Source organism: Rhodoblastus acidophilus, assembly GCF_009720655.1.
Taxonomy (GTDB): Bacteria; Pseudomonadota; Alphaproteobacteria; order Rhizobiales; family Beijerinckiaceae; genus Rhodoblastus; species Rhodoblastus acidophilus_A.
In genome coordinates, this window is sequence record NZ_WNKS01000003.1 from 1 (window position 1) to 112817 (window position 112817).

The following is a 112817-nucleotide window of genomic DNA, read 5'->3' on the forward strand; positions in this document are numbered from 1 at the left end:
TGGTCGAGTCGATCATGATGTATTCGAAGTCCGGGTCGTCGGCCATCGCCACGAACAGCCTGTCCCAAACGCCATCCCTCGACCAGCGCGAAAAACGAACGAACACACTGTTCCAGTTTCCGAAAATTTCTGGAAGATCACGCCAAGGCGAACCCGTTCGCGCCAACCAGAGAACGGCTTCGACAAACAGCCGATTGTCGGCTCCGCTCCGGCCTGGATCGCCCACCTTTCCAGGCAGATGCGGCGCCATCCGAACCCATTGAGAATCTCCCAACACCAAGCGAACCGACATTCATGGCTCCCGACCGAAAAGGGCTTGAATCAGATTTGCGAGTCTGTGGGAATCTCAAATGTCAACGCGCGCTAACCGACGATGCTCTAAGGTCCATTGTCGGCTCAGCACTCGGTCTTGCCGCACTTGCCCATCGCGTCGATCTTCTTCTTCAACTCGTCATAGCCGACCGCGCCGACCACCACTTCGTCGCCGATGACGTAAGACGGCGTGCCGTTGATCGACAGGCCCTCGCCGAGCTTCAACACGCCAGCGAGCTTGTCCTTGATCTCGGGGTCGGCGGCGTCTTTTTGCAGCTTGGCCATGTCGAGCCCGACCTCCTTGGCGGCGGCCAGCGCCTGTTCGCGGCCGATCTTGCCCTTGGTCGTGAGCATTTTCTGGTGGAAGTCCCAGAATTTTTGACCGGACGCCTGTTTGCGCACGGCGGAGGCGATTTGCGCCGCGTCAACCGAATCGGCGCCGAGCACCGGGAAATCCTTGAGCACGACGCGCAGGTCCGGATTGCCCTTCATCAGCTTGGCAAGGTCGTCCATCGCCCGTTTGCAATAGCCGCAGTTGTAATCGAAGAACTCGACCAGGGTGATCTTGCCGTTGGGATTGCCGACCACCGCCTGGAAGTCGGAATTGAAAATTTCCTTGCTGGCGTGGGCGATGGCGGCGCGGCGCGCGTCGTTCTCTTCCGCCTTGGCCTTGCGCTCCAGCTCCGCCGCGACATCGCGCAGGATCTCGGGATGCGTCAGCAGGTAATCCTTCACGATTCCCTCGATTTCGCCCTTCTGCGCCGGCGAAAATTCCGCCGCGCGAACCGGGAGGGCGAACAGGAGGCCCGCCAACGCGCCGGCGGCAGCCGGCGCGCCCAACAACGCGAGAACTTTGGCGGACGTGAGCTTGCGCGGATGCGACATGGACAACTCCGAAGGAAGGAACTAACGCTCCATAACCTATTCCCGGTCTCGGGTCGAATTGGGTCTTTTCCCGCCATGTCCGAAAGAATACTCACGCCCGCGCGGCGCGCGGCCATCGCCCCCTTCCTCGCCATGGACGTGATGCGCGAGGCCGCGCAATTGCGTCGCGAGGGCCGCGACATCATCCAGATGGAGGTGGGCGTGCCCTTCGCCGGGCCGCCGCGCCGCGCCCGCGAGGCCGCCATCGCCGCGCTCGACGGCCGGCCGATCAGCTATACCGACGCGCTGGGCCTGCCTTCGCTGCGGGCGCGAATCGCCCGACATTATCGGGACGCCTATGGAGTCAGCGTCGAACCCGAGCGCGTCTGCGTGACCACGGGATCGTCGGGCGGGTTTATCATGGCGTTTTTGGCGCTGTTCGACGCCGGCGCGCGGGTGGCGATCAACTGCCCGTCCTATCCCTGCTACCGCAATATTTTGGGCGCCTTTGACGTCGAGACCGTGGAGTTGCGCGGCGTGAGCGGCGTCACCCCCGAACAGGTCGAGGCGGCCGACGATGGCCAAAAACTCGACGGCCTGCTGTTGATGAACCCGTCCAATCCGACCGGCGCGCTGCAAAGCGACGAGTCGATGCGGGCCATTGCGGCGGTTTGCGAGAAGCGCGGAATCAAATTCATCTCGGACGAGATTTATCACGGACTCACCTACGAGCGCCCGGCGCAGACGGCGCTGGCGTGGTCGCGGAACGCGGTGATCGTCAACTCCTTTTCCAAATATTATTGCATGACCGGCTGGCGCGTGGGCTGGCTGGTCGTGCCGGACGGGTTTTCGCGGGTGATCGAGCGGTTGCAGCAGTCGCTGGCGATCTCGCCGCCGACGCTCGCCCAGATCGCGGCGGAGGCGGCGTTCGACGCGACCGACGAGCTGGAGGCGGTCAAGGCCGGCTACGCCCGCAACCGCGCGATCTTGCTGGACGCGCTCGGCGGCATGGGTCTTGATCTGGCCCCCGCCGACGGCGCCTTTTACGTCTATGCCGACATCTCCAGGTTTTCGGAGAATTCGCTCGAATTTTCCAAGGCGCTGCTGGAGCAGGCAGGCGTCGCCGCGACGCCCGGCGTCGATTTCGATCCGACGCAGGGCCACCGCGCGCTCCGCTTCTCCTATGCCGGCGCGGAGGCCGACATGATCGAAGCGATGCGGCGGGTCAAGGTTTTCCTCGGGCGCTGAACCGTTCCTACAGCAGCGCGTCCCACGCCGTGAACAGCTTTTCGAGATTGCCGCGCAGCTTGGCGAAGGCGAAGGTCTCGCTGCCGACCTGCGCGTAGCGCCAGGCGAAATCGACGATCTGCGGCGCCGACAGGCACAAACGCAGGGCCTCGCGGTCGCCGATGGACACGGTTTGGCCGAGGTGCAGGCCCTGAAGCCGCAGCGCCCGCAAGACCCTTTCGGCTGCGCCCTTTTCGGCGCCGCGCATGAAAATGGGGATCAGGGTGGGATCGCCGGCGCTCGCGTCGATTTCGAGGCGGGGCAGGGCGAGAATCTGACGCCGCGTCTCGGCGTGGAAACTGGCCTTGGCCGCCTCGATCAGGGCGGGGTCGAGCGCGCAAAACGCCTCCAGTTCGGCGAGCGCCGCCTCCCAGCGCAGGCCGAGGCCGGCGTTGCAGCGGGCGCCGAACGGGCCTTCGATGCGCTCGCGCAGCAGCGGCGGCCAGTCGTGCAGGGCGAAATGATCGGCGAGGCCGTCCGGCCAGGGGATTGTCGCGCCGTCGGCCAGGAACTTTTCAGGGACCAGCAGCGCGCCCGAAAACGCTGGTCCTCCCAGAAATTTGGAGCCGGAGATCATCACCAGGAAACCGGCTTCGAGGTCGGCGTAAATCTGTTCCGGCGCGCAGCGCAGCTGGCAGGCGTCCACCACCACCGTCACCTCGCCGGGGTTTTCCTGCATGAGTTTCGTGGCGCAGGCGCGCGAGATGGCGGAGAGCCCGGTTTTCGAGCCGTCGAGCAGGTGGATGAGCGTATGGGCGCCGCGCGCCCGCGCCACGCGCACCAGCGCGCAGGCTTTCGAATCGATTTCTTCGACCGGGAGAGGGGTTCCGGCGGCGTCGCGCAGGTGGAGCGTGGCCAGCGTCACGGCGTCGAATCCCTCGAGCGGGAAGCCGGCGCGCGCTTCGCCGAACGGGGCGCTGTTGAGGAAATGGCGGCCGGCGGCGGCGAGCGGCGCGCCGCGCCCGGTTTCGTCCGGGCCGACCAGGATGTTGACGAGCTTCTGCCCAGGCTGCTTCGCGCGCGCTTGGGCGAGAACCAGCGCGGCATATTCGGCTTCGGTGCCGGAGGCGCAGAACACCACCTGCGCGGCCGGCGGGGCGAGCAGGTTGAGCAGGCGGCGGCGCAGGTTGGCGAACCAGTCCTCGGTTTCGCCGGCGAGCAGGACGAAAGGCATGGCTTCCGCCGCCGCGGCCCATCCGCGCGGCGAGATTCCGGAGGCCGTGGAGGAGGAGAACCAGACGTGCCCCTCCTCGGGGCGCGGTTGCGCGCCATAGCGGTTGCGGCCCTCGCGCGTGAGCGCGATGCGCTCGTCGCCGCCGCTGGCGAGCATCATCGCCAGCAGCGGCTCGCCGGTTCCTGCGCGAAACAGCGGCGCGAGGTTTTGGGGGCTTGCGGAGGAGCGGACAAGAGGTTGGCTCATGGACTTCCAGCGATCAGAATTTTGGCGCCTCGAACGAAGCGAGGGCCGTATTTTTTGACGCGAAGCTTGCCCGCAGGCGCCCATGGCGTTCGCCGATGCGAAAATAATTTCCTTTGTGTTAATGGAGAATCGCTTATCCTCGTTATAGCGAGGAGCGGGTCATGGCGTACCATATGTGCTTAGACCAGGCCAAGGCTTCAAGTAGAGGCCAAGATCAAGCGCTTCGCGCGATTCCCCTTCATTTGCGTAAGCCTCCGCCGTGCTCTCCCCCGCCAGGGAAGCGCGCGCGAAAACTCTTGACTTGAGGAGACAGCGCGTGGGTAAGCAACTTGCTCGAAAGCGGAGCCGAGGCTCCCGGGTTCAACACAGAGACGCCGAAATCATCGAGTTCAAGGGAACGAAATTCCAGCACGACCGCAACCCGCCGCCGATCAAAGCTCTTAATCCCACCCAGGCCGAATATTTGGCCGCCCTGAGACATTCTCAACAAATCGTTGTTCTTGGTCCCGCCGGGGCGGGCAAGACTTTTATCGCCGCCACTTACGCCGCCGATCTGTTCCGCCAGGGCCGCATCCAGAAAATCATCCTCACCCGTCCCAACGTTCCCTGCGGCCGCTCGCTCGGATTTTTCCCCGGCACGATGCAGGAGAAATTCGCGCCCTGGGCCGTGCCGATCGCCGAGGCGATCAAGGAGCGCATCGGCGAGGGCGCCTTCGACATCGCCGTGAAGCGCGGCGACATCGAAATGGTGCCGTTCGAGGTGATGCGCGGACGCACCTGGAAAAACGCCTTTGTCCTGCTCGACGAGGCGCAGAATACGTCCGTCATGGAGATCAAGACGTTTTTGACCCGCATCGGCGAGGACTGCATTTCCGTGGTCAACGGCGACGTCGGCCAGTCCGACATTCGCGAGACCTCAGGCTTGCGGCGGATGATCGAGTTGATTCGGGACCACGACCTGCCCGTGCCGGTGATCGAGTTCGGCCTGGACGATATCGTCCGCTCCGGCCTGTGCGCCATGTGGGTGCGGGCGTTCGAGGGCGACGCCCGGGTGTGAGGCTGGGGCGAGGGCGGGGGGCGCCTCGAACGGCTTGGCCTTTCCGCCGACAGGGTTCGCGCGATTCTCCTTCCCCTGGGCAAAATGGCCCGGCGCAGACGGTTGCGTCCTGGAACATCGTTCCAAGGTCGCCGCCACGCCGGGTCCGTTCGATTTCTGGACACTGGTCCTGGACATTCGGTCAGGCCGCGCTTTGCAATTAATTGCACGCATGCCGAACAGCTCCGCGAAAATCCGTCGCAGCAGCTCGCTGGCGCAACGAACGCCGCGCGGATTCGGCCCCCGCCCGCGCATGATCCTTGTTGTTGGCGATCCTGTTCGCGCGCGAAAAAAATTCCAGCATCGGTCGAGCGTTGCCTGATCCCCGCCGAGGCGCCAAACTCGGACTCTGCTTGGTTTTTCAGGAGGGCGAATGACGACGACCGTTCCCATGATCGCCATTTTCACAGTCTCAACCGTTCTCGGCGCCTGGTGCCTCATTCTTCTGTTCGAAAAGGCGCGCAAGCCGGTCGTGATCGGTCTGCACCTGCTCGCCGGCTTGGCGGGACTCGAGACCATGATCGCCACCATCCATATGAGCGGTCTAGACTCCGATTCCCCCGTTCGAAAATTCGGAATCATGGCGGCGGCCTGGTTCGGCGTGGCGGTGATGTCGGGGCTGCTGATTCCGCTGGTGTGCAGGGGACGCCCACAAGCCGCCAACTTGATGCTGGTCGTCCATATCGGCAGCGCTACCGTCGGCTTCTGCCTCGCCCTTGCCTTCGCGGGACAGATCTAGAGCATTTCAAGCGAAGCGGATGCCGGTTCGCGTGAAGACAATGCGTCAAAACAAGACTCTAGAGCTTTTTCATGTTTCCATGAAACGTGAAAAAGCTCTAGTTTTTTGGCGGAACGGTGCGGCGTCAAAGTCAAAGCGACGCCGTTCCACTCCTCGCGCCAAACGATGCGCCAAATGATGCGCGTCGCGGCGCTTGATTGTTGTATCGCAATACGATGCTTGTCTTGCGCAGGGCAGGGGATTGCGCTTCGTCTTCGTCACGCTGGACGGCAAGGCCTATGCCGACGCGCATGGAGTCGACCCCGCCTCATGGTCGCCTCTCAGCCGCGACGACAAGGCGGTGCGCGACTCGCGGCGGCGTTGGGCGTGCGCTAAACGTCGAACGGCGCGGGCGGCTTCGACCATTCCGCCACCCTGCTCGACGAGGGCGGCGAAATGGTCATGCAGAAGCCGGATATCCAGGTGGACCCGCAGGATTTTGCGCCGCGGATTCCGCGCTGATCGTTCAGTGATGCCTGTGGCCGTGCTGGAAATGCCTGCGGCAAGCCGGCCTGAGCTGCTTCACGTGCCGCTGCATGCACGCGGTGATCGCATCGACGTTCGGGATGTGTTGGTTGCACAAGCGCCGCGCGTCGGGTTGGCAGTCGTCCGTCTGCTGACGCCTCGCCGCCTGCTGTTCCCTCAAGCTCGCGGAGGCCGGAGTGGCAAAGGCGAGCGCCGCGAGCAGCGCGACGCCGAGCTTCAATCCTGAGCTGGTCTTGAGCATCCAAACATCCTTTTCGAAATATGGTTTTGTCTGTATGACTTGAGCATCGCCGCCGAGTCAATTCGCCGCAGGCGCCTGGCGAGCCTTCATTTGGCCATACCTGCGCCTTACCTCTGGCTCGCCTGCGCCATGCGCGTGGAGGGCGTCATGTCTGTGAATTTCAAACGCATTTTCCTCGGGGCGACCGCCGTCGCGTTGCTCTTTTCCCTCCCCGCCGCCGCAGAAGGGGATTCGGACGTCGAGCCCAAGCCGCCGCTTGTTCCGCACGCCACCGCCGACCACAAGATCACCCGCGACCGCAACGATTGCCTGACTTGCCACCAGGCGCCGGCCAACGAAATGGCGGGGGCGAAGGCGGTTTCCGATTCGCACTACGTGCATCGCAACGGCGAGCGCCTCGAAAAAATTCTGGCCACGCGAGCCTTCTGCACCCAGTGCCACACGCCCGCGCCCGACGCCAAGCCGCTTCCGGGGGCGAAGCCATGATGGACATGAAGGAGCGCGGCAGGCTCGCCTGGGCCTGGTTCTGGTCGCCGAACGCGCGCTGGTCGCTGGGCGCCATCGCGCTGGTCTGTTTTGCCGCCGGCATCGTGTTCTGGGGCGGATTCAACACCGCGCTCGACGTCACCAGCAGCGAAACCTTTTGTATTTCTTGCCACGAGATGAAGAACAACGTCTTCGAGGAGCGGCGCGGCACGATCCACGATTCAAATCGCTCCGGCGTGCGTGCGACATGCCCCGATTGCCATGTGCCGCACGAATGGGTGTGGAAGGTGAAGCGCAAGATCGAAGCGACGTTCCATGAAGTGCCGCACAAGATTCTCGGCACGGTGGACACGCCGGAAAAATTCGCCGCGCGTCGGCTCGAAATGGCGCTGCGCGAATGGCGGCGGCTGAAAACCACGGACAGCCGCGAATGCCGCAACTGCCATAATTTCGAGCACATGGATTTTACCGTGCAGACCAAGGCGGCGGCGGCGACCCACAAGGAGGGTTTTGCCGCCGGCAAAACCTGCATCGACTGCCACAAGGGCATCGCCCACACGCTGCCGGACCATGCGGCGGAGGCTTACAAAATTTTGGAGGACGAACTCGCCGGCAAGGGGCAGGGCGTCGCGGCCTATCTCAACGGGCTGGAGCAGAAGGCGTCGCCGGCGGCGAAATGAGGCGAAGCGTTGGGCTTGAAGCCGGCGGACGCCAAGGCGGCGATCCCACGCCAACGCTTGCCGGCCCAGGCGTCTCCCAGAGCATTCGCCAGAGTTCCGTAGTTCTACGCAGTTCTTGGCGCCTTGCGTGAAGTGACGTGAAGTTCGAGCCGACCTCTGATCGTTGATAATAAAATAAAATAGTGTGACGACGCCGTGATCGCCCGCCTCGTGCGCGCTTTTGAGGCTATGAGTTGCATAGTATTGGATTCATTGTTTGTTTATTTGTGGATATGATGATTCCGCAATACATATTGCAATGGCGAAAACATAAGAAGGCCGTAACGGCGCTGCGGAATGAATTATTATTCGGCCTGAACGACTTAAGACATTAGTTGTCTTATTCGGCGGGCCAGTCCAGGAGCGAGGCTGAAATCGTGCGGCGTTGAAAATCGCACGCCGTGCGCGCTTCGGCTTTCGTCTCGCTGCCCGACTTTGGCCGTCTGCCGCCTGCGTTTGGACGGAGGAGCAATGCATTCGTTCTCCCGATATCTCAGCGGTTCGCCTTCGCTGCTGAACCGTCGCCCAGGCCGGGCGCTGGACAACAAGCGAATGGCGTCGCGCATTCTTCAAGGCCAGCTGGTCGAGGTGCGGCCGGCGGCGGACATCATGGCCACGCTCGACGCGGACCTCACGCTCGACGGTCTGCCGTTCATGCCGGAAATGCTGAAATTCTGCGGGCGGAGAATGACGGTTTACCGCCGGGCGAACCGAACCTGCGTCGAAGGCCGCGGCCTTCGGGCGATGCGCAACGCGGTTCTGCTGGCCGACAGTTATTGTGATGGCGCCGCGCATGACGGTTGCCAGAGACAATGCCTCAATTTCTGGAAGGAAGCGTGGCTGAAGCCCGTCGCCGACCTCGAAAAGCCGCCCGCGCATCCGGACTCTTCCAACGATTTCTACCGGGTGTTGGCCGCCAATGCGGTGCGGGGAACGCAATATGTGTGTCAGTCCACGCGATTGCACGCCGCCACCCAGCACTTGTCCAAATTCAACGTCTTCAAATATTTGCAGGAAATGGCGGATGGCGAACTGTCGCCGGGCAAATTCCTGCGGATCGTCGGGCGCGTGCTCGCCAACCGCCTGCGGGCTCTGGACGGATTGGCGCCGATCGACGCCGTTCGCGGCCCGGCCGGCCCGCATCCGAAGGGAGACCTCGACCTGCAAGCCGGTGAATGCGTCGAAGTGCGCGCGATCGAGGAGATCAGCCGCACGGTCGGCCCGGCCGGCCGCAACCGAGGCCTGCTGTTCGAACCGGATATGACGGCCTATGTCGGCCAGCGCTTCGAGGTCGAGCACCGGGTGCAAAAGATCATATCCGAAGAAACGGGCAAGATGGTTCATCTGACCCATACCGTGGCTTTGAAGAATGTCCGCTGCGCGGGCGTATGCGCGAAAAACTGTCCACGCGCGCAGGCGCATTTCTGGCGGGAGGCGTGGCTCAAGCGCGCCGCTCCGGCGGACCGACCCGAAGCGGCAGGGGCGGGAGGCATGAGCCGGCCCGCCAGACTCGTCGGGGCTGGCCCGGATGCGAAGCAGCCCTTGCGCGTCCTGCACGTGATGCGCGCGCCCGTCGGCGGATTGTTCCGGCACGTTCTCGATCTCAGCCGCGCGCAGATCGCGGACGGCCATTCCGTCGGGGTGATCGCGGATTCGCTGACGGGCGGCGCGCGCGCGGAGCTGGAGTTGGCGCGGCTGGCGGAGGACTTGCCGCTCGGGCTCCTGCGGATCCCGATCCACCGGAATCCGCATTGGAGCGACTTGGGGAACTTGCGAAGAGTTTCGGGTCGAATTGACGAACTCAAGCCGGATGTTGTCCACGGTCACGGCAGCAAGGGCGGGTTCCTGGCCCGGGCGGCGGGACGGCTGGCGAAGACGGTTCATCCTGTCCTCGCCTATACGCCGCACGGCGGCGCAATCCATTTCGCCCGCATGTCGCTGGAGGGGATCGCCTACCGGGCCATAGAACGCGCTCTCGCGCCTTGCACGGACGTCTATTTGTTCGAAAGCCAGTTCGCGGCGGAGCGGCTGCGCGCTTTCGCGGGGGCCTCGCGCGCCGCCGGTCGCGTCGTCGTCAATGGTCTGCATGAGAGCGAACTGCTGCCGGTCGCGCCCGCGCCGGATGCGGCGGATTTCCTGTTCATTGGCGAGTTGCGCGCGCTCAAGGGCGTCTGCACGCTGATCGAGGCGATGCAAGTCCTCCAGCAGCGGCTCGAAAGCCCACCGCGTCTGGTCATGGTCGGCGATGGCGCGCTTGACAGGGAGCTGAGCGCCGAGATCGCGCGCCGTGGTCTGTCGCATTGCATTTCCCTGTTGGGCTGCAAGCCGGCGCGGAAGGCTTTTTCGCTGGGGCGCATCCTTGTCGTGCCCTCGCATGCGGAATCCTTGCCCTATGTCGTCCTGGAGGCGGCGGGCGCGCGCGTTCCGATCATCTCGACCAATGTTGGAGGCATTCCGGAGATTTTCGGTCCTTACGCTGGCGGGCTGATCCGACCGGGCGACGTGGGAGACCTCGCGAACGCCATGCAAGCGGCGATGGTCGCGGGCGCCGAAGCGCTCGCAGACGACGCCGAACGGCTGGCCGCGTTTGTCGGGCGAAAATTCCTGGTCACGAACATGTATGACCAGGTCATCTCCGGCTATCGGGCGGGCCGGATCGCTCGGGAGTCCCGGGAACAGTTCAAGCCTGAGCGCAGCGAGTCCGCGTCACCTTATTAGAATGGCCGCTATGCGCCTTCGACGCCGGTGGCGATGGCCTGCAAACCCTCTTCATTGCGCACCGCGAGGCGCTGGCGGCCGCATTCCACCAGCCCAAACGCCTCCCAGGCGCTGAGCGTGCGGCTCACCGTGTGCAGCGTCGAGGCGGTCATTTCCGCGATGTCCTGACGCGACAGCGGGAAATCGATTTCAACGCCCCCTGCGGATGGGCGGCCCGCCTGGTGGGCGAGTTGCAGCACCGCGCCGGCGATGCGTTGCTCCACTTTTTGCGTGGACAGGTCGAGGATGCGCTGCTGCGAATCCTGCAAGCGCGCCCCCAACGCCCGCATGGCGTTGACCGCGAGCGCGGAATAGCGGGCGATCATGCCGGCCCACAGCGAATTGGGCCAGGACAGGGCGAGCGAATCCACCGCCGCCGTGGCGGTTCCCGGATAGATGTCGCATTGAATGGCCATGGCGACGCCGAACATGTCGTCCGGATTGATGAAGCGCACCACCATCTGCTGGCCCTGCGGGTTGAGCCGCGTCACCCGCAACCGCCCGTGCAGCAGCAGAAAGAATTTTTCCGCCGGCTCGCCCTGGCGGAAGGCGACCTCGCCCTTGGGAATGCGGAAAGATTGGGCATGGGCGAGGATGTCGTCGAGCGCCGCGCCGTCGAGTCCGGCGAAAGCCGGGGCTTCCGCGATCAACGAACGGTCGAGACGCGGCATTCTTCCTCCGGGCGCGTGTTTGTCGGCGCGCAAACTTGGTTCGCTGGCCAGGGTTTATCAGAGGGGAAGCCCATCACCAAGGGAGCCGTTCATGTCCGAACCTGCGCCGAAGCGCCGTCGTTACCAGGGGCCCGCCCTCTTCAGCATGGGGTTCCGCCTCTTCTTCCTCGCCGGCGCCTTTTGGGCGGCGGTCGCGGTCATGCTGTGGATGCCGCAATTTTTTGGCGAGTTAACCCTGACCACCGCCTTGCAGCCGCTGGACTGGCATGCCCACGAGACCATTTTTGGCTATGGCGCCGCCGTCGTCACCGGGTTTTTGCTGACCGCCGTGCCCAACTGGACCGGGCGGCTACCAATCCAGGGCCGGCCGCTCGCGTTTTTGGCCCTGCTCTGGTTTTCGGGGCGCGCCGCGCTGCTGCTGTCGGAGCAGATCGGCTGGCTGGCCGCCGCGCTGGTCGACTGCGCCTTTCTTGTGACCGTCTGCGCCGTGATCGCGCGCGAGATCGTCGCCAGCGGCAACACCAAGAATTTGAAGGTGCTGGTGTTCGTCGGGCTGCTGGCGGCGGCCAACATCGCCTTCCACGTCGAGGCCCATGTCGCGGGAAGCGCGATCCATGGCCGTCGTTTTGGAATCGCCGCGCTGATCGCTTTGGTGATGCTGATCGGCGGGCGTGTGATCCCGAGTTTTACCCATACTTTTGTCGCGCGGCGCGGCCCGGGACGATTGCCGCAGACATTCAACCGTTTCGACGCGGTTTGTCTCGGCGTTTCGGTTCCGGCGCTCGCCGGCTGGGTGGTCGCGCCGGACAACCGGCTTGTCGGGCTGGCGATGATCGCCGCGGGCCTGCTCAATTTCGCGCGTCTGGCGCGCTGGGCGGGCGAGCGCACGGGGTCCGAGGCGCTGGTCGCCATCCTGCACGTCGCCTTTCTATTCGTGCCGGTCGGGTTTGTGCTGAACGGATTGTCCGCGTGGACGAGCGCGATTCCGCTGAGCGCGGGGCTGCACGCCTGGGGCGTCGGCGCCATCGGCGGCATGACGCTCGCGATCATGACCCGCGCCAGCCTCGGCCATACCGGGCGCGCCCTGCGCGCGGGACGCGCGACCCAGGCGATTTATGCGGCTGTTTTGCTGGCGGTTCTGGCGCGGATCGCGGCGGCGCTGGCGCCGGAGCACGCCTTCGTCCTGCTGCATGTCGCGGCTTTTGCCTGGCTCGCGGCCTTCGGCGGCTTTGTCGCCGCCTATGCGGGCGCGCTGCTGCGCCCGCGCCTGTAAAAATTTGGCCCGGAAATCCGCTTTCGGATGTCCGGGCGCGTTGGCGCGGATCGCGATTCGGTCTTGCGAAGAGCTTAAGGACTCAGTGGTTGTCCCAGTCGCGCAGCATGCAATATTTCGCATAATCGAGGGAGCCCACCAGATCCCGATGGCCGCCTGACCAGGCCAGCACGGTGGTCCCGTCCGCCTCGACGCCCACCAGCGCCGCCTGGCGCAAGCGTCCGGCCTTGGCGTTTTCGAGCCACCGGGTCAGCGTGTCGATGACGTCCTCGACGGGTTCCGGACCAGGAAAGCTTTCGCCGTTCAGCCTGACGACATTGGTGGACATGCGGCGCTCCTGAGTGCGTGTAACAATATCGTGAACGCTCGAAGCTTACACCATGTCGTCGCCAAGAGAAACGTCCAATTTGCGGATTTTGCGTACTGATACGGAGAACGACGCATAAACAATGAGTAATATGGCCGAGATCAAGCGCAAGGAAGGCGCTTGTATGTTTGCTCAGTCAAATCCATGCTTTAGCTTCACCTTGCCGGAAGGGCTGGCCTATGGCCTCGCTTGTGCTCGAAGCCTTTCGATACGTAATCCTAGTGAGATCTGGCAAACCGGCTTGAGCTTGACTTGAATCTGCGGCGTCGGGCAAGCCGACCGCCTGTCGGCTGCGTCGCGCCGGGCGCACAACCGGTCGTGCTAAAGTTAACCGCAAAGTTGATCTTCGTCATGGCGCCCGGGCGCCAATTCGGCGAGCTTGACTCAAAGCTTGGCTCTTCACTACCGGTACGTCCCAACTGTCCGGGCTGCGCCCCCTTACGTAGTGCGCCCTTATGTCGCAGATGAATTCGGTCAAACTGTGAATAGTAAAAAATCAACCGCGCGTGGCGTGTGCGCGTCGAGGACTTGAGATGATGCTGAAGAAGATAATGGACTCTCTCACCGGCGCCGGCCCCGCTCCCGAGGTGAAGGCGGTGAAATACCCGGGCCTCCGCGACGCGGTCGATGGAAACACGGCGATCATCCATGTCGAGCGCGAGGCCTCCGACGCCGCCGGCGCCTATCCGATCACGCCCTCCACGCAAATGGGCGAGTATTGGGCCGAGGAGGCCGCGAGCGGCCACCTCAATGTCAGCGACCGTCCGCTGATCTTCGTCGAGCCGGAAAGCGAGCACGCCGCCGCCGCGGTGACCGCCGGCATGGCCATGACCGGCCTGCGCGCCACCAATTTCTCGTCGGGGCAGGGCATCGCCTTCATGCACGAGAGCCTCTACGCCACCGTCGGCAAGCGCCTGCCCTATGTGCTGAACATGGGCTGCCGCGCCATCACCAAGGCGAGCCTCAACGTCCACGCCGGCCATGACGATTATCATTGCATCGACGACACCGGCTTCATCCAGGTGATGGCCAAGAGCGCCACCGAGGCCGCCGACCTCAACCTGATCTCGCGAAGACTCGCGGAACTGTCGCTGACCCCGGCTATCGTCGGCCAGGACGGTTTTTTGACCACCCATCTGATCGAATCGGTGACGCTGCCCGAGCGCGAGCTGGTCGCTGAATATCTGGGCAAGCCCGACGACCTCATCGACACGCCCACCCAGGCGCAGGCCATGCTCTACGGGCCGAAGCGCCGCCGCGTGCCGGCCATCTGGGACGTGGACGTGCCCATGGCCTCGGGCTCGGTGCAGAATCAGGACGCCTACATGCAGGCGGTGGCCGCGCAGCGTCCCTATTTCTTCGACGAGGTGCAGCCGCTCGCCGACCGCTGCATGGCCGAGTACGCGGAGCTGACCGGCCGCAAATATGGGCGGTTGAGCGGCTACAAGACCGACGACGCGGACTACGTGATCTTCGGCATGGGCAGCATGGTGGTGCAGGCCGAGGCCGTCGCCGATTATCTGCGCGAAACCCGCAAGCTGAAAGTCGGCGTGGTGAACCTCACCATGTTCCGCCCGTTCCCCGGCGATCTCGTTTCGAAAATCCTGCGCGGCAAAAAGGGGGTCGCCGTGCTGGAGCGCACCGACCAGCCGCTGGCCGAAGACCTGCCGCTGATGCGCGAAGTGCGCGCGGCGCTGCACAAGGCCTTGGAAAACGGCTTTGACGCCAACAGCTCCATCGCGCCGTCGCACCCCGGCTATCCCGCGCTGACCGCGCATGAAATGCCGCGCCTCTATTCCGGCTGCTACGGCCTGGGCTCGCGCGACCTCCAGCCGGAGGCCCTGATCGGCGCGGTCGAAAACATGCTGCCGACCGGCTCGAAGCGCTCCTTCTATTATCTGTCGGTGGACGTCGCGCGCGAGCCCGGCCATCCCAAGGACGAGCTGCACCAGCAGACGTATCAAGCCGCCTATCCGAGCGCGGCGAAAATGGTGGTGCGCGGCAGCGAAAACCCCAACCTGATGCCCAAGGGCGCGATCACCGTCCGCATGCATTCGATCGGCGGCTGGGGCGCGATCACCACCGGCAAAAACCTCGCCATGACCCTGTTCGAACTGCTCGGATGGGAGATCAAGGCCAATCCGAAATATGGTTCGGAAAAGAAGGGGCAGCCGACCACTTATTATCTGTCGGCGGCGCCGGAGCCGATCCGGGTCAATTCCGAATATGTCTATGTGGACGTGGTTCTGTCGCCGGATCCGGCGGTGTTCGGCCATTCCAACCCGCTGTCCGGCCTGAAGAAGGGCGGCGTGTTCATCATCCAGAGCAATCTGGATGAAAACACCTGGGCCTCGTTCCCGCGCTGGGCGCAGCAGCAGATCGTCGACAACGAATTGCGCGTCTTCTATCTCGACGCCTTCAAGATCGCCCGCGAGGAGGCCGGCAGCGCCGAATTGCAGCTGCGCATGCAGGGCAACGCCTTCCAGGGGGCCTTCTTCCACGCTTCGAACGTGCAGGAAAACGCGGGCCTCAGTGAAGAGAAGCTGTTCACGGCGATTGAAAAGCAGCTTGAAGCCAAATTCGGCTCCAAGGGCGCGCGCGTGGTGGCGAACAACCTCACCGTGGTGCGGCGCGGCTTCACCGAAATTCACGAGATCACCCACAAGCCCGTGGGCGCGACGCCGGCGCTGACGGCGAAGGGCGGCGGTCTGCCGATCATGCTGAAAAGCTGCCCGGCCGGCGACAGCAGCCTGCCGCCGGTCGCCGACATGCACCGTTTCTGGGAGCAGACCGGCCATTTCTACGCCACCGGCAAGGGCAGCGACAATCTGCTCGATCCCTTCATCGGCGCGTCGCTGATTCCCGCCGCGTCCGGCATTTTCCGCGACATGACCGGCATCCGCTTCGAGCATCCGGTGTGGGACGCGCAAAAGTGCTCTGCCTGCGCCAAGTGCTACACGGTCTGCCCGGACAGCGCGATTCCCGGTCTCGTCAACAGCGTCAGCGACGTGTTCGCGACCGCGCTCGCCCGCGTCGAGCGCTCGGGCACGCCCACCAAATATCTGCGTCGCTCGGCGCGCGCCGCCGAACGCAAGCTGCGCGGCCTGATTGGCCCGAATGGCAATGTCGCCGTGCGGCCGCTGATCGACAAGGCGCTCGACCAGGTTTTGGACGAGGCTCCGATGGAGGAGCGCGCCGCGATCGAGGCCGAATTCGAATTGCTCAAGGTTGAATTGGGCTCGTTCGACTTCGCCGCGCCGACGCTCTACTGGCGCCAGCGGGAAAAGAAGGCGCCGGGCAGCGGCGGCCTGTTCTCGATCACCATCAATCCGCTGACCTGCAAGGCCTGCGGCCTGTGCGTCGACGTGTGCGCCGACGGCGCGCTGAAGATGGAGACCCAGACTGAGGATTCGGTGGATAGCCTGCGCCGCGACTGGAATTTCTGGCTCGACCTGCCCACGACCGGTCCGGAGTTCAGCCGCATCGAGAACCTGAACGAAAAGGAAGGCGCGCTCGAAACCCTGCTGCTCGACAAGGCGAACTACAACGCCATGACCTGCGGCGACGGCGCTTGCCTCGGCTGCGGCGAGAAGACCGCGATCCATCTGTTCACCTCGACGGTCGAGGCGCTGATGCAGCCTCGCGTCAAAGCCTTCGTCGGCAAGCTGGACAAGCTGGTCGCCGATCTCGAACAGCACATGCGGCTGGAGCTGGCGCAAGCGGTGGACCTGTCGGACACCGGCGCCGTGGTGCGCGCGGTCGAATCCGCCGCGCCGCATGACCTCACCCTGTCGACGCTGGCCGACAAGCTCAACGACGGCAAACCGTCACGTCCGCTCGACCCCGCCTGGGTCAAGCGCGCGGCGAAACTGCTGGAATCGCTGAAGGACTTGCGCTGGCGCTATGTCGAGGGCCCGACCCAGCGCGGACGCGCCTCCATGGGCATGGTGAACTCCACCGGCTGCACGTCGGTGTGGGGCTCGACCTATCCCTACCATCCCTATCCCTTCCCCTGGACCTCGCATCTGTTCCAGGACTCGCCGTCGGTCGCCATGGGCCTGTTCGAGGGCCACATGGCCAAGATGGCCGACGGGTTCAAGGCCGTGCGCATGGCCGAGATGGAGCTGAAGGGCGCCTATGTCGAAGAGCGCGACCGCGACTTCTTCAACCGCTTCACCTACGAGCAGTTCACCGACGAGGAATGGCATTTGTGTCCGCCGGTCGTCAGCCTCGGCGGCGACGGCGCCATGTATGACATCGGCTTCCAGAACCTGTCGCGCATGATGATGGCCGGCAAGCCGATCAAGGTGCTGGTGGTCGACACTCAGGTCTATTCCAACACCGGCGGGCAGGCCTGCACGTCGGGCTTCGTCAGCCAGGTGTCGGACATGGCGCCCTATGGCTCGGCCCAGCATGGCAAGACCGAAATCCGCAAGGAGATCAGCCTGATCGCCATGGCGCACCGCTCCTCCTTCGTTTTGCAGAGCACGATCGCCCATGTCACCCACCTGCTGGAGGGCTATATCGACGGTCTGAACTCGCGCCGTCCCGCTTTGTTCAACATCTATGCGGTGTGCCCGCCCGAACATGGCGTGGGCGACGATCGCAGCATCGCGCAGAGCAAGCTGGCGGTGGAAAGCCGCGCCTATCCGCTGTTCCGCTACGATCCCGACGCGGGCGAGACGTTTAGCGCCGGCGCGAGCTTGAAGGGCAACCCGTCGGTCGATTCCGACTGGCCGTCCTATGTGCTGAAATATGTCGACGAGGCCGGGGCCAAGGGCAAGATGCACACCCACGTGACCTTCGCCGATTTCGCGGCGACGGAAGCGCGGTTTGCGAAACACTTCCGCAAGGCGCCGCCGGAAACCTGGAACGACTCCATGGTTCCGCTGGCCGAGCTGCTCGGCATGTCCGCCGACGAGCGCGACGGCCTGTTCCCCTATATCTGGGCGACGGACGCCAAGGGCCGCCTGATGCGTCTCGTGGTGGCCAAGGAGCTGGTCAAGGCCAGCGAGGAGCGGTTGCAGTTCTGGCGGCAGCTCAAGGATGTCGTTGGCAAGCCGGCGTTCGACGAGGCGGCCGTGGCCGACCGCGTGCGCAACGATCTGACGCGGCGAATCAGCGCCAGCCTCACCAGCCTCGGCCTCAACCTGGGCGGCTCCGCGCCGGCCCCGGCCGCGCCCGCGCCCGCGCCGGTCCCCGCGCTGGCCGCGCCGGCTCCCGCTCCCGCTCCGGCTCCGGCGCCTGTTGCGGCGCCCGCGCCGGCTCCGGTCGCGGAGGCGCCTGCCGCCGCGCCCGCCGCGAAGGGCCTTCCGGACTATGAGCCCGTCTATGTCGATACGCCCGAATGCACCGCCTGCGGCGAATGCATGGACCAGGCGCCGGGCGTGTTCGCCTATAACGACGCCAAGCTCGCGGTCGTGACCAACCCGAAGGGGGCGAAATACGCCGACATCGTCAAGAGCGCCGAGCGGTGCGCCGCCGGATGCGTGCATCCCGGCACGCCCTGGGACGCCGGCGAGAAGAATCTTGAAAAACTGATCGCCCGCGCGAAAAAGTTCAATTGAGGCCTCGATGAAGCTTTTCACTTTTCTTCGCGGCGAGGCCTTCGCCCGAGGCATCCATCCGCCCGAACACAAGGGCACGGCGGGCATGCCGATCACGCGCGTGCCCTTCGCGCCGCGCCTGATCGTGCCGCTGTCGCAAAACGTCGGGCGCCCCGCCAAGCCGATCGTCAAGGTCGGCCAGGAGGTTTTGCGCGGCCAACCCCTCGCGCAGGCGGATGGGTTTGTCTCCGTGCCGCACCATGCGCCGGTCAGCGGCGTGGTCGAGGCGATCCGTCTCAACCCGACCTCGGGCGGGCTGTGGACGGAATCGGTGATCATTCGCGCGCTGCCCGGTTCGCCGCAGAGCGTCGAATGGGAGGAACCGCAGGATCTCGATAACGTCGACGATTCCGGCCTGATCGCGGCGGTGCAGCGCACCGGCATCGTCGGCCTGGGCGGCGGCGTGTTCCCCACCCACGCCAAGCTGCGCGTGCCAAAAGAGTTTCCGGTGGACACGCTGGTGGTCAACGGCTGCGAATGCGAGCCCTATCTGACCAGCGACCATCGCATCATGGTGGAGCGCGCCAAGGACATCATGAAGGGCATCGCCATGTCGCGGCGCCTGCTGAAAAATCCGCGCGCCATCATCGGCGTCGAGGACAACAAGCCCGACGCCGTCGAGGCCTTGCGCGCCGCGCTGCCGCCGGGCGGCGAGATCACGGTGGAATCCGTGCCGACCAAATATCCGCAGGGCGCCGGCGAAATGCTGATCAAGACCCTGCTGAACCGCGAGGTGCCGCCGGACGCGCGCTCCTATTCGGTCGGCGCCTATGTGCAGAATGTCGCGACGCTCGCCTATATGGGCGCGCTCGCCCCGCGCGGACGCGGGTTCATCGAGCGCGTCATCACCGTGGCCGGCAACGCCGTGGCGCGGCCCGGCAATTATCTGGTCCCGATGGGCACGCCGCTGCGCTTCCTGCTCGACTATGTCGGCGCGCCGGAAGCGGGCGTGGAGGTGATTTTCGGCGGCCCGATGATGGGGCAGGCTGTGGCCTGCCTCGACGCGCCGATCACCAAGGGCGTCTCGGGCATTCTCGTGTTCCGCGCCCGCGACCTCGAGGCTCCGTCCACCAAGAAGAGTTTCCCGTGCATCAAGTGCGGCAAGTGCGTTGAAAGTTGCCCGATGGGATTGAATCCGTCCACGCTCGGCATGCTCGCGGCCAAGCGGCAGTATGACACCATGGCCGACCACTACCGGCTCGGCGCCTGTTTCGAATGCGGCACCTGCTCCTATGTCTGCCCCGCCAATATTCCGCTGGTGCAGCAGTTCCGCGTCGCCAAACAAGTGTTGCGCGGCAAGCCGGAGAAGGCGGCATGAGCGTCGAAATCCGGTCCGCGCCCCACATCAAGGCCGATAGTGGGGTGGTCAAGATCATGCGCAATGTCGTGTGGTCGCTGCTGCCGATCTGCGCCTTCTACATCTGGCAATACGGCATTTCCGCCCTGGCTTCGCTCGTCGTGGTCACGGCCGCCTGTCTGGCGGCGGAGGAGTTCTTTCTGCGGCTCGGTCGGCAATCGGGCGACCTCGGCGACTGGTCGGCGACCATCACCGGCATTCTGCTCGCGCTGACCCTGCCGGCGGGCTTTCCGCTGTGGATGGGGGCGGTCGCCGGCTTCGTCGCCATTGGGCTTGGCAAAGCGATCTTCGGCGGCATCGGCCACAACCTGTTCAATCCGGCGCTGGTCGGGCGCGGTTTCGTCCAGGCGGCGTTTCCGACCGCCATCGCCACCTACACGCCGTCGTTCATGCCGGGGCGCTTCTCCGAATTCATTCCCTCGAGCCTCGCCCTGCCGTTCATGACCCCGGCGGATACGACAGCCTGGGCGGCCTCGCACCTCGACGGCGTCAGCAGCGCCACGCCGCTGGCCCGCTGGAAGTTCGAAGGCGTGCTCGCCAGCAACTGGGATCTTCTGACCTCGCTGTCGGGACATCTGGCGGTCGGTCCTTCGCCGCTGCTGATCCTGGCCTGCGGCGCCTATCTGGCGTGGCGCGGCTATCTCGACTGGCGCATTCCCGCCGCCGTGCTGGGCAGCGCCGCGCTGCTCGCCGCCGCGCTCTACCCGCTCAACCCGCAGCACTTCCCCGAGCCCGGCTTCGTGCTGTTCTCCGGCGGCCTGATGCTCGGCGCGGTCTATATGGCCACCGACATGGTGACCTCGCCGGTCACGCCCCGGGGGATGTGGGTCTATGGCGCGCTGATCGGCGCGCTGACCGTGATCATCCGCTATTCCGGCGGCCTGCCTGAAGGCGTGATGTACGCCATCCTGATCGGCAACGCCGCGACGCCGATGATCGAACGGGTTACGCAACCGCCGGCCTTCGGCACGGCGCCCACCAAGGAGACCAAAGCGTGAGCGCGCCGGACACCACTTCGCAGCCGCAAGAGACGGATGCGCTGGCGCATGCGACGCCGACTTTCACCCTTTTACGCGCGCTGAGCGTGGTGTCGGCCGTCTGCGGCCTGATCATCGTCGCCAGCTATCTGCTGACGCTCGACCGCGCCAAGGACAACCGGCGTCTCGCCTCCGAGCGCGCGGTCGTGAAGGTGCTGCCGAACGCCAAGATCGTCAAACCCTTCCTGGCGCTCGCCAATGGCGACATTGTCCCGGCTGGCGAAGGCGATCCGCCGAGTGGCGCGATCCGATTCTACGCGGCCTATGACGAAAAGGGACGGCTCGACGGCATCGCCGCTGAAGGTGCGGCCAAGGGCTACGCCGACATCGTCCGCGTGATGTTCGGCTACCGAAAAGATTGCCAGTGCATTGTCGGCATCGGCGTCGTCTCCATGCGCGAAACCCCCGGCATCGGCGACAAGATCCTTACCGACAAGGACTTTTTGGCCAACTTCAACGCGCTGGACGTGCGGCTGAACGACGAGCTGACGGCGCTGGCCAACGAGGTCAAGGTGGTGAAGCACGGCACCAAGACGGAGAAATGGCAGATCGACGCGATTTCCGGCACCACCATCACCTCGCGCGCCGTGGGCAAAGGCATCAATGAGGCCGCGCAAGTGCTGCTGCCGCGCCTCGTTCCCAAACTCGACCGACTGGAGAAGCCATGAGCGAGTCCGTTTCGTCCCTGATGGCCCCGCCCAGCACCTGGGAGGAGTTCACCGAAGGTCTGTGGAAGCGCAATCCGGTGTTCGTCATGGTGCTCGGCATGTGCCCGACGCTGGCCGTCACCGTCACCGCGATGAATTCGCTGTCGATGGGCATCGCCACCACCTTCGTCCTGGCCGCCTCGTGCTTCCTGGTGTCGCTGATGCGGAAAATGATCCCGAAGGAGGTGCGCATCGCCACCTATATCGTGATCATCGCCACCTTCGTCACCGTGACCGATTATGCGATCCAGGCGATCAGCCTCGACCTCTACGAGGCGCTCGGCGCCTATATCCAGCTGATCGTCGCCAATTGCCTGGTGCTCGGCCGCGCCGAGGCCCATGCGGCGCGCACCCCGCCCGTCGAGGCGACGATGAACGCCATCGGCATGGGGCTCGGCTTCACGCTCAGCCTGGTGATGATCGGCGGCGTGCGCGAAATTCTGGGCGCCGGCGCCTTCTTCGGCATTCCGCTGTTCGGCGAGCATTTCCAGCCCTGGGTGGTCATGGTGCTGCCGCCGGGCGGGTTCTTCGTCATGGCCGGATGGCTGCTGCTGTTCTCCATCCTGCGCCGTCGTTCGCAGATGAAGGCCGACGCCGCCTCCGTCGAAGCCGCCGACGCCTTGAAAACTTCGGGAGCCTGTCATGGCGCGTGAGTCCCTCGCCCAGATTCTTCTCACCACCATTCTGTCGGGCAATTTCGTTCTGGCGATGTTTTTGGGGATGTGCCCGTTCCTCGGCGTCACGCACAGCGTCGCCGTGGCTTTTCCGCTGGGCCTCGCCACCACCTTCGTCATCATCATCGCCTCGCTCAGCGCCTATCTGCTGAACTGGGTGCTGGGGCTGGCGCATTTGGAATTCCTGCGGCTGATCTGCTACATCGTGGTGATCGCCTCGGCGGTGCAGCTCGTTGAAATGTATGTGAAAAAGCACTATCCGCCGCTGTTTCGGGCGTTGGGCATCTATCTTCCGCTGATCACCACCAATTGCGCGGTGCTGGGCGTCGCTCTGTTCCAGACGGCGCGCGATTACGATTTCATGCAATCGCTCACCTTTGCGGTCGGCGGCGGCATCGGCTTCACCCTTGCCCTGACGCTGCTCGCCAGCGTGCGCGAGCGCGTCGAACTCGCCGACGTGCCCGAAGCGGTGCAGGGCACCGTGCTGGTCCTGATGCTGGCGGGGGTTTTGTCCCTGGCCTTCATGGGCTTTGCCGGACTGGGAGGCTGACATGCTGATCCAGGTGATCGCCGCCATGTCCCTGCTGCTGGCGCTGATGCTGGGCTGGATCCAGGTGCAGCGCATGGCCCGCCATGTCGCCGAACTGCATCCCGAGGCCGGCCCGCTGCGGCTGGTCGGCGGCGGCTGCGGCGGCGTCGGGCACGCGCCGTCGCCTTTGGCCGAAAAGCCTGTGACGAAAAAGCCGGCGGAAGGCTGCGAGGCTTGCGCCAACACGTCGTGCAAGCCTGGCCAACTCGATGCCAAATCCCTTGTTCAATGAGGAGCCGTCCATGACCCTGTCAACCGCAACGGCCGAGGACTCCCGGCTCTGGCTGGCGACGCTGGTGTCCAATGACCGCATCACCGCGCCGCAATCCCCCGAGGATGTGCGCCGTTTGCGCTTCGCCGTCGACGCGTCCTTCAACGGCCGCGTCGGCCAGTGCCTGCGCGTGCGCGCGCCCGGCCAGTTCGGCCAGCGTTATCACGAGCGCCTCTATTCCATCGCCGATCTCGAGCCGTCGCTCGGCGGGCGCATGGGTTTCGACCTGCTGGTGCGCCGCTGCCATGTGATCGACGATTTCAATGGCGAGCGTTACGACGGCGTGGCCTCGAACCATCTGTGCAACCTGCCGCTCGGCGGGGAGGTCGAGTTCACCGGACCCATCGGCCATCCCTTCCCGATCCCGGAAGACCGCGAGGCGCCGCTGCTGATGATTGGCATGGGAACGGGCGTCGCGCCGTTCCGCGGGCTGGTGCGCCGCATCTATGACGAACTCGGCGGCTGGAAGGGGCCGGTGATGCTGTTCCACGGCGCGCGCAGCGGCCTGGAGATGCTCTACCAGAACAAGGAAAACGACGACTTCGGCCTTTACTACGACCAGCCGACGTTCAAGGCCTTTGCGTCGGTGAGCCCGCGTCCCGCGTTCGATGCGCCTCCGGCGATGGATCTTGCTTTGGTCGCGCATGCCGGCGAGGTCTGGTCGATGGTTCAGGACGCGCGCACGCATGTCTTCCTTGCCGGTCCCGAAGCCCTGTTGCCGCTGGTGGACAAGGCGTTGGCGCAGGTCGTAGGGTCCGCTGAGGCTTGGGAGGCGCGCTGCGCGCAGCTCAAGGCGCAGGGCCGCTGGCACGAAGTTTTGTATTGAGCCGGAATCCGGAGTTTTCGAATGTTGAACCGCCGCAAGATGATCTGGTCCTCGCTGGGCCTCGGCTCGGTGGCCGCGCTGGCCGGATTTGGCGCCGTGGCGTCTGTCGCCCATGCCCGTGAGCTGCAACCGTTTTCGCTGTCGGGTCGCGCGCTGGGCACAAAAGTGTCGCTGCTCGTGCTGGACCATGACGCCGCGCGCGCGAAAAACGCGCTGGCCGACGCGCTCGCGGAAGTGCAGGGCGTCGACAAGCTGATGAGCCTGTATCGCGACGACAGCCAGGTGGTCGCGCTCAACCGCGCCGGGGAGGTTTTGGCGCCCGATGCGCGGCTTGTTGAAGTGCTGCGCTATTCGCAGGACCTTGCCGACCGCGCCGGCGGCGCCTTCGACGTCACCGTGCAGCCGCTGTGGGATGCGTTCACGCAGGCCAAGGCGCGGGGTGGTCTGCCGTCCGCTGATGCGGTTCGCGACGCGGGCGCCCTTGTGGGCTGGCGCGATCTCGACGTGTCCGACGAGGCCGTCCGGCTGCGTCGTCCCGGCATGGCGGTGACCCTCAACGGCGTGGCGCAGGGCTATGCCGCCGACCGCGCGCTGCTGGCGGTCCGTCGCCACGGCATCGAGCACGCGCTGATCGACGCCGGTGAGTTCGACACGCTCGGCCGTAAGCAGAACGACAAGCCATGGGTGCTCGGCGTGCAGGACCCGCGCGAGTCCGAAAAGCTGGCGGCGCGGCTCGGCGTGGACGGGCGGGCGCTGGCGACCTCGGGCGACTACGAGACCTGGTTCACGCCCGATTTCGTCAACCACCATATTTTCGATCCGAAGACCGGCCATTCGCCGCTGGAATTGGCGAGCACATCGGTGCTGGCGCCGACCGCCTTGCAGGCCGATGGCCTCTCCACCGCCTTCATGGTGCTGGGCGCGGAGCGCTCTCTGGCGCTGGCCGCGACCCTGCCGGGCGTGGACGCGCTTCTTATCGGAAAGAACGGCCAGCGCTGGCAAACGCCGGGCTTGCCGGCGCTGAGCGCCTGAGGAGGATCGTTTCGTGGAGCAGTTGGGGCAGTTGGGCGTCGTCGGCATGGCCGGCGTCTTCATGGCCGGGCTCGGCGGTTTGCTGGCGCTGATGCTGGCCTTGGCGAACCGGAAGCTGTTCGTCTATGAGGACCCGCGCATCGAGGAAGTCGACGGGCTGCTGCCCAAGAGCAATTGCGGCGCCTGCGGTCTCGCCGGCTGCCGCGATTTCGCGGAAAAACTGGTGTTGGGCGAAGTGGTCGCGGCGCGTTGCACGGTGAGCAGCCCGGCGCAGATCGCCGCCGTCGCCCATTATCTCGGCGTCGAGGCGGGCGCCGTGGACAAGCGCGTGGCGCGGCTCGCCTGCGCCGGCGGGCGTCACGTCGCCTTTTTGCGCGCGAAATATGTGGGGCTCTCCACCTGCCGCGCCGCGGCGGTGGTCAGCGGCGGCGGCAAGGAATGCGGCTGGGGCTGCCTGGGGCTCGGCGATTGCGCCACGGTCTGTTTGCAGGGCGCGATCACGCTCGACGCGCATGGTCTGCCGGTGGTGGACCAGGAAAAGTGCACGGCCTGCAACGATTGCGTCACCGCCTGTCCCAAGGGGTTGTTTGCGCTCGCCCTGGTCAAGGACAAGCTGTGGGTGGCCTGCAAAAGCCGCGCGGAAGGCGACCTCGCCGAGGCAGCTTGCGAAGTCGCCTGCACGGCCTGCGGCAAGTGCGTCGCCGACGCGCCGCCGGGCCTGCTTACGGTGCGTGACAATCTTGTCGAAATCGACATCGCTCGTATCGGCGAGGGCAAGCGCGCGTTCATCGACCGCTGCGCCACCGGCGCCATCGTCTGGTACGACGACAAGGGCGAACCGCAGCGCGGCGCGGCGGCGAAGAAAATTCTGCGCCACGACGACTTGCCGCTGAAGGCGGGGGTCTGAACGGCGCCGAGCGCCAAGTTGAAATTCTGCGGCGCGAGCGCCAACGCGGCTCGCGCGCATCGCAATGACGGCGTGGCGATTCGTCAAGCTCACCCCACCGGATGCCGCTAGATCCGGGGCAGGGCGCTTGCCAGTTTTTCCGGTTGCGACACCAGCGAAAATCCCGCGGGGCCAACAGCTGGGGGAGGCTGGCGCGCATCTGGCTTGTCGATAGCGACGCGGAACACGCTTCGCCCGCGCCTGCGCGCGTCCTGCACGGCATGGCGGGTGTCCTCGACGCTTAGCGGCTCTCGTCGTTCGCTGCCCTCGGTCTGGCGGCCGAGCGCGCGCCGCTTGGGTCGCAGCGTCTCGTACGATTTCCGAAGGATCAGTTCGGAAATCGTATTCCGCTCGCGCGGCAATCCGCCCTTCGCCTGAAGGATTTCCGCGCGATTTCGTTTTCGCGGATCGCGAAGCGATCTTGTGGAAACCGTATGAAGCGTCCATTTCAGCCCATGCTTGCGCAACCGGGCTTCGCAAGCGGCCCAAGCGGCTGTTCGGGTTCGATGGAACGGCGGACGAAGAACCTCGCTCTTCCACGGGCTTGGCGTCCCAAGGGGTCATGATCTTTCGACCGCCACCGCATCGGCGACTCCATCGGAATCGCCGATCTTCAAATCACAAGGGGACGCGCTCAGGCCGCTCGTTCCAACGGCCCGCGCAGCTAGAGTTTCAAGCGAACCGGCATCCACTTCGCTCGAAAACGCCCTAACCGCCTTCGCGCACGTGGGCGTGAGAATGGCTGTGGGGCTGTTCTTCGCCGTGGGCGTGGGTTTCCGACGCGACATCGACGGGGATGATCATCAGTTGCCCGTGGCGCACGCCGCGCTCGGCGATCACATGTTCGGCGAAATGGCGGACCTCGCCGCTTGACCCCCGCAACACCGCGACTTCGAGGCAGGAGTCATGGTCGAGATGAACGTGAAGCGTCGCCACCGAGAGGTCGTGGTGGTGGTGCTGGGCGTGGGCCAGCCTCTTCGCCAGCGCCCGGGTTTCGTGATCGTAGACATAGACCAGCGCCGCCATGCAAGCCCCCCGGGCCTCATTGGCGCGCCTCTGGTTCAGGCCGGCGCGGGCGAGATCGCGCAGGGTTTCGGAGCGGTTCTGATAGCCCTTTTCGCGCTGGAAACGGTCGAGTTCCTCGACAAGGTCGTCGTCGAGCGTCACCGTGATCCTCTGCATCGCGCTTTTCTCCTGGCCGTTTCGGGCAGGTTAAAGCATGCGCGCGCGTGATGGAAGTTTTGGGGGCTCATACGATTTCCGAACGATCAGTTCGGAAATCGTATTCCGCTCGCGCGGAAATCCGCCCTTCGCCTGGAGGATTTCCGCGCGATTTCGTTTTCGCGGATCGCGAAGCGATCTTGCGGAAACTTATCACAGGCCCCCGACATAGCGGATCGGCTGGCCGTCAGAGACCCTGATGCTGAAGGCCAGCGGCACATGCGTCTCGTCCGACGCGGTCTGAATAACCGGCCGCTCCTGCGGCGCCGACTTCGGCAAACTGAATGCGAGCAGCCGTTCCCGCAGGCTTCGGTCGAACGCTTTGGAAGCCGGCGCGAATTTCCGCTTTTCGCCGTCGAGCACCACCACACCCGTCCGGGTCACCACCGCGTCGCCCGGTTGCAAGGTGGAATCGTGTCGCAGCAGGGTGTTGAGCGCCTCCTTGGTGGCGCCAGGCGCGGTGGAGTTGAAAAGCTGCTTGAATTCCGCGCTCTTCAAATAATCCTGGGCGATCGCGTCGCCGCCGCCGTGATTGACCACGACTCTGACGTGGTTGCGAATGGTGACGCCCGAGGACGCCTTGGCCTTGGCGCGGCGCGGTTGGCTCGCCCGATCAGGCGCGCTCGCCCCGACGCTGGGAACTTCGGTTCGCGTTGGGGGAAGGCCGAACAAGTCTTCCCAAAAATTCGTCGCGCTGGCCGGTGCGCTCATGGAAACAAGCGCGCCAGCAATCAAGACCACGCCTTTCGACAGACCGCCCATGTTCCACCTCATCCGCGATGGGGCTGAATCGAGGCCCCCCCGAGCCCGGACAAAATTTCGCCTGCCCGGGATTTGGAGACAAGGCGAAATCACGGCAGGCGCGGTCACGATGTGGTGATGGGCGGGCCGCCAAAAAAATCAGTCGTCGTCCTCGTCGGCGCGCTTTTGCGCTTTCGCCTCCTGGGACAGCAGCGCTTGCGCGCCCTCGACCACCAGCGCCCGCCCTTTCGGCCAGGAGGGGAGCGCGTAGCCGCCGTCCGGCGTCGGCGTCGCCCCCTCGCCAAGACCTCGGCGCTCGAAACGGTCCGGGCCTGATTTCACGTAGATCCAGGGTTTTCCGGACTGCCAGACCACGGCCGAGGCTTTGATCGCGACGGCGCGGCGCGGCGCGCCCTTGGGCAGCGCGGCGACCACGGACGCGCCGGTCAGGGCGGCTGAAATCGCCGGCATGACGTAGAAAAAGCCGGGGCCGGCCAGCCGCGAATCCGCCTGGGTCGCCGGCGACAGCAGGCGCGCTTCGACGGGCTCGCCGCCAAGGGTCAGGGCGAGGCGCGGCGGCGGCGGGAGATCGGCGGGAAGGGTGAGCTGCACGAGCATCGCCTTGCGCAGGACGAGGTCTTCGGCGAGCGCCGATTGCGAGGCCGCCTCTTCGCCAAGCCGGGCGCCCCAATCCTGGATGGCCTGAGTCCGCAGCGCCCGGAGCTGCTCCCTGGCCGTCTCGACGCCGGCGCCCTCAAGTTTGAGCGCGGCTTCGGCCGTCTCCGCCTGAGACGCGGCCGACGGCATGACCTTTTGCAAGTCGCGGGCGCGGGCGGCGGCGGCGCGCGCCGCCTCAAACCTGATTTCCGCCGCCTTGAGCTGCTGTTTCGCCGCGCCGGTCGCGTTGAACAGGTTGGTTAGCCCGTCCAGCGGTTTGATCAGACCATAGGCGCGCACTTGCGGCTGGTCGTCGGTCTCGGCGGGAGTCTCGGCGACAATGCCGCCGCGCTCCTGATCGTCGTCGTCGACGATGACGATGGCCGCGACGCCGGCGGGCAAAGCAGGCGCGTCAACTTTCGCTTCGGCCTTTGGGGCGACAGGGGGCCGTCCATGCGAAAAAAAAGAAAAACAGGCGCCGGCGAGAGCCGCGACGCACAGGACAACAACGGCCGCGACGCGTCCTTTCGTCTTTGCCTGCGTGTCCAAATCCGCTCCCGACGTTTTCGAAACTATAGCGCGCTGGCCTGTGGAGGTTCAACCAAAGGGTTTTCCATAAGAATTCGCGGAAGACCGTCGCCCACAAGCGTCGCCAGCGCGGCCTGCCCAACCAGCAGGCTCTGCTCCAGCTCCAGCTCCTCGCGCTCCAGCGTGAACAGGGTCAACTGCGTCTCCTGCCAGGAGCGATCATCCAGAAGATTTTTGCCGTGTGCGGCGTCGGCTTGTTTGGCGAAAGCCCTTGCCGAGGTCATGCGCCGCTTGAGGTCGGCGAGCTGGCGCTCCGCCAGCGCCTGCTCCGACAGCAGCGCGGATATTTCGCCCGTGGTCGCCGTCAGCCGCGCCTCGAATTCCAGACGCAGCGTTTCCCGCGTCGCCTGCTCCCGGGCGATGGCGGCCTCGTTCCGGTCGAACAGCGGCAGCTCCAGCGTCGCCTGCGGGCCGATGGTGAAGAGGCCGTTGTTGTCGCGTCCGCCCGCGAGCCCGAAGGTCACGTTCGGAAACTGGGCGAGCAGGGCCTGACGCAGCCGCGCGTCCTGCGACTGATAGCCGTAGCGCAGCGCGATCAGGTCGGGCCGCCGCTCCGCGAGACTTTGCAGGTTTTCGCGCACGCGGGCGGCGTTCAGGGGCGGAGCGGTCGCGCCCACCGGCGACAGCGGCGCTTCGGGCTCGCGGCCGAGCAGCGCGTTCAACTGATGGCGGCGGGCGAGTTGGGCGCGCTGAAGGTCGTTTTCGAGCTTTTGCACCTCCGCCGCCGCCCTCAGGTCGGGCGAGAGCAGGGCGGAGGGCGCGTTGCCCTGGTTCATCGCCTGGCTCGCGCGGGCAAAACGCGCCTCCACAAGTTTTCGCGTGCGCGAAAACAAATTCTGCGCCCGCTCGCCCATCGCGAGACCGACGAACAGCCGGCGCGCCGTTCCGATCGTCTGCCATTCCCGCCAGCACAGGGCGGCGTCGATTTCCGCCGCCGCATTCGCCGCCGCCTCGATTTTCGCGGGCCGCAGCACCAGGGATTTGAGGTCTTGCGACAGTCCGAGGCCGTAACCGCTCACCCCGTCGCCGCCGCCGACGAAGAAGGGCGCGGCGACGCTGAACTGGGGATTGGGCAAAGCGCCGGCCTGCATCAGCTGCGCGCGGGAAATCCCCAGTTTGGCCCGCGCCGCGCGGAGATCGGGATTGTGCTCCAGAACCAGCCGGTCAAGGTCGCGAAAACTCAGGCGGCCGCCTTTTTGCAGCTCGGGCGGGTTCTGCGGGACGGCGGTCAGGTTCAGCGGGCGCGGCGAATAGGACTCGCACCCGCAGAGCCCAATGCAGAGGCCGGCCAGCGCCGCGATGAAAACAGGTCTTGTCATCCGCCCGGCCGGTTCAGGTTGATTAAAAAAGCGTTAACCCGAACGCGTCGGACAAGGCAAGCCGCCGATTTCCGCAGCGGCGCATGTCCGTTGGCGCTGGCGCGACGCCTCGCGCGGCATTGAAGACCGCGCGTTCATCCTCCCGGATCGGGTGACGGGGTCATACGATTTCCGAAGGATCGGTTCGGAAATCCTATTCCGCTCGCGCGGAAATCCGCCCTTCGCCTGGCGGATTTCCGCGCGATTTCGTTTTCGCGGATCGCGAAGCGATCGTGCGGAAACCGTATCAGACGTCCCCGTAAGCCGCCATGATGATCGCAGCCTGCGCGTTGGTCATCGCTTGCAGCTGCGTGTTGGTGAAGGCCAAGGCCTGCTCGGTGCTCAGGCTGGCGAGTTCGGCCGTGGTCAGCCCCGCGACCGCCTGGGCCGAGATCGCCGCAAGGTCGGCCGTGCTCAACGCGTCGAAACTCGCGGTCGACATCGCCCCGATCTGGCTCGATGTCAGCGCCCCCGTTTGCTCGGGGGTCAGGACGCCGACCTGCGCCGTCGTCAGCGCCGCGATCTCGGCGGACGACATGGCGCCGATCTGGCCGGCGCCGAGACCGGAGACCTGAAGCGTCGAAAGGGCCGAGACCTGCGCGCTCTTCAGCCCGACGATGGCGCCGAGCGACAGCGCGCTGACCTGCGTGTCCGAAAAGGCGCCGAGCGCCGAGGCCGAGAGATGGGGCAATTGCCACCAGCCGAGCGCCGAAACCTGGCTCGTGCTCAGCGCGGCGGTCTGGTCGCTGCTCAACACGCCGATCTGCCCGGCCGCGAGCGCCCCCACCTCGGCGGAGGACAGGGCCTGGATTTGCCATGCATTGAGCGTCGCGATGTCGTTCGTGCTCAACGACCCGATCGCGGCCGGCGACAGCGCCTGAAGCTGGTCGGCGGTGAGGGCGGCGGTCTGGTCGGTGGTCAGCGCGGCGACCTGCGCGTTGGTCAGGCCGGAGACGGCCGCGGTCGACAGCGCCGCGATCTGGCCCGTCCCCATGACGGCGATCGCGCCGGCGCCGAGGGCGGCGGCCTGGGCGGCGCTCAGCACGCCCACCTGAGCGGTCCCGAGCGCGCGCGCCTCTTGCGTGGTCAGGGCGGCGAGCTGGCCGGTGGTGAGCGCCGCGACCTGGTCGTCGCTCAGGGCCGCAATATTGCTGGAGCCCAGCGCCGCGATCTGGTCGGTTCCGAGCCTGGCGACGCTGGCCGTGCCGAGCAGGGCGATCTGCGCGTTGGAGAGCGCCGCGACCTCGGCGGTCGACATGCCGTTGATTTGCGTCGCCAGCAGGGCGGAGCGCTGGCTGTCGTTCAGCGCCGCGTTCTGGTCCGGGGTCAGCGCGGCGATTTGCGTCGCGGTGAGGGCGCTGGTCTGCGCGCCGGTCAGGGCCGAAACGACCTCCAGATTCAGCGCGGCGACCTGCGCGGTGGACAGGAGGGCGATCGTCGATGTGGCCAGCGCCGCGAACTGGGCGGAGGACAGGCTGGCGACGTCGTCCGCGTCGAGGGCCGCGATTTGAGCCGTCGCCAGCGCCGCGACCTGCGCGCAGCCGAGCGCGGCGGTCTGGTCGGCGCTGAGCGCGGCGATCTGCGCGGTGGTCAGGCCCGATAGGGCCGCGTTGGATAGGGCGGCGATCCGGTCGGGCTGAAGCGCGGCGACGGCGGCCGAGCCGAGGGCGGCGGCTTGCGCCGCGCTCAGAGCATGGACCTGATTGGTCCCGAGCGCCTGCGCCTCGTCCAGGGTCAGCGCGGCGATCTGGCCGGTGGTGAGGGCCGCGGTCTGTGCGTTGCTCAGCGACGCTAAGACATCCAGGTTGAGGGCGGCGACCTGAGCCGTGGTCAGGGCCGCCATCTTGGCCGGGGCGAGGCCGGCGACCTGCGCGGTCGACAGCAGCGCGACGGCTTCAGTCCCGAGGGCGCCGACTTGCGCCGTTGTCAGCGCCGCCATCTGCGCGGAGCCGAGCGCCATGGCCTGGTCGAGGCTCAGCGCGGCGACCTGCGCGGTGGTGAGGCCCGCCACAGCCGCGTTGGAGAGGGCGGCGATCTGGTTTGGCTGCAGCACCGACAGCGTGTCCGAGCCCAGGGCGGCGGCCTGGGTCGCGCTCAGCCCATGAAGCTGGGACGTTCCGAGCGCCAGCGCCTGGTCGGGGGTCAGCGCGTCGACCTGGGCGGTCGTCAGGCCGGCGACGGCCGCGTTTGACAAAGCCGAGACCTGGCTCGCGAACAGGACGGCGATTTGCGCCGCGCCCAGCGCCGCGGCCTGGGCCGCGCCCAGCGCATGAATCTGGGCGGTTCCGAGCGCCTGCGTCTCGTCCGTGGTCAGGGCGGCGATTTGCGCCGTGCCCATGGCGGCGGTCTGGCTGACGTTGAGGGCGGCGATGACCTCCGTGCTCAGCGCAACGATCTGCGCGGTGGACAGGGCCGACATTCTGGCCGGGGCCAGGCCGGCGAACTGCGAAGACGACAGCAGCGCGACATCGTCGGTCCGCATCGCGCGGACTTGCGCCGCCGAGAGCGCTCCGATCTGCGCGGAGCCCAGCGCAATCGTCTGATCCGTGGTCAGGGCGCCGACTTGCGCCGTGGTCAGCGCCGCGAATTTCGCGGCCGACAGGCTGGCGATCTGCGTGGTCGAGAGCAGCGCGACCGTATCCGTGCGCAAAGCGCCGATCTGCGCCGGCGTGAGCGCGGCGAATTGCGCGGAGCCGAGCGCCATCGCCTGATCGGTGCTCAGGGCGGCGATTTCCGCCGCGCTCAGCCGGGCGACGGCCGACGTGGAGAGGGCGGCGATTTGCGCCGTCCGCAGCACGGCGACGTTGGCCGAGCCGAGGGCGGCGACCTGGGCGCCGCTGAGCGCGTGAACCTGGGCGGTCCCGAGCGCCTGCGCCTCGTCCGTGGTCAGCGCGGCGAGCTGCGCGCCGGTGAGGGCGGCCGCCTGCCGTGTGGTCAGGGCCGCGACATCGTCGGTCCCCAGGCCGACGATCTGGTCGGAGTTGAGCGCGGCGATGGCGCCGGCGCTGAGCGCGGCAATCTCCAACGTGGAGAAGGTCGCGAGGTCGGCGGTGTTCATGGCCTTGATCTGCGTCGCCGAAAGCGCCTGCGCCTGGGACGAGGTGAGCGCGGCCGCCTGGTCCGTGGACAGAATTGCGATCTGCGCCGCGGTGAGGCCGGTGATCTGGCTGTTGCTCAGGGCGGCGATGACGTCGGTGGTCAGCGCGGCGATCTGCGCCGTGCTCATGGCCGAGACCTTGACCGCCGCAAGGCCCGCGACGTCCGAGGACGACAGCAGCGCAATGTCGTCGGTCGAAAGCGCCTTGATCTGCGCCGCCGTGAGCGCCGCGACCTGCGCGGAGCCCAGCGCCGCGGCCTGTTCGGTGGTCAGGGCGACGATCTGCGCGGTGGTCATCGCGGCGATCTTGGCGGCCGAAAGGCTCGCCACGCTCGCCGTCGACAGCAGCGCGACGGCGGCGGTCGACAGCGATCTGAGCTGCGTCGGCGAGAGCGCCGCCACTTGCGCGGAGCCGAGCGCCGTCGTCTGGTCGGTGCTCAGCGCGGCGATCTCCACCGCGTTCAGCCTGGCGATGGCCGCCGTCGACAGGGCGGCGATCTGGTCGGTCGAGAGCAAGGCGATGTTGCTGGAGCCCAGATAGGCGATTTGCGTGGCGCCCATCGCGGCGAGCTGGGCGGTTCCCAGCGCCTGGACCTGGTCCGAGGTCATGGCCGAGGTCTGGGCGATGGTCAGCGCGGCGGCCTGCCGGGTGGTCAAGGCGGCGAACCCGGCGGAGCCCAGGGCGGCGACCTGTCCGGCGCTAAGGGCCCCGAGGACGCCGGGGCCAAGGGCGGCGACCTGCGCGGTGGAGAGCGCCGCGATGTCATCCGTGCTCATGGCCCGGATCTGCCCGATCGTCAGGGCTTGAACCTGTGAGGTTCCGAGCGCGGCGGTCTGATCCGTGCCCAGCGCCGCGATGTCGGTCGCTGAAAGCGCCGCGACCTGCGCGCTCTTCAGGCCCGCGATCTCCTCGGTGGTCAAGGCCTGGGTCTGGGCGGACGACAGTCCTGTGATCGCCGCGATGGAGACGGCGCTGATCTGCGGGGCGGAGAATGCCGCGATCTGCTGGGTTCCAAACGCCGCGATCTGCGCCCTGGTCAGGGCGGAGGCCTGGCTGGTGCTCAGGCTCGCGACGTCGTCAGTCGTCAAGGCCGCGATCACGGCGGTGGAAAGCGCCGAAATCCTGGCGTTGGAAAGGGAGGAGACAAGGGTCATCGGTCGCGCTGTGCTCGTCAGGGGCGCAATTCACCGAAGCGCGGCGGGCGCGATGCTCATCGTCCTTCCCAGGCCCGGCTCGCGCCGCGTTAGCGATTCCGGCGCGCGCCGCGCCAGCGATTCCGCCTCTCGCCGCGCGAGCGAGTCCGGGGCGCCCCGGGCGGCGTCCAAGCATGCAACTTAAGATTGTATTCTCATAAAGGGTTAACAAATCGTTACAGCTCGTCGCAAGCGCCGCTCCGCTCACCAAATCTTGATCGCCGCGACGGGCGGGCTGGCGTTGGAAATCGCCCTTTCCACGGCCAGATGGAGAAAGGAGGCGTCGCGCTTCCCCAGTTTTGACGCGATCGAACCTTGCATGCGGATGACGCCGCAGCCTTGAGGGGAGCAGGCTTTGAGATACTCTTGGCCCTTGGCGCTGAGCCTGCTTGTTCCCGGCGTCGTAGCGGCGCAGGGGCTGATGTCGGGCGTGGACCTCACCACGCCCGCCTTCACCGCCGCCGAGGTGTCGCGCGCACAGGTTGAAGAGAGGATCGCGCAAGGCGGACCCGTCGATCTCTCCGACAAGAGCCTGAACGGGCTCGATCTTTCCGGGCTTGACCTTTCCGGCGCCAATCTGCGGGCGGCGCGGCTCAACCGCGCCCGTCTGCGCGAGACGAAACTCGCGGGCGCGACGCTCGATCAGGTGTGGATGCTGAAGGCCGATCTGTCCGGCGCCAATCTGAGCGGCGCCAAGCTGTTCGCGACGCAGGCGATGGGCGCGATTTTCGACCGCGCCGATCTTTCGCGCGCGAGGCTCGCGGGGGATTTTTCCAACGCCAGTTTCAAGGGCGCCGACTTTTCGAATGCCGACGCCTCCGCCGACATGCGCAACCAGTCGATGGGGCTGATGCATGCGGTGATGCGCTCGGCCGATCTGTCCGGCGCCAAGGGGATTCGCGCCAACTTTTCGCGGGTCGACCTGCAATTCGCCAATCTGAGCAAAGCGGATTTTTCCGGCGCCGATCTGTTTCGCGCCGACGCCTCCGGCGCCGATCTGCGCGGCGCCAGTTTTGTCGGCGCCCGGACCGAAGAGATGGACATTGCGGGCGCGCGCATCGACGCGGATATCGCGGGCGCCGCCAACCGCGACCGGGCGCGGCGCGACTGAGGGCTTTAGTCTTCTGTTTCTGCGCGTTTTCTTAACGCGAACCGGCATCCACTTCGCTCAAAAACGCGTTAGGGTTGTGCGCGCAACACATATTCCTTGAGGAGATATTTCAGGCCGCGGCTCCAGCTTTCGTCCGTGTTGCCGCGAATGTCGACGCTGCCGGCCTTCACCACCTGTCCGGTGTCGGCGTCCTCGATTCGTATGTTGATGTTGAGGATGAGGTTGCTGACCTTTTGCGCCCAGGCGACCACCGCATATTTGGCCCCGGCTTTTTTCGCCAGATCCATTTCGCAGCCGTTGCAATCGTGGATGTCGCGCACGGCCGAAATGTCGGCGGCGATCGGCGCGAGATCGACCGGCTGGTACTGGCCCGAATCCGCCAGCGCCCTGGTCAGCGCGGCGTCCATGTTTTTCAGGCGCGCGGCCTCTTCCGGCGACGTGGGTTCCGGTGAGGAATTGACGAACACGGCGGGAAACACGGCGGTGGGCGCCGCGTGGGCGGACAGGGGCAGGGCGGCGACGAGCGCCAGCAGCAGGACGATGATACCCATGACTCCTCCATTCCTGAATGCAATACGAAATGGCGCGGTTGTTCCAGCGTCTTCATGCCGTCATTGCGAGCGAAGCGAAGCCATCCAGGCGCATCCGCTCGTCCAGGGAGACTGATACGATTTCCGAAGGATCAGTTCGGAAATCGTATTCCGCTCGCGCGGAAATCCGCCCTTCGCCTGAAGGGTTTCCGCGCGATTTCGTTTTCGCGGATCGCGAAGCGATCTTGCGGAAACCGTATGAGTTGCGCTCCCCGGCCAGATCCGTCGCTCGTGCGAGTCCTGGATGGCTTCGCTTCGCTCGCAATGACGATGTGACCGTGTCGCGAAATGAGAAGATCGTCCCTTTATGCGCTCATCCCCAGAGTTTCGACTCCGGCGGATAGACCACGGAACCGTCGAATTTCAGACCTTCCGGGCGATCCTGCGCCAACAGCAGCGGGCCGTCGAGATCGACGAACCGCGCCCGCGAGGCCAGCAGCAGGGCCGGGGCCATGGCCAGCGACGAGGCCACCATGCAGCCGACGAACAACCCGAACCCCAGTCTCTCCGCCTCCTCGGCCAGCGCCAGCGCCTCGGTGAGCCCGCCGGTCTTGTCGAGCTTGATGTTGATGAGGTCGTAGCGGTCGCGCAGGGCGAAAAGACCGGCGCGGTCGTGGACGCTCTCGTCGGCGCAGACGGGGACGGGGCGGGGACCGGCGAGCGCGTCATCCTCGCCGGCGGGCAGGGGCTGTTCGATCAGCGCGACCCCGGTCTTTTCGCAGGCGTCGAAAAATTCCGCCAAGTCCTCCGGGCGCCAGGCCTCGTTGGCGTCGGCGATCAGCTCCGCCTCGGGCGCCGCCGCGCGCACCGCGAAAAGCCGCGCCGGATCGCCGGCGCCCGCAAGCTTCACTTTTAGAACCGGGCGTTCCGAGGCCTCACGCGCCGCGCGCGCCATCTCCTCCGGCGTTCCCACCGAAAGCGTGTAGGCGGTGACGCAAGGCGACAGACGCGACAGACCGGCCATCTGCCAGGCCGGAACGCCCGTCAGCTTGGCCTCCAGATCCCACAGCGCGCAATCCAGCGCGTTGCGGGCGGCGCCAGGCGGCAGCAGGTTTTGCAGGGCGAAGCGGTCGGCGCCGGCCTCCACCGCGGTCCGAGCCCCGTCGATTTGCTCCAGCACGCTGTCGACGCTTTCGCCATAGCGCGCGTAGGGCGTGCATTCGCCGCGCCCGCGAAAAATCCCCTGGGTCAGTTCGGCGACCACCACGCGCGCTTCCGTCTTGGCGCCGCGCGAGATCACAAAAGGTTTTGTTAACGTAAAATTTTGCGGGGCGGCGTAGAGTCGTCGGGGCGAAGGGGTCATGCGGGCTTTCGTTCGGCCGCTTTGCCAACAGGCGGCGGCTTGATGTATTGGGTCTTTCAGCAAACCAGAGTCGCGGGAAATGTCAAAGCCGCCAAATCTCCCCGAATTTTCGGTGGAAACGGATGGGAACGAGGTCCGCGTGCTGTTGCGCGGCGCCTGGACCATTTCCGCCTCCCGCGCGCTGGAGGAAGCGGCGCAAAACCTCGTCGGCGCGGCCGGAAGCGCGCGCAGCGCCCGAATCGATTTTACCGGCGTCAGCCGCCTCGACACCGCCGGCGCCTGGCTGATCGACAAGGCGCGCCAGAAAATGGCCGCCGCGGGCGTGGCGGCGGATTTCGACGGGGTCGGTCCGGAAGACGCCATTTTGCTGCGCGAGGCGGCGTTCCGGCCCTTCGAGGCCGACAAGGCGCCCCGCTCCAACCCGCTGATGGACATGCTGGTCGCCCTGGGCGTGTGGAGCGGCTGGATCGGCCGCCAGATTTATGGCGGCGTCTCCTTTCTCGGCGAACTCGCCTTCACCGCGCTCAAGGTGCTGGTCCGGCCCAAGGCCATGCGGCCGACCTCGATGGTGTTTCACCTCGAAAATTTCGCCCTGCGCGCGGTGCCGATCATCGCCACCATGAATTTTCTGGTCGGCTGCATCGTGGCGCAGCAGGGTATTTTTCAACTGCGTCGCTTCGGCGCCTCGACCTACGCCACCGACATGCTCGGCATTCTGGTGCTGCGCGAAATGGGCGTGCTGCTGACCTCCATCATGGTCGCGGGCCGCTCGGGCTCCGCCATCACCGCCGAACTCGGCTCGATGAAGATGCGCGAGGAGATCGACGCGCTCAAGGTGATGGGCGTTTCGCCGATGGAAGTGCTGGTCATGCCGCGCATGATGGCGCTGATCATCGCCCTGCCGCTCCTCACCGTCATCGGCGATTTTTCGGCCCTGTTCGGCGGGATGGTCACCTCCTATCTCTACAATGGCGTGAGTCCGCAGGTGTTCGCCGAGCGCCTCCAATACGCCATCGGCATGCACACCTTTCTCGCCGGATTGATCAAGGCGCCGTTCATGGCGATGGTGATCGGCATGATCGCCACCATCGAGGGGTTCAGGGTCGAGGGCTCCGCGGAATCCTTGGGGCGCCGGGTGACGGCGTCGGTGGTCAATTCGATTTTCATGGTGATCTTTCTCGATGGACTCTTCGCCATTTTCTTCGCCGCCATCCGCTACTAGAGCGGACAGCGCGCCGATCATCCGCGTGCGCGGGCTGGACGTGGCCTTTGGCGCGAAACAGGTGCTGAAGGGCCTCGATCTCGATGTCGCGCCCGGCGAAGTTTTGGGGTTTGTCGGCGGGTCGGGGCAGGGCAAGTCGGTGCTCACCCGCACGATCCTCGGCCTCAACCGCAAACAGGCCGGGACCATCGAAGTTTTTGGCGAGAACCTGGATCGCATGTCGCCGGGCGGCCATCGCGCGCTGGAGCGGCGCTGGGGCGTGATGTTCCAGGGCGGCGCGCTGTTTTCCAGCCTGACGGTGCGCCAGAACATCCAGGCGCCGATGCGGGAATATTTAAGACTGTCGCAGGGGCTGATGGACGAACTGGCGTCGCTGAAACTCAAGCTGGTCGGCCTGCCGCAGGACGCGGCCGAAAAATTCCCGTCGCAATTGTCGGGCGGCATGGTCAAGCGCGCGGCCCTGGCGCGGGCGCTGGCGCTCGACCCGGAACTGCTGTTCCTGGACGAGCCGACCTCCGGCCTCGATCCGATCGGCGCCGCCGAATTCGATGACCTGATTGCCACACTGCAGAAAACATTGGGCCTGACCGTGTTCATGGTCACCCATGATCTCGACAGCCTCACCTCGATATGCGACACAATTGCGGCCTTGGCTGATGGCCGGGTGATCGCTCACGGGCCGCTCTCCGCCATGCTCGCCTCTGACCACCCGTGGTTGCGGGCTTATTTCCATGGCAAGAGGGCGCGAGCGGTCGTGACGGCGGATGAACTTTTGGGTGCAAGCGGCCTGGATGAGCCAGCCATGACCGGCGACGGGAGCTGACGCGCATGGAGACGCGCGCCAATTACGCCTTGATGGGCCTGTTCACGCTGGCGGTGATCCTCGGCGGCTTCGGTTTCGCCTGGTGGTTCGCCAGTTCGGGCAAGACCACGGCCACCCGAAGCTACCAGGTCTATTTCACCGGATCGGTCTCCGGCCTGTCCACCGGCGCCTATGTCCTGTTCAACGGTTTGCGCGTCGGCGAGGTGCGCGACCTGGGCCTGCGTCCCGACGATCCCAGCAAGGTTTATGCGATCATCGAGGTGGACGCGCGCACGCCGGTCAAGGCCGACACCAGGGCCCAGCTCGAATATACCGGCCTCACCGGCGTCGCCTCGGTCGCCCTGCTCGGCGGCGCCAAGGACGCGGTGGCGCTGGCGCCGAATTCGGTGATCGACGGGGCGCCCTCGCAGATGCAGGACCTGATGTCCGCCGCGCAGCGGCTGGCCGGCAAGATCGACCTTTTCGTCGAAAAGGCGAACCATCTCGTCGACGCGAATTCCGACAGTCTCACCGCGACGATCAAGAACGTGCAGACGATGACCGCCTCGCTCTCCGAGGCCGCCGACGGCATTCGCAACGTGGTCAAATCAGTGGACTCGGAAAAGCTGCGCTCCATGCTCACCAATGCCGACAGCGCCATCGCCAAGCTCAACGGGCTGCTCGGCTCGGGCGGCGGCAAGACGGTGCTCACCGACATTTCCGACGCCGCCAAGAGCATGCGGAAGCTGGCGGACTCCCTGGCCGATTTTTCGAAAAACGGCTTGAAACAATATGAAAGCCTGGCCGTCGACGGCCGCCGCACGCTGGAAAGCGTGGACCGGGCGGCGCGCCGGCTGGAAAAAGACCCCCAAAGCCTGTTGTTCGGCCCCAAGGAGCCGCTTCCGGAATATCGTGGACGGTAAATTGTGACGCGCGCGCCCCTCTATGTCCTGGCTCTGGCGCTCGCTCTGTCGGGCTGCGCCGCGACGCCCAGAAGCTATGATCTGAGCGCCGCGCCCGGCCGCTCCCTGGCGCGGGGAACGCTGGCGCTCGACATCGTGCGTGTGGAGCCGCCGTTCGACGGCGACGCCATCGTGATTCGCACCACCGATGGGCTGGAGCGCCTTGGCGGCGCGCAATGGGCCGACGGCCTGCCGCGCCTTGCCCGCAGCCGTGTGGCGGAGAGCCTTGAAAACGCGGGGTGGCGGGTGGGCGACCTCGGCGGCGTCCGCCTGCGGGTGGAAATCCGGCGATTCGAGATCGATTCTCTGACGCGCGAGGCGCGGGTCGAACTGGCGGCGCAATTCGCCGGCGGCGCCGCGCGGGTGTTCGTCGCCAGCGAACCCGTGGCCGAAATTTCCGGCGCGCAGCCGGCCATGGCGCTCGACCGCGCTTTTACCCGCGTGCTCGGCGATCTCGCGCGCTGGACCGTGTCGGTCCGCTAAACTTTTGATCAAGAAAAGAAAACGCCCGCCGGGGGGAGGGTCCGGCGGGCGCATCTGCGAATCGGGGGGATGCCCTCTCCCGATCGCTGGGAAAACTTACCCGAACGTCATCTCGTTGGGTCACGCAATATTGATGGCGCCTGAACCATTTGCAAACCCCTATTTTTTGCATTGCAGCATTGCGCGGCGCGCATGAAGCGGGTGTTGGGACGGGGTTCGCTATCGATGAACTATAATCCACATTCCTGTCGTCATTGCGAGCGAAGCGAAGCAATCCAGGACCGTCGTCCTGTAGAGCTTTAAGATTTTGTCGCAAACTCGATAAGCTCGTCGCCTGCGCGAATTCTGGATTGCTTCGCTTCGCTCGCAATGACGGCGGAGGGGAGTCGAAAATCAAGAATAGCGCGGATATGCATTACGGCATTGCTCGCCTTTGCGCCGCCTCCTTCAAGAAACGTCCGGTGTGCGAGGTTTTCGATTTCATGATCGCCTCAGGCGGTCCCTGGGCGACGATGGTTCCGCCGCCGTCTCCCCCTTCCGGCCCCATGTCGATCACCCAGTCGGCCGTCTTCACCACGTCGAGATTGTGCTCGATCACCACGACGCTGTTGCCCTGCTCGACCAGCTCATGCAGCACTTCCAGCAGTTTTCGGACATCGTGGAAATGCAAGCCGGTTGTCGGCTCGTCGAGAATATAGAGCGTGCGTCCCGTGGAGCGCCGCGACAGCTCCTTCGACAGTTTGACACGCTGGGCCTCGCCGCCGGACAGAGTTGTGGCCTGCTGGCCGACCTTCACGTAATCGAGGCCGACGCGCGAAAGAGTCTTCATCTTGTCGCGGATCGACGGCACCGCCTTGAACAGCTCGCCGGCTTCCTCGACCGTCATATCGAGCACATCGGCGATGCTCTTGTCCTTGTAGCGGACTTCCAGCGTCTCGCGGTCGTAGCGCTTGCCCTTGCAGACGTCGCAGGTGACATAGACGTCGGGCAAAAAGTGCATCTCGATTTTGATCACGCCGTCGCCCTGGCAGGCCTCGCAGCGGCCGCCCTTGACGTTGAAGGAGAAGCGGCCGGGACCGTAGCCGCGCGTCTTGGCTTCGGGCAGGTTGGCGAACCAGTCGCGGATGGGGGTGAAGGCGCCGATATAGGTGGCCGGGTTGGAGCGCGGCGTGCGGCCGATCGGCGACTGGTCGATGTCGATGACCTTGTCGATGTGCTCCAGCCCCTCAAGGTTGTCGAAGGGGGCGGGGTGCTCCAGCGCGCCGTTCAGCCGCCGCGCCACCGCCTTGTAGAGCGTGTCGATGATCAGGGTGGATTTGCCGCCGCCGGAGACGCCGGTGATGCAGGTGAACAGGCCGAGCGGAATTTCGACATCGACGTTGCGCAGGTTGTTTCCCCGCGCGCCAAAAAGTTTCAGGACGCGGTCGGGGTCCGGCTTGCGTCGGGTCTTGGGTGTCGCCACCTGCTTGCGGCCAGTCAAATAATCGCCGGTGAGCGAGTTCGGGTCGGCCATGATCTGGGCCGGCGTGCCCTGCGAGACGATCTCGCCGCCATGCACGCCCGCGCCCGGCCCGACGTCGACGACATAATCGGCGATCAGGATGGCGTCCTCGTCGTGCTCCACCACGATCACGGAATTGCCGAGATCACGCAGCCGTTTGAGCGTTTCCAGCAGCCGGGCGTTGTCGCGCTGGTGCAGGCCGATGGAGGGCTCGTCGAGCACATAGAGCACGCCGGTCAGGCCCGAACCGATTTGCGAGGCCAGGCGGATGCGCTGGCTCTCGCCGCCCGACAGCGTGCCGGAATTGCGCGACAGCGTCAGATAGTCGAGGCCGACATCGACCAGGAATTTCAGGCGTTCGTCGATCTCGCGCAGGATGCGAGCGGCGATTTCGTTGCGCTTGCTGTCGAGCTTTTGCGGCAGTTCGGAAAAAAATCTTTGCGCGTCGCGGACCGAAAGCTCTGAAATCTCGCCGATGTGCTTGTGGTCGATCTTGACCGCGAGCGCTTCGGGCTTGAGGCGGAAGCCGGAACAGGCGTTGCAGGGTTTCGCCGTCATGTAGCGGCCGATTTCCTCGCGCGACCAATCGCTTTCCGTCTCGATAAAGCGGCGCTCGAGATTGCGGATCACGCCCTCGAACGGTTTTTTGACTTCATAGGAGCGGTTGCCGTCCGAATATTGGAACAGAATGTCCTGGTCGCCGGTCCCGTAAAGAATCATTTTTTGGGCGATGGGCGGGAGTTTGGACCAGCGGTCCTCAACGCGGAACTTGAAGGCGCGGCCCAGGGCTTCGAGCGTCTGGCCGTAATAGGGCGAGGGGGATTTGGCCCAGGGGGCGATGGCGCCCTTTTTCAGCGTCAGTTCGGGATTGGGGACGATCAGGTCGGCGTCCACCTTCTGCTCAAAGCCGATGCCGCCGCATTTCGGGCAGGCGCCAAACGGATTGTTGAAGGAAAACAGCCGCGGCTCGATCTCGGGGATGGAAAAGCCGGAGACCGGGCAGGAGAATTTGGAGGAGAACACGATGGGGTCTTTGCTCCCCTCGGCGAATTCGACCACGGCGATGCCGTCGGCCAGTTCGAGCGCGGTTTCAAAACTTTCGGCGAGCCGGGCGGAAATGTCGGCGCGCACGACGATGCGGTCGACGACCACGTCAATGTCGTGCTTCAGCTTTTTGTCCAGCGCCGGGGCGTCGGCGATGTCGTAAAACTGGCCGTCGATCTTCACGCGCTGAAAACCGCGTTTTTGAAACTCGGCGATTTCCTTGCGATATTCGCCTTTTCGGCCGCGCACCACCGGCGCCAGAAGGTAGAGGCGGCTGCGCTCGGGCAGGGCGAGCACGCGGTCCACCATCTGGCTGACCGTCTGGCTTTCGATGGGCAGGCCGGTGGCGGGCGAATAGGGAATGCCGGCGCGCGCCCACAGCAGACGCATGTAATCGTGGATTTCCGTCACCGTGCCCACGGTCGAGCGCGGGTTTTTCGAGGTCGTCTTCTGCTCGATGGAAATGGCCGGCGACAGGCCGTCGATGTGGTCGATGTCCGGTTTCTGCATCATCTCCAGAAATTGCCGCGCATAGGCCGAGAGGCTCTCGACATAACGGCGCTGGCCCTCGGCATAGATGGTGTCGAAGGCCAGCGAACTCTTTCCCGAGCCGGACAGGCCGGTGAAAACCACCAGTTTGTCGCGCGGAATGGTCAGGTCGATGTTTTTGAGATTGTGCTCGCGCGCGCCGCGCAGCGAGATCACCCGGCCCTCGCCGATTCGCAGCGCCACCTGTTCCGGCGTTTCCGCCGCTACGGCGACCGCCTTGGGCTTGCGGGCGGGGGCTTTCTTCTTCGACGTCTGATCCATTTGTCCTTCCGGCGGCTGTGCTCGACTATTTAACCCGAGCGCGGGTTTTTTCCACCCGCTCAGCCGCCGTCAGGGACGATCATTGAACGGGACAGGAACGAATTGCATGCGCAATTCGATCCAGTCCCGCCGGATCATACGATTTCCGAAGGATCAATTCGGAAATCGTATTCCGCTCGCGCGGAAATCCGCCCTTCGCCTGAAGGATTTCCGCGCGATTTCGTTTTCGCGGATCGCGAAGCGATCTTGCGGAAACCGTATCAGTTGTGGACCAGCCCGTGCGGCAGGCGGGCGGTGAGGAAGTAGAAGCTGCCAATGGCGCCGAACAGGAAGATGAGCGCGGACAGCCAGCCCATCGCGTTCGTCGTCCCGTCGAGCGTTCCCATCACCGCGACGATGACGCCGGCCGAATGGGCGAAGCCAGAGGGGGCGAGGACGTGACGCAGGTCGGCCTCGTCATGAAAATCCTTGGCGAACCAGGCGATCATCGCCCAGGCGAGCAAGGCGACGCCAAAGAAGCGCGACATCAGGGCGCTATGGGGCGACACTTGCGCGCCGTAGATGCTGGCCATGGTTGCGGGAGCGAGCAATTCCCCGATCCCGAACAAAAGGCCGATGAGCGAAATGATGGTCAGGAAGGTTTTGACGGACATGGCGCAACTCCGTGTGACGCCGGCCTGTTTTGCGCCGGCGAACTGCCGCCTGAACCGTTTGACGGATGGTCGGGTTCCTCCCGGTTTGGCGCCTCCCGCGAAATTGATTGGCGGCCTCGGGAACCGCGCCGCCTCGTGGCGGTGTGCGCCTCGTGTTAGTATTCGGACAGGAAACACTAGGATTCGAGAAGGACGACGCCATGCTTTCCACGCCGAGAGCGCCGGTTTCCTGGGGGGAACTGATCGACAAGATCACCATTTTGGAAATCAAGGCGGATGAAATCGACGATCCTGCCGCAGTCGCGCATGTGCGGGAGGAGTTGCGGCTCCTGCAAGACATTGAAGGCGCGACGCGCACTCATGCGGCCGCGGGCGAACTCGCCGCGCTGAAAAACGACCTGAAAGCGGTGAATCTAGCGCTGTGGCGGATCGAGGACGCGATTCGCGACAAGGAGCGCGCCAAAATTTTTGATGGCGCGTTCATTGAACTGGCCCGGTCGGTTTACCAGCGCAACGACGAGAGGGCGCGACTCAAGCGGCGTATCAACGAGGTCACGGGCTCGCAGATCGTCGAGCAAAAAAGCTACGCGGCCTATTGAGACCATGACCTCCTGGCAGGTTTTCGCCGTCGGATCGGCTTTTTTCGCCGGTCTCACCGCCATTTTCGGCAAGCTTGGCGTCGAGGGTCTCAATTCGAACCTCGCCACCCTGATCCGTACGGTGGTGATCTTCTTCGTCACCGCCGCCATCGTCACCTGGCGACACGAATGGCTCTGGCCGCAAGGCGCCAAACTGCGTCCGGTGGTTTTTCTGCTGATGTCCGGGGTGGCGACCGGATTTTCGTGGCTGTTCTATTACCGCGCGCTGCAAATGGCGCCGGCCTCGCTCGTCGCCCCCATCGACAAGCTCAGCGTCGTCTTCGCCATCGCGCTGGCGCTTGTTTTCTTGGGAGAGCCCCTGACGCCACGACTCGCCGTGGGCGGCGCGCTGGTGGTCGCCGGCGTGCTGGTGCTGGCGTGGCCGGCTGGCAGCTGAAGCCCTTTTTTAGCGCGAGCGCATCATCAACAGCGGCATGTCCGCGTGCTTGAGAAGATCATGGGTGACGCCGCCGAAGATCGACTCCCACAGCGCCCCGTGCCTGTAGGCGCCCGTGAGCAGGCAATCGCCGACCCCCGCCGCCTCGGCGAGCAGGTCAAGGCCGACGCTTTTTTCTTTCCGCTCCAGCCGCCGGATTTCGACGTCGAGGCCGAGGCTGGCGAAAAACGCGCGCGCGCTGACGTCGTAGGGCGCGGCGCCGGCCTTCGCGGCCCAGAGCACGGTGATGCGTTCGGCGCGCCGGAGCCAGCGCAGGGCGGCGACGATGGCCTGTTCCGCGGATTTAGCCGGCTTCCAGCCGATGGCCACGCGCGTTCCGACGGTTCTATCGGCGCGGGCCTGGCGCGGCGCGACGAGCACCAGGCGATGCGCGTGGAACAGCGCGCTGTGCAGGGCGTCGGCGGCGTCCATATGGGTGGGGCGGCCGATGACCAGAAGATCGGCTTTCGTCGATTCCAGCACCACATTGGCGTCGATGTCGCCCTCGTCGTCGCGCCAGTGGATGTTCGGCGCGTCGGGCCGCGAGGCGAGGAAGGTGTCCAACACCACCTTGATGCGCGCCGTCCGCGTGTCCGGGCCGCCCTCAAAAATGTCGCGCAACTGCTGGAGGTCGCTCTCTTCCGCGGAAACCTGGGTGTGCCTGGGGTCGAACCCGACGTGGACCGCGCAATACTGCGCGCCAAAACCCTGGCCGGCGGCGACCGCGCATTGCAGCGTGGACAAGGCGGTCTCCACTTCGGGAAGCAGCGCGCAAATGCGAAATGCTCCGGGCGCCTCTGACGTTTCGATCATCGCCGGTCTCCCTCGGGGTTTCCAAGGACGCCCAGCAGTTTACTCCCGGTTTTCCATTATGGAAAATGGCCAGCCGGCGGATCTCGCGCGCGTCAATGAAGAGTCTGCAAGATCTCGCGGGCGATATCGGTCAGTTCGCTCTTGCTGTTCGGCTTCACAAAAGTCTTGGTCGCCCCCAGCGCCATGGCCGCGGAATGCACGGCCTGGTTCGCCGTCGTCGTCAGCACGAAAACCGGCAGTTCGCCGAAGCCGAGCGATTGCCGCAGAGCCTTCAGGGCGCTCATGCCGTCGAGCTTCGGCATGTTCAGGTCGAGGATCACGGCGACGGGCAAGTCCGCGAGCATTCTTTTCAGCGAAACCAGGGCCAGGGCGTCGGCGCCGTTGTCGACGCTGCCGCATTCGATCTCCTCGCCGGTCTCCCAGCCCACCCTCCTGAGGACGCTCATCATCAGGAACACATCGTCCTCGTCGTCATCCACGATGAGAATAAAGGGAGACTTTTCAGGAACGGCGCAATCGAACATTGGGTTAGCCTTCGATTGAAAAGAAGTCGAGCGTGGTCTCTGCCGAATTACAACCTGCTTGTTGTGCCTGACCTTAAGGGAAAGCGCAAATGCAGAGTTATGGGCGTGACGGCGATTGCCTGGAAATCGATTGCAAGGTTGCAAGGGCAGGCGCCGTGATGGCGCGTGAGCCGGGGCGCGAAAAGGGCTTCGAAGCCGCGAAAAGGGCTTCGAAAAAGAAAGGGACCGCCCGGGCGGAGCGGTCCAAGTCTGGGAGGAAACGCCCATGAAAATGGGCATCTGCGACGTGAAGTCACACTCTCCTTATAGCAGAGGGGACGAATCGGCCGTTTGATCCAGCGCAATCGGGGCCCGGAACAGGCGGCGCAGATTGTCGCAGGCGCCGCGCGGGGCGCGATCACTCGTGGTCGTGCTCCTCCTCGCCGTGATGGCGATGATGGCGATGGTGGTCATGCGGCATGGCCGCGAGGGTGACCGGGTCGAACTTGCCGTGGAGGCGCTCGCCGCGCTCGTTGGAGGCGTGAACCAGATAGCAGCCGTCCTCGACGCGAATGGCGATCTCGCGCCAGCCTTCGGCTTCAAGCTTTTTCTGAAAAGTCTCGCGCGGCTGCCAGTCCGACAGCGGCGCCGAACACCAGGTGTCCGCCGAGGCGACGCCAAGAGCTGCGGCGAGGACAACAATGGCCGCCAGGGCGACGCGCATCAAAGACTCCTTTCTCCCGTGGGAGGCTAACGCGGCGATCTGACATTGACCTGAACGGACGCGCGCGAAAAGCAGTCCGCTTTATAGTAGATTTGTGCGGCAATTGGAGGGGGACATGCGTATCTTGCTGGTCGAAGACGATGCGGTCCTGGGCGCGGCGGTGCGCGACCAGGCGGTCGCCGACGGCCATTCGGTCGATTGGGCCCTCCGCCTGTCCGACGCGCGCGACGCGCTGCTGTCCGCGCCCTATGATCTCGTGCTGCTCGACCTGATGTTGCCCGACGGGCGCGGCCTCGATTTCCTGAAAAGCCGTCGGCAGGCTGGCGATGTGACGCCGTTTGTCGTGCTGACCGCCCTCGACCAGATCTCCGACCGCATCGACGCGCTCGACGCCGGCTCCGACGATTATCTGATCAAACCCTTCGACCTCTACGAGCTTTCCGCGCGCATCCGCGCGGTGTCGCGCCGCTATTCCGGCAATCCCAATCCGCTGGTGGTGCTCGGCGAGCTGGAAATCGATCTCGCCAATTGCTCGATCCGCCGCGCCGGAAAATCGGTGCAATTGACCCGGCGCGAATGGTCGCTGTTCGAGGCTTTTGTCCAGCGCCCCAACCAGCTCATGTCGAAATCGCAACTGGAGGATCGGCTGTATTCGTTCGACTCCGAAGTCGAGAGCAATACGATTGAGGTTTACATCGGGCGTCTCCGGCGCAAGCTCGGGGCGCAGGTCGTCGAAACCGTGCGCGGCCTGGGATATCGCTTGGGCAAGGCGGAGGAGCGGTGAGCGCCGGCTGGAGCCTGCGACGGCGCCTCGCTTTGGCGCTCACGGGGGCGGTGTCGATTCTCTGGCTCGCCGGGGCGGCGACGGCGGCTTTCATGCTGCAACGCGAAACCGACGACATGTTCGACGGCGCGCTGCGCGAGGTCGCCGAGCGCGTGCTGCCGCTCGCCTATGCCGAACTTTTGGCGCGCGAGACCACCGAAGCGCAGCGGGTGGCGCCGGTCGGAAAAAAGGCCGAATACATCGCCTATGTCGTGCGCGACGGCGCCGGCAAAGTTTTGTTGCACTCCACCGACGCCGACCTTTCGAAATTCCCGGAGCATCCGCCGTCCGGGTTTTTTTCCACGCAAAACCTGCGCGGCTATTCCGTGTCCGGGGTCAAGGGGACCATTTCCGTCACCACGGCGGAAAATCTCGATCACCGGCGCAGCGCGGTCCGGCGCTCCATCGCGGCGCTGATCGGGCCGCTGCTCGCCGTCGCCCCGGCCATTCTCGTCGCCGTCTGGGTTTTCGTCACGATAGCGCTGAAACCGATCGAACGGTTCCGCGCCGAGCTGGAAAGCCGGGGGCGCGGCAATCTCGCGCCGCTTTCCGGCGAAAACCTGCCGCGCGAGGTCGCGCCGGTCGCCGGGGCGGTCAACGCGCTGATGTCCCGCCTGAGCGACGCGCTGCAAGCGGAGCGCAGTTTCGCCGCCAACAGCGCCCATGAACTGCGCACGCCCATCGCCGCCGCGCTCGCCCAGGCGCAAAGGCTGACGGCCGAACTCCAAGACCCCCCGCGCGAACGGGCGCGCGCCATCGCGGCGGCGCTGCGCCGGCTGGCGCGTCTGTCGGAAAAACTGCTGCAACTGGCGAAGGCCGAGGGCGGCGGGCTGGTCGCGCCCGCGCCAAAACCCCTGGCCCCCGTGTTGCGTCTGGTGATCGACGACATGGCGGACCACGATCGGGATTTTGCGCTCGATGTCGAGGGCGGCGGCCCGGTCTCCGATCTCGACCCCGACGCCTTCGCCGTGCTCGCCCGCAACCTGATCGAGAACGCCGTCAAGCATGGCGATCCCGATGCGGCCATCGCGATCCGCTTGGCGCCCGACCGGCTCGAAGTCGTCAACCACGGCGCCGTCGTGCCGCCGGAAAAACTCAAGCTGTTGATGCGGCCGTTCGAGCGCGGGCCGACGCGCGCGGAAGGCTCGGGACTGGGGCTCGCCATCGCCGCCTCGATCTGCCGGGGCGCCGGCTTGCGGCTCGAATTGGCCTCGCCGGCGCCGGGCGAAGCGGACGGTTTTTGCGCTTGCGTGCGCTTTCCAAGCTGACAGCGAGCTGAACGGGTTTTCGAGCCGGTTTCAGGTCGGCGTCAGGCGGCGGCGCGATCCTGCTCTCATCGTAAATCGAGAGCCCGATCCATGATGAAAAAAACGATTGCCGTCGCCGCGTTGCTGATGACGACGGCTTGCCTGCCGAGCTTCGCCGCCTCCGTCGAGGCGCCTCCCGCCGCCGAAATACCCTCCGCCGTTCGCCTCGCCCTGTTTGATGATTGGCGCGGCGAGCATCGCCATCATCGCCGCCACCACGATGACGATGATGACGATGAGGACGAGCATCACGGCCATCATCATGGCGCGCATCATGCCGAGCGCGGTGGCGCAAACCGTCCGGCGGACCCCAACGCCCCCAATGCGCCTGTTCCCGACAACGGCGTCTTCAAATCCCGGCCCAAGGTCGACGTGCAGTGAGGAGTTTTGAGATGAAACGCGCGCTCCCCGCACTCGCCGCCACGGCGGCGCTCGTTCCGACGCTCGCGCAGGCGCGGAACGTCACGCTGGAAACCACGCTCAAACCCTACGGCGGCAATGGCGCCTATGTCGCGCTCTACCTCACCGACGCCGCAGGAAAATACAAGGGCACGCTGTGGATGGCCGGCGAGAAGTCCAAATATTACCGCCATCTCTCCGATTGGGCGCGCGCTTCGGGCGCCCGGACGGCCGAAATCGACGGGATCACCGGCGCGAGCGTCGGCTCCGGCAAGACGCTGAAAATCAGCGTCGATATCGCCGATGCGTTGATCGACGCGGGGTATAAGATTCATGTCGACACCTCCGTCGAGGACGGCATGGACAATCCGTCTGAAGTGGTCGCGCTGCTAGATGCCGCCTCATCCGGCAAGGTGTTGAACGGCGAGGGCTATGTCAAAGCGTTCAAGGTGACGTTCTGATGCGCCGTTTCCATGCCATCGCAGCGCTGGCCGTCGCGCTGCTGCTCCTGGTCGTCGCCTCGACCGGCGCGCTCCTGTCGCTTCAGCCGGCGCTCAATCGCGTCGCTGATCCCGCGCTGACGCCGGGGGTGAGCGTCGCCCAGCTCGCCGACGCCGTCGCCGCGCGCCATGTCCGCGTCGATGCCATTCGCATCGGCCGCGACGGCGCGGCGACCGCGAGTTTTAATGACGGCGCCGGTCGGGAGACCGAACTGATCGATCCGCGCAGCGGCGAGGGGCTCGGGGCCTACACAGCGTCGCCCTTCTTCCGGTTCGTCACGGACTTGCACCGCTCGTTCTTGTTGGGCGACGGCGGCCGGGTGGCGGTCGCGCTCACGGCGCTGGGGCTGTTGGCTCTGTCCCTCACCGGCTTCGCGCTGCTCGCGCGCAGCCTCGGGGGTGTTCGAAAAATGTTCCGGCCCATTCGCGGCGACCGGACGCGTCGGCTGCATGGCGAAATTGGCCGTTTGGCGCTCGCGGGGTTTTTGGTGTCGTCATTGACGGGTGTGGTTCTCGCCGCGATGACATTTGACCTCGTTCCGTCGTCGAACCGCGAGGCGCCCGATGTTTCCGCCAGCGGCGGCCCTGCGGCGCCGATCCGCACGCTGAGCGGGTTGACGGCGGTTGACGTCGCCGATTTGAAACTGTTGAAATTCCCGGGAGCTTCGGGCGTGTTCCTGATGCGCTCGGACGCCGGCGAGGCGACGGTCGATCCCGCCACCGGGGCGGTGCTGTCCTTCGTCGTGACGGCGCCCGAAGTTCGGATGGAGCAATGGGCGCTGGCGCTGCACGGGGCGCACGGGCTTTGGGCCTTTGCGCTGCTGCTCGGCGTCTGTTCGGCGGGCGCGCCCGTTCTCGGCGCCACCGGCTTGCTGCTGTGGCGGCGCCGGCGCGCCCATGGCGCCACCATGCCGGAGAATGCTGCCGCGGAAATCGCCGACACGATCATTTTCGTCGGCAGCGAAAACAACTCGACCTGGGGTTTCGCAAAATCCCTTTCGCGCGCGCTGGCCGCCAAGAATTTTGGCGTTCATGTCGCCGCGATGAACGAAGTGGGGCCGCGCCATTTGCGGGCAAAGCGCTGGCTTATCCTGACCTCGACCTATGGCGATGGCGCCGCGCCGACCTCCGCGAAGAAATTTCTGGAGCGGCTCGCGGGGCTTGACGCCCGCATTCCCGTCGCGGTGCTTGGGTTTGGCGATCGCAATTTCCCGCAGTTCTGCGGCTATGCGCAGCGCGTCGCCGAGGCGTTTTCCTCGCGGGTCTGGCCGCTGCTCTTGCCGATGAAGCGGATTGACCGGCGCTCGCCGCAGGAATTCGCGCAATGGGCGCGCGGCCTTGGCGATGCGCTTGGATGCGCGCTTGTCGTCGAGCACATCGCCGAGCGTCCCGAGACGCAGGATTTGGAGCTGATCGGCCGCGAGATTTATGGCGAGGCGGTTGGCGCGCCCGTGGCGATCCTGCGCTTCGCCGCCCCGATCCTTCCCGAATTCGCGGCGGGCGATCTGCTGGCGGTGCAGCCGCCCGGCAGCGACATGCCCCGGTTCTATTCGCTGGCCTCGTCGACCCGCGACGGCATGGCGGAAATCTGTGTGCGCCTGCAAGCCGGCGGCCTGTGCTCGACTTTTTTGCATGGCCTCACACCCGGCGAGCGCATCGCGGCTTTCGTTCGGCACAATCCGTCCTTCCGGCCGGCGAACGGTTTTGGGCCGCTGATTCTGATCGGCGCCGGCGCCGGGATCGCGCCGCTCGCCGGGTTTGTCCGGGCGAACCACGCCGGCCGCCCCGTGCACCTCTACTGGGGCGGCCGTTCGCCCGCCTCGGATTTTTTGTATGAGCACGAACTGGCGCAAAGCCTCGCCGACAGGCGGCTCACCACCCTGCGCACCGCCTTCTCCCGGCACGACGGCGCGCCCGCCTATGTGCAGGACCGCGTCGCCGCCGACGCGCACAGTCTTCGCGCGCTCATCGCCGAGGAGGCGCAGATTCTGGTCTGTGGCGGTCGCGACATGGCCCATGCGGTGCGCGAGACGCTGGACAGGATTGTGCGGCCGCTCGGGCTCGATCTCGCCACTTTGAGAACGCACGGAAGGTATCTCGAAGATGTCTTTTGAGACGTTGCGCCGCCGGGCGCTGAATGGCCCGGCCATGGGAGCGCGCTGGTCGGCGGTTTTCCATGCGCCGGAAAATTTCGACGACGGCGCGCTGGCGCTGGCGCTGCAAGAAGCCCTCGAAGCCGTCGAACTGCAAATGTCGGCGTGGCGGCCGGAGTCCGATATCGAACGGTTCAACCGCGCGCCGCCTGGGGTCTGGCGCGCGCTCCCCCAAAATCTTCTGACAGTGCTGGAGGCCGCGATGGAGATCGGCGCGCTGTCCGGCGGCGCCTTCGACATTGGCGTCGGCGATCTTGTCAACGCCTGGGGATTGGGCGCGGGCTCGCGCACGCCCGATTCGACAATGCCTGTCGGTTACACGGCGCCCACTCTCCAGATCGACATGAGGGGTTTGAGAGCGCGAAAATTTTCGCGGCAGCGCCTCGATCTCTCGGGCATCGCCAAGGGGTTTGGCGTCGACGAACTCGCGCGGGTGATGCGCGCATTCGGCCTCTCCTCCTGGCTGGTCGGCATCGACGGCGAGATGCGGGCTTGCGGCCACAAAGCGGACGGACGGCCCTGGGCGGTCGGCCACGAACGGCCGGGACGCGACGCGCGCGAACTGATGGGCGTGATCGCATTACAAGACTGCGCCGTCGCGACGTCAGGAAATTACCGGCATGTCGTCGAGGTGGAGGGACACACCCTGTCCCACACCATCGATCCCCGGCGTGGCGCGCCTTTGGTTAACGACCTCGCCTGCGTCAGCGTGCTCGCGCCCAGCGCCATGGTCGCCGACGCCTGGGCGACGGCCCTCATGGTGCTCGGCGCCGAGCAGGGGGTGAGGCTTGCGCGGCGTCTGGGGCTTGAAGCGATCCTTGTCGCCAACGCCGGCGACCTCGTGATGTCGCGGGACGACGCGCGGGCCGGCGCCTGACCTTGCCCGGTGCAACCTTGAAATTGCAGGCGTTTCAAGGCGCAACCGCGAGTCATCGTTTGAAGGGAATAAATCGAAACCTAACTTTTTCATTCGATAGTGCCGGCCTTGACGCCGAATGAACCGGGCGTTTCGGAGTGGTGAACCATGATGGTGGACGCAGCAGGAACCGCCCTGGGTTCGGTGATCGCCGTACGTGGCTCGCGCGCGTCCATCGGCCTTTTGGCGGCGGCGCAGGGGGATCGCGCGACGCGCGTCACCGTCGGCAAATTCCTCGGCATTCAGGCGGGAACGTCGCTGATCATCGGCGTGGTCACGGATGTTTCGCTGCGCACCGAGCCCGTTTCGCGTGACGAGAATTTTATCACCGTCGCCGTGCTCGACGTGATTGGCGAAATCCAGAATTTGGCGGTTTCGCCGCGCTTTTTTCGCGGCGTCACCGATTATCCCGCGATTGGCGACCGGGTTGTCGGCATCGGCGCCGACGAACTGCGGCTGATCTTCAACATCGCGCGGCCCACGGTCATCGAAATTGGCCACTTGCAACAGGACAGCTCGATTCCGGCCTTCGTCGACGTCAACGAAATGCTGAGCAAGCATTTCGCCGTGCTCGGGACCACGGGCGTGGGAAAATCGAGCGGCGTCGCCCTCATCCTGAACCAGGCTCTGGCGGCGCGGCCGGATCTGCGCATCCTCGTCCTCGATGTCCACAACGAATATCGCCATTGTTTCGGCGACAAGGCGCAGGCGTTGAGCCCGCGCAACATGAAGCTGCCGTTCTGGCTGTTCAATTTCGAGGAAATCGTCGACATCTTTTTTGGCGCGCGGCCCGGCCTTGAGGAGGAAGTCGACCTTCTCGCAGAAATCATCCCGCAGGCGAAGGCCGCCTACACAAAACTCACGGCCTCGCCGGGCCGGCTGGCGATCAAGCGGCCCGACGCGGCGGACGTCCGCTACACCGTCGATATTCCGCTGCCCTACCGGATCGCCGACCTGATCGCCCTGCTCGACGCCCGCATGGGCAAGCTGGAAAACCGCTCGTCGCGGATGCTCTATCAAAAACTCATCACCCGCATCGAGACGGTCAGCAGCGATCCGCGCTACGCCTTCATTTTCGAACGCGCCAATGTCGGCGGCGACACCATGGCGGAAATTCTCGGGACGATTTTCCGCCAGCCGCACAATGGCGTGCCCATGACGATCTTCCAGCTCGCCGGCTTCCCCTCGGAAGTCGTGGACGCCGTCGTCTCCGTCGTCGCGCGCATGGCGTTCGACCTGGGACTGTGGAGCGACGGCGCCAGTCCGCTGCTGCTCGTCTGCGAGGAAGCGCATCGCTATATGTCCTGCGACGATTCTGTCGGCTTCGGTCCGACGCGCCGGGCGATCTCCCGCATCGCCAAGGAAGGCCGGAAATATGGCGTGCATCTCGGCCTGATCTCGCAGCGGCCGGCGGAGCTCGACCCGACCATCCTGTCGCAATGCAACACCCTGTTCGCGATGCGCATGACCAATGATCGCGACCACGCTTTGTTGCGCTCGGCGGTCGCCGACACCGCCGTCGATTTCCTCAACTTCCTGCCCTCGCTCGGCACCGGCGAGGTGTTCGCCTTCGGCGAGGGCGTCGCCCTGCCGACGCGGCTGAGGTTCAAGGAATTGCCCGCGCAGATGTTGCCCAGGAACGAGGCCGTGAGCGGTGAGGCGGGCGACGATCTGCGCGCGGACCTCGGCCATGGCGCGCTGGCCGCGGTGGTCGACCGCTGGAGAGGCGTAAGCGCCAGGTCGGGCGCGGCTCAGAGCGATATCCTTTCCGCGCCAATGTCAGGCACCGCGCAAGGCTGAGCGTCAGCGTGAGCGCCGGTTGGCCACGCCCCTGTGCTGGGCGCGACCGGCGGGGGCGCTCCGGCCCTCGCTGGCGCGGCGCTTCGGCGAGGGGTCGTCGAACAACAGCGGTCGCGCGTAATAATAGCCCTGGACATGGCGAATGCGCGTCGAACTCTTGAGATAGAGCAGCTCTTCAAAGCTTTCGACGCCTTCGGCGATCACCGTCATCCCCAGCGCGGCGCCGAGCGACTCGATGGCGCGCAGCACGATCTGGCTGCGCGGCCGTTCGTGAATTTTCGTGATGAAGGAACGGTCGACCTTCAGTTCGTCGGCGGTGATGTCGGCGAGCGCGGACAGCGAGGAATAGCCGGTGCCGAAATCGTCGATCGACACGCGCACGCCGATCTGGCGCAGCATCGGCACGATCTGCGTCTGGAAGCGGTTTTTCGCCAGGAAGGCGTCTTCCGTCACCTCGACGATGAAACGCTCGGGGCAGCCGCTCTGCTTGAGCAGATCGGCGACGGACCGCATGAAGTCGAGGTCGGCGGCCTGCCGGGCGGGGATGTTGACGCTGATCGTCGCTTGGGGCCCGAAAGCTTCGGTGATCGCGTCGATGGAGTCCGTCGCCTGCTGCACGATCAGATGGGTGACAACGTCCATCAGGCCCAGTTCGGTGGCCAGCGGGATGAACGATCCGGGCGCGTGCGCCTCGCCGTCCTCGCCGATCAGGCGCACCAGCGCCTCGACGCCGCAAACCTCCTCGGTGGCGATGTCGACCTTCGGCTGGAAGGCGCAGCGAAACAGGCGATCCTTGATCGCCAGGCGCAGGCGCTGCTCGGCGTGGAGCCGCTCGGTTTCCGTCTCGCGCCATTCCTGCCGGAACAGGGCCGCGCCGCCGGCGGCGGCGCGTTTGACCTGATCCATGGCGCGGTCGGCGTTGCGCCGCAGCGTCTCATAGTCCAGGCCATGCTCGGGAAAGCGCGCGACGCCGATCGACGCCGACGAAAAGATTTCGAAGCCGTCGATGATGAAGGGGTCTTTCAGGGTCTCGGCCAGGAGGTCGATCCGCCCAAAATCCTCGTCGTGCAGCATCAGCAGGAACTCGTCGCCCCCGGCGCGCGCGAGGACGTCGCCGTCGCTCAGAAAACGCCGCATCCGCTCGCTCGCCTTGACCAGGAAGCAATCGCCCGCCGCGCGGCCGTAGTGGTCGTTGATCTGCTTGAAGCCGTCGATGTCGATGACCACGAAGGCGAAGCCCGCGTCCGAATGCGCCAGCGCCTGCTCGACCCGCTGCTCGAACAGGGCCCGGTTCGGCAAGCCCGTGAGGTCATCGTAATGGCCGCGATGGAGGAGCTGGCTTTCGATGCGCTTGCGCTCGGTGATGTCGATGGAGACCGAGAGGTTGAGCCGTTGTTCGCGGCAGACAATGGCGTCTTGCAGGGTCAGGAATGTGCGGCCGCCGGCTTCGACTTCGTCGCCGCCGAAGGGAGACGCGACGCGATCGTCGATGTGCGCGTCCAGGCCGGATCTCCATGCCGCCGCATTGGCGTACAGCAGCGATCCATCCTCGTTTTTGGCGACGACGCCGGCCGGCAGATGGTCGACGATCTCGGCGAGCAAAGACGCATCAAGAATTTCAGGTTTTGTCACCGCGGTCATTCTTCGAGTCCGGGCAAACGCGGCGGCGATCGAAACGTTTCGAACCGGACTTTCGGCGTTTACGTCACGCCAGCTTGGCGCGCGACAGTAAACAGATCGTTAATTGTCCGCATGCGCGGCCGCGCGGACCGCGTGGCGACGAGGCTGGAAAAGCCGGGCTCCCGAACCTGTCCTTCAGTCGAGCATGAGCATTTCCGGCCGGAACAGCTCCCGTTTGTCCACGACGTCGCCGGCGAGAACGAACACGCCGTCGCCTGTGTAATGCAGCGTCTCCGGATGTTCCGGCGCGCTGGCCACATGCGCCTTGACCACCTCGAAGATGAAGAAATTGTATTTGTCGACGAGCGCGTCGTCGTGCAGGCGGCACTCGAAGCTCGCATGACATTCCTTGATCAAGGGCGCCCCGACCTGCGACGCATCCTCCGGCGTCAGGCCGAAAAGCTCGAATTTGTCCACCTCGGCGCCCGAGCAATTGCCGATGCCGACCACGGTGTCGATGAGCTTTGACGTGGGCAGGTTGATGACGCATTCGCCGCTCTTGCGGATCATGTGAAAACTGTGGTTGCCGACCGAAATCACGCAGCCGACCAACGAGGGCGCGAATTCCATCACCGTTTGCCAGCCCAGGGTCATGATGTTGGTCTTGTCGCGCCAGCGCGAGGTGACGAGGACGATCGGCCCCGGCTCCAGATAGCGCCTGACCTTGTGCACCGGAAAGTCTCGCTTGGCTGTCATCGCGGTCCCCTCAGCAGGATTTCCGAAAAGCGGCTGCCGGTTCTCGGATGAAAACCCTGCGAAAACAAAGGAACCCAAGCAAATCTTCGTTGGGCGACCAACGAATGGTTGCTTAGGATCCGAGAGCGCTGCCAAGGAACGCGCCGACAGCCGCGCTTGTGCCGGCGTCGACCTCCTCCTGGGTGAGGCCTCGGGCTTTCAGTTCGGTCTTCCCGACGATCAGCGCGTGGTCGCCGCCTTCCACCACATGAAGCGCATTCGGCGCCGACATGCGCTTGCGCACGCCTTCGAGCAGATCAAGCGGACAGAGCCGGTCCCTGGCTCCCTGGACGAACAGGATCGGCGTCGTCAGCGCCAGCAAAACGTCGTCGCGCAGCTTTGCCGCGTCCCCGGCGCCGCAGAGAGGATAGCCGAGGCAGACGAGCGCGTCGACCTGTTCGACCAGAGCGACGTGGCAGCCGACGCGCCCGCCCATGCTCTTGCCGACCAGCACGACCTTGGCCCTTTGCTGGCGCAGGCGGGTCAGCGCGGCGCGATGGGTCTCGATCAGTTTCGGCAGCCTGTCGGGGCTTTTTCGGCCGTCAAGGGCGTAAGCGTAGTCGAAGGCGACGACCGTTGCGTGCGGCTCCAGCATGTTTCGAAACGCCTGCATGCGCGGGTGCGAACTGGGCGCGCCCGAGCCCGGCGCAAGCAGGAGCAGTGTGCCATCCATCGCCGCGCCTCCTCACGGGTCGCCTCCGAGCGTCGCCGCCGCTTGTCAATGCCGGACAGGGGGCTTCGGTTCGCTGTTCGCGCATCGGCGGCGCGACGGCGCCGCATCGAGATGCTACACCCGCACCGACAGGTCGAACACCCGATGAGGAGCGCCGCCATGAACGAAGACGCCATCGCGCCAGACGCGGCCGCGCCGGTGTGGCTTTACGACGGGCTCTGCGTCTTCTGCTCGCGCTGGGTCCTGTTCGTCCTGAGCCGCGAGAAGGCGCCGCTGATCCGTTTCGTGGCGTTCCAGTCGGACGAGGGCAGGGCGCTCGCCGCGCGCTACGGGGTCGATCCCGATGACACCGATTCCTTTCTGTTCATCGAGGACGGCAAGGCTCTCGAAAAATCCGACGGCGTCGCCGCGGTCTGCGCGCGCCTGCGTCGTCCCTGGTCTTTCGCCGCGCTCATGACCGTGTTTCCGCGAAGCTTGCGCGACTGGGGTTACGATCTTGTCGCCCGCAACCGCCATCTCTTGACGGGCAAGCGCGCCTACTGCATGGCGCCGCCACCCGAATGGCGCGCCCGCGTCACGCCGCCCGACGCCCTGATTTGAACGGGCGAGGGTTTCAACCGGAGGGGCCCCCGCGCGTCGTCGGCGGCGCGCCCGCGTTCGGTTTCGGAGGGTCGCAGCGCCCTGGCGTGTGGGCGATCTCCGCACGGAGGTGTCTCAGAGCTTCCCGGATGTGGTGGAGCGCGCGCGCCGTCGCGCCGTCCTCGTGTTTTCCCAGCGATAGGTCCAATTGAGCAAACATCAAGTTGATTTCGATCAATTCTGTCGCGTCTTCCATGTCATTCGCCATGTTTCCCCCCAAAAGCCACGACTTTTCCGCAATTTCAGCTTGTCATGGAATTCCGTTGGAATTGAACGCCGTTTTTTGCAGGATGATTTTGCGTAAAACCCCGCAAGACGACCAAAGGACAAGGCGGGGGGCTCCGAAATTGCGGATATTGCGGAGGGTAAAACTGCTAGCTTGTCCATACGTTGCGGCGCCTTAAAGTAAACTAAGCTGACGTCCATGGTTGCTGGTTCCATGGATGCTCGGCCAAGGGAATGCCGAGGATGCATGATGCGAACCCGGTCGACGCTTTCGTCGGCGCGCGCCTGAGACAGCGACGCATGCAAAAAGGATTGCCCCTCAGCGCTCTGTCGTGCCGGACGGGCGTCAGTTCCGCGCGCCTCCTTCGTTTCGAGGACGGCCAGGAGCGCATTCCGCCCGACATCATGATCAAGTTTTGCTCCGTCCTTGAAATCGCTCCAGCCTACTTTTTCGAGTGGTCTCCCAATGGTGAGACCGGCAGGCGCCGCCCTGTCGAGATCGCCCGAGTCCCTTCGTGTCGGTTTCGCCGGCGTCTATGACGCGGACGTTTTCGGCGGCCGTTTTTCTGGACCTTGGCTTTGGCGGCTCAGCCGAAGCGGTCGAGGAGCTCGAGCAGCAGCGGCTTCAGCCGGCGGATTTCCTCGCGGTGGATCGCCGAGAGGTCTTGCAGCAGCGCGCCGGCGCGGTCGGTGAGGGCCAGCATGGTCTTGCGACGATCCGTTTCGGAGGCGCGGCGGACGATCAGATCGAGCGCCTCCAGACGGCTGACCAGTTCAGAGGCGCTGTGCGGTTTGAGAATCAGCCGCTCCGCCACATAACCGATGCTCGCCCGCGCCCCCGGCGCGCCTCGGATGGCCAGCAGGGCCTGGTGCTGTTGCGGCGACAATCCGACCTCGGTCGCCCGCGCCTCGCTGAAGGCCAGAAAAGCCCGCAGCGCCGCGCGGAAATCCGCAAGCGCGGCATAGTCGCTGTCTTCGAGGCCTTTGTGCTCCGTCATTGTCGATCCGCAAATGAATTCGATCGCGATACGATTCTTTCGGGCTCGTCCGGCGGGAACGCGCATCATGAGTCTGACACAAGATTGGACTCTGCGCCAGAAATCGGTCGTCGCCGACCGGATCGGCGCCATGGGCCATTCTGCGGAAGGCGAGGGAACCCGCGATTTTCGCAAGGGCTTGGTCGTCGAGGCCGCGCGCTGCGCCGGCCCGCCGGAGCATTTTGTCAGCCGGAGCGCGCGCGCTCTTGTTTCTCGTCTTGACGCCTTGTCTTCACGCGAACCGGCCTCCACTTGGCTCGAAAACGCTCCGGAGACGGTCGGGCCGGACCGATGCTTCTGGCGTTCAGGCGGCAGGCCGCCCGTTCCGCCGAGGGCTGAAAGGCGCCCGGCGCCTGCGGCCACAGCGTCAGTTATCCGATTGTCACAGTTGCATTTTTCTCAGAAATGTCGTATCACGACACAACAATCTCTTCTGGAGGCGTCGCCATGCGTCTGGTCGCCATGCGAGTCCATGATCGGACGGATTCGAAGGACGCGGGCGACCGGCTTTACCTGCAAGGCCGGTCCTATGTGCTGCAACTGTCCGAACGCGTCCACGGGCCGACGCCGCCGCGCATCATGAGCATGTCGGAGGTCGCCGCCTGGCTCGACGACCGCCCGGACCAAATCATGGCGGCCGCCGACGGCGCCTGAAGGCGCCAAACCTCTGCCGTGCTAGACTGCGCGGATCAGGGGAGGAAACAATGGTGGACAAGCGGGAATTGTACCGGAGCTCGAACGGGGACGCATGGTTTTTGGCGCGCGAGTCCGATGGACGGGTCTTCGTCATTCATGAACCCAATGCGCCCTCGGGCGGCCGGGTGTCGCAGATCGAACTCGGGGCGTTTCTCCGCGAGGGGGCGAACGGGCCTGAACATCAGGCGCTGCGTCGCTTGATCGGAACGCTGGTAGAGGTTCCTTCGTTCGCCTACCGGAGTTGGCGCGCGGCGAGCACCTTCTCGAGCGGGCGTTTCCGGGCCACGATATAGGGGCCGTGCGGGTTGCGCCCGAACACAAGCTCCTCCGTGATTTCGAAACCGGCGGCGCATATGGCTTGGCGCAATTCGGTCCTGGTCAGCGCCCTCGCGTTTGGAAACATCTTCAGCAGCCGCAAGACGCGGAACAGGGCGCGCAGCGACAAGCTCATCTCCGCGAAACACCAGGTTTTCGACAGCAGCAGGCCGCCGGGTTTGAGGTTGGCGTGGATCCCGGCGAGCAGTCCCGAAATGTCGTCCACCAGATGCAGCAGCTGAAAGGCGCAGATCGCGTCGAACGGGCCGCCGTCGAAGGCGTTTTGCGCGTCCGCGAGAACGAACCGAAGGTTGTCCGGCGCCGGCTTTGCCCTGGCGATGCGCAGCATCTCCGGCGAAAAGTCGGTCGCGATCCACGAATCCGCGTATGGGGCGAGGCGGATGGCCGTTGAGCCCGTGCCGCAACCGATCTCCAGGACATGATCGCTCGGCTTCAGCCGCGCGGCGGCGTCGGCGAGCATCGCGTCATAGGCCGCGACATCCTTGATGGGCCTCGCGGCATAGCGCTCGGCGATCCGGTCCCAGAAACGTGCGGAGCTGGCCATGACTTACTCTTTCTCAGATCTTGTTCCGCCGCGCCCTCGAAAAATCGAGATGGGCGGCGACGCCCGTGTCCGGGACGTGGCTCCAGGCGAAGCGGCCGCCGTGAATCTCGGCGATGCGCTTGACGATCTTCAGCCCCAGCCCCGGCCGGGAGGCGTCGGCGAGCGGGGGAGGCGCGCGCCCGTCGTCGAGCACTGAAAAAGTCGCGCCCGGCCCCGCCTCGACGCGGATGGTCGCGCCGTCAGGGGCATGGCGGGCGGCGTTCTCGATGAGATTGCGCAGGGCGTTCTCGACCAGAGCCTTGTGTCCCTCGAAAACTGCGGCGCCGGCGTCGACGAACTCGATGCTCTTGCCGCTGGCGTAAACCAGGCCGGCGAGATCGCCCACCACCTGTTCCGCGAGGCGCGCGGGATGGATGGTTTCCTTGGCCGAGAGCGCGGCGCCTTCCAGGCGCGCCAGATCGGTGAATTGCTCGACGAGATGGTTGAGGGCGCCGAGATCCTGCTCGACTTTTCGCGCGCGCGGATCGGGGATTTTTTCCAGTTCGAGCTGGGCGACGGCCAGCGGCGTGCGGACCTCGTGCGAAATGGCGGAGGTCAGCAGCTTTTGCGAGCGCATCAGTTCGACCACGCGGTCGAACGAGGCGTTGACCGCCTGGGTGAAGCGGGCGATTTCCCTGGGCATGGCGGTGGTCGGCAGCCGCTCCGGCGATTTGAGCGGATCGAGCGTCGCCACCTGGTCGGAGGCGCGCGCCACCGGCCGAAGCGCCTGCGCGATGGAGAATATCGTCGCCCCCAGCACGAAGATCAGCATCAGGCTCATGGGCAGGGCCATGTGGTCGAAGACCTCGTGGGCGAGCACCTCTTCGATGACGCCGTCGGGGTCGCCGAGAATGGCGATCTCCACGATCACCGGCTCGGCGCCGGTGGTGACGATGCGCCCGCCCGCGACATACAACGGCCGTCCCGGCTTGATCTCCTGCATCCAGAAGGTCACCGGCTTGACGTCGAGCGGCAGGAAATGGTTTTCGCAATTGCAATTCGCAAACAGCAGCGCGCCGGATTTCACCGCGCGCACGCGGACAAGATAGCCGTTTTTCGCATCCTGGTAGCGCGCGCGCCGCTCCGCCGGCAGGCTGTAAGCGAGCGGTCCGTCCGTGGCGACCACCCCCTTCGCCAGCGCTCGTGTCTCCATTTCGATGGCGAGACGCCCGAGATTGTGGGCGTCGGACGAATATTCGGAAAAAACCCCCGCCATTTGCGCCAGCATCGCCAGCCCGGCGAAAAAGGCGATGCGCCTCACCACCAGGGCGACGAGCGACGGCGACCGCTTCATTCGCCGATCTCGCGCAACAGGTAGCCGATCCCCCTTATGGTCTCGATCGACGCGCCAGCCGCAAAACCGTCGAGCTTTTTGCGCAGCCGCGACATAGCGAGGTCGAGCGCATTGGTCGACAGTTCGTCGCCGAACTCCGACAGCGCGTGTTCGAGCCGGCCTTTCGGCGTGACGCGGCCGACGTCGCGCATCAGCACCTCGACGATGGCGCGTTCGCGGCGCGTCAGGGCGATCTCGTCGTCGTTGCAGCTCAGAACGCCCCTGGCCGGATCGAAACGCAAATGCCCGGCGGACAGGACGACTGGCGCGGTGTCGGGGGCGCGGCGCAGCAGGGCGCGGCAGCGGGCGAGGAATTCGCCGTGGTTGAAGGGCTTGACCAGATAGTCGTCGGCGCCGGCGTCGAGCCCGGCGATGCGCTCGTCGATGGCGGCGCGCGCGGTCAGGGCGAGAATCGGGGTTTGGACGCCGTTGCGGCGGGCTTCGCGGATCAGGTCGAGACCGTCGCCGTCGGGCAGGCCGAGGTCGATCAGGAGAAGCTCGAACGGCGTGGTGGCGATGGCCTCGCGGCCGTCCTGCGCCGTTCCGAACGCGTCGATCCGCCAGCCGGCGCGGTGGACGCTTTCCGTCAGCAGTTCGCGCAGGCGCGGATTGTCCTCGATCAGCAGCAGTCTCATGTGCGCGGGCGGCCCGCCATCCTCGTGTCCTCGTGTCGGCAATATCTCACCATCGCGCACGTGGGGCCAGATGGAAGCGCGTCAGCGGCCGACGCAGCGGGTGTAGTCGGTGTCGCAGCTGTTCAGCCGCCACGTCCGGCGCGGCGACGGGCCGAGGTCTTGAACGCAGATCCAGCGCTTCTTCTCGCAGCCGTTCACCTGTTCGGCGCGAAATGAACGATCCAGCCCCTCGGCGGCGGTCGCGGCTCCAACACCCGGAGTCAGGAGGATCGCGCCCAAAGCTATGAGGAACAAGGTCTTTTTCATGGTTCCGAACTCGTCGCGAGAGCCTTCCCTCGCATCCCCAAGACCTTGCGCCGGCAAGACTGTCATCTTTCTGTCAAGACTCGCGAAAGCGGCGGGGCTGCGCCGTTCCGGCCTGACAGCGAAATGACAGCCTGGGCGTGGGACAAGCCGGGCTCAGTTCTTGGGAATTTCATCATGTTGATAACCGATCGGCGCCAGGGCGCGTGGCGACTCCGGCTCTGGCTTGCCGCCGCGCTGGCCGCGTGGCTCGGCTGCGACGCTTCTTTGGCGGCGCAAGAGGTCGCGCGTGAGCTGACCATCGCGCCGGAGCAGATGCAGCAGTTCGACGCCGGGGCGGTCGAGGTGCGCGCCGCGAAGAAAAGCATCGTCGCCTCGCTGCCGGCGACGATCATTCCGCCGCTGAACGCGCGCATCGCCGTCACCGCGCCTTTCGCCGGCACGGTCGTCAAAATCCACGTCCTGCCCGGACAGTCGGTGAAGAAGGGCGATCTGCTTGTGACGCTGGCGAGCCGCGACCTCTCGGAAACCATCGTGCGGCAGAAACAGGCCGAGGCCGACCTGCTGACGGCGGAGGTGTTGATGCGACGCCAGCGCGACCTGTTCAAGAAGGACCTCGTCACCGCCGACCGCGTCAGCGAGGCGGAAGCGCAGGTCGAAAAGGTGCGGTCGCTCGCGCAGGAGACCCGACGCCTGCTGGCGATGGGCGCGATCCAGCAAAACGCCGGCGGCTACAGCCTGACCGCGACGGAGGACGGACGCATCGTCGAGGTCCGCGCGACTCCGGGGGCGGCGGTTCAAGCGATGGAGGCGGCGGTCCTCCTCGACGCCAGCGACCAGATCTGGGTCCAGGCGCAGCTCCCCGGCGCCATGGTCGGCAAGGTCGCGGTGGGCGACAGGGTCGAATTGCCCGAAGGCGATTCGGGAAAAGTGATTTCCGTGGGGATTTCGCTCGACCCGGTGACGCGCTCGACCACGCTGCTCGCCGAAATTTCCGCGCGAGGCGCCCTCATGACCGGGCAGACGACCACGATCAGCGTGGTGCGGCCGGGCGCCGCGCGGGAATTCGAGATCGCCGCCGACGCCATCGCCTGGATCGCCGGAAAGCCGCACGTCTTCGTGCGCGGCGAGAGCGGATTCGCGGCGGCGCCGATCACGATCAAGGGCCGCAACGCCGATGTCGCGACGGTCGAATCCGACGCGCTGAAACCGGGGCAAAAACTCGCGACCAACGGCCTGGCGCAACTCGAACAGATGATGTCCGGAAACTAGAATGCTGCGCCGCCTCGTCGAATTCTCGCTGTCGCAGCGCCTGTTCACGCTGCTGGTCGCCATGCTGGTCGCGGCGGCGGGCGCCTATGCCTTCCTGCGCATTCCCATCGACGCCTTCCCCAATATCGCGCAGGTGCAGGTCAAGATCATCCTCAAGGCCCCGGGCATGACGCCCGCGGAGGTCGAGACGCGGGTGGTCGCGCCGCTGGAAATGGAGCTGCTCGGCATTCCGCGCAAAACCATCCTGCGGTCGTCGGCCAAATACGCCATCGCCGACCTCACCGTGGATTTCGAGGACGGGACCGACATTTATTGGGCGCGCCAGCAGGTGGCGGAGCGTTTCGCGGCGGTGCGTCCCGACCTGCCCGACAATATTTCCGGCGGTTTGGCGCCGATTTCGACGCCGCTGTCCGACGTGTTCATGTTCACCGTCGAGGGCGAGGGGGTGTCGCTCGCCGAGCGCCGCACCGTGCTCGACTGGACTATACGTCCGGCGCTGCGCACCATTCCCGGCGTCGCCGACGTCAATGCGCTCGGCGGCTTCGTGCGCGCCTTCGAGGTGACGCCGGACGCGCGCCTGCTCGCCGCCGCCGGGCTCAGCGTCGGCGATCTGGTCGCGGCGATTTCGGCCAACAACCGCAACGACGGCGCGGGCCGCCTGAGCGACGGCGAAAAGGCGCTGGTGGTGCGCTCGGAAGGCGCGATCCAGACGCCGGGCGACCTCGAACAGATCGTGCTGAAGACGGAGAAGGACCGGGTTCTGCGCGTCGGCGACGTCGCCACCGTCAAGATCGACGCGCTGACCCGCTATGGCGCCGTCACCCAGGACGGCAAGGAGGCCGTGCAGGGCCTTGTCATTGCGCTGCGCGGCGCCGACGCCAGCGCCGTGGTGACAGCGGTGCGCGCCCGGCTCGACGAGCTGAAGGGGAGTTTTCCGCCCGGCGTGACGGTCCATGTGTTTTACGACCGCGCCGACCTGATCCAGGGCGCGGTGGGCACGGTGAAGAAGGCGCTGGTCGAGGCGACCGTGCTGGTCGTGCTGCTGCTGCTGCTGTTCCTGGGCGATCTGCGCGCCGCGCTTGTCGTCGCGGTCACCCTGCCGCTGGCGGCGCTGACCACATTCCTGATCATGTCGGGTTTCGGCATGTCGGCCAATCTGATGAGCCTGGGCGGGCTCGCCATCGCCATCGGCCTGATCGTCGATGCGGCCGTGGTGGTGGTCGAGAACAATGTCGATCGCCTGGGCGCCGCCGGCAAGGGTTTGTTGCCGCGCCTGCATCTCATCTTCGAATCGGCGGCGGAAGTCGCGACGCCCGTGGCCGCCGGCATTTTCATCATCTGTCTGGTCTTTCTGCCGCTGCTGTCTCTACAGGGCCTGGAAGGCAAGATGTTCGCGCCGGTCGCGCTCACCATCGTCTTCGCGCTGAGCGGCTCGCTGGTCCTGTCGCTGACGCTGATCCCCGTGCTGTCGTCGCTGGTGCTGAAAATCTCGGGCCATCACGAGCCGCTGCTGATGCGCGTGCTGACGCCGGCGTACCGAAGAATCCTGGCCTTTTCGCTGAAGCGGCCGCAGCCGGTGATGGCGCTGGCGGTCGTGGGGCTGGTGGCGGCGGTCTTCGGCTATTTCGCCGTGGGCAAGACGTTCATGCCGACCATGGACGAGGGCGCGATCATCCTGCAGACGACAAAGCTGCCGTCGATCAACCTCGCCCACAGCGCGGAGCTGGACCGGCGGATCCAAAAGGCCCTGCTGGAGAAAATCCCGGAGATCGAACGCGTCATCACCCGCGTCGGCGCCGACGAACTGGGCCTCGATCCGATGGGGCTCAATGAGGCTGACAATTTTCTGGTGCTCAAGCCAAAAGACGAATGGCGCGTGCGCGACAAGGACTGGCTGCTCGGGCAATTGCGCGACGTGCTGGCCGGCTTTCCCGGCGTCGAGTTCGCTTTCACCCAGCCCATCGAAATGCGTACGTCCGAAATGCTGACGGGCTCGCGCGGCGATTTGGCCATCAAAATCTTCGGCCCCGATCTCGCCACGCTCTCCGATCTCGCCGGCCGCATCAAGACGACGCTGCTGAAAGTTCCGGGCGCGGCGGAAGTGGTGACGCCGGCCGCGGGCTCCGTCGATTACCTGCAAATCAAACTCGACCCGCTGGCGCTCGGCCGCGCCAAGCTGTCGGTGAGCCGGGTGCAGGACGAGTTGCGCGCGCTGCTGGAAGGGGCGCCGGCCGGCATCGTTCTCGAAGGCCATCGCCGCACGCCGATCCTGGTGCGCGGGCCCAAGGAGGTGCGCGAGTCCCCCGAGAACTTTTCTCTGATGCAGATCGCGGCCGGCGACGGCGGCGTGGTGCGCGGCGGCGATGTCGCGCAGCTGTCGCGCACGGCGGGATTTGTGAAGATCGACCGGGAGGACGGTTCGCGCTTCGGCCTGGTGCAGGCCTATGTCAGCGGCCGCGATCTCGTCGGCTTCGTCGCCGACGCGCAAAAGGCGGTGGCGGCGCAGGTTCCGCTGCCGCCCGGCTACCGTCTGGTCTGGGGCGGCCAATTCGAAAACCAGCAGCGCGCCGCCGCGCGGCTCGCCATCGTCATTCCCATCGCGCTCGGCCTGATTTTCATCGTGCTGTTCGCCACGCTCGGTTCGGTCAAACATGCGCTGCTGGTGCTCGGCAATGTGCCGTTCGCGCTGGTTGGCGGCATGATCGCGCTGTGGATCTCCGGGGAATATCTCTCCGTGCCCGCTTCCGTCGGTTTCATCGCGCTGCTCGGCATCGCCGTGCTCAACGGACTGGTGCTGGTGAGTTATTTCAACCAGCTGCTGGCGCACGGCGCTTCGCTTGACGTCGCCGTGTTCGAGGGCGCCGTGCGCCGGTTGCGTCCGGTGCTGATGACCGCGAGCATCGCCGCGCTCGGCCTCGTGCCGCTGCTGTTCGCGGACGGACCGGGGTCGGAGATCCAGAAACCGCTGGCCGTCGTGGTGATCGGCGGCTTGATCACCTCCACCCTGCTCACGCTGGTGCTGCTGCCGATCTCGTTCCGGCGCTTCGGCCGGTCGTCGTCGCCGGCGCAAATTCGGAAAGCCCAATGGACCGAGACCTCTGCAAATTGACCCTCGTCTATCCGGTCGCGACCGAGGATCGGATCATCGATTTTCTGCTCGACGAGGAGCCGCCGCTGCCGGGTTTTGTCAGCTGGCGCGCCGAGGGCCACGGCGGCAGTTTCGAGGGATGTTCCGCGCGCGAAAAGGTGCGCGGACGCATTGAGCGCGGCATGCTGGTGATGGTGCTCGGGCGCGCGCGGCTCGAAACCCTGCTGGCCGATCTGCGGAACAAGTGCGCCATACCGCATCTGGCCTATTGGATCGAGCCCGTGGAGCGTTTCGGCACATACGCATGATACGGTTTCCGCAAGATCGCTTCGCGATCCGCGAAAACGAGATCGCGCGGAAATCCTCCAGGCAAAGGGCGGATTGCCGCGTCCTCACAAACCGACATCATATTTCGGCGGCTCGCCTTTCAGCGCAGCCTCCGTGTAGGGAAGAAGATCGTCGAGGTTCAGCGTCGCGATCGGTCCTTTCGCGCTTTGCATCTGATGGAGATACGCCGCCATCTCCCGGTCTTCGGACAGGATGTGCGACAATATCCATCTGTACAGAAAGCTCTTGCAATCGTGGAGGGTGTCCCGCGGCGCGCAGGGCTCGCCGTCGAGGCGCTGTTTTTCGACCAGCGCGACCCATTCCCACAGGTCTGAAAGCAGCCGGGCATGCGCCGCGCCGTGTTCTTCCGCATGAGGGAAATGCGATGCGGCCTGGAGATGTTCCTCCCGGATGAAATGGGCGGAGGTCACGCGGTAAAGGTTGCGAAGCGCCACGGAAATGAAGTCCATGGATTCACCGCTGCTGATCGCCGCGTTGATCTGATTGATCCTGTAGATGATGTTGCGATGATCCGCATCGATGACGCCGCCGTCGATGGCGAAATCATCCTTCCAGGCGATAAGCATGAGTTGAGAGTCCTCCATTCCAAGCGCGGCCGCGTTCCCTTTGCTCGAAAATCAAGCCGCTCGCACCTCGCGAAGGAATGAGTCGCATTCGACGCGCAGGCGCTCCGTCTGCTCGGCGAGTTGCGACACCGCCCGAAGCGTTTCTTCCGCGGAGACGCCGGTGTGCTGCGACGCCGTCTGGACCTCGTCGATGATCCGGGCGAGATCGCCCGCGAGTTTCGAGGTGTCATGAACGTTGCGGGCGATTTCCGTGGTCGCCTGCCCCTGCATTTCGATGGAGCCGCCGACCGATTCCGCGATGCCGTTGACCTCGTGGGTGGAGCCGCTCATCTCCATCAGGCGGGCGCTCGCCTCCTGCGAAGCGTGTTGAATGGCGGCGATTTTCACGGAAATGTCGGCGGTCGCCTTCTGCGTCTGATCGGCCAGCGTCTTCACTTCCGACGCGACCACGGCGAAGCCGCGCCCCGCCTCGCCGGCGCGCGCCGCCTCGATGGTGGCGTTGAGGGCCAGCATGTTGGTTTGTTCGGCGATGCCCGAGATCAGCTCCGTCACCCCGCTTATGGAGCTGATGATTCGATCCAGCTCCTCCATCCGGGTTTGCGTGATCGCCGCGACCTCGGCCGCCGAGGAGGACACGTCCCGCGCGCGCGCCATTTGCGAGCCGATCTCCTCGGCCGAATGCGACAGTTCCTCCGCCGCGGCGGCGACCGACTGGACGTTCTGCGAGGTCGTCATCGCCGCCGCCGAACCCTGTTGCGCCTGGTCCCCGGCATGGCGGGCGTTCTCGACCAGAGATTGCGCGACCGCCTCCATTTCCTGGGCCGAGCTCGCGACGCTGCTGACCACCGCGCCGACGGCGTTCTCGAAATGCTGCGCCAAGGTCAACATGTCCTTGCGCCGGGCTTCCGCCGCCGCCTGGCGTTGTCTTTCTCGCGCGGCCTCTTCTTCGCGCGCGAGCTCCGCCGCCTTGACCTTGAATTTTTCGACCGCCCGCGCGATGCCGCCGAGTTCGGTCCTGGCGTCGAGACCCGGGAGAACGACGCCGAGATCGCCGGCGGCCAGCTTCTCCATGGCCGCGGAGGCGCCTCGCAATTGTTGCGAAATCGAACGGGCGATCAGGAAGGCGACGCCGCACAGGACGAGCAGCAGCGGGCCGACGATCAGGGCGAAGTTGCGGAAGACGCCGAGCACCTCGCCGCGCAGGTCGTCGGTATAGGCGCCGGAGCCGATGTAGAAGCCCAGCTCGGGAACCGGCGCCACATAGCTGAACTTTTCCGAACTCGCGGTGTCTCCGGGCTTGGGCCAGGCATATTCGACCTTGCCGCTTTCGCCCTTGCGCGTCATGGCGAGCAGGTCGTTGAAGAAGTAGCGTCCCTGCGCGTCATGGACCTGGTCGAGGGGCTTGCCTTCGAGCTGCGGCGTGGTCGGCAGCAGGCGCGCGGCGCCGTCGAGATTCTGGATGAAGTAATAGCCGTGCTCGCCAAAGCGCGCGGGACGCAACAGCTCCACCACGTCGTTGGCGGCGGCCGCGCCGTCGCGCTTGAACAGCCCGCGCGCGATCGAAGCGGCGGCCTCGACCTCGTGCCGCAACTCGTTTTCCCGCGCCGCGTAAAGCGCGGAATTGAACTGGAACAGCGCGACGCCGGCGCCGATGAGCGTCACCATGATGGAGAGGACGACCAGCGCCATCACCATCTGCACGACGGAAATCTTCTCACGAAGTCGATCAAACGACACCAGCTTTGCTCCATTTTGAAAGAAATTCAGGGCAACCCAACCGCGCTTCGCGAAAGCGAAGCTGTGCCGCATGTGTTTGTCCACCAGCAGTCCGCGCGACAGCCCCGCTAGCCTTGCCGCAGTATTGCGATGCGAAGATTATGCTCCTGATAGGCTTGCGCAAAACTGACGTATTCGCATTTTCGGATGTTACCCTTGTGATTTCATGGGGCTACGCATGAACTTGGCCATTGGCCCGCTCGCCGAGGCGGCTGGAGGATGTTCCGATGGTGTCGGCGGCGCTTCGCGGAACCTGTGCGCGGCCTCCGTGTTGTGATATTCAAGAAATAGAATATAATCGAGGTCGACCCATGGCCGAACCAATGCAGATCAGCGCCTTTTTCGACGAGCCCACCCATACCGTCACCTATCTCGTCGTTGACCCGGCGAGCCGCGCCGCCGCGATCATCGACCCGGTGCTCGACTACGACCACCGCTCCGGGCGCGCCGACATCGCCTCCGCGAAGCGCATTCTGGCCGAAGCCGAAAAGCTTTCCGCTCGGGTCGAATGGGTGCTGGAAACCCATGTTCACGCCGACCATTTGACCGCCGCGCCCTGGCTCAAGGCGAAGACGGGCGCTAAGGTCGGCATCGGCGCCGAGGTCGCGCAGGTTCAAGAAATCTTCCAGCCGATCTTCGCTCTCCGCGATGTCTCGCTCAATGGCGCGGAGTTCGACCGGCTGTTCGCCGACGGCGACCATTTTCAAATCGGCGGCCTCGACGTCGAGGTGTTGCACACGCCGGGGCACACGCCCGCCTGCGTGTCCTACAGGATCGGCGACGCGGTGTTCGTCGGCGACACTTTGTTCATGCCGGATTATGGCGCCGCGCGCGCCGACTTTCCCGGCGGCAGCGCGCGGGCGCTCTATCGCTCGATCCGCCGCCTGCTGGCGCTGCCGCCGGAGACGCGCATGTTCCTGTGCCACGACTACAAGGCGCCGGGCCGGGATCGCTTCGCCTGGGAAACCACCGTCGCTGCGCAGCGCGCGGGAAATGTGCAGGTCCATGACGGGGTGAGCGAAGATGAATTCGTCGCGGCGCGGGAAAAACGCGACGCCGGGCTCGCCGCGCCCGAGCTGCTGCTGCCTTCGATTCAGGTCAACATCCGCGCCGGCCGGTTTCCGTGCGCGGAATCGAATGGCGCGCGGTTTCTGCGCATTCCCGTCAAACTCGCCCCCGAACTCGACAAGGTCGTGTAGAGATTTGCAGACGCGCGCGGCGACCGCTAGCATAGGCGTGAATTCGCCACCCTGGCGGGAGCCGATGAGTCGGACGAACCGCGCATACGACCTCTCCCTCGATCCGGCGCGCGGGCGCCGGCGGAGCGGGTTTGCGGCGGCGGTCGGCCTGTGGATCGTGCTGTTCAATATCCTCGCCGCCGCGCTGCCTGGCGCCGTCCACCGCGCCGAGGCCTCCGCCGCGCCTGGTCTCGAAAACATCGTCGTCTGCACCGGCTTTGGCATGGTGACGCGCGAGCGCGACGGCAAGCCTCTCGATCCGGCCCCCTGTCCGTTCTGCCTGCCGATGCTGCAGGGGCGTCTCGACGTTCCCGCTTCCGACGCTGCGCCCGCCGTGGCTTTTGCAACCGCGCTTGCGCCCTTGCGCCCTTGCTGGCGGGTTCCGCCGGCGCCGACGCGCGTCATTCGCGCCGCGCCGGCCCGCGCGCCGCCGGCCTGACCGGCAACCCTCAACTTTTCCAGGACATACACGCTTCGGGCGCCGAATCCGCGCGCCGCAATTTCGAGGACTTTTTCCATGCAACGCATCCTACCCATCGTTTTCGCCGCAGCCCTCGCGGGGAGCGCGCAGGCGGCCGATGTCCAGATTGGCGGTCTCACCATCCATGATCCCAGCGCGAAACAGTCGCCAAAAGGCGCCGATGTCGGCGCGGCCTTCATGGTGATCGACAACAGGGGGAACGCCGACCGTCTGGTCGCGGCGACGGCGGACAACGCCGATCACGTCGAAATTCACGAAATGGCGATCACCGACGGGGTGATGAAAATGCGGGAGATGCCCGGCGGGCTGGACATTCCGGCGGGCGGCAAGGTCGAACTGAAGCCCGGGTCCTATCACCTGATGCTGATGGGCTTGAAACAGCCGATCGCCGCTGGCGCGACCATCAAGGGGACGCTGACGTTCGAGCGCGCCGGCAAGGTCGCGGTGGACTTCGTCACGCCTCCGGCGGCCGCCAAGTGAGCAGGCCCTCCGCCCCCGCGCGCAACAGGGGTGTCATTGTGGCCGGGGCTTTCGCCCTGGTCATCGCCTTGCCGCTCGTCGCCATGCTGTGGCTCTCCACCGCGCCGCCGGCTCCCGCGCCGCGCGCGCCGACTTTCGTGCTGAAGGGACTCGACGGGTCGACCGTCGAATCCGCGCGCCTCACGGGCAAACCGTTCGGCGTGTTCTTCGGCTTCACCAACTGCCCCGTGGTCTGCCCGACGACCATGACCGAGCTTTCGGGCTGGCTCGCCGATCTGGGCGAGGCCGGCCGGGATCTGAAATTCTATTTCGTCACGCTCGATCCCGCGCGCGACACGCCGGAAAAGCTGAGGGACTATCTGGAGAATTTTTCGCCGCGGCTGGTCGGCCTGACCGGAACGGCCGAGGAGATCGACGCCGCCGCGAAAGCCTTTTCCGTCTATTACAAGAAAGTTCCGACCTCCAGCGGCTACACGCTGGACCATACCGCGCTGATCTTCCTGATCGACGCGCAGGGACGCTGGCGAGGCGTGCTCGACTATAACCTCAGCCGAAGCGCCGCCTTGGAAAGATTGCGCGCGCTGCTGGCGGCCGCCCCGCCATGATCCGCCATGGACCCGGGTAGAGGGGGGCGCAATCTCATACGATTTCCGAAGGATCAGTTCGGAAATCGTATTCCGCTCGCGCGGAAATCCGCCCTTCGCCTGGAGGATTTCCGTGCGATTTCGTTTTCGCGGATCGCGAAGCGATCTTGCGGAAACCGTATCAGAGCGTCATGCAGCACCTCGCATATGGCGCCTTCCAACCCCTTGGGGGTGCGGCCGGGCTGGCGAAATCGCGCGGAAACCCTCCAGGCGAAGGGCGGATTGCCGCGCGAGATGTGCGGAGGGCGCTTTGCGATGAGCCCGCTCGCAAACAAGTCCGCTCCAAGCCGTCGCCGGCCGCCTCGGTTCAAGGCGAATTATTGGACAGATAGTGGAGGGCTCTTCGGCGATTTGTTGGAAGTGGCTGATTTTGTTGGCGCGCCCAAGGGGAATCGAACCCCTGTTTTCGCCGTGAAAGGGCGACGTCCTAGACCGCTAGACGATGGGCGCTGCTTCCGTGCGGCCTAGCCGCCCGAAGTGGGGCGTGTATAGACGCCGTTGCCGCCGAGCGCAAGCCTCTCGGAACCTCATTCCAGATTTTTGTTTCACGCCAGAGCCATGTCCACCAGCTTTGCCGATACCTTCGGCTTGCCGCCCCAGAAATCCAGCGACAGCGAACAGGCCAGATGCGCCCGCATCCCCTTCGCCTGTCCCACCGCCTGACCCAAAACCGTCTGCGCCGAACGAAAACTCACCAGTTCCAGCTTGGCGCCGTCGCCGGCCTGGACCCTCACGCGCAAATGATCGACGCCAAAGGGAATCACCTCGGTGATGCGGTGGTCGGGCAGGGCGAACACCGGCTCCGGATTGCCGGCGCCGAACGGGCCGGCTTTTTCGAAGGCTTCGACAAAGTTTGGCGCGCAGGCGCCCGCCGTGAGAACGCCGTCGATGGCGAGGCCCGAGGTTTTTCGCGCCTGCGCCACCTTTTCCGCCAGCGTCTCCTCAAGAAAGGCGCGGAACGCGTCGAGCTTTTCGCGCCTGACCGTCACGCCGGCCGCCATCGCGTGTCCCCCGCCTTTCTCCAGAATGCCGTGCTCCACCGCCGCTCGCACGGCGCGGCCGAGGTCGACGCCGGGAATCGAGCGCGCCGAGCCGGTCGCCAGATCGCCGTTGAACGCCAGCGCGAAGGCGGGGCGGCCGTGCGCCTCCTTCAACCGCGAGGCGACCAGACCGACAATGCCCGGCTGCCAGTCGTCGCCGCCCACGATCACCACCGAAGTCGGGTGTTCCCGACTTCGGCTCTCAGGAAGGCGCATATCGGGAACACCCGATATGCGCGGCGCATCCGGCGCGAGAGTCAGCTCGGCCTGCGCCATGGCCTGCTCGACCATGGCCTTTTCCAGCACTTGCCGCTCGCCGTTGAGGCGGTCGAGTTCGGCGGCGATCATGCCGGCTTGCAGGTCGTCGCGTTCGAGCATGAGTTTCGCGCCCAGCGCCGCGTCGCCGATGCGGCCGCCGGCGTTGATTCGGGGGCCGAGCAGGAAGCCGAGGTGCCAGGCGCGGGGCGGGCCGTTGATGCCGGAAATGTCGGCGAGCGCCCGCAGGCCGGCGCGCGCGCGGTTGCGCATCAGCGCCAGCCCCTTGACGACGAAGGCGCGGTTGAGGCCGGTGAGGGGGGCGACGTCCGCCACCGTCGCCAGCGCGACCAAATCGATGCCCAGCAGCAGGTCGGGCTCGGGATGTTCGCGCCACCAGCCGGTTTTTCGCAGGGCGCGATTGACCGCGACCAGGGTCATAAAAACCACGCCGGCGGCGCAGAGCGCGCCCTGGCCGGACACATCGTCCTGGCGGTTGGGGTTGACGATCGTCGCTTCAGGCAGGGTTTCGGGGGCCTGGTGGTGGTCGAGGACGATCACGTCGAGGCCGAGTTTCTTTGCTTCTGCGAAGGGCTCGAAGGAGGTGGTTCCGCAATCGACGGTGACCAGCAGCTTTGCGCCTTGTTTGGCAAAACTCTTGATCGCCTCGACATTGGGGCCGTAGCCCTCGGTGATGCGGTCGGGAATGTGGAGGAGGCGGGGCGTGCCGCAATAGTCCAAAAATTCCGCGAGCAGGGCGGAGGAGCAGGCGCCGTCCACATCATAATCGCCGAAAATGGCCACGGTTTCGCGCCGCAGGATGGCGTGGGTCAGGCGCTGCGTCGCCGCCTCCATGGCGGTGAGGCTGAACGGTTCGGGGAGCAGGGTGCGCAGGGTCGGATCGAGGAAGGCGAGCGCGTCGTCCGGCGCGACGCCGCGTCCCGCCAAGATGCGCGACAGCGCGTCGGGCAGGCCGGAGAGCTGGGCGATGGCCAGGGCGCGGGCCTGGCCGGACTCGTCGAGGCGGTCGCGCCAGGCTTTGCCGGTGACGCTCGATTCGACGCCGAGCAGCGCCCGACCCGGGGCGCGCTCAGCCATGCGCGTCGAGCGCGGCGGCGCGCTGGAAAGTTTTTCGCGCGCGGCAGGCTTGCAAATAGGCGTCGAAGACCGGGCGCGATTCGAACATTTTGAACGCGGTGATGGCGTAATGCAGATTTGAGGCGAGCATGACGTCGACGGCGGAGAATGTGTCGCCGAGAATGTAAGGCGTGGCCGAGAGCTGCTCGGCGATGACATTAAAAACGCGTTCGGCCGAGCCCCAGCCCGCGGCTGTTTCCGGCAATTTGACCTGGGCCATTTTTTCCGTCATCGCGGCTTCGATGTTGGCGCTGGCGAAAAACAGCCATTGCCAAAACCGTCCGCGCAGCGGGTCGCCGACAGCGGGGGCGAGGCCGGCTTGCGGGAATCTTTCGATCAGATAGGCGAAGATCGCGCCGGATTCGGCAATGCGCGCCTCGCCGTCTTCCAGCGCCGGTACCTTTTCCATCGGGTTGATGGCGTGGAATTCGGGCGTGTGGTGGCGTCCGGCGCGCAGGTCCACGGCGATGCGTTCGTAATCGCAGCCGATCTCCTCCAGCAGCCACAGCACCCGCAGCGACCGTGTCTGCGCAGCCCAATAGAGTTTCATGCGCCCTCCCCGGTGAGGTGAACAAAGTAGGAACTTTGCGGCTTGCGGTCAAGTCGCGTTTTTGCGGCGCGATCCCTCGGCCTTGCCTTTCGCCCGGCCTTGATTAGTTTGCCTCCAACTTGCAATCACGGGCGACAGGCATGGCCGAAAAAGACACCTATTACATCACCACCGCCATTCCCTACGCCAATGGCGCGCCGCATATCGGCCACGCCTACGAGCGCATCGCCACCGACGCCTTCGCCAGATACCAGCGGCTCGACGGCAAGGACGTGTTGTTCGTCACCGGCATGGACGAGCACGGCTTGAAAATGCAGCAGACGGCGGCGCGCGAAGGTTTGTCGCCCCAGCAGCTTGCCGACCGCACCGCCGCGCAGTTCGAGGCCATGGGCGAAAAGCTCAATGCCCGCGCCGACGACATCGTCCGCACCACGCAGGCGCGTCATAAGGAAACGGTGCAGGAGGTCTGGCGGCGCATGGCCGCCAAGGGCGATATTTACCTGTCGAAATACAGCGGCTGGTATTCGGTGCGCGACGAAGCCTATTATGACGAGGGCGAACTCACCGAAAGCGACGGGAAAAAATTCGCGCCCACGGGCACGCCGGTCGAATGGGTGGAGGAGGAGAGTTATTTCTTCAAGCTCTCGGCCTATGCGGACACGTTGCTCGCCCATTATGAAGCGCATCCCGATTTCATCACGCCGGAAAAGTACAAGAACGAGATCGTCGCCTTTGTGAAGCGCGGGTTGAACGACCTGTCGATCAGCCGCACCACGTTTGATTGGGGCATTGAGGTTCCGGGCGACGACAAGCACGTCATGTATGTCTGGGTGGACGCGCTCACCAATTACTTTACCGCCACCGGCTTTCTCCAGGGCGGACCGAGGGCCAAATTCTGGCCCTGCGACGCCCATGTGATCGGCAAGGACATTACCCGTTTCCACGCCATTTTCTGGCCGGCCTTTCTGCTGTCCGCCGATCTGCCGCTGCCCAGGCAGATCGTCGTCCACGGCTTTCTGTTCAACCGCGGCGAGAAAATGTCGAAGTCGGTCGGCAATGTCATCGACCCCTTTACGCTCGCGGATCATTATGGCGTCGACGCGTTGCGCTATTTTTTCCTGCGCGAAGTGCCGTGGGGACAGGACGGCAATTATTCGCACGAGGCCATCGTGCAGCGCATCAATGCCGACCTCGCCAATGATCTCGGCAATCTCGCCCAGCGCTCGCTGTCGATGATCGCCAAGAATTGCGGCGCGAAGGTTCCCGCGCCCGGGCCGCGCGAGGAGGCCGACGAGGTTTTGCTGGCGCGGGCTTATGGGGCCGTGGCGATCTCGCGAAACGCCATGCACGATTACCTGCCGCACCAGGCTTTGGCGGAAATCTGGGGCGTGGTGGGCGACGCCAACCGTTATTTCGCCGCGCAGGAGCCTTGGAAGATCGGCAAAGCCGATCCCGCGCGCCGCGACGCCGTGCTTTATGTCACGGCGGAATGTTTGCGCGTGGTGGCGCTGCTGTGCCAGGCGTTTATCCCGGAAGCCGCCGGGAAATTGCTTGATTTGCTTGGGGTTCCCGCCGACCGGCGGACGTTTGTCTTCGCTGCGCCGGAATTTGCGCTTGTCGCCGGTGGCGACCTGCCGGCGCCCGCGCCGATCTTTCCGCGTTATGTCGAGCCTGAAGAGGCGAAATGAAGCTCATCGACACACACTGCCATCTCGATTTCGACGAACTCGTCCGCGACCGCGACGGGGTTTTGGCCCGCGCCAAGGCGGCGGGCGTGGCGCGCATGATCACCATTTGCACGGAAATTGAAAAATTTCCGGCGATCGCCGCCATCGCCGAAGGCGTGGACGAGGTTTTTTGCTCGGTCGGCACGCACCCCAATCACGCGCAGGACGAGCGCGAGTTTTTGGCGCAGGAAATCGCCGAACTGGCGCGCCATCCCAAATGCGTGGCCATCGGCGAGGCGGGCCTGGATTACCATTACAAGCGGGCGCCGCGAGACATGGCGCAGCGCGTGTTTCGCGCTCATGTCGAAGCGGCGCGGATTTCAAAACTGCCGCTGGTGATCCATAGCCGCGATTCCGACGCCGACATGGCGGATATTTTGGAAAAGGAATTTTCCAAAGCCCCGTTCAAGGCGCTGCTGCACTGTTTTACCTCGTCGCGAGAGCTGGCTGAGCGGGCCTTGGCGCTGGGGCTTTACATTTCCTTTTCCGGCGTGGTCACGTTTAAGAGCGCGGCGGAATTGCGCGAGACGGCGGCTTTTGTCCCGCTCGACCGCATGCTGATCGAGACGGATGCGCCGTTCCTCGCGCCTGTCCCGCATCGCGGCAAGACCAACGAACCCGCCTATGTCGCCGACACCCTGCGTGTGCTGGCGGAGGTGAAGGGGATGACGCCCGAGGCGCTGGCGGAGATCACCACCGCCAATGCCCTAAAATTGTTCGACAAGATGCCGGCGCTTTCGGCATGACGCTGGAGATCACGATCCTCGGCTGCGGCTCGTCGGCGGGCGTTCCCCGCGTCGCGCAGGGCTGGGGGGCGTGCGTCCCGAACAATCCGAAGAACCGGCGGCGGCGCTGCGCGCTGCTGGTGGACAAGCCGGGGCCGGAAAAACCGACGCGATTGCTGGTGGACGCCGGGCCGGATGTGCGTGAGCAATTAATTGCACATGATGTCGATGGGCTCGACGCGCTGCTGCTGACCCATCCGCACGCCGACCACATCCATGGCCTCGACGACGTGCGTCCCCTGACCATGCAGATGCGCCGCCTGATCGACTGCTACCTCGATGCGCCGACCTGGGAGACCGTGGGGTCTCGGTTCGCCTATCTGTTCAAGACCCCGCCCGGCAGCGCCTATCCGCCGCTGCTGATCCCGCGCTTCATCAGCCATGGCGAGGGTTTTGCGCCGGAGGGGCCGGCGGGGCCGATCGAGGTGACGCCGTTCCGGCTCAACCACGGCGATATCGACGCGCTCGGGTTCCGCTTCGAAAACGTCGCCTATACGCCTGATGTCAAAATCATCCCGGACGAGAGTTTTGAATTCTTGCAAAACCTCGACCTCTGGATCATCGACGCCCTGCGCTACCGCACGCATCCCACGCATTTCGGGCTGATGGAGGCGCTGGAGAGCATCGACCGATTCCAGCCGAAGCGGGCGGTGCTCACCAACATGCACACCGACATGGATTACGAGACGCTGCGCGGGCAGTTGCCGACGGGGGTCGAGCCTGCGTTCGACGGGATGAAGCTGGTGGTGTGATACGATTTCCGAACGATCAGTTCGGAAATCGTATTCCGCTCGCGCGGACATCCGCCCTTCGCCTGAAGGATTTCCGCGCGATTTCGTTTTCGCGGATCGCGAAGCGATCTTGCGGAAACCGTATGATATGATTTCCGAACGATCAGTTCGGAAGCTTATTCCACTCGCGCGGACATCCGCCCTTCGCCTGGAGGATTTCCGCGCGATTTCGTTTTCGCGGATCGCGAAGCGATCTTGCGGAAACCGTATGAGGGGCAGGCGACCCCTTTGCTGTTTGCTCTCATTTGCGCGCCGTTGTTGCGAGAGCGCGTGATAGTTGCGCAGCAATGCCGAAACGTCGCGCGCGTTGAAGGGTGGATTGCTTCGCTTCGCTCGCAATGACGGCGCACGGGGTCGTGGAAGTCGTGATAGATCGAATCCCGCGCCGGCGGGCGGCGTTCGATGGGATCAAGCCGGTGGCGTGAGGCTCGCGAAAATCGGTTCTCGCGGGCCGGCGTGGATGCCCGGGACAAGCCCGGGCATGACGGTTGCGGGTTGATGTGGCAAGAAAAAAGGGGCTTCCGGCGCTGGCCGGAAGCCCCTGTTTTTTCGCGGGTGCGGAGCCCGCTTATCCCAGCCGGCCCGCCGCGTGGGCGAGAAGGGTATAAACCTTGCCCGTTTCCGAGGTCAGGTAGGAGCGCGTCAAAAGACCGTCGCGGTCCTCGCGGTCCACTTCCGACAGCAGGCGCTCGAACTCCGAGACGTAACGGTCCACCGTCTGGCGGAAATCCGTCTCGTTGCCGTAGCGGCGGCGCACCTCGTCAAAGGTTTTCGCGCCGGAGCCGATGTAGAGCTTGCGGTCGAACGCGCCGCGGTCGCCGCGACGGTAGCGGTCCCAGGCCTGCGCCAGCGCGTTCTCATCGACCATGCGGGCGATGTCGGCCGACAGGCTTTCGAGATCGGCGCCCTTGCCGCGGCGCGGCGTGTCTTCCTGCGAGGCGCGGGCGAGCAGGCTGCTCACCCAGCCATTGGCTTCGGCGCCGGTCGCGGGACGCGGCGACGTCGCCTGACGCACGTCGAAGCGCTGCGCGGGGGCGGGCGCGGCCGCCCGGCTTGCGCGCGGGGCGGGCAGGGCCTCGGCGCGGGGCGCCTCGGCGATGTCGAAGGCGCGGCCGGAGCGGGCGACAATGTCGGTCAGCTCGTTGAGCGCCTTGATCTGCTCGGCGATCACCCGGCGCATCGCCGCCGTCTGCTCCGAGGTTTCGCGGGGCAGCTCCAGCGCGCCGCGCCGCAGCTCCTGCCTGGTCGCCTCGAGTTCGCGCTGGACCTCCGCGCTCATGCCGCGCAGCTCCTGCGCCACGGCCTTGTAGCGCTCGGTCGACTGGGCGAACAACTGGTTCAGCTCGCTCATGTTCTGCTCGTAGGCGCTGCTCAGGGCCGTGGAGGCGTTTTCGCGCTCCCGCGCCGCCGCATCGCGCAGCGAGTCGAACTGGCTCGTCAGGGTTCCCGCCGTGGCGGCGGCGGCGTCGGTGAGGAAACCGCCGACCTCGCGGGCCTTGTCCTCGGCCTGGGCGAGCGTCTTGCCGATCGAGACGGCGTAGCGTTCGAGGCGTTTTTCGAAGGCCTCCTGGCGCTGCTGAGCCTCGTTGTAGAGCGTCTGCAGGTTTTCCAGACGCGCGTCCAGGGCGGCGTCCATGTCCGCCTGGGTCTTGCGCATCTCGCCGAGCGTTTCGGTCAGACCGGCGTTCTGGGAGCCCAGCGTCCGCGCGGTTTGCGACAGGGAGTCGGAGCCCTGCCGCGCCGTCGTGTCGAGGCGGTCGATTTCGCCGTCGAGCGCGTCGACCGCGCCGGTGAAGGCGCCGATGCGTTCGCCGAGCTGCGCGTCATAGGTTTGCAGGCTGTTTTCGGCCTTGTCGACGACGCCCAGCAGGGCGCGGTGCGATTGCGCCATCACCTCGACCAGACTGACCACGTCCTTCTTGATGCGGCCGTTGATCTCGGTGAGGGCGGAGGCCATTTCCTCCTGCTTGCCGTTCAGTTCGGCGATCAGTTCGCCGGAGCGTTCATGCAGCACGCTGACAGCGGTCTGGCTGAAGCTGGCGATGCGCTGCGTGACCTCGCTGCCGCGCTCCTGCAGCAGGTCGATCAGCTTGGCGCCGCGCGTGTCGTACCAGTCGTGCAGCTCTTCGGTGCGCAGGCGCAGGTCTTCGGCCAGCGCGCGTCCGCTGCCGTCGAGCGTGGCGCCGAGCGCGGCGACGCGGCGGTCGATCGCCTCGCCGACCTCGCCAAGCGGGCCGAGCACCTTCTCCTCGAACGCCCCGACCTGTCCGCCGAGGCTTTCGACGATCTGTTCCGCGCGCGAGCTCAGCGTGGCGTCGATCTCCTCGGCGCGCGCCGCGACCTTGTCCGCCACTTCGGCGATGCGGCCGACCACCTTGTCCTCGAACAGATCGACATGGCCGGACAGATGGGCCGCGACCTGCTCCGAACGCAGCGACAGCACCTGGTCGACCTTGTCCGCTTTCGCGGCGATCTTCCGGGCGGCCTCTTCGGCGCCGGTGACGACCTTCGCCTCGAAGGCGTCGACATGGCTGCCGAGATGGGCGGCGATCTCGCCGGAGCGGGCGGCGAGCGTGGCCTCGGCCTCCGACGCGCGGGCGGCGATCTCGCCGGCGAACGCGCCGGCGCTTGCCGCGAGCCTTTGGGCCGCCTCCTCGGCGCCGGTGACGACTCTCGCCTCGAAGGCGTCGACATGACCGCCGAGATGGGCGGCGATCTCGCCGGAGCGGGCGGCGAGCGCGGCTTCGGCCTTGGACGCGCGCGCGGCGATCTGGCCGGCGAGCTCGTTGGCGCTGGCGGCGATTTTCCGGGCGGCCTCGTCGGCGCGGCCGACGACCTTGTCCTCGAAGGCCTCGACATGGCCGCCGAGATGGGCGGCGATCTCGCCGGAGCGGGCGGCGAGCGCGGCTTCGGCCTCCGAGGCCCGCGCCGCGATCTGGCCGGCGAACGCGCCGGCGCTGTCCGCGATCTGGCCGGCGGCTTCGCCGGCGCTGGCCGCGATTTGGCCGGCGACTTCGCCGGCGCTGGCCGCGATTCTCCTGGCGGCCTCGTCGGCGCGGACGACGACTTTGTCTTCAAAGGCTTCGACATGGCCGCCGAGATGGGCGGCGATCTTGTCGGAGCGGGCCGCGAGCGCGGCCTCGGCCTGCGCCGCGCGGGCGGCGATCTGGCCGGACAATTCGCTGGCGCTGACCGCGATTCTGCGGGCGGCCTCGTCGGCGCGGACGACCACCTTCTCCTCGAAGGCGTCGACATGGCCGCCGAGATGGGCGGCGATCTCGCCGGAGCGGGCGGCAAGCGCGGCTTCGGCCTGCGACGCCTCGCTGGCGATCTGGCCGGCGAGGTCGCCGGCTTTCGCCGCGATCCTTTCGGCGGCCTGTTCCACGCCGCTGACCACCTGGGTCTCGAAGGCGGCGACATGGGCGCCGAGATGGGCGGTGATCTGCGCCGAGCGGGCGGCGAGCGCCGCCTCGGCCTGCGCCGCCTCGCCGGCGATCTGGCCGGCGAGGTCGCTCGCCTTGGCGACGATCCGGCCGGCGGCCTCGTCGGCGCCGCCGACCACCTTGGCCTCGAAGGCCTCGACATGGGCGCCGAGGCGATTGGCGATCTGCGCGGACCGCGAGGCCAGCGCCGCTTCCGCCTCGCTCGCCTTGGCGGCGATCTGGCCGGCGAGGTCGCCGGCCTGGGCGGCGATCTTTTGCGCGGCCTGTTCCGCTCCGGTCACCACCCTGGTTTCAAACGCCTCGACATGGCCGCCGAGATGGGCGGCGATTTGCGTCGAGCGCGCGGCGAGCGCGGCTTCGGCCTGCGACGCCTCGCTGGCGATCTGGCCGGCGAGGTCGCCGATCGTGGCGGAGATCTTTTTCGCGGCCTCGTCGGCGCCGCCGACCACCCGGGTCTCGAAGGAGTCGACGTGGTCGCCCAGATGCGCGGCGATTTCCGCCGAGCGGACGGCGAGCGCCGCTTCGGCTTCGGAGGCCTTGGCCGAGATGTTGACGGCGGCTTCCTCGACGCGGCTCACCACCTTCTGCTCGAAGGCTTCGACATGGGCGCCGAGATGGCCGGCGATCTGCTCGGAGCGCGAGGCCAGCACGGAGTCGATTTCCCCGGTCTTGCTCCAGACCTCGCGGCCGGCGGCGGTCAGGCGGTTGACCACCTTGTCCTCGAACGACCCGATCTGGGCGGACAGACCTTCGGTCATCTGGGTCGAGCGCGCGGCGAGCGCGGAATCGATCTCCTCGGTGCGGTTCCAGACCTCCTCGCCGACGAGCGCAAGGCGGTTGACCACCTTGTCCTCGAACTGGCCGATATGGCCGCCGAGATGGCTGGCGATCTGTTCGGCGCGCGCGCCGAGCGTCGCGTTGATCTCCTCGGTCTTGGCGGCGAGGTCGGCGGTCAGCGCCGTGGAGCGGCTGAGGATGATCTCGTCCAGTTCGCGCGCCTTGGTGTCGAGCGCGCGGCCGACCTCGCGGCCGCCTTCGCCCAAAACCTTGGCGATGTCGATGGCGCGGCCGGCGAGCGTGTCGTTGAGCTGGCGCGAGCGCGCGTCCAGGCCGTTGTCGGCCTTTTCAAGCAGCGCGTCCATGCTCTGCACGACGTGTTGGGTCTTGTCCCAGGTCGCGGCTTCGAAGCGTTCGAGCTGCTGGGCGAGCAGCGCCGCCGTGGCCTGGGCGCGTTCGCCCAGGCGCGCGTCGAGCGCCGCGCCATGTTCGCCGATCGTGGTCTCCACCAGCGCCAGCCGCTCGGCGATCACCGCGCCGATCTGCTCGGACTGGGCGCCGATGCGCTCCAGCGCGCCGCCGCCGTGCTCGACCAGCGCCGCCTCGAAGGCGCGCAGGTTTTCGGCCAGCGCGTCGCGCAGAACCTCGGTTTGCGCGCGGATGTGGTCGGCGGAGCTTTCGCCGCCGTCGCGCAGCAGGTTTTCCAGCGCCGCCAGCTGGGCGACGAAATCGGCGTTGAGCCGCTCGGCGTGCTGGCCGAGGCGGGTGTGCGCCTCGGTGACCCCGGTTTCGATCTTGGTCTCGAAGCTTTGCAGGCTCGTCGAGATCTCGCGCGACAGGCGTTCGGCGTGCTGGCCGATGCTGTTGGCCGCCTCATCGCCGCCGCGCGCCAGCGTGCGCTCGAACACGTCGAGGCGCTCGGCGAGCGTTTCGTTGACGCGATCGCCGTGGACGCCGATGGCCGCCACCGCGTCGCTGGCGGTCTGGGTGAAGCGCGCCTGGGCGTCGCCGAGCCGTTCGACGATGGCTTCCGCCGCCTGCGCGGCATTGGCCGAGAAGGCGCCGTCGAGCGCCTGGGTCTGCGACAGCAGCGCGTTGAGCGTGCTTTCGGCGGTCGCCTCGAAATGCGTTTGCGTCGCGATCGTGGTCGCGCTGAGCGCGTCGCCCACGGCCTTCAAGGTCGACTCCAGCGAGTCGCGCAGATGCGCGGCGCGCTGCTCGGCGTCGGCGATCACGCCGCCTGTCGCCTGGGCGAACTGCGTCTGGAACGCGTCGCTGTGGCCGGCGAGCGCGACCAGATGGTTCTGCGTGACGCTGGCGACGGCGGATTCCAGATGTTCGCTTTGGCCGGCGATGGCCTCCACCGTCTGCCGGGCGGCGGCGGTGAATTTCTCCTGGAAGGCTTCGGTGTGGCCGGAGAGCGCGGCGAGATTGGTCCGCGTGACCTCCGCGACCGTGGATTCCAGATGTTCGCCATGGCTGGCGATGGCTTCGACCGTCTGGCGGGCGGCGGCGCCGAGTTTTTCCTCGAACGCCTCGGCGTGGCCGGACAGCGCCGCGATCTGGCCCTGGGCGACTGTGGTGACGGTGGTTTCGAGATGCTCGCCATGGCTGGCGATGGCGTCCACCGTCTGCCGGGCGGCGGCGGTGAATCGCTCCTCGAAGGCCACGGTGTGGCCGGAGAGCGTCGCCAGATGATCCTGGGTGACGGCGGCGACCGTCATCTCCAGATGGTCGCCGCGCTGGGCGATGGCGTCCACGGCCTGCTGCGCGACCGCGCCGAGTTTCTCCCCGAACGCCTCGGCATGGCCGGACAGCGCCGCGATCTGGCCCTGGGCGACGGAGGCGACGGTGGTCTCCAGCTGCGCGCCATGCTGGGCGATGGCCTCCACCGTCTGCTGGGCGGCGGCGGCAAAACCCTCGGTGTGGCCGGCGAGGGCGGTCAGATGGGATTGGGTGACCGCCGCGACCGCGGCTTCCAGATGGTCGCCGCGCTGGGCGATGGCGTCCACCGTCTGCTGGGCGACGGCGCCGAGCTTTTCGCCAAAGGCCTCGGCGTGACCGGACAAAGCCGCGACCTGGCCCTGGGCGACGGCGGCGACCGTGGTCTCCAACTGCGCGCCGTGCTGGACGATGGCCTCCACCGTCTGCTGGGCGGCGGCGGCGAAGCCTTCGGTGTGGCCGGCGAGGGCGGTCAGATGGTTTTGCGTGACCGCCGCGACCGTGGCCTCCAGATGGTCGCCGCGCTGGGCGATGGCGTCCACCGTCTGCTGGGCGACGGCGCCGAGTTTTTCCTCGAACGCCTCGGTGTGACCGGAAAGCGCGACGATCTGCGACTGGGCGACGGCGGCGATCAGGGCTTCAAGGCGTCCGCCGTGCTCGGAGATGGCGGTCGCGGTCTGCTGGGCGGCGGCGCCGAGTTTTTCCTCGAACGCCTCGGTCTGGCCGGAGAGCGCGGCGACCTGGGTCTGGGCGACGGAGGCCACCGTGGCCTCCAGATACTCGCCGTGCTGCGCGATGGTCTCCACCGTCTGCCGGGCGGCGGCGGTGAATTTTTCGTTGAAGGCGTCGGTGTGGCCGGTGAGCGCCGCCAGATGGTTTTGGGTGACGGCGGCGACCGTGGTCTCCAGATGCTCGCCATGCCGGGCGACGGCGTCCGCCGTCTGCTGCGCGGCGGCGGCGGCCTTGTCGTGGAAGGCTTCGGCGTGGCTGGCGAGCGCGGCCAGATGGGTCTGCGCCGCGGCGTTGACGGTGGCTTCGAGATTTTCGCCGTGGCTCGCGATCGCCTCGACCGCCTGACGGGCGGCGTCGCCGACCGTGGTCTCGAACTGGGCGCCGCGGGTGACGATGGTTTCGACCGCCTGCTGCGTGGTGGAGGTGAAATTCTCCTGGAACGCCTGGGTGTGGCCGGCGAGCGAGGCCAGCTGGTCCTGGGTGGCGGCGGCGACCATGTGTTCGAGCCGTTCGCCATGCCCGGCGATGGTCTCGATGGCGTTCTGCGCGGTGACGCCGAACTGCTCGTGGAACGCCTCGGCATGGCCGGCGAAGGCGGCCAGGGTCTCGCCGGCGGCGGCGCCGAACTGGTCGTGGAAGGCGTTGGTCTGGTCGGTGAAGGCCGCGAGGGTCTGGGTCGCGGCGGCGCCGACGCTGTTCTCGATCTTGTCGGCGTGGTCGTGGAACGCCTGCTCCAGCCGCGAGGTCTGCGCCGTGAGCGTTTCGACGGTCGCGCCGGACAGGCGGGTGAACTGGTCGGTCAACTGGCCGGTGCTGGCGGCGAGGGTTTCGGTCGCCTCGCGGGTCGAGGAGGTCACCGCCTGGCGCAGGGCCTCGCTCTTGGCGGCGATGGTTTCGGCGGCGTCGCGGGTCGCGCCGTCGACAGTGACGATCAGGGTTTCGGTGCGGGCGGCGAGGATTTCGGCAGCCTCGCGGGTCGAGACGTCCACGGCGGCGCGCAGGGATTCGGCGCGGGCGGCGATGGTTTCGGCGGCGTCGCGGGTCGCGCCATCGACGGTGACGATCAGGGTTTCGGTGCGGGCGGCGAGGATTTCGGCGGCCTCGCGGGTCGAGACGTCCACGGCGGCGCGCAGGGATTCGGCGCGGGCCGCGATGGTTTCGGCGGCGTCGCGGGTGGAGCCGTCCACCGCCGCGACCAGGGCGCCCGTGCGGGCGGCGAGCGTTTCAACCGCGCCGCGCGTCGAGCCTTCGACGGCCTCGCGCAGCGCGTCGGTCTGGCCGGCGACGGCCTCGATCGTCTCGCCGGCGGTGCGGGCGAAGGTCTCGTTGAAGGCGCGGGTCTGGCCGGAGAAGGCGGCGAGGGTTTCTTCCGCCGCCATGACAAAATTGTCGCGCAACGACTGGGTGTGGCCGGCCACGCCCTCCACCGTCTGCTGGCTGATCGCCGCATAGGTCTGGCCGAGCGTTTCGACGTGCTGGCTGAAATCCTCGACGGTGCGATGGGCGGTTTCCCCGACCATGGCGTGCAGGTTTTCGACTCGGGCGGTCAGATCGGCGAGCGCCGCCTGGCTGGCCGCCGCGAATTCGCCGCCGCGCGACTCCACCAATTCCGCGAGCTTTTCGCCATGCGCGTTCAGCTCATGGGCGAGATGGCCGGTCTTGTCATGGATGCGGGCGAGGAAATCTTCGGCGAGTTTGCGCAGCGCGGCGTCGGTTTCGATCGCGCGCGCGTCGATGGCTTCCGTGGTTTCGGCGCCATGATGCTGGAATTTTTCGAGAAGGGCGGTGGCGCGGCTTTCCAGCTCCGCCATCAGGCTCTCGCTGGACTGGGCGAAGGCGTTCTGCACCTCGTTTCCGCGCGTCTCCAGCGCGGTGGCGATGCGCTCGCCGGTCTGGTCGAGCAATTCGGTCAGGGTGTTGGTCGCCGTCTCCAGCTCGCCGGTCAGGGCCGATTGCGCCGAGGTCAGCGCCGAGGAGACGCGGTCGGCGTTGACGACGATGGATTCGCGCTCGCTCGACAATTCGTTGAGCAGCACGCGGATGCGGCGCTCGTTTTCGCCATAGGTGCGCTCAAGCGAGGCGACCTCGGAGCGCACCATGGCCTCCAGCTCGCTGGCGCGGGCCAGCGCCCGCTCGATGCCGTCGCCCATCGAGGCGACCTCGCGGCGAATCGCCTGGCTCAGCGTGACGACGTGTTCGGTCGCGAAGGTTTCGGGCTCGGCGAGGCGAATCGCGGCTTCGGCCATCGACCGGGCGGTGATGCGCATTTCCTGCGAGCGGCGCATCACCATGCCCATGGCGATGAAGAAAATGACCGGGCCGATCAGCGCGAACACCGCCATGGCGGCGGCGGGATTGAAGATGTTGCCGGTGAACGCCTCGCCCTTGGTGAAGATGGCGTAGCCGATCCACAGGCCCGACCACAGCGCGGCGGTCAGCACAGCGACGGTCATCGCGGTCGAATCGGCCTTGACCTGCATGCTTTGCAGCAGATGGCCGACGGATTCGCGGTCGTCGTTGGCGGGGGCGCCTCCGGGCGAGAGGGGCGAATCAGCGCGGCGCGGCGCCGGCTCCTCCAGAGCGATCTCCGGGGCGCGAGGCATTTCCGGGCCTCTGGTCGGCAGGCCGAATTCCAGCGCGCCGGCTTCGCCCGGAGCGGGTTTGCCCTCGGGCTTTTCCTCGGGTTCGGGGGGCAGCTTGAGCGCGTCCTCTATGGCCGTCAAGGCCGCCGCCGCCGGATCCTGGGCCGTGCTGGGATTGGACATGAAACTAACCTTTTTGACTCCGCCGCCCCCCTGGACCGCGCGACGGTAAAGACGCACGGATCGCGGCAGTTAACCAAGACGCACTCTACCCTCGCGCACGAGCCTTGAAAACCTGAGCAGCACCGCGATTTGAAAACGTCGTTAACGGAACATTCACCATGATTTTCAAAAGGCTCCGCTGGAGCGTCAAAAATAAGGCTTCCGTCAGCTTTCGCCGTTCACGCTCAAGATGATGAAAACGTGTGGATCGTGCTTAACGCATCGTTAGCAAGCGATGGTGTGGTGTGGTCCCGGGCGCCCTGGCGCCGATTTCGCGTTGTTTGGGAGTTAACACATGGCGGTAACGGCAATGAGTCTCGCGCAGGATGAACAGAACCGGACGGCCCATCCCTTCGATCTCGTGCATCTGTCGCGCCAGACCATGGGCGACCGCGAGCTGGAGCACGAGGTTCTGGCCCTGTTCGAACGCCAGGCGAGCCATATCGGCGGCAAGCTCGTGACGCTCGAATCGGGCGCCGACCATGTCGTGCGCGCCGATCTCGCCCACAAGCTCAAGGGCTCCGCGCGGGCCGTCGGCGCCTTCGCCGTCGCCAAGGCGGCCGAGAATTACGAGCACAGCGCCCGCGCCGGCCTCTTTCGCGCCATGGATTCCCGCCAGTTGCAGGAGGCGCTCGCCGAGGCGCTCGGCGCGCTGCGCGACCTCAACGGCTGATGGTCTCCGCCGCGCGAAAAATTTTTCGCGCCCGGTTTGAACCTTTTTGCGCGACGCCGCGACCCCTGGACGTTCCGGGCGAATGAGCCGGAACGCCGGGGAGCCTTCCTCCTCCGGCAAGCCAGCCTGAAGGAGCGCGTCATGTCCAATCTTCGCACCATCGCTTTCGCCGCCGGCCTGTCCCTCGCCGCCGCCGGCGCCGTGCTTTCGCCCTCGAGCGCCCTGGCCTGGGGCGGCGGCGGCCACTGGGGCGGCCACGGCGGCGGTCACGGGGGTCACCATGGCGGCGGCCACTGGGGTGGCCACGGCGGCTGGGGTCATCATGGCGGTTGGGGCCATCATGGCGGCTGGGGCCATCGCTGGGGTTACGGGCCGCGTTTCGTCTACGGCGGCGGCTGCTTCCTCAAGCGCTACGTCAATGGTTGGGGCGAAATCGTCGTCCGCCGCGTCTGCTATTGAGGGGCGCCTTCTTCCTTGTTTCACGCGGTGGAAGGGGGCGCGAAGGATGGGGCGCCGCGATCGAACTCGCGAAACCAACGGTCCGATCCAACGCCAGGGCCCCCCTCACCCCAACCCTCTCCCCGCATGCGGGGAGAGGGAGTCATATCCGTGGCGTCTTGCAGGGGCGGCTCAAGACAGGAATGCGCGCAGCCGCGCCGCAAAACCCTTCGCGTCTTCCACGCAGGAGAGATGGGCGGCGTTCAGCCGCGCCAGCCGGGCGCCGGTGAGCGACGCCAGGTCTTCCCCCATGGGTGGCGGCGTCGAGCCGTCGGCTTCGCCAACGATCACCAAAATCTCTTTTTTCGCCGCGCCGGGCAGTTTTTCGCGGAAATCCGCGTCGCGGAGCGCCGCGCAGCAGCCGGAATAGCCGCCGGCGTCGCAGCCGTCGAGCAGGTCCGAAATTTTCGCCGCGACCTCTGGATGCGCTGCACAAAAGCCTTCGCTGAGCCAGCGCGGCAGGATCGCCGGCCTCAGCGCCTTCACGCCGCTCTCCGCCACCGCCGCGATCCGGGCGTTCCAGGCGTCGGTGTCGGGCAGGTGCGCCGCCGTGTTGGCGAGCACAAGCTTTTCCAACCGCTGCGGCGCATGGAGCAGAAGCCATTGCCCGATGAGGCCGCCCATCGACAGGCCGCAGACATGCGCGCGCGCGATCGCCAGCGCGTCCAGCAGCGCCAAAAAATCGCCGCCGAGCTCGTCAAGCGTGTAGGGGCCGGGCGGCTTCCAGCTCGCGCCATGGCCGCGCGCGTCAAAAGCCAGAATTTGGAAGCGGTCGGCGAGCAGTGTGGAAACCTCGGTCCAGACGCTCAAATCCGCGCCGAGCGGGTGGGCGAGGACCAGGACCGGCGCATCCTCCGGGCCGGACAGAACAAAATTGATCTCGGCCGGGCCGATTTGCAGGCGGCTCATCAACAAAACCTCAGAACAGTTTCAGCGCGCGAAAACTGGCGTGGCCGTTGCGGCCGATGATCAGGTGATCGTGGACGTTCACCCCGAGCGGCTTCGCCACGCTGACGATGGTTTCCGTCATCATGATGTCGGCTTGCGACGGCGTGGGGTCGCCCGAAGGGTGGTTGTGGACCAGGATCAGCGCGCTGGCGTTCAGCTCCAGCGCCCGGCGCACGATCTCGCGGGGATAGACGGGGGTGTGGTCCACCGTGCCGCGCCCGGCGACCTCGTCGGCGAGCAGGCCGTTCTTCTTGTCGAGGAACAGCACGCGGAATTCCTCGGTTTCCAGATAGGCCATGGCCGAGCGGCAATAGTCGAGCACCTGGGCGAACGAGCCCAGCGTGAGCTTTTTCTTCATGCTCTCGCGCGACAGGCGCAGCGCGGCGGCCTCGACGATCTTCAGTTCGGCGACCACGGAGTCGCCGACATAATCGACTTCCTTGAGCCGGGCCGGGGCGGCGGCGATCACTTCGGCGAACGAGCCGAATTTTTGCAGCAGCATTTTGGCGATCGGCTTGACGTCGCGCCGGGGAATGGCGCGAAACAGCAGCAGCTCCAGCAGTTCATAGTCGGGCAGGGCGTCGGCGCCGCCCTGGAGAAAACGCTCCCTCAGGCGCTCGCGATGGCCGGCGTTCAGATTTTCTGGCGCCGGTGCTTCGTTCATCCCGCCGCCCCCGCATAGGGCGGACAATGCAGGCCTTTTGGCGAAGCCGTAAAAATTTCGCAGCCATGGGCGGTGACGCCGATCGCGTGTTCGAATTGCGCCGAAAGCGAGCGGTCGCGGGTGACCGCGGTCCAGCCGTCGCCCAGCACTTTGACCGGCGCCTTGCCGAGATTGATCATCGGCTCGATGGTGAAGAACATGCCCTCGCGCAGCACCGCGCCCTGGCCCTTGTGGCCGTAATGCAGGATGTTCGGCTCGTCGTGGAACAGTTTTCCGAGGCCGTGGCCGCAGAATTCCTTGACGATGGAACAGCGTTCGGCTTCCGCGAACGTCTGGATGGCGAAGCCGATGTCGCCGGTGGTGGCGCCGGGCTTGACCACCGCAATGCCGCGCATCAGCGCTTCGTAGGTGACCTCGATCAGCCGCTGCGCCCGGCGCGGAACCTCGCCGATGCAATACATGCGGCTGGAATCGCCGTGCCAGCCGTCGAGAATGTAGGTGACGTCGATGTTGACGATGTCGCCCTCGCGCATCGGCTTGTCGTCGGGGATGCCGTGGCAGACCACATGGTTGATCGACGTGCAGATCGCCTTGCGATAGCCGCGATAGTCGAGCGGCGCGCAAAAGGCGCCGTGGTCCATGCCGAACTCGAACGCAAGCTTGTCCAGGGCGGCGGTGGTGACGCCGGGCTTGGCGGCGTCGGTCATGAGATCGAGGGCTTCGGCGGCCAGGCGTCCCGCCTTGCGCATGCCTTCAAACCCTTCCGGGCCGTGCAGCCGGATTTGGCCGCTCTTGCGACGCGGTTCCGCGTCGGCTTCGATAAAGTTCATCTTAGCTTCTTCCAGCCAATCGGCCGCACAGGTTCATTCAGGTCCAGATTTAGACGTTTTACCGGAGCGCGCAAGGCCGCGCGCATTTTGCGCGCCGCGCTCGCGCTTGGAACTCCGTGGGGCCGCTGCTACAAGGACAACATGTCCCGTGCGTCGAAAAACGATTTTTCGCCTTTTGGCGCGCATCGGCCGCGCGGCTTGATCCGACGGCTGCTCGATTACACCTGCAATGCCGGAACCCACTGGCTGGCGCAGCGCAGCGCCCTGGTCGCGCGCGGATTCGGTCTGCGGCGGCTGCGCGCCGCGCCCGTGGACGTCACCGTCGAGCCGATCGCCGCGCGCATGCGGCTCTATCCCTTCAACGACGCCTGCGAAAAGCGCCTGCTGTTCACGCCGCAATACGCCGACCGCGACGAGCGCGCTTTTGTCGCCGCGCAGATTCGCTCCGAAATGACGTTCATGGACATTGGCGCGGGCTGCGGCGCCACAAGTCTGTTTGTCGCCCTGCGGGCCGGGCCGGGCGCGAAAATCCTCGCCGTCGAGCCGCAGCCGACGCTTTACGAGCGCATGGTCTTCAACCTGCGCCAGAACGACGCCCCCTCGATCAAAGCCCTCAATTGCGCCGTCGCCGATTCGGAAGGTGACGCGGTTCTGTTCTTCAACCCCTACGACCTCTCCGAAAGCTCGATTCGCATGGTCAGCGTCGAGGGCGGCGGCGGTCAGGCCCGCGTCGCCGTCAAATCGCTGGCGACGCTGGCCCGCGACGAAGGGTTTGGGTCCATCGATCTGTTAAAACTCGACATCGAGGGCGCCGAGGATTTGGCGCTGGAGCCGTTCCTGACCCAGGAGCCACAGGATTTGTGGCCGCGCGCGCTGATCCTGGCGTTTTCGCCGGGCAAGTGGGACGCCGACCTGCGCGGGTTGCTCGATTCGCGCGGCTATCGCCGCATCGCGCGCAGCCGCTCCTATCTGTTCTACCAGCGAGATTGAGCCATGAGCGAACATGTCACCGCCGCTGTGCTTGTGATCGGCGACGAAATTCTGTCGGGGCGCACCAAGGATACGAATAGCGGCTATATCGCCCATTTCCTTGCGCAAATCGGCGTCGACCTGCGCGAAATCCGCGTGGTCGGCGACGTAGAGGAGGAGATCGTCGCGGCGGTGAACGCTTTGCGGGCGAAATATGCGTATGTTTTTACCACCGGCGGCATCGGGCCGACCCACGACGATATTACCGCCGACGCCGTGGCCAAGGCTTTTGGAGTCGAGATTTTCGAGGATCCGCGCGCCATTGCGCTTCTGCTGGAGCGGATCAAGCCGGAGGATTTGAACGCCGCGCGCAGGCGCATGGCGCGCATTCCCCACGGCGCCGAGTTGGTGGATAATCCGGTGTCGCGGGCGCCGGGGTTTTGGATCGGCAATGTCATCGTGATGGCCGGCGTGCCTTTTATTATGCAGGCCATGCTCGACGGCGTCGCGCCCAAAATTTCGCGGGGAACGCCGATGATTTCGGCCACGCTCGACGCCCATGGCCTGCCCGAGGGGGCCTATGGCGAGGGGCTCGCGGGGTTGGCGAAAAAGCATCCGAGCGTGTCGATCGGGTCTTACCCGCGCTTGCAGGATGGGCGTTTTGTGAACCAGGTGGTGTTGCGCTGCAAGGAGTCTGACGCCTTGGCGGCGGCGGAGGCGGATGTGGCGGCGCTGCTCGAGGAAACGGCGCAGCGGCATCGGCTTTGAGCGCGGGAACGGCTTTTTTTTTCAGTTTTTTTCGCCTTCAGCGCCGTCGTTGCGAGCGGAGCGAAGCAATCCACCTTGCGCGCGAACCGCGGCATGGATTGCTTCGCTCCGCTCGCAATGACGGTGGAATGATCGAGGCGAAACATCGAGGTTGGGCGCGACACGTTCAGCGCTGGAGGAAACCGTGCAGCGGCAACGGTTGAAGGGCGCCGCCGGGCGGGCCGAGAAAGGTTCGATTTAACGCCAGAGTCCCCCTCACCCCAACCCTCCCCCCGCGCGCGGGGGGAGAGGGAGTGGCGCCTCGCGAGCTTTTTGCGTGGTCGTCAAACAAAAAGGGCGGCCTTTCGGCCGCCCTTTCCGTGCAGTCTGAAAAATCAGACCGAATAGTACATGTCGTATTCGACCGGATGCGGGGTCATGTCGGTGCGATAGACTTCCTGCATCTTCAGCTCGATGTAGCTGTCGATGAAGTCGTCGTTGAACACGTCGCCCGCCTTGAGGAACGCGCGGTCCTTGTCGAGGTTTTCCAGAGCCTGGCGTAAGCTCCCGCACACGGTCGGGATCTTCTTCAGCTCACGCGGCGGCAGATCGTACAGATCCTTGTCCATCGCGGCGCCCGGATCGATCTTGTTGACGATGCCGTCGAGGCCGGCCATCAGCATGGCCGCGAAGGCCAGATACGGATTGGCGGTCGGATCGGGGAAGCGAACTTCCACGCGCTTGGCCTTCGGGTTGTTCGACCACGGAATACGGCAGGACGCCGAACGGTTGCGGGCGGAATAGGCCAGCAGAACCGGGGCCTCGAAGCCGGGGACCAGACGCTTGTAGGAGTTGGTCGACGGATTCGTGAAGGCGTTCAGAGCCTTGGCGTGACGGATGATGCCGCCGATGTAGTACAGGCATTCCTGCGAGAGGTCGGCATACTTGTCGCCAGCCATGGTCGGCTTGCCGTTCTTCCAGATCGACTGGTGGACGTGCATGCCCGAGCCGTTGTCGCCGTAGATCGGCTTCGGCATGAAGGTCGCGGTCTTGCCGTACGAGTTCGCGACCTGATGGATCGCGTACTTGTAGATCTGCATGTGGTCGGCCATCGTGGTCAGCGTGCCGAACTTGAGGCCGAGCTCATGCTGGGCGGAGGCCACTTCGTGGTGGTGCTTCTCGACCTTGCAGCCCATGGCCGCCATGGCCGCCAGCATCTCGCCGCGCATGTCCTGGCAGGAATCGACCGGCGGAACCGGGAAATAGCCGCCCTTGGTGCGGACGCGGTGGCCGAGGTTGCCGCCCTCGTAGGGGGTGTCGGAGTTGGTCGGCAGTTCCGTGTGGTCGAGGACAAAACCCGTGTTGTAGGGGTCGGCCTTGAAGCGGACGTCGTCGAAGACGAAGAATTCGGCTTCCGGGCCAAAGAAGGCGGTGTCGCCGATGCCGGAGGACTTCAGATAGGCTTCGGCCTTCTTGGCGATGCCGCGCGGATCGCGGTTGTAGGGCTCGCCGGTCATCGGCTCGAGCACGTCGCAGGTGATCGACATGGTCGAGGCGGAGAAGAAGGGGTCGACGAAGGCGGTGGCCGGATCGGGCATCAGCTTCATGTCGGATTCGTTGATCGCCTTCCAGCCGGCGATCGAGGAGCCGTCGAACATCTGGCCTTCGGCGAAGAAGTCCTCGTCGACCATGGAGATGTCGAAGGTGACGTGCTGCCACTTGCCCTTCGGATCGGTAAAGCGGAGGTCGACATACTTGATGTCTTCGTCCTTGATTTTCTTCAGAACGTCCTTGGCAGTCGTCATAATGCGCCTCTTGTAAAGATGACGTTTTGGGGGAGGTTAAGGATCAGACGGCGTCCACGCCGGTCTCGCCGGTGCGGATGCGGATTGCGCCTTCGATGTTGGAAATGAAGATCTTGCCGTCGCCAATTCGGCCTGTTTGCGCCGCCTTGCGGATCGCCTCGACGGCGCGCTCCACGGCTTCGTCGGCCAGGACGAGCTCGATCTTCACCTTGGGGAGAAAGTCCACGACATATTCGGCGCCGCGATACAGCTCCGTATGGCCCTTCTGGCGTCCAAACCCCTTGGCCTCGGTGACCGTGATGCCATGAAGTCCGGCTTCCTGAAGCGCCTCCTTCACCTCGTCGAGCTTGAAAGGCTTGATGATCGCTTCGACTTTTTTCATTCCCGGGGGCTTCTCCCTGTCAAACGCGGGTTTTTACAGATCCCGCGCGGAACCCGAGCGTCATAGCACTGCAATGCTTGGCTTGCCAGCGCGGCAGGGAGTGATTTTTTCGCAAATTGCCGTGAGAATAAGCAAAACTGTCTAAATCCTGTGCAAATGACGAAAGGTCGCACAACTTGCGGAGAAAGGCGGCGTCGCCGCCGCTTTCCTCCGTTTTGGCGTCACGCGGGGCCGATCGCGACCGGCCGGTTGGACGCCTGTCCCCATTCCGACCAGGAGCCGTCATAGACCGGCGCGATGTCGTGGCCGGCGTTGGCGAGCGCAAAGGACAAAATTGAGGCACTGACGCCGGAGCCGCAGGTGGTGAGCACGGGTTTGGCCGTGTTCACGCCGGCCTTGGCGAAGGCCGCCTCCAGTTCGGCGGGAGGGCGCAGCCGTCCGTCTTGCACCAGTTCGGCCCAGGGCAGGTTGCGGGAGCGCGGGATATGGCCGGAGCGCAGGCCGGGGCGCGGCTCGATTTCGTCGCCCTGGAAGCGGGCGACGGAGCGGGCGTCGACGATCTGCGCGGCGCCGCTGTTGGAGGCCGCGAGCATGTCGATCGTCGAGGCGATCAGCCGGTGGTCGATTCGGGGGGTGAAATGGCGCGACTGCGGCCGGGCCGGGCCGTCCTCCACGGGCCGGTTTTCCGCGAGCCATTTGGGCAGGCCGCCGTCCAGGATCACCACGTCGCGCACGCCGAAGACTCGAAAAGTCCACCAGACGCGCGGCGCGGAAAACAGGCCGACGGAATCATAGACGACGATCTTCATGCCGTCGCCGATGCCGAGTTTTCGCACCGCGGCGGAAAAGGCAATGGCGTCGGGCAGCATGTGCGGCAGGTTGGTGGTCGTGTCGGCGATGGCGTCGATGTCGAAATGCACGGCGTGCGGGATGTGCTGGGCCAAAAATTCCTCGGCGCCATTGCGTCCCGTCGCCGGCAGATGCCAGGAGGCGTCGACGATGGCGAGGCCCGGCGAGCCCAGATGCTTCGCCAGCCAATCCGTGGAAACCAGATATGTCTCGTTCAAACCCGTCATGCGCCTCTCCATTGGAGCGCACAAATTAGCGCAACGGCGGGCGGATAAAACCCCGCAGAAAGACGCGGGGGGTTTTGTTGGGGCGGTGGTTGCGGCGGTATGGTTATGGTCTGTCTTGTGCGGTGGCGAGGGGACGATTTGCGCGGAAATGCAATTCTGGGTTGAGGCTGGACTGCGAAAAAGTGATCGAAATCGTGCGTTTTTCTGCATTTTCGTGGAAAAACCGCGCAAAAAACGTCGGTTTTCGCGCTGACAACCCGGAGGTTGCGGCGCGAGGGGCGCGGAGGCGGAGGCGATGAGAACGAATTTATAGACGCGAGATCAGGAATTTACGACGATATGTTCCACGTGGAACATATCGGGAACAAAAATTTGCCTTTTGTCAAGCCCGGCAGGTTCGTTTTCACTTTTCACTGTCGCGCGCTTTTTGGCCTGCGTTTTCCGGCATGGCCAGGCCCGGCGTCACCGCGCCGCGCACGACCGGCTTGTCCACGCCGCATCTGAAAACCCTTGCGCTTTCGTCGGCGATCTGGCGCGCCAGTTCGTTGGCGTCGGCATTGGCGCGCGCGTCCACATAGCCGATGTGGCAGCTTGGACCGCCGAGGCGCGACACCACCAGCACCCGGCCGGAGGGCGTGAACGGTCCCGTCGCCTTGTCGATGTCGGCCTGGGTGGCGACGTTCCAGCGCAGGATGGTCGCGATGGGGCGGCCGCCCGCGAGCCGCCACTCGACCTTGCCCTTATAAACGTCGTTGGTCGCGGGGAAGGTTTGCCACGCGCCCGCCTTGCCGTCGGAAAAAGCCACCGACATTTTTTGGTCGCCGGCGCTCAGGATCACCTTAAAACCTGCGGAGCCGGGGCAGGTCCACGTCCCGTACTCCTCGGGGGCGTCGCCCTTCGCATGGCGGCATGTGGCGGAGTCGAATTCGGTGTAGGCGCTGGAGGTCTGCGCGCTCGCGGGCGTGGTGAGGGCAAGCAGGGCGGCGGTCAGATGAAATCGCTTCATGGCGAGCTCCCTGGGCGGGGACAGGAACGCATTGCGCGCATCGACGCGTCAAGCCGTCGGCGCCTCTGGCGCGCCATGCGATCCAGTCCCCTTATCCCTCAGCCTCGGCCGCGATAGCTTGGGACGCCCGGGTCCGGCAGCCACAGGCCTTTCGGCGGTTCGCCGGTCTGCCAAAACACGTCGATCGGCATGCCGCCGCGCGGATACCAGTAGCCGCCGATGCGCAGCCAGCGCGGTTTTAGGGCGGCCACCAGATCCTTGGCGATGCGGATGGTGCAGTCCTCGTGGAAGGCGCCGTGGTTGCGGAACGAGGTCAGGTAAAATTTGAGCGACTTCGATTCGACCAGATATTGGTCGGGCGCATAGTCGATCACCAGATGGGCGAAATCCGGCTGACCCGTCACCGGGCAGAGCGAGGTGAATTCCGGCTGGACGAAGCGGGCGAGATAGACGACGTCCGGGTGCGGGTTGGGCACGCGGTCGAGTTCGGCCTCCTCCGGGCTTTTCGGCGCCTGCGCCTGTTTGCCGAGCAGGTCGGCGCCGTCATGTGTGTGAACCATCAACAAAACCTCTTTGCGCCGCATTTAGGCGGACCGCCGCCGCATCGCAAGGATTTTGGCGGACTGCGGCGCTCCGCCTCTTTTTAATTGCGCGCAATTCGCCTATGACGCGCGCAATGCCAACGCCAGGGGAAACACTATGACCGAGATCATCGACATCGCCGCTCGCGAAATTCTGGACTCGCGCGGAAATCCCACGGTCGAAGTCGACGTGACCCTGGATGACGGCTCGTTCGGCCGCGCCGCCGTGCCCTCGGGCGCCTCGACCGGCGCCCATGAGGCCGTCGAACTGCGCGACGGCGACAAGGCCCGCTATCTCGGCAAGGGCGTGCTCAAGGCGGTGGAATCCGTCAATGGCGAGATTTTCGACGCCGTTTCCGGCCTCGACGCCGAGGACCAGGTCGGCATCGACACCGCCATGATCGAACTCGACGGCACGCCCAACAAGGCGCGTCTCGGCGCCAACGCCATTCTGGGCGTTTCGCTCGCGGTGGCCAAGGCCGCCGCCGACGCCTCCGGCCTGCCGCTTTACCGCTACGTCGGCGGGACCCAGGCGCGCGTGCTGCCGACCCCGATGATGAACATCATCAATGGCGGCGTTCACGCCGACAATCCCATCGACTTCCAGGAATTCATGATCCTGCCGGTCGGCGCGGAGTCGATCCGGGAAGCGGTGCGCTGGGGCGCGGAAGTGTTTCATGGCCTGAAGTCGGCGCTGAAGAAGGCCGGCCATAACACCAATGTCGGCGACGAGGGCGGTTTCGCCCCCAACCTGCCTTCCGCCGAAGCGGCGCTGGATTTCGTCATGAAGGCGATCGAGGCCGCCGGCTTCAAGCCCGGCCAGGACATCGCGCTCGGCCTCGATTGCGCCTCCACCGAGTTCTTCAAGAATGGCGCCTATCATTATGAAGGCGAGGGCAAGGTGCGCTCCATTCAGGAGCAGGCCGAATATCTAAAGAAACTCTGCGACGCCTATCCGATCGTCACCATCGAGGACGGCAATTCGGAAGACGATTGGGAGGGTTGGAAGATCACCACCGATCTGATCGGCAAGTCGGTGCAACTCGTCGGCGACGATTTGTTTGTCACCAACACCGCGCGCCTGAAGGACGGCATCAAGAAGGGCGTCGCCAATTCCATTCTGATCAAGGTCAACCAGATCGGCTCGCTCACCGAGACCCTGGCCGCCGTCGACATGGCCCAGCGCGCCGGCTACACCGCCGTGATGTCGCACCGCTCGGGCGAAACGGAGGATTCGACCATCGCCGATCTCTCCGTCGCCACCAACTGCGGCCAGATCAAGACGGGATCGCTCGCCCGCTCCGACCGGTTGGCCAAGTACAACCAGCTGATCCGCATCGAGGAGGAGCTGGGCAAGCAGGCGGTTTACGCCGGCCGCGCCGCTCTGAAGGCGCTGGCCTGAGAATGTGCGGCGGCGCCTTCGGGCGCCGCTCGCATTTCAGAAGCCGAACAGATTTCGGACCAGCGCGCCCGCCTGATTGTGATAGGCGCCAAGGGCGAGCAGGGCCAAGCCGAGCACGAACATGCTCGCGACGAAGCTCACGTCGTTCTTCTGGTCCCTGTGTCTGACTTCACGAACGACCGAACCGCGGCGGGGGCCGGGCGGGGCCTTTTTTTCGACGGAAAATCCCAGACTGGACATGGCGGGCTCCCATTGAGGAACTGTTTCTTGGGGGAAATGTCTCGCGACGAGACAGCCGCCCCCGGTTCGCCCAGGGAGGTTCAACTTCGGCGCCGCCGGGAAATCATCAACCGTTAACCGCCGCCTAACCAAAACGCGCGATGATGCGCCATGGTTGTCCGCACGCGTCTCGCCGCCATTCTCATTCCGCTGGCCTTCTACGCCTTCTCCGGCGCGGTGGGCTCGTATTTCTTTTGGCAGGCCGCGCGCGGCCAGCGCGGGCTCGAGGCCGATCAGGCGACACGCCGGGAAATGGCCGAGATCGAAGCGAAGCTGAAGACGGTGCGCGCGGAAGAGGGCTATTGGCGCAACCGAATCTCCTTGCTGCGCGGCCCGGAAATCGACCGCGACCTGCTCGACGAACGCGCCCGCACTCTGCTCAACCACGTCGGCAAGAACGATCTGATGATCTTCCTGCCTTCGGTCAGCGCCGAAACGACCGGTTCGACGACTCGGCGCTGAGGCGCCCTCTCGCATTTCCCAGCGCTTCTGCTACGCTTTCCAACGGAATCGTCCGGGGCAGACGCCGCTTCAGCAACGGGAGGCGAAATGGCGACGCAAAGTCTGGCGGATTTTAGCTCCTGCGATCTGCTGGCGAGCTTTCGCGCCATGCTGCTCATTCGCCGCTTCGAGGAACGGGCCGGGCAGATGTTCGCCATGGGCCTGATCGGCGGCTTTTGTCATCTGTGCGTCGGCCAGGAGGCGGTCGCCGTCGGATTGCGGCAGGCGGCGCGGATCGGCGACCAGTTCATCGCCTCCTATCGCATGCACGGCCACCTGCTCGCCAGCGGCGCTGACCCGCGCGCGGTGATGGCGGAGCTGGTCGGGCGCCGCTACGGCATTTCGCGCGGCAAGGGCGGCTCCATGCACATGTTCGCGCCCGGGCGCGATTTCTTTGGCGGACAGGGGATTACGGGCGCGCAGGCGCCGATCGGAACCGGTCTCGCCTTCGCCAACGCCTATCGCGGCGACGGCAAGGTTTGCGTCGCCCTGATCGGCGACGGCGCCGCCGACCAGGGCCAGCTCACTGAGAGTTTTGTCATGGCCGAGCGCTGGAGCCTGCCCATCGTCTATGTGATCGAGAACAACCTGCCGCAGTTCGAGCGCCCGGCGCTGGCCCAGCGCGGCGCGTCCTTCAACATTCCCGGCGAGTCGGTCGATGGCATGTGTCTGACCTCGGTGCGCGAGGCCGCCGCGAGGGCGCTCGGCTGGGCGCGCGCCGGCAATGGTCCCACGCTGCTGGAAATGCGCATCGAGCGCTTTCGCGGCCATGCCGCCGCCGAGCAGAGACGCAAGCACGGGGAACGCGATCCCGTGGAGCGGCTGCGCGCGGCGATCCTGGCGGCGGGCTTCGCCCAGGAGGCGGACCTGCGGCATGTGGATGCGGAGATCCGCGCGCGGGTCGCCGAGATCGCCGACCAGGCGGTGAGTTGCGACGAGCCGGAAGATTCCGAGCTCTTGACCGACATTCTGCTCTAGAGACCGGCCATGACCACGCATGTGCTGATGCCCGCCCTCTCGCCCGAAATCAAACAGGGGAAGCTCGTCCGCTGGCTGAAGCGCGAGGGCGAGTTCATCGAGGCCGGCGACATCCTGGCGGAAGTCGAGACGGAAAAGGCGACGATTGAAGTCGAAGCCGCCGAATCCGGCGTGCTCGCGCGCATTCTCGCGCCCGAGGGGGAAAATGTCGCGGTGAACGCGCCCATCGCCGCCATCCAGTCGGCGCCGGAGCCGGCGCCCGTCGCGCCAGAGCCTCCGCAAGCGAGGCCCGCGCCGCCGCCGCTCCAGCCCGCGGTCGCGCCAAAACCCTGCGCCGCGCCAACATCCGGCGGCACGCCAAAATCGGCGCCGGCGTCCGCGCCGGCCCGCATCACCGTTCGCGAGGCGCTGCGGCAGGCGCTGGCCGAGGAAATGCGCCGCGACGCGCGCGTTTTTCTGCTCGGCGAGGACATCGGCCAGCACCAGGGCACGTTCAAGGTCACCCAGGGCCTGTTGCAGGAATTCGGCCCGCGCCGCGTGGTCGACGCCCCCATCGTCGAGCACGGTTTCGCGGGCCTGGGGGTAGGCGCGGCCTTCGCGGGCTTAAGGCCGGTGATCGAGTTCATGACCTTCAATTTCGCCCTGCAGGCGCTGGACCATATCGTCAACTCGGCGGCCAAAACCCTGTATATGTCGGGCGGCGCGCTGAACTGTCCGATCGTGTTTCGCGGCCCGAACGGCGCGCGCGCCCGCGCCGGCGCGCAGCACGCGCAGGATTTTTCCGCCTGGTTCGCCCATGTGCCTGGCCTGAAAGTGGTCGCGCCCTATACCGCTTCGGACGCCAAGGGTTTGCTCAAGGCCGCGATCCGCGACCCCAATCCGGTGGTTTTTTTGGAACACGAGCAGCTTTACGGCGAGCAATTCGACGCGCCCTCCGAGGAGGACGCGCTGGTGGAGATCGGCGTCGCCGCCATCGCGCGGCCAGGAACCGATGCGACCGTCGTTTCCTTCTCGCGCGGCGTCGCCCTGGCCTTGAGGGCGGCGGAACTCATGGCGGGGCAGGGCGTCAATGTCGAAGTGATCGACCTGCGCACGTTGCGGCCCCTCGACATGGATTGCGTGACCGCCTCCGTGGTAAGGACCGGGCGCTGCGTGGTGGTCGAGGAGGGCTGGCCGCAGGGCGGCGTCGGCGCCGAGATTTCGGCGCGGCTGATGGAGGACGCCTTCGAGCGGCTGCGGGCTCCGGTGCTGCGCGTCACCGCCAAGGATGTGCCCGCGCCTTATGCCGCCAACCTGGAGAAATTGGCGCTGCCACAGGTCGGCGACGTGGTGGCGGCGCTGAAATCAGTCCTTGGTCTTTGAACGTCTGGTGCGCCGTGGCCTTTCGGTCCCCGGCCGAAAGGGAAAGTGATGTCTCTGGAAAAAATCGAACTGTCCGCGCCTCCGGATGTGGAGGAACACGGCGGGGTGGAGATCCTGCGCCTGTTCATCTGCAACGGCGCCCTGACGCTGTCGATGCAGCGCGCTTTCGAGCAACCGGAGATGTGGGGCCGGTTGCTGGCGGAACTCGCCATGCAGGTGGCGCAGGTTTACACCCACGAGACCGCTATGAGCGCCGAGGAGGCGCTCGCCGAACTGCGTGTCGCGCTGGAGTCGGGGCTCGACCGCGTCACCTTCGATCCGCCGCCGATCAATTGACATCAACCTCCGCGCCGCGCATGAAAAAAAAGACTTGCACCGGAACAACGCCATGCCCGTCGTGATCGATCTGCTCAACGCCGACCCGCGCAACAGCGGCGAACGTCCGCGCCATCCCGAAAAGGCGCACCGTCCCGATCAACCCCTGGCGCGCAAGCCCGACTGGATTCGCGTGAAGGCCCCGGGCTCGGCCGGCTGGGCGGAGACCAAGGCGATTGTCAAGGCGAACAAGCTCGTCACGGTCTGCGAGGAGGCCAATTGCCCGAACCAGGGTGAGTGCTGGGACAAGAAGCACGCCACCTTCATGATCATGGGCGAGATCTGCACCCGCGCCTGCGCCTTCTGCAATGTCGCCACGGGGCTTCCCACCGCCCTCGACGCCGAGGAACCCGAGCATATCGGCGAGGCCACGGCCAAGCTCGGCTTGCAGCATGTGGTGGTGACCTCGGTCGACCGCGACGACCTCCCGGACGGCGGCGCCGCGCATTTCGCCGCCACCATCGCCGCCATCCGGCGGTTGAGCCCGAAAACGACGATCGAAGTGCTGACGCCCGACTTTTTGCGCAAGCCCGGCGCGCTCGAAACCGTGGTCGCGGCCAAGCCTGACGTGTTCAACCACAATCTCGAAACCGTGCCCTCGAACTATCTCACCGTGCGGCCGGGCGCGCGCTATTTCCACTCGTTGCGGCTGCTGCAGCGCGTCAAGGAACTGGACCCGGAGATTTTTACGAAGTCCGGCATCATGGTCGGCCTGGGCGAGACCCGCAACGAAGTGCTGCAGCTGATGGACGACATGCGCTCGGCGGAGGTCGACTTCCTCACCATCGGCCAATATTTGCAGCCGACAAAAAAACATTTTCCTGTCAAGGAGTTCGTTACGCCCGAGGCTTTCAAGGCCTACGAAACCGTGGCTTATGCCAAGGGGTTTTCCCTGGTTTCGGCCTCGCCGTTGACCCGCTCCTCGCATCACGCCGGCGACGATTTCGTCAAGCTGCGCGCCAAACGCAGGCAAGAATGCGGGCAGGGAGGGATCGACTGACATGCCATCGTTTCGCACCAGCCATGTCGTCAAGCACACACCGGAGCAGATGTTCGACCTCGTCGCCGATGTCGAATCCTACCCGCAATTCGTCCCGCTCTGCCTCGGCATCAAAATCAAGCGACGCTTTCCCGGTTCCGACGGCACGATGATTTTCGTCTCGGAAATGGAGGTCGGCTACAAGGCGGTGCGCGAAAAGTTCACCAGCCGGGTGGTCTTGAATCGCGGCGCGCATCGCATCGATGTCACCTATGTCGATGGTCCCTTCAGCCATTTGGAGAACCGCTGGACTTTTGCGGATGCCGGGCATGGCGGCTGTCGTGTGGAGTTCTTCATCGCTTACGAGTTCCGCAACCGTATGCTGGCCACGCTGATGGGCGGCATGTTCGACGCCGCGTTCCGGAAATTTTCTTCGGCCTTCGAAGCCCGGGCCGACCAGATTTTTGGCGTCTGATACGATTTCCGAAGGATCAGTTCGGAAATCGTATTCCGCTCGCGCGGAAATCCGCCCTTCGCCTGAAGGATTTCCATGCGATTTCGTTTTCGCGGATCGCGAAGCGATCTTGCGGAAACCGTATGACCTGTTCGTATTGAATCGGCGCCGAAAGATAGTCGAGGGGTAAACGAAGTATTAAGAGCGCCTCTCAAGACGAGGACAGCCAGGAGATGGCCGTCAATGCGTCGGATGCATATTCCGCGCGAGCGGGGCGTGACCTGGAACGAGTTTGGCGTGGTTTTCTTGGCGATTTGGACCGGACTTCCGGCGGATCGTACGATTTCCGAAGGATCAGTTCGGAAATCGTATTCCGCTCGCGTGGAAATCCGCCCTTCGCCTGAAGGATTTCCACGCGATTTCGTTTTCGCGGATCGCGAAGCGATCTTGCGGAAAACCGTATCAGGGAGGCGCCCCATCGCATTCCCTCAAAACGAGACGGCCCCGTCGCCTGGGGCGAGACGGGGCCTTTAATCGCGCTATGACGATTTCCGATAAAAATCAGAAGGTTATGCGGTATGTTCCCGCGTATGTGCAGAAGTGAATTTTCTGATCTGCTACTCCCTTCAGTTTGGCGGCACATCCCCGACGCACGTGAAAATAGCGTACGTCGCGCCCCATCAAGGGCCGGAGGTCGATTGGCTCTGCGGTGGAGTCATGCTCGCGTTCCGTTTCCCAAACACCGGTCGCGCGCTATCGGGCGTCCCGGCTCAGAAGTCTCGACTCGCAAGGGGATTCGGGGCGTTTTAAGTCTCGAAACTGGCCTTGCGGGGAACGATCAGTTTATTGCTCGCCTCGCGGGTTCGTAGCCCTGGGCGTTGACCTCAACTTGAAAGCGGCTCCGCACGTCTTTCAATCGAGGCTGCAATACAATGAATACTGCCACTTTTTTTCACGGCGTCAACTGGAAAATTTCGCGCGCCGCTCACGTTTGAAAAATCGGGTGGAGCGGGGCGCCCCCTCATGGCGTCGCATGCGGCGGCGGCTTATCCTTCGCGCGAATCACCGGGAGAATTCGCTTGAGACGGAAAACGCTCGTCAGTTTTGTCATCGCGCTGGCCGGCCTGCTGATCGGCCAAGCGGCGGAGGCGGCGGCGGCGCGTCGGCTCGATCACGTCTTTGTTCTCGTGCTGGAAAATCGCGGCTTTGACGACGCGATCCTCAACGGCCCCACGCCGTTCCTGCGCGAGCTGGCCGATCGCGCGGGGCTTGCGACCCAATATTTCGGCGTGGCCCATCCGAGCCTGCCCAACTATCTCGCCCTGGTCGGCGGCGACACGTTCGGCATCCGCGACAACCGTCCAAGCTGCTTCGCTTCCGATCTGGTCGCCGGCGCGGCCTGCAATCGCATTGACGGCGACAGTCTCGCCGAACAATTGACGGCGGCCGGGCTGACCCATGCGGTCTACGCCGAAAGCCTTCCGGCGCCCGGCGCCATGGTCGCGGCCGCGCCGTCGCGCGCCGAACCGCTCTATGCGCAAAAGCACAATCCCTTTCCGTTCTTCGCGCCTTTCGCTCAAAACGCCGAGGCGCGCGCCCGGATGAAGCCGCTCGAAGCTTTCGCCGAGGATCTCGAGCGGGACCCGCCCAATTTCGCGCTGATCGTCCCCAACCAGTGTCATGACGGCCACGGCCTTGAAACGTGTCGCGACCTCGACCAATTGGCCCGCGACTATGACGCGATGGCCCGCGACATTTACGCGCGCATCCGCGCGTCAAAAGCGTGGAGCGCGCGCGCCGTGTTCGTGGTGACCTTCGACGAGGGGGCGCGACCGCGCTATCCCAACCCGCCCTCCGAGTTCGCCCGGCGCGCGGCCGGAGCCGACAACCACGTCGCCACCCTCGTCGCCACGCCCTGCGGCGGATCGGTGCAGGAGCCTGCGCGGTTCGACCATTACGCGCTGCTGGCGACGATAGAGGACGGCTTCGCCTTGCCGCGTTTGCGCAAGGCGGCGTCGGCGCCGACGATGGACACGCTGTTCTTTCCCGATTGCGGCGGACCCGCGCGCCGCTGACCGGCTGACGGTTCAGTGAATGCGGTTGACGATGGTTTCAAACGTGTCGTCCAGCTGTACGCCCGTCCTGGAGAGCATTGAGAGGGCGATCACGGCGAGCAGGCAGGCGATCAAAGCGTATTCCACGGCTGACGTCGCCAGATCATCGCTCCAGTATCGCTTCAGCCAGATCGGCATTCCCATGAACTCCCGCAACTCGCCGGTTGTGGTTTCGGCCGGCGGTCGATTTCTAAGCGCAGGAGTGTTTCGTCTTGTATTACGCAACGTAATCAAATTGACCTATTGCGCGGAAGGGGGCGGAACGCCGAAAAAAATAGCGCGGAAGAAACTCCCGCGCCGGATGTTCGCAATGTTGAAACAAGGCGCGCAGCGTGTTGCCAAGCGCCGTTTGTCCTCAGTTCAGGCCGTTGGAGATGGCGGTGAACTTGGCGTTGAGCCTGGTGCCGACGGTGGTCAGCGTGGTGATGGCCACGACGGAGATCAGCGCCGCGATCAGGCCGTATTCGATAGCCGTCGCGCCGGATTCGTCGCGGAGAAACGAAGTCAGCAATTTCATGGTCCTGCCCTTTTCTTAAAAAGCTGGAGCAGCGGCCTGTCATGGCCGCCTTCCGAGTGGGAACGTTAATCGGCAAAAGTTGCCAACAGATTGACGTTACGAAACGACATTGTCCGGACGTGCTGAATTTCGTCCGCAATTGGTCCACCCAGGGAAACGCGCCGCCCTCACGAGTGAACAAGCCGCGCCATGAGGGCGCCGCGCCGGGACTCGAAGGATTATCCGTGCGATCAAATTCGTGGTAACGCTCACGAAAATACGCAAGCGGGGCTCGACGCATGTCGGACAACAAGATCGACGCATTGCTGGCGCTGCACGGCGGCGGCCGGTTTCTGGTGGGCCGCGACCGCATAAAGCTCCTCGAAAAGGTCGCCGAATTCGGCAGCATCGCCAAGGCCGCCAAAGCCACCGGCTTCAGTTACAAGACGGCCTGGGACTCGGTCAACGCGGTGAACAACCTCTTGCCGACGCCAGCGTTCCACACGCGGCCGGGCGGTCGGTCCGGCGGTGGCGCCGAGGTGACGCCCGAGGGCCTGCGGCTGATCGCCACCTTCCACAAGCTTGAGGAAAAGCTGGCGCGCATCACCAACCTGATCGCCGAGGAGGGGCTCGAAGGCCAGGAGGAGGCGCTGCTGTGGACCGTCGGCGCTCGCGTTTCGGCGCGTAACGTGTTCCAGTCGGAAGTGGTGACGGTGCGGCGCTGGCCCGTCGATGTCGAGGTGACCCTGACATTCGGGCTCGATCAGCGGATCCACGCCATCGTCACCAACGAGTCGGCCGACGACCTGCAACTCGCGCCGGAGCGGCGCGCCCTGGCTCTGGTCAAATCCTCGTTCATTCGTTTGAGCGCGCCCGACGGCGCCGAGGGACGAAATTATTTCGTTGGCGAAGTGAAGGAGCGCATCGACGCCGAGCGAAACAGCGAAATTCATCTCGACATAGGCGGCGGCAAGACCCTCACCGTGGTCACGGCGCGCGAAAACGTCGAGGGCTTGAAACTTGAGGTCGGCGGGCGGGCGGCGGCGCAATTCGACGCCAACCATGTGATTCTCGCTGTGAGTTGAGCGGGTTTCTTTACCTCTCGTCCGTATTATCCGTAAAGTTTCGAGCGCCGCCTCCGCTCCGGCGCGAGCTTTCGGATGATGATGACGCGCATGAGCCTGCCGCAACCCTCCTGTCCCAAGCCGGATCTGAACCAGGCGCGCGAAGCGGCGCTCCGACCCGAATTCCATTTCGCCGACCTGCGCGTCGTGGCGGGGCGGGCCGCCGCCGAAGCCGCGCGGGGTCGTGATCACGCCCCGGCACGGGGCCGCGCGATCTCGCAACCGATGATTGTCGGCGCGGCGCTGCTGTTCGACCTCGGCGTGATCCTGGCGTCGGGCGCCCTCACCTATCTGCGCGCGCTGGACGGCGTCGAACCGGACCTGGCCTTGCTCGCCTGGAGCCTCACGCTGACGACGGCGGTCGCGCTGTTCACATTGCGGGCGCGCTGGTCCTACACGATCCGGGCGCTGGCCGACTTTCCGCGCCAGGGCCTCGACCTCGCGCTCGCCCTGGCGCTGGGCCTCGCCATCTGGGACGCCAGTTGCGTGCTGGCCGCCCCCATCGATATGGGTTTCTTGCGCCAGTGGAGCCTGGACTGGTTCGCCTGGGCCTATGGCGCCGCCCTCATCGGGCGCGCCGCGTTCTCGCTGGCCATTCGCGCCTGGACGCGAAGCGGCGCGCTCGCCCGCCGCACGGTGATCGTCGGCGGCGGCGAACAGGCGCTTGAAACCATTCGCCGCCTGGAGCAATCCGGCAGGGGCGCTCTGGACATCCTCGGCGTGTTCGACGATCGCGACCGCACCCGGCTGCCACCCGACATGGCGCGCTATCGCCTGCTCGGCGCGTTCGACGATCTCGAGGATTTTTGCCGCGCCTACAAGGTCGACCTGCTGATCGTCGCCTTCCCGCTGAAGGCCGAGGACCGCATCCTCCACGTCTTGCAAAAGCTGTGGGCGCTGCCGGTGGACGTGCGCATTTCCGCACTCGGGGGAAAACTCCGCCTGCGCGACCGCGCCTACAATTTCATCGGCGACGTGCCGTTCCTGCCCGCTTTCGACAAGCCGATGAATGATTGGGACGTCGCCCTGAAGGCGATCTTCGATCGCTGCGTCGCGGCGATCCTGATCCTTGCGTTGTCGCCCGTGCTGGCGCTGCTGGCGCTCGGCGTGCGCCTGTCCTCGCGCGGACCGATCCTGTTCGTGCAAAAGCGCTACGGGTTCAACAACGAGGAATTCGGCGTCTACAAGTTTCGCTCCATGTACGTCGACCAGTGCGACTATGGCGCGGCGAAGATGGTGACGCGGGGCGATCCGCGCGTCACCCCGTTCGGGGCCTTCATCCGCCGCACCTCGCTCGATGAACTGCCGCAATTGTTCAACGTGCTGCGCGGCGACCTGTCGCTGGTGGGTCCGCGCCCCCATGCGCTGAAGGGGGCGGCCGCGGGACGCGCCTATGAGCAGGTGGTGGACAATTATTTCGCCCGCCACAGGGTCAAGCCGGGCATCACCGGCTGGGCGCAGATCAACGGTTGGCGAGGCGAGACCGACACGTTTGAGAAGATCGAGCAGCGCGTCGCCCACGACCTGCACTATATCGAGAATTGGTCGCTCTGGTTTGACGTCGGCATTTTGTTGAAGACGCCCTGGGTCGTGCTGACGGGCAAGAACGCGTTCTGACGGCGAACCGTTAAGAACAGGGGGCGGCCGGCAGCCTGAGCGTCACCGTCGTCCCAAAGCTCGGCGCGCTGGAAATCGTCAACGCGCCGCCGAAACGTTCGGCGAAATCGCGCGCCATCGAGAGGCCAAGTCCGGTTCCCTTTCCAGGCGGCTTGGTGGTGAAGAAAGGCTCCATGGCGCGCGAAAGCGTCTCCGGGTCCATGCCTGAACCCGAATCGACCACGTCCACCCGCAGATAGTCTCCCGGGGACAGCCCGACGTCCGCATCGTCCATG

The 112817-nt window shown here is 65.6% G+C and carries 102 protein-coding genes and 1 tRNA gene (1 of these 103 running past the window's edge); 57 read left to right on the forward strand and 46 right to left on the reverse strand.

Annotation, left to right across the window (positions count from 1 at the left end):
• Together GJ654_RS04325 and GJ654_RS04330 are read right to left on the reverse strand one after the other, a co-directional pair.
• A partial coding sequence (locus tag GJ654_RS04325; RefSeq protein ID WP_155444892.1) for a transposase occupies nt 1-292 on the reverse strand: 292 nt, incomplete at its 3' end.
• A 104-nt stretch (nt 293-396) separates the two neighbouring features.
• Nucleotides 397-1197 (reverse strand): DsbA family protein, encoded by an 801-nt coding sequence (locus tag GJ654_RS04330; protein WP_155444893.1) that lies wholly within the window; start codon nt 1195-1197, stop codon nt 397-399.
• A gap of 75 nt (nt 1198-1272) precedes the next feature.
• Here GJ654_RS04330 and GJ654_RS04335 point away from each other — a divergent pair, with 75 nt between their 5' ends.
• Complete coding sequence (locus GJ654_RS04335; protein WP_155444894.1) at nt 1273-2424, forward strand: pyridoxal phosphate-dependent aminotransferase; 1152 nt, start codon at nt 1273-1275, stop codon at nt 2422-2424.
• A gap of 7 nt (nt 2425-2431) precedes the next feature.
• Here GJ654_RS04335 and GJ654_RS04340 read toward each other — a convergent pair whose 3' ends face one another.
• Nucleotides 2432-3883, reverse strand: coding sequence for a hypothetical protein (locus tag GJ654_RS04340; RefSeq protein WP_155444895.1), 1452 nt, complete (start codon nt 3881-3883; stop codon nt 2432-2434).
• 382 nt (nt 3884-4265) lie between these two features.
• Here GJ654_RS04340 and GJ654_RS04345 point away from each other — a divergent pair, with 382 nt between their 5' ends.
• Both GJ654_RS04345 and GJ654_RS04350 read left to right on the forward strand, forming a co-directional pair.
• Nucleotides 4266-4940, forward strand: coding sequence for a PhoH family protein (locus GJ654_RS04345; RefSeq protein WP_264586135.1), 675 nt, complete (start codon nt 4266-4268; stop codon nt 4938-4940).
• Between the two features lie 412 nt (nt 4941-5352).
• The gene (locus GJ654_RS04350; RefSeq protein WP_155444897.1) at nt 5353-5718 is read left to right on the forward strand and encodes a hypothetical protein; all 366 of its coding nucleotides are present in this window, start codon (nt 5353-5355) and stop codon (nt 5716-5718) included.
• 505 nt (nt 5719-6223) lie between these two features.
• Here GJ654_RS04350 and GJ654_RS04355 read toward each other — a convergent pair.
• Nucleotides 6224-6484, reverse strand: coding sequence for a hypothetical protein (locus GJ654_RS04355; RefSeq protein ID WP_155444898.1), 261 nt, complete (start codon nt 6482-6484; stop codon nt 6224-6226).
• Between the two features lie 147 nt (nt 6485-6631).
• Here GJ654_RS04355 and GJ654_RS04360 point away from each other — a divergent pair, with 147 nt between their 5' ends.
• The 3 genes from GJ654_RS04360 (at nt 6632) to GJ654_RS21105 (ending at nt 10407) form a co-directional block, all read left to right on the forward strand.
• Nucleotides 6632-6970 carry a nitrate reductase cytochrome c-type subunit gene (locus GJ654_RS04360; protein WP_196305431.1) on the forward strand — a complete coding sequence of 113 codons (339 nt, stop codon included), beginning with the start codon at nt 6632-6634 and terminating at the stop codon, nt 6968-6970.
• The gene (locus tag GJ654_RS04365; RefSeq protein WP_210350802.1) at nt 6967-7650 is read left to right on the forward strand and encodes a NapC/NirT family cytochrome c; all 684 of its coding nucleotides are present in this window, start codon (nt 6967-6969) and stop codon (nt 7648-7650) included. Before GJ654_RS04360 ends, GJ654_RS04365 begins: the two co-directional genes overlap by 4 nt.
• Nucleotides 7651-8241: 591 nt before the next feature.
• The gene (locus tag GJ654_RS21105; protein WP_246664601.1) at nt 8242-10407 is read left to right on the forward strand and encodes a glycosyltransferase; all 2166 of its coding nucleotides are present in this window, start codon (nt 8242-8244) and stop codon (nt 10405-10407) included.
• A gap of 8 nt (nt 10408-10415) precedes the next feature.
• Here the strand turns inward: GJ654_RS21105 and GJ654_RS04375 are convergent, their stop codons facing one another.
• The gene (locus GJ654_RS04375; RefSeq protein WP_155444900.1) at nt 10416-11117 is read right to left on the reverse strand and encodes a Crp/Fnr family transcriptional regulator; all 702 of its coding nucleotides are present in this window, start codon (nt 11115-11117) and stop codon (nt 10416-10418) included.
• Between the two features lie 91 nt (nt 11118-11208).
• On the opposite strand from GJ654_RS04375, the gene GJ654_RS04380 reads away from it, so the two are divergent.
• A complete protein-coding gene (locus GJ654_RS04380) occupies nt 11209-12390 on the forward strand; it encodes an NnrS family protein (RefSeq protein ID WP_155444901.1) in 1182 nt (393 codons plus the stop codon).
• A gap of 82 nt (nt 12391-12472) precedes the next feature.
• Here the strand turns inward: GJ654_RS04380 and GJ654_RS04385 are convergent, their stop codons facing one another.
• The gene (locus GJ654_RS04385; RefSeq protein WP_155444902.1) at nt 12473-12718 is read right to left on the reverse strand and encodes a hypothetical protein; all 246 of its coding nucleotides are present in this window, start codon (nt 12716-12718) and stop codon (nt 12473-12475) included.
• A gap of 590 nt (nt 12719-13308) precedes the next feature.
• On the opposite strand from GJ654_RS04385, the gene GJ654_RS04390 reads away from it, so the two are divergent.
• From GJ654_RS04390 to GJ654_RS04435, 10 genes are read left to right on the forward strand one after another with little or no spacing between them, the layout of a single operon-like run.
• On the forward strand, nt 13309-18324 hold the full coding sequence (locus GJ654_RS04390) for a 2-oxoacid:acceptor oxidoreductase family protein (RefSeq protein ID WP_210350803.1): 5016 nt from the start codon (nt 13309-13311) through the stop codon (nt 18322-18324).
• 7 nt (nt 18325-18331) lie between these two features.
• Nucleotides 18332-19681 (forward strand): electron transport complex subunit RsxC, encoded by a 1350-nt coding sequence (rsxC, locus tag GJ654_RS04395; protein WP_155444904.1) that lies wholly within the window; start codon nt 18332-18334, stop codon nt 19679-19681.
• On the forward strand, nt 19678-20718 hold the full coding sequence (locus GJ654_RS04400) for an RnfABCDGE type electron transport complex subunit D (RefSeq protein WP_155444905.1): 1041 nt from the start codon (nt 19678-19680) through the stop codon (nt 20716-20718). Before rsxC ends, GJ654_RS04400 begins: the two co-directional genes overlap by 4 nt.
• The gene (locus GJ654_RS21110; protein ID WP_210350804.1) at nt 20715-21425 is read left to right on the forward strand and encodes an FMN-binding protein; all 711 of its coding nucleotides are present in this window, start codon (nt 20715-20717) and stop codon (nt 21423-21425) included. Before GJ654_RS04400 ends, GJ654_RS21110 begins: the two co-directional genes overlap by 4 nt.
• Complete coding sequence (gene rsxE, locus GJ654_RS04410; protein ID WP_155444906.1) at nt 21422-22117, forward strand: electron transport complex subunit RsxE; 696 nt, start codon at nt 21422-21424, stop codon at nt 22115-22117. Before GJ654_RS21110 ends, rsxE begins: the two co-directional genes overlap by 4 nt.
• Nucleotides 22107-22688, forward strand: a complete 582-nt coding sequence (locus GJ654_RS04415; protein ID WP_155444907.1) for an electron transport complex protein RnfA — start codon at nt 22107-22109, stop codon at nt 22686-22688. The genes rsxE and GJ654_RS04415 overlap by 11 nt, the downstream gene beginning before the upstream one ends.
• 1 nt (nt 22689) lies before the next feature.
• Nucleotides 22690-22959, forward strand: coding sequence for a hypothetical protein (locus GJ654_RS04420; RefSeq protein WP_155444908.1), 270 nt, complete (start codon nt 22690-22692; stop codon nt 22957-22959).
• Nucleotides 22960-22969: 10 nt separating this feature from the next.
• Nucleotides 22970-23824: an FAD-binding oxidoreductase gene (locus tag GJ654_RS04425; RefSeq protein WP_155444909.1), complete on the forward strand. Its 855-nt coding sequence runs from the start codon at nt 22970-22972 to the stop codon at nt 23822-23824.
• A gap of 21 nt (nt 23825-23845) precedes the next feature.
• On the forward strand, nt 23846-24856 hold the full coding sequence (locus GJ654_RS04430; protein ID WP_155444910.1) for an FAD:protein FMN transferase: 1011 nt from the start codon (nt 23846-23848) through the stop codon (nt 24854-24856).
• 13 nt (nt 24857-24869) lie between these two features.
• A complete protein-coding gene (locus GJ654_RS04435) occupies nt 24870-25763 on the forward strand; it encodes a (Fe-S)-binding protein (RefSeq protein WP_210350805.1) in 894 nt (297 codons plus the stop codon).
• A 107-nt stretch (nt 25764-25870) separates the two neighbouring features.
• On the opposite strand, the gene GJ654_RS04440 is transcribed toward GJ654_RS04435, so the two are convergent.
• The 6 genes from GJ654_RS04440 to GJ654_RS04465 all read right to left on the reverse strand — a co-directional run bounded on the left by GJ654_RS04440 (nt 25871) and on the right by GJ654_RS04465 (nt 34619).
• The gene (locus GJ654_RS04440) at nt 25871-26164 is read right to left on the reverse strand and encodes a hypothetical protein (protein WP_155444911.1); all 294 of its coding nucleotides are present in this window, start codon (nt 26162-26164) and stop codon (nt 25871-25873) included.
• Nucleotides 26165-26510: 346 nt separating this feature from the next.
• Complete coding sequence (gene nikR / locus GJ654_RS04445) at nt 26511-26984, reverse strand: nickel-responsive transcriptional regulator NikR (RefSeq protein ID WP_155444912.1); 474 nt, start codon at nt 26982-26984, stop codon at nt 26511-26513.
• Between the two features lie 192 nt (nt 26985-27176).
• Complete coding sequence (locus tag GJ654_RS04450; RefSeq protein ID WP_155444913.1) at nt 27177-27785, reverse strand: hypothetical protein; 609 nt, start codon at nt 27783-27785, stop codon at nt 27177-27179.
• Between the two features lie 138 nt (nt 27786-27923).
• Nucleotides 27924-28823 (reverse strand): hypothetical protein, encoded by a 900-nt coding sequence (locus GJ654_RS04455; RefSeq protein ID WP_155444914.1) that lies wholly within the window; start codon nt 28821-28823, stop codon nt 27924-27926.
• A 170-nt stretch (nt 28824-28993) separates the two neighbouring features.
• Nucleotides 28994-30328 (reverse strand): TolC family protein, encoded by a 1335-nt coding sequence (locus GJ654_RS04460; RefSeq protein ID WP_155444915.1) that lies wholly within the window; start codon nt 30326-30328, stop codon nt 28994-28996.
• 286 nt (nt 30329-30614) lie between these two features.
• On the reverse strand, nt 30615-34619 hold the full coding sequence (locus GJ654_RS04465; RefSeq protein WP_155444916.1) for a beta strand repeat-containing protein: 4005 nt from the start codon (nt 34617-34619) through the stop codon (nt 30615-30617).
• A 394-nt stretch (nt 34620-35013) separates the two neighbouring features.
• Here GJ654_RS04465 and GJ654_RS04470 point away from each other — a divergent pair, with 394 nt between their 5' ends.
• A complete protein-coding gene (locus GJ654_RS04470; protein WP_246664602.1) occupies nt 35014-35769 on the forward strand; it encodes a pentapeptide repeat-containing protein in 756 nt (251 codons plus the stop codon).
• 68 nt (nt 35770-35837) lie between these two features.
• On the opposite strand, the gene GJ654_RS04475 is transcribed toward GJ654_RS04470, so the two are convergent.
• Both GJ654_RS04475 and dgcA read right to left on the reverse strand, forming a co-directional pair.
• The gene (locus tag GJ654_RS04475) at nt 35838-36320 is read right to left on the reverse strand and encodes a DUF3280 domain-containing protein (RefSeq protein ID WP_155444917.1); all 483 of its coding nucleotides are present in this window, start codon (nt 36318-36320) and stop codon (nt 35838-35840) included.
• A 352-nt stretch (nt 36321-36672) separates the two neighbouring features.
• Complete coding sequence (gene dgcA, locus GJ654_RS04480; RefSeq protein ID WP_155444918.1) at nt 36673-37662, reverse strand: N-acetyl-D-Glu racemase DgcA; 990 nt, start codon at nt 37660-37662, stop codon at nt 36673-36675.
• A gap of 79 nt (nt 37663-37741) precedes the next feature.
• Here dgcA and GJ654_RS04485 point away from each other — a divergent pair, with 79 nt between their 5' ends.
• The 4 genes from GJ654_RS04485 to GJ654_RS04500 are packed head-to-tail and all read left to right on the forward strand — an operon-like array spanning nt 37742 to nt 41131.
• The gene (locus tag GJ654_RS04485) at nt 37742-38884 is read left to right on the forward strand and encodes an ABC transporter permease (RefSeq protein ID WP_155444919.1); all 1143 of its coding nucleotides are present in this window, start codon (nt 37742-37744) and stop codon (nt 38882-38884) included.
• Entirely contained in the window at nt 38844-39707 is an 864-nt protein-coding gene (locus GJ654_RS04490) for an ABC transporter ATP-binding protein (RefSeq protein WP_155444920.1), read from the forward strand. Before GJ654_RS04485 ends, GJ654_RS04490 begins: the two co-directional genes overlap by 41 nt.
• Before the next feature lie 5 nt (nt 39708-39712).
• A complete protein-coding gene (locus GJ654_RS04495; protein WP_155444921.1) occupies nt 39713-40609 on the forward strand; it encodes an MlaD family protein in 897 nt (298 codons plus the stop codon).
• A 3-nt stretch (nt 40610-40612) separates the two neighbouring features.
• A complete protein-coding gene (locus tag GJ654_RS04500; RefSeq protein WP_155444922.1) occupies nt 40613-41131 on the forward strand; it encodes an ABC-type transport auxiliary lipoprotein family protein in 519 nt (172 codons plus the stop codon).
• Between the two features lie 415 nt (nt 41132-41546).
• Here GJ654_RS04500 and uvrA read toward each other — a convergent pair whose 3' ends face one another.
• Together uvrA and GJ654_RS04510 are read right to left on the reverse strand one after the other, a co-directional pair.
• Nucleotides 41547-44486 carry an excinuclease ABC subunit UvrA gene (gene uvrA, locus GJ654_RS04505; protein WP_155444923.1) on the reverse strand — a complete coding sequence of 980 codons (2940 nt, stop codon included), beginning with the start codon at nt 44484-44486 and terminating at the stop codon, nt 41547-41549.
• A gap of 260 nt (nt 44487-44746) precedes the next feature.
• Nucleotides 44747-45139, reverse strand: coding sequence for a hypothetical protein (locus tag GJ654_RS04510; RefSeq protein WP_155444924.1), 393 nt, complete (start codon nt 45137-45139; stop codon nt 44747-44749).
• 200 nt (nt 45140-45339) lie between these two features.
• Here GJ654_RS04510 and GJ654_RS04515 point away from each other — a divergent pair, with 200 nt between their 5' ends.
• Entirely contained in the window at nt 45340-45738 is a 399-nt protein-coding gene (locus tag GJ654_RS04515; RefSeq protein WP_155445265.1) for a DUF6165 family protein, read from the forward strand.
• 4 nt (nt 45739-45742) lie between these two features.
• Entirely contained in the window at nt 45743-46174 is a 432-nt protein-coding gene (locus GJ654_RS04520) for an EamA family transporter (protein ID WP_155444925.1), read from the forward strand.
• 9 nt (nt 46175-46183) lie between these two features.
• Here the strand turns inward: GJ654_RS04520 and GJ654_RS04525 are convergent, their stop codons facing one another.
• The 3 genes from GJ654_RS04525 to GJ654_RS04535 all read right to left on the reverse strand — a co-directional run bounded on the left by GJ654_RS04525 (nt 46184) and on the right by GJ654_RS04535 (nt 48253).
• The gene (locus GJ654_RS04525) at nt 46184-47026 is read right to left on the reverse strand and encodes a universal stress protein (RefSeq protein ID WP_155444926.1); all 843 of its coding nucleotides are present in this window, start codon (nt 47024-47026) and stop codon (nt 46184-46186) included.
• 92 nt (nt 47027-47118) lie between these two features.
• Nucleotides 47119-47550: a response regulator gene (locus GJ654_RS20745; RefSeq protein WP_196305432.1), complete on the reverse strand. Its 432-nt coding sequence runs from the start codon at nt 47548-47550 to the stop codon at nt 47119-47121.
• 397 nt (nt 47551-47947) lie between these two features.
• On the reverse strand, nt 47948-48253 hold the full coding sequence (locus tag GJ654_RS04535; RefSeq protein ID WP_155444928.1) for a PepSY domain-containing protein: 306 nt from the start codon (nt 48251-48253) through the stop codon (nt 47948-47950).
• Between the two features lie 115 nt (nt 48254-48368).
• Here GJ654_RS04535 and GJ654_RS04540 point away from each other — a divergent pair, with 115 nt between their 5' ends.
• Both GJ654_RS04540 and GJ654_RS04545 read left to right on the forward strand, forming a co-directional pair.
• Complete coding sequence (locus GJ654_RS04540; protein ID WP_155444929.1) at nt 48369-49037, forward strand: winged helix-turn-helix domain-containing protein; 669 nt, start codon at nt 48369-48371, stop codon at nt 49035-49037.
• On the forward strand, nt 49034-50344 hold the full coding sequence (locus GJ654_RS04545; protein WP_264586129.1) for an ATP-binding protein: 1311 nt from the start codon (nt 49034-49036) through the stop codon (nt 50342-50344). Before GJ654_RS04540 ends, GJ654_RS04545 begins: the two co-directional genes overlap by 4 nt.
• A 30-nt stretch (nt 50345-50374) precedes the next feature.
• On the opposite strand, the gene GJ654_RS04550 is transcribed toward GJ654_RS04545, so the two are convergent.
• On the reverse strand, nt 50375-50659 hold the full coding sequence (locus tag GJ654_RS04550) for a hypothetical protein (RefSeq protein ID WP_155444930.1): 285 nt from the start codon (nt 50657-50659) through the stop codon (nt 50375-50377).
• Nucleotides 50660-50775: 116 nt separating this feature from the next.
• Between GJ654_RS04550 and GJ654_RS04555 the strand changes: the two genes are divergently transcribed.
• From GJ654_RS04555 to GJ654_RS04570, 4 genes are all read left to right on the forward strand, one after another.
• The gene (locus tag GJ654_RS04555; RefSeq protein ID WP_155444931.1) at nt 50776-51243 is read left to right on the forward strand and encodes a DUF2271 domain-containing protein; all 468 of its coding nucleotides are present in this window, start codon (nt 50776-50778) and stop codon (nt 51241-51243) included.
• Nucleotides 51243-53396, forward strand: a complete 2154-nt coding sequence (locus tag GJ654_RS04560; RefSeq protein WP_246664603.1) for a PepSY domain-containing protein — start codon at nt 51243-51245, stop codon at nt 53394-53396. The genes GJ654_RS04555 and GJ654_RS04560 overlap by 1 nt, the downstream gene beginning before the upstream one ends.
• On the forward strand, nt 53386-54312 hold the full coding sequence (locus tag GJ654_RS04565; RefSeq protein ID WP_246664604.1) for an FAD:protein FMN transferase: 927 nt from the start codon (nt 53386-53388) through the stop codon (nt 54310-54312). Before GJ654_RS04560 ends, GJ654_RS04565 begins: the two co-directional genes overlap by 11 nt.
• A gap of 147 nt (nt 54313-54459) precedes the next feature.
• Nucleotides 54460-56151, forward strand: a complete 1692-nt coding sequence (locus tag GJ654_RS04570; RefSeq protein WP_155444933.1) for a helicase HerA domain-containing protein — start codon at nt 54460-54462, stop codon at nt 56149-56151.
• A 3-nt stretch (nt 56152-56154) separates the two neighbouring features.
• Here GJ654_RS04570 and GJ654_RS04575 read toward each other — a convergent pair whose 3' ends face one another.
• From GJ654_RS04575 to GJ654_RS04585, 3 genes are all read right to left on the reverse strand, one after another.
• The gene (locus GJ654_RS04575) at nt 56155-57792 is read right to left on the reverse strand and encodes a putative bifunctional diguanylate cyclase/phosphodiesterase (protein WP_155444934.1); all 1638 of its coding nucleotides are present in this window, start codon (nt 57790-57792) and stop codon (nt 56155-56157) included.
• A 174-nt stretch (nt 57793-57966) separates the two neighbouring features.
• Nucleotides 57967-58527, reverse strand: a complete 561-nt coding sequence (locus tag GJ654_RS04580; RefSeq protein ID WP_155444935.1) for a flavin reductase family protein — start codon at nt 58525-58527, stop codon at nt 57967-57969.
• 112 nt (nt 58528-58639) lie between these two features.
• The gene (locus GJ654_RS04585; protein ID WP_155444936.1) at nt 58640-59239 is read right to left on the reverse strand and encodes an alpha/beta fold hydrolase; all 600 of its coding nucleotides are present in this window, start codon (nt 59237-59239) and stop codon (nt 58640-58642) included.
• Between the two features lie 159 nt (nt 59240-59398).
• Between GJ654_RS04585 and GJ654_RS04590 the strand changes: the two genes are divergently transcribed.
• Together GJ654_RS04590 and GJ654_RS21665 are read left to right on the forward strand one after the other, a co-directional pair.
• Nucleotides 59399-59839 (forward strand): thiol-disulfide oxidoreductase DCC family protein, encoded by a 441-nt coding sequence (locus tag GJ654_RS04590; RefSeq protein WP_155444937.1) that lies wholly within the window; start codon nt 59399-59401, stop codon nt 59837-59839.
• Nucleotides 59840-60346: 507 nt separating this feature from the next.
• Nucleotides 60347-60643, forward strand: coding sequence for a helix-turn-helix domain-containing protein (locus tag GJ654_RS21665; protein ID WP_196305433.1), 297 nt, complete (start codon nt 60347-60349; stop codon nt 60641-60643).
• Between the two features lie 47 nt (nt 60644-60690).
• On the opposite strand, the gene GJ654_RS04600 is transcribed toward GJ654_RS21665, so the two are convergent.
• Nucleotides 60691-61101, reverse strand: a complete 411-nt coding sequence (locus tag GJ654_RS04600; protein ID WP_155444939.1) for a MarR family winged helix-turn-helix transcriptional regulator — start codon at nt 61099-61101, stop codon at nt 60691-60693.
• 486 nt (nt 61102-61587) lie between these two features.
• On the opposite strand from GJ654_RS04600, the gene GJ654_RS04605 reads away from it, so the two are divergent.
• Nucleotides 61588-61794 (forward strand): hypothetical protein, encoded by a 207-nt coding sequence (locus GJ654_RS04605; RefSeq protein ID WP_155444940.1) that lies wholly within the window; start codon nt 61588-61590, stop codon nt 61792-61794.
• Nucleotides 61795-62068: 274 nt separating this feature from the next.
• Here GJ654_RS04605 and GJ654_RS04610 read toward each other — a convergent pair whose 3' ends face one another.
• The 4 genes from GJ654_RS04610 to GJ654_RS04625 form a co-directional block, all read right to left on the reverse strand.
• Nucleotides 62069-62716 carry a class I SAM-dependent methyltransferase gene (locus GJ654_RS04610; RefSeq protein WP_155444941.1) on the reverse strand — a complete coding sequence of 216 codons (648 nt, stop codon included), beginning with the start codon at nt 62714-62716 and terminating at the stop codon, nt 62069-62071.
• Between the two features lie 13 nt (nt 62717-62729).
• Nucleotides 62730-64049, reverse strand: coding sequence for a sensor histidine kinase (locus tag GJ654_RS04615; protein ID WP_155444942.1), 1320 nt, complete (start codon nt 64047-64049; stop codon nt 62730-62732).
• Nucleotides 64046-64723, reverse strand: coding sequence for a response regulator transcription factor (locus GJ654_RS04620; RefSeq protein WP_155444943.1), 678 nt, complete (start codon nt 64721-64723; stop codon nt 64046-64048). The genes GJ654_RS04615 and GJ654_RS04620 overlap by 4 nt, the downstream gene beginning before the upstream one ends.
• A gap of 81 nt (nt 64724-64804) precedes the next feature.
• Nucleotides 64805-65029, reverse strand: coding sequence for a hypothetical protein (locus GJ654_RS04625; protein WP_155444944.1), 225 nt, complete (start codon nt 65027-65029; stop codon nt 64805-64807).
• A gap of 174 nt (nt 65030-65203) precedes the next feature.
• On the opposite strand from GJ654_RS04625, the gene GJ654_RS04630 reads away from it, so the two are divergent.
• The 3 genes from GJ654_RS04630 to GJ654_RS04640 are packed head-to-tail and all read left to right on the forward strand — an operon-like array spanning nt 65204 to nt 69694.
• A complete protein-coding gene (locus GJ654_RS04630) occupies nt 65204-66298 on the forward strand; it encodes an efflux RND transporter periplasmic adaptor subunit (RefSeq protein ID WP_196305434.1) in 1095 nt (364 codons plus the stop codon).
• Between the two features lies 1 nt (nt 66299).
• A complete protein-coding gene (locus tag GJ654_RS04635) occupies nt 66300-69407 on the forward strand; it encodes an efflux RND transporter permease subunit (protein WP_155444946.1) in 3108 nt (1035 codons plus the stop codon).
• Nucleotides 69383-69694 (forward strand): DUF3240 family protein, encoded by a 312-nt coding sequence (locus GJ654_RS04640; RefSeq protein ID WP_155444947.1) that lies wholly within the window; start codon nt 69383-69385, stop codon nt 69692-69694. The genes GJ654_RS04635 and GJ654_RS04640 overlap by 25 nt, the downstream gene beginning before the upstream one ends.
• An 84-nt stretch (nt 69695-69778) precedes the next feature.
• Here the strand turns inward: GJ654_RS04640 and GJ654_RS04645 are convergent, their stop codons facing one another.
• The gene (locus GJ654_RS04645) at nt 69779-70300 is read right to left on the reverse strand and encodes a bacteriohemerythrin (RefSeq protein WP_196305435.1); all 522 of its coding nucleotides are present in this window, start codon (nt 70298-70300) and stop codon (nt 69779-69781) included.
• A gap of 51 nt (nt 70301-70351) precedes the next feature.
• Complete coding sequence (locus GJ654_RS04650; protein WP_196305436.1) at nt 70352-72037, reverse strand: methyl-accepting chemotaxis protein; 1686 nt, start codon at nt 72035-72037, stop codon at nt 70352-70354.
• A gap of 350 nt (nt 72038-72387) precedes the next feature.
• Between GJ654_RS04650 and GJ654_RS04655 the strand changes: the two genes are divergently transcribed.
• The 4 genes from GJ654_RS04655 (at nt 72388) to GJ654_RS04670 (ending at nt 74880) form a co-directional block, all read left to right on the forward strand.
• A complete protein-coding gene (locus tag GJ654_RS04655; RefSeq protein WP_155444950.1) occupies nt 72388-73275 on the forward strand; it encodes an MBL fold metallo-hydrolase in 888 nt (295 codons plus the stop codon).
• 64 nt (nt 73276-73339) lie between these two features.
• Nucleotides 73340-73753 (forward strand): DUF2946 family protein, encoded by a 414-nt coding sequence (locus GJ654_RS04660; protein ID WP_155444951.1) that lies wholly within the window; start codon nt 73340-73342, stop codon nt 73751-73753.
• A 78-nt stretch (nt 73754-73831) separates the two neighbouring features.
• Entirely contained in the window at nt 73832-74275 is a 444-nt protein-coding gene (locus GJ654_RS04665; protein WP_155444952.1) for a copper chaperone PCu(A)C, read from the forward strand.
• Nucleotides 74272-74880 (forward strand): SCO family protein, encoded by a 609-nt coding sequence (locus GJ654_RS04670; RefSeq protein ID WP_155444953.1) that lies wholly within the window; start codon nt 74272-74274, stop codon nt 74878-74880. The genes GJ654_RS04665 and GJ654_RS04670 overlap by 4 nt, the downstream gene beginning before the upstream one ends.
• A gap of 413 nt (nt 74881-75293) precedes the next feature.
• Here the strand turns inward: GJ654_RS04670 and GJ654_RS04675 are convergent.
• The 3 genes from GJ654_RS04675 to GJ654_RS04685 form a co-directional block, all read right to left on the reverse strand.
• Nucleotides 75294-75369, reverse strand: a tRNA-Glu gene (locus GJ654_RS04675).
• A 95-nt stretch (nt 75370-75464) separates the two neighbouring features.
• Complete coding sequence (gene recJ / locus GJ654_RS04680; protein ID WP_155444954.1) at nt 75465-77312, reverse strand: single-stranded-DNA-specific exonuclease RecJ; 1848 nt, start codon at nt 77310-77312, stop codon at nt 75465-75467.
• Complete coding sequence (locus GJ654_RS04685; RefSeq protein WP_155444955.1) at nt 77305-77901, reverse strand: glutathione S-transferase family protein; 597 nt, start codon at nt 77899-77901, stop codon at nt 77305-77307. Before GJ654_RS04685 ends, recJ begins: the two co-directional genes overlap by 8 nt.
• A gap of 140 nt (nt 77902-78041) precedes the next feature.
• On the opposite strand from GJ654_RS04685, the gene metG reads away from it, so the two are divergent.
• From metG to GJ654_RS04700, 3 genes are read left to right on the forward strand one after another with little or no spacing between them, the layout of a single operon-like run.
• Nucleotides 78042-79589: a methionine--tRNA ligase gene (gene metG / locus GJ654_RS04690; protein WP_155444956.1), complete on the forward strand. Its 1548-nt coding sequence runs from the start codon at nt 78042-78044 to the stop codon at nt 79587-79589.
• Nucleotides 79586-80374 carry a TatD family hydrolase gene (locus GJ654_RS04695; RefSeq protein ID WP_155444957.1) on the forward strand — a complete coding sequence of 263 codons (789 nt, stop codon included), beginning with the start codon at nt 79586-79588 and terminating at the stop codon, nt 80372-80374. The genes metG and GJ654_RS04695 overlap by 4 nt, the downstream gene beginning before the upstream one ends.
• Entirely contained in the window at nt 80371-81165 is a 795-nt protein-coding gene (locus GJ654_RS04700) for an MBL fold metallo-hydrolase (protein ID WP_155444958.1), read from the forward strand. Before GJ654_RS04695 ends, GJ654_RS04700 begins: the two co-directional genes overlap by 4 nt.
• A 607-nt stretch (nt 81166-81772) precedes the next feature.
• Here the strand turns inward: GJ654_RS04700 and GJ654_RS04705 are convergent.
• Nucleotides 81773-90643, reverse strand: a complete 8871-nt coding sequence (locus GJ654_RS04705) for a hypothetical protein (protein ID WP_155444959.1) — start codon at nt 90641-90643, stop codon at nt 81773-81775.
• A gap of 334 nt (nt 90644-90977) precedes the next feature.
• On the opposite strand from GJ654_RS04705, the gene GJ654_RS04710 reads away from it, so the two are divergent.
• Together GJ654_RS04710 and GJ654_RS04715 are read left to right on the forward strand one after the other, a co-directional pair.
• The gene (locus GJ654_RS04710) at nt 90978-91355 is read left to right on the forward strand and encodes an Hpt domain-containing protein (protein WP_246664605.1); all 378 of its coding nucleotides are present in this window, start codon (nt 90978-90980) and stop codon (nt 91353-91355) included.
• A 141-nt stretch (nt 91356-91496) separates the two neighbouring features.
• Entirely contained in the window at nt 91497-91814 is a 318-nt protein-coding gene (locus GJ654_RS04715) for a sulfur globule protein precursor (RefSeq protein WP_155444960.1), read from the forward strand.
• Nucleotides 91815-91985: 171 nt separating this feature from the next.
• On the opposite strand, the gene pcaD is transcribed toward GJ654_RS04715, so the two are convergent.
• Genes pcaD through map form a run of 3 tightly spaced genes read right to left on the reverse strand, consistent with a single transcriptional unit; the run spans nt 91986 to nt 94295 of the window.
• Nucleotides 91986-92762, reverse strand: coding sequence for a 3-oxoadipate enol-lactonase (gene pcaD, locus GJ654_RS04720; RefSeq protein ID WP_155444961.1), 777 nt, complete (start codon nt 92760-92762; stop codon nt 91986-91988).
• Between the two features lie 10 nt (nt 92763-92772).
• Nucleotides 92773-93465 (reverse strand): RadC family protein, encoded by a 693-nt coding sequence (gene radC / locus GJ654_RS04725; RefSeq protein WP_155444962.1) that lies wholly within the window; start codon nt 93463-93465, stop codon nt 92773-92775.
• Complete coding sequence (gene map, locus GJ654_RS04730) at nt 93462-94295, reverse strand: type I methionyl aminopeptidase (protein ID WP_155444963.1); 834 nt, start codon at nt 94293-94295, stop codon at nt 93462-93464. The genes radC and map overlap by 4 nt, the downstream gene beginning before the upstream one ends.
• Nucleotides 94296-94436: 141 nt before the next feature.
• Between map and GJ654_RS04735 the strand changes: the two genes are divergently transcribed.
• Together GJ654_RS04735 and GJ654_RS04740 are read left to right on the forward strand one after the other, a co-directional pair.
• Nucleotides 94437-95285, forward strand: coding sequence for an FkbM family methyltransferase (locus GJ654_RS04735; RefSeq protein ID WP_155444964.1), 849 nt, complete (start codon nt 94437-94439; stop codon nt 95283-95285).
• A gap of 3 nt (nt 95286-95288) precedes the next feature.
• Nucleotides 95289-96032, forward strand: a complete 744-nt coding sequence (locus GJ654_RS04740; protein WP_155444965.1) for a competence/damage-inducible protein A — start codon at nt 95289-95291, stop codon at nt 96030-96032.
• Nucleotides 96033-96406: 374 nt separating this feature from the next.
• Here GJ654_RS04740 and glnA read toward each other — a convergent pair whose 3' ends face one another.
• From glnA to queF, 5 genes are all read right to left on the reverse strand, one after another.
• Complete coding sequence (gene glnA / locus GJ654_RS04745) at nt 96407-97816, reverse strand: type I glutamate--ammonia ligase (protein WP_155444966.1); 1410 nt, start codon at nt 97814-97816, stop codon at nt 96407-96409.
• 43 nt (nt 97817-97859) lie between these two features.
• The gene (locus GJ654_RS04750) at nt 97860-98198 is read right to left on the reverse strand and encodes a P-II family nitrogen regulator (RefSeq protein WP_088518832.1); all 339 of its coding nucleotides are present in this window, start codon (nt 98196-98198) and stop codon (nt 97860-97862) included.
• A 221-nt stretch (nt 98199-98419) separates the two neighbouring features.
• The gene (gene sseA, locus GJ654_RS04755) at nt 98420-99274 is read right to left on the reverse strand and encodes a 3-mercaptopyruvate sulfurtransferase (RefSeq protein ID WP_155444967.1); all 855 of its coding nucleotides are present in this window, start codon (nt 99272-99274) and stop codon (nt 98420-98422) included.
• Between the two features lie 403 nt (nt 99275-99677).
• Nucleotides 99678-100280 carry a hypothetical protein gene (locus GJ654_RS04760; RefSeq protein ID WP_155444968.1) on the reverse strand — a complete coding sequence of 201 codons (603 nt, stop codon included), beginning with the start codon at nt 100278-100280 and terminating at the stop codon, nt 99678-99680.
• 98 nt (nt 100281-100378) lie between these two features.
• Nucleotides 100379-100840: a preQ(1) synthase gene (gene queF, locus GJ654_RS04765; protein ID WP_155444969.1), complete on the reverse strand. Its 462-nt coding sequence runs from the start codon at nt 100838-100840 to the stop codon at nt 100379-100381.
• A gap of 139 nt (nt 100841-100979) precedes the next feature.
• Between queF and eno the strand changes: the two genes are divergently transcribed.
• Nucleotides 100980-102263, forward strand: a complete 1284-nt coding sequence (eno, locus tag GJ654_RS04770; RefSeq protein WP_155444970.1) for a phosphopyruvate hydratase — start codon at nt 100980-100982, stop codon at nt 102261-102263.
• Nucleotides 102264-102299: 36 nt separating this feature from the next.
• On the opposite strand, the gene GJ654_RS04775 is transcribed toward eno, so the two are convergent.
• Nucleotides 102300-102503 carry a hypothetical protein gene (locus GJ654_RS04775; RefSeq protein ID WP_155444971.1) on the reverse strand — a complete coding sequence of 68 codons (204 nt, stop codon included), beginning with the start codon at nt 102501-102503 and terminating at the stop codon, nt 102300-102302.
• A gap of 150 nt (nt 102504-102653) precedes the next feature.
• Between GJ654_RS04775 and GJ654_RS04780 the strand changes: the two genes are divergently transcribed.
• The 7 genes from GJ654_RS04780 to GJ654_RS04810 all read left to right on the forward strand — a co-directional run bounded on the left by GJ654_RS04780 (nt 102654) and on the right by GJ654_RS04810 (nt 109266).
• Nucleotides 102654-103004, forward strand: a complete 351-nt coding sequence (locus GJ654_RS04780; protein WP_155444972.1) for an FtsB family cell division protein — start codon at nt 102654-102656, stop codon at nt 103002-103004.
• A gap of 87 nt (nt 103005-103091) precedes the next feature.
• Nucleotides 103092-104021, forward strand: a complete 930-nt coding sequence (locus tag GJ654_RS04785; protein WP_155444973.1) for a thiamine pyrophosphate-dependent enzyme — start codon at nt 103092-103094, stop codon at nt 104019-104021.
• Nucleotides 104022-104030: 9 nt separating this feature from the next.
• Nucleotides 104031-105383 carry a pyruvate dehydrogenase complex E1 component subunit beta gene (locus GJ654_RS04790; protein ID WP_155444974.1) on the forward strand — a complete coding sequence of 451 codons (1353 nt, stop codon included), beginning with the start codon at nt 104031-104033 and terminating at the stop codon, nt 105381-105383.
• A gap of 48 nt (nt 105384-105431) precedes the next feature.
• Nucleotides 105432-105719 (forward strand): DUF5076 domain-containing protein, encoded by a 288-nt coding sequence (locus tag GJ654_RS04795; protein WP_155444975.1) that lies wholly within the window; start codon nt 105432-105434, stop codon nt 105717-105719.
• 52 nt (nt 105720-105771) lie between these two features.
• Entirely contained in the window at nt 105772-106758 is a 987-nt protein-coding gene (lipA, locus tag GJ654_RS04800; protein ID WP_155444976.1) for a lipoyl synthase, read from the forward strand.
• A 1-nt stretch (nt 106759) separates the two neighbouring features.
• A complete protein-coding gene (locus GJ654_RS04805; RefSeq protein ID WP_155444977.1) occupies nt 106760-107212 on the forward strand; it encodes a type II toxin-antitoxin system RatA family toxin in 453 nt (150 codons plus the stop codon).
• 1058 nt (nt 107213-108270) lie between these two features.
• Nucleotides 108271-109266 carry an alkaline phosphatase family protein gene (locus GJ654_RS04810; RefSeq protein ID WP_155444978.1) on the forward strand — a complete coding sequence of 332 codons (996 nt, stop codon included), beginning with the start codon at nt 108271-108273 and terminating at the stop codon, nt 109264-109266.
• 12 nt (nt 109267-109278) lie between these two features.
• Here the strand turns inward: GJ654_RS04810 and GJ654_RS04815 are convergent, their stop codons facing one another.
• Both GJ654_RS04815 and GJ654_RS04820 read right to left on the reverse strand, forming a co-directional pair.
• On the reverse strand, nt 109279-109443 hold the full coding sequence (locus GJ654_RS04815) for a Flp family type IVb pilin (protein WP_196305437.1): 165 nt from the start codon (nt 109441-109443) through the stop codon (nt 109279-109281).
• 217 nt (nt 109444-109660) lie between these two features.
• Nucleotides 109661-109822: a Flp family type IVb pilin gene (locus tag GJ654_RS04820; RefSeq protein ID WP_155444980.1), complete on the reverse strand. Its 162-nt coding sequence runs from the start codon at nt 109820-109822 to the stop codon at nt 109661-109663.
• Nucleotides 109823-110100: 278 nt separating this feature from the next.
• Between GJ654_RS04820 and GJ654_RS04825 the strand changes: the two genes are divergently transcribed.
• Entirely contained in the window at nt 110101-110886 is a 786-nt protein-coding gene (locus GJ654_RS04825) for a TOBE domain-containing protein (RefSeq protein ID WP_155444981.1), read from the forward strand.
• Nucleotides 110887-110961: 75 nt separating this feature from the next.
• Nucleotides 110962-112542 carry an undecaprenyl-phosphate glucose phosphotransferase gene (locus GJ654_RS04830; RefSeq protein WP_246664606.1) on the forward strand — a complete coding sequence of 527 codons (1581 nt, stop codon included), beginning with the start codon at nt 110962-110964 and terminating at the stop codon, nt 112540-112542.
• 10 nt (nt 112543-112552) lie between these two features.
• On the opposite strand, the gene GJ654_RS04835 is transcribed toward GJ654_RS04830, so the two are convergent.
• Nucleotides 112553-112817, reverse strand: the 3' portion of a protein-coding gene (locus GJ654_RS04835) for a sensor histidine kinase (protein ID WP_155444982.1). 542 nt of this gene lie beyond the right edge of the window; the window shows 265 of its 807 coding nt (coding positions 543-807); its start codon lies beyond the right edge, outside the window; it ends in the stop codon at nt 112553-112555.

Bases quoted from the DNA above. Each gene is read 5' to 3' on its own strand.
- GJ654_RS04630 (WP_196305434.1), top strand. From the start codon at position 65,204: ATGTTGATAACCGATCGGCGCCAGGGCGCGTGGCGACTCCGGCTCTGG.
- GJ654_RS04540 (WP_155444929.1), top strand. From the start codon at position 48,369: ATGCGTATCTTGCTGGTCGAAGACGATGCGGTCCTGGGCGCGGCGGTG.
- eno (WP_155444970.1), top strand. From the start codon at position 100,980: ATGACCGAGATCATCGACATCGCCGCTCGCGAAATTCTGGACTCGCGC.
- GJ654_RS04355 (WP_155444898.1), bottom strand. From the start codon at position 6,484: ATGCTCAAGACCAGCTCAGGATTGAAGCTCGGCGTCGCGCTGCTCGCG.
- GJ654_RS04415 (WP_155444907.1), top strand. From the start codon at position 22,107: ATGGCGCGTGAGTCCCTCGCCCAGATTCTTCTCACCACCATTCTGTCG.
- GJ654_RS04375 (WP_155444900.1), bottom strand. From the start codon at position 11,117: ATGCCGCGTCTCGACCGTTCGTTGATCGCGGAAGCCCCGGCTTTCGCC.
- GJ654_RS04400 (WP_155444905.1), top strand. From the start codon at position 19,678: ATGAGCGTCGAAATCCGGTCCGCGCCCCACATCAAGGCCGATAGTGGG.
- GJ654_RS04790 (WP_155444974.1), top strand. From the start codon at position 104,031: ATGACCACGCATGTGCTGATGCCCGCCCTCTCGCCCGAAATCAAACAG.
- GJ654_RS04450 (WP_155444913.1), bottom strand. From the start codon at position 27,785: ATGGGCGGTCTGTCGAAAGGCGTGGTCTTGATTGCTGGCGCGCTTGTT.
- GJ654_RS04700 (WP_155444958.1), top strand. From the start codon at position 80,371: ATGACGCTGGAGATCACGATCCTCGGCTGCGGCTCGTCGGCGGGCGTT.
- GJ654_RS04350 (WP_155444897.1), top strand. From the start codon at position 5,353: ATGACGACGACCGTTCCCATGATCGCCATTTTCACAGTCTCAACCGTT.
- GJ654_RS04485 (WP_155444919.1), top strand. From the start codon at position 37,742: ATGTCAAAGCCGCCAAATCTCCCCGAATTTTCGGTGGAAACGGATGGG.
- GJ654_RS04685 (WP_155444955.1), bottom strand. From the start codon at position 77,901: ATGAAACTCTATTGGGCTGCGCAGACACGGTCGCTGCGGGTGCTGTGG.
- GJ654_RS04340 (WP_155444895.1), bottom strand. From the start codon at position 3,883: ATGAGCCAACCTCTTGTCCGCTCCTCCGCAAGCCCCCAAAACCTCGCG.
- radC (WP_155444962.1), bottom strand. From the start codon at position 93,465: ATGAACGAAGCACCGGCGCCAGAAAATCTGAACGCCGGCCATCGCGAG.
- GJ654_RS04605 (WP_155444940.1), top strand. From the start codon at position 61,588: ATGCGTCTGGTCGCCATGCGAGTCCATGATCGGACGGATTCGAAGGAC.
- GJ654_RS04640 (WP_155444947.1), top strand. From the start codon at position 69,383: ATGGACCGAGACCTCTGCAAATTGACCCTCGTCTATCCGGTCGCGACC.
- GJ654_RS04495 (WP_155444921.1), top strand. From the start codon at position 39,713: ATGGAGACGCGCGCCAATTACGCCTTGATGGGCCTGTTCACGCTGGCG.
- GJ654_RS04570 (WP_155444933.1), top strand. From the start codon at position 54,460: ATGATGGTGGACGCAGCAGGAACCGCCCTGGGTTCGGTGATCGCCGTA.
- GJ654_RS04425 (WP_155444909.1), top strand. From the start codon at position 22,970: ATGACCCTGTCAACCGCAACGGCCGAGGACTCCCGGCTCTGGCTGGCG.
- GJ654_RS04390 (WP_210350803.1), top strand. From the start codon at position 13,309: ATGGACTCTCTCACCGGCGCCGGCCCCGCTCCCGAGGTGAAGGCGGTG.
- GJ654_RS04825 (WP_155444981.1), top strand. From the start codon at position 110,101: ATGTCGGACAACAAGATCGACGCATTGCTGGCGCTGCACGGCGGCGGC.
- GJ654_RS04475 (WP_155444917.1), bottom strand. From the start codon at position 36,320: ATGGGTATCATCGTCCTGCTGCTGGCGCTCGTCGCCGCCCTGCCCCTG.
- GJ654_RS04715 (WP_155444960.1), top strand. From the start codon at position 91,497: ATGTCCAATCTTCGCACCATCGCTTTCGCCGCCGGCCTGTCCCTCGCC.
- GJ654_RS04385 (WP_155444902.1), bottom strand. From the start codon at position 12,718: ATGTCCACCAATGTCGTCAGGCTGAACGGCGAAAGCTTTCCTGGTCCG.
- GJ654_RS04635 (WP_155444946.1), top strand. From the start codon at position 66,300: ATGCTGCGCCGCCTCGTCGAATTCTCGCTGTCGCAGCGCCTGTTCACG.
- GJ654_RS21105 (WP_246664601.1), top strand. From the start codon at position 8,242: ATGGCGTCGCGCATTCTTCAAGGCCAGCTGGTCGAGGTGCGGCCGGCG.
- nikR (WP_155444912.1), bottom strand. From the start codon at position 26,984: ATGCAGAGGATCACGGTGACGCTCGACGACGACCTTGTCGAGGAACTC.
- GJ654_RS04815 (WP_196305437.1), bottom strand. From the start codon at position 109,443: ATGCCGATCTGGCTGAAGCGATACTGGAGCGATGATCTGGCGACGTCA.
- GJ654_RS04590 (WP_155444937.1), top strand. From the start codon at position 59,399: ATGAACGAAGACGCCATCGCGCCAGACGCGGCCGCGCCGGTGTGGCTT.
- GJ654_RS04820 (WP_155444980.1), bottom strand. From the start codon at position 109,822: ATGAAATTGCTGACTTCGTTTCTCCGCGACGAATCCGGCGCGACGGCT.
- pcaD (WP_155444961.1), bottom strand. From the start codon at position 92,762: ATGAGCCGCCTGCAAATCGGCCCGGCCGAGATCAATTTTGTTCTGTCC.
- GJ654_RS04520 (WP_155444925.1), top strand. From the start codon at position 45,743: ATGACCTCCTGGCAGGTTTTCGCCGTCGGATCGGCTTTTTTCGCCGGT.
- GJ654_RS20745 (WP_196305432.1), bottom strand. From the start codon at position 47,550: ATGTTCGATTGCGCCGTTCCTGAAAAGTCTCCCTTTATTCTCATCGTG.
- GJ654_RS04610 (WP_155444941.1), bottom strand. From the start codon at position 62,716: ATGGCCAGCTCCGCACGTTTCTGGGACCGGATCGCCGAGCGCTATGCC.
- rsxE (WP_155444906.1), top strand. From the start codon at position 21,422: ATGAGCGAGTCCGTTTCGTCCCTGATGGCCCCGCCCAGCACCTGGGAG.
- GJ654_RS04795 (WP_155444975.1), top strand. From the start codon at position 105,432: ATGTCTCTGGAAAAAATCGAACTGTCCGCGCCTCCGGATGTGGAGGAA.
- GJ654_RS04750 (WP_088518832.1), bottom strand. From the start codon at position 98,198: ATGAAAAAAGTCGAAGCGATCATCAAGCCTTTCAAGCTCGACGAGGTG.
- GJ654_RS04655 (WP_155444950.1), top strand. From the start codon at position 72,388: ATGGCCGAACCAATGCAGATCAGCGCCTTTTTCGACGAGCCCACCCAT.
- uvrA (WP_155444923.1), bottom strand. From the start codon at position 44,486: ATGGATCAGACGTCGAAGAAGAAAGCCCCCGCCCGCAAGCCCAAGGCG.
- queF (WP_155444969.1), bottom strand. From the start codon at position 100,840: ATGGTTCACACACATGACGGCGCCGACCTGCTCGGCAAACAGGCGCAG.
- GJ654_RS04535 (WP_155444928.1), bottom strand. From the start codon at position 48,253: ATGCGCGTCGCCCTGGCGGCCATTGTTGTCCTCGCCGCAGCTCTTGGC.
- GJ654_RS04575 (WP_155444934.1), bottom strand. From the start codon at position 57,792: ATGACCGCGGTGACAAAACCTGAAATTCTTGATGCGTCTTTGCTCGCC.
- GJ654_RS04465 (WP_155444916.1), bottom strand. From the start codon at position 34,619: ATGACCCTTGTCTCCTCCCTTTCCAACGCCAGGATTTCGGCGCTTTCC.
- GJ654_RS04565 (WP_246664604.1), top strand. From the start codon at position 53,386: ATGTCTTTTGAGACGTTGCGCCGCCGGGCGCTGAATGGCCCGGCCATG.
- GJ654_RS04555 (WP_155444931.1), top strand. From the start codon at position 50,776: ATGAAACGCGCGCTCCCCGCACTCGCCGCCACGGCGGCGCTCGTTCCG.
- GJ654_RS04695 (WP_155444957.1), top strand. From the start codon at position 79,586: ATGAAGCTCATCGACACACACTGCCATCTCGATTTCGACGAACTCGTC.
- GJ654_RS04615 (WP_155444942.1), bottom strand. From the start codon at position 64,049: ATGAAGCGGTCGCCGTCGCTCGTCGCCCTGGTGGTGAGGCGCATCGCC.
- GJ654_RS04805 (WP_155444977.1), top strand. From the start codon at position 106,760: ATGCCATCGTTTCGCACCAGCCATGTCGTCAAGCACACACCGGAGCAG.
- GJ654_RS04335 (WP_155444894.1), top strand. From the start codon at position 1,273: ATGTCCGAAAGAATACTCACGCCCGCGCGGCGCGCGGCCATCGCCCCC.
- GJ654_RS04580 (WP_155444935.1), bottom strand. From the start codon at position 58,527: ATGACAGCCAAGCGAGACTTTCCGGTGCACAAGGTCAGGCGCTATCTG.
- GJ654_RS04420 (WP_155444908.1), top strand. From the start codon at position 22,690: ATGCTGATCCAGGTGATCGCCGCCATGTCCCTGCTGCTGGCGCTGATG.
- GJ654_RS04380 (WP_155444901.1), top strand. From the start codon at position 11,209: ATGTCCGAACCTGCGCCGAAGCGCCGTCGTTACCAGGGGCCCGCCCTC.
- GJ654_RS04550 (WP_155444930.1), bottom strand. From the start codon at position 50,659: ATGATGCGCGCCATGATGATGGCCGTGATGCTCGTCCTCATCGTCATC.
- GJ654_RS04490 (WP_155444920.1), top strand. From the start codon at position 38,844: ATGGACTCTTCGCCATTTTCTTCGCCGCCATCCGCTACTAGAGCGGAC.
- GJ654_RS04515 (WP_155445265.1), top strand. From the start codon at position 45,340: ATGCTTTCCACGCCGAGAGCGCCGGTTTCCTGGGGGGAACTGATCGAC.
- GJ654_RS04710 (WP_246664605.1), top strand. From the start codon at position 90,978: ATGGCGGTAACGGCAATGAGTCTCGCGCAGGATGAACAGAACCGGACG.
- GJ654_RS21665 (WP_196305433.1), top strand. From the start codon at position 60,347: ATGCATGATGCGAACCCGGTCGACGCTTTCGTCGGCGCGCGCCTGAGA.
- GJ654_RS04625 (WP_155444944.1), bottom strand. From the start codon at position 65,029: ATGAAAAAGACCTTGTTCCTCATAGCTTTGGGCGCGATCCTCCTGACT.
- GJ654_RS04785 (WP_155444973.1), top strand. From the start codon at position 103,092: ATGGCGACGCAAAGTCTGGCGGATTTTAGCTCCTGCGATCTGCTGGCG.
- GJ654_RS04735 (WP_155444964.1), top strand. From the start codon at position 94,437: ATGTCCCGTGCGTCGAAAAACGATTTTTCGCCTTTTGGCGCGCATCGG.
- GJ654_RS04705 (WP_155444959.1), bottom strand. From the start codon at position 90,643: ATGTCCAATCCCAGCACGGCCCAGGATCCGGCGGCGGCGGCCTTGACG.
- sseA (WP_155444967.1), bottom strand. From the start codon at position 99,274: ATGACGGGTTTGAACGAGACATATCTGGTTTCCACGGATTGGCTGGCG.
- GJ654_RS04430 (WP_155444910.1), top strand. From the start codon at position 23,846: ATGTTGAACCGCCGCAAGATGATCTGGTCCTCGCTGGGCCTCGGCTCG.
- GJ654_RS04760 (WP_155444968.1), bottom strand. From the start codon at position 100,280: ATGAAGCGATTTCATCTGACCGCCGCCCTGCTTGCCCTCACCACGCCC.
- GJ654_RS04620 (WP_155444943.1), bottom strand. From the start codon at position 64,723: ATGAGACTGCTGCTGATCGAGGACAATCCGCGCCTGCGCGAACTGCTG.
- GJ654_RS04775 (WP_155444971.1), bottom strand. From the start codon at position 102,503: ATGTCCAGTCTGGGATTTTCCGTCGAAAAAAAGGCCCCGCCCGGCCCC.
- GJ654_RS04585 (WP_155444936.1), bottom strand. From the start codon at position 59,239: ATGGATGGCACACTGCTCCTGCTTGCGCCGGGCTCGGGCGCGCCCAGT.
- GJ654_RS04660 (WP_155444951.1), top strand. From the start codon at position 73,340: ATGAGTCGGACGAACCGCGCATACGACCTCTCCCTCGATCCGGCGCGC.
- dgcA (WP_155444918.1), bottom strand. From the start codon at position 37,662: ATGACCCCTTCGCCCCGACGACTCTACGCCGCCCCGCAAAATTTTACG.
- GJ654_RS04330 (WP_155444893.1), bottom strand. From the start codon at position 1,197: ATGTCGCATCCGCGCAAGCTCACGTCCGCCAAAGTTCTCGCGTTGTTG.
- GJ654_RS04665 (WP_155444952.1), top strand. From the start codon at position 73,832: ATGCAACGCATCCTACCCATCGTTTTCGCCGCAGCCCTCGCGGGGAGC.
- GJ654_RS04780 (WP_155444972.1), top strand. From the start codon at position 102,654: ATGGTTGTCCGCACGCGTCTCGCCGCCATTCTCATTCCGCTGGCCTTC.
- GJ654_RS04525 (WP_155444926.1), bottom strand. From the start codon at position 47,026: ATGATCGAAACGTCAGAGGCGCCCGGAGCATTTCGCATTTGCGCGCTG.
- GJ654_RS04510 (WP_155444924.1), bottom strand. From the start codon at position 45,139: ATGTCCGTCAAAACCTTCCTGACCATCATTTCGCTCATCGGCCTTTTG.
- GJ654_RS04365 (WP_210350802.1), top strand. From the start codon at position 6,967: ATGATGGACATGAAGGAGCGCGGCAGGCTCGCCTGGGCCTGGTTCTGG.
- GJ654_RS04740 (WP_155444965.1), top strand. From the start codon at position 95,289: ATGAGCGAACATGTCACCGCCGCTGTGCTTGTGATCGGCGACGAAATT.
- GJ654_RS04360 (WP_196305431.1), top strand. From the start codon at position 6,632: ATGTCTGTGAATTTCAAACGCATTTTCCTCGGGGCGACCGCCGTCGCG.
- GJ654_RS04460 (WP_155444915.1), bottom strand. From the start codon at position 30,328: ATGACAAGACCTGTTTTCATCGCGGCGCTGGCCGGCCTCTGCATTGGG.
- recJ (WP_155444954.1), bottom strand. From the start codon at position 77,312: ATGGCTGAGCGCGCCCCGGGTCGGGCGCTGCTCGGCGTCGAATCGAGC.
- lipA (WP_155444976.1), top strand. From the start codon at position 105,772: ATGCCCGTCGTGATCGATCTGCTCAACGCCGACCCGCGCAACAGCGGC.
- GJ654_RS04830 (WP_246664606.1), top strand. From the start codon at position 110,962: ATGATGATGACGCGCATGAGCCTGCCGCAACCCTCCTGTCCCAAGCCG.
- metG (WP_155444956.1), top strand. From the start codon at position 78,042: ATGGCCGAAAAAGACACCTATTACATCACCACCGCCATTCCCTACGCC.
- map (WP_155444963.1), bottom strand. From the start codon at position 94,295: ATGAACTTTATCGAAGCCGACGCGGAACCGCGTCGCAAGAGCGGCCAA.
- GJ654_RS04560 (WP_246664603.1), top strand. From the start codon at position 51,243: ATGCGCCGTTTCCATGCCATCGCAGCGCTGGCCGTCGCGCTGCTGCTC.
- GJ654_RS04645 (WP_196305435.1), bottom strand. From the start codon at position 70,300: ATGCTTATCGCCTGGAAGGATGATTTCGCCATCGACGGCGGCGTCATC.
- GJ654_RS04600 (WP_155444939.1), bottom strand. From the start codon at position 61,101: ATGACGGAGCACAAAGGCCTCGAAGACAGCGACTATGCCGCGCTTGCG.
- glnA (WP_155444966.1), bottom strand. From the start codon at position 97,816: ATGACGACTGCCAAGGACGTTCTGAAGAAAATCAAGGACGAAGACATC.
- rsxC (WP_155444904.1), top strand. From the start codon at position 18,332: ATGAAGCTTTTCACTTTTCTTCGCGGCGAGGCCTTCGCCCGAGGCATC.